This window comes from Enterococcus thailandicus (assembly GCF_001886265.1).
Taxonomy (GTDB): Bacteria; Bacillota; Bacilli; order Lactobacillales; family Enterococcaceae; genus Enterococcus_B; species Enterococcus_B thailandicus.
The window spans coordinates 1-106,737 of the sequence record NZ_JXLE01000010.1; the positions used below are offsets into that span (position 1 = coordinate 1).

Consider the following 106,737-nt stretch of genomic DNA (forward strand, 5'->3'; position numbering starts at 1 on the left):
GATTTAAGCGATAAGGAACAAAACCATCAGCAGTGATTGCGAAATACGTGCTGTCTTCGTCCTTAGTTGAGTACGCAATTTTTTTCTCATCTTTCGTATAGAAATTTCGTTTTTGTTCTCTATGCCAGATTTTGACGACATCACCTAGTTGAACAGATTGTTGCCCATCTGTTCCAAAATCTTCTACCACATCTCTGGCAGTATTAGTACCTTTTGTTTCTTTGTAGTAGATGTTACTCAACTGATCGATGTTGCCCAATCCTCTTAACAAAGTAATTGAGTGATAAGGTGTACTAAGATAACTATTGTCCACACCTGTACCACGATAGAAACCATTTTCCCCATAATTCGAACGGATATAGTAAGAGTCATCTTTCTGACGCAAGGTATATGCACCTGCGGTATAATCACTTAACCCTCGAAGCTGGATGGTACTCGCCCATTTCATCTTGATTGGCACCCATAATGTAGTTGATTGGTTATTGGATTTTCGTGTCAGTGAAAGTTGAATATGGCTTTCTGATGCCTCCATTGAATCAAACTTGGGAGCTGCGACAATATATGCCTCTACGTCAGAAGCATCAATAGCCGATCCATCATCCAATGTTACATTTTTGTACATTTTAGTGATATCAAGCTCTGCTTGCTGTGTCCCCAAAGTAATCTCTTGTTCGATAGCTTCTGCAATAATTGTCATATCATCTTTTGATTCAGCATACTTATTGGCAGAGTCATTGGTAGAGTCAACTTCCATATTATTTTCATTTTCAGTTGACTGTCCTTCAGAAGATGTAGCAGAGTGTGAAGTATCTTCGTTTTCTACTTGATTACTTTCTTCGTTCAAGCTGACTTTTTCTTGACTTTGGATTGCCTCTGTTGTTTCTTCAGACTCTATTTGGTCCTCACCTGATTTAACTGGTACAGGTTCTTCTTCAGTTTGAATTGGTTCTAGACTTTTATTTTTTTCTTGTGCCCATACTGCTGAACTGCCGGCATTGATGATTTGAGAAAAATTTCCGAACAGAACCGAGCCTAGCATGAAACAAATAATTATTTTAGATTTATTTTTCATCTTCTATCTCCCCAGTTCTTCACCACCATTCCTAACTATGAAATCTCTTCCGTTAGCTGACATACAGAACGCCATCAATAGTCGATTGATTAATCTGTTTTTCCTCATCAAAAATCGTATAGATAATCATTACTTCATGACTACCTTCCGACAAACTTTTTTTCAGCTTTACTTCAGATAGTTGGCGATTTGTGGGAATCAAACCAGATTTATATAGTTGTTCATTCCCCTCTTTCAATAAGTACTCCACTTGAATACTGTACGCATTTGTTGGCTTATTTTTCACTGCAAGTTGGGCAACATTCGTTTCTTTAGAGACTGAAATCTCATGCTTCAAGTTAATATTGATCTTGTCTTTATCTACTTCTGACTGCATGAATTTCAACATCTGTTCATCGCTCATCACTTCAAGACCTGTTTCTAACTCAGGCAACCCACTAATTACTCTGGGCTCCGTAAAAAAACGATCCTTCAGAAAGTATGCTGTCATACCTGATGCTAAAAGGAGGATTACTAAAAATAGTAAGACAATTAATTTTCTTTTCCTTTTTTGTTCTTCTTGATTATTGATATTATCCATATGTAACGCTCCTTACTCGTGAATAAAAGAGAGAAAAAAATCTTTCACCTCTTTAATTACGTTTCCTCATAAAGGACTCTTACAACAGTATGCTTACTTGATAGCAGTAAAATGTAGACCCATTTGATATTCGGGACGTAATGCAGCATCACCACTTGCTGGAAAATAACTTGGATCAACAGAACCTACGAATGTAAATGTATCAACTGCATCTGTTCCAAGTGAAGTTAAATAGGTTTTCTTAGACAACATTTGACCTGTCTTTTTGTGTAATGCAACTTCAGCACCATTGGAAGCTTTTATTGACAAATCTTGCTTAACATCCACTGCATTTTTTGAAGCAAAATTAGCCACCGCAATACTCAACTTAGTTGTAGTCGAATTATTTTCAATTTTATAGATTGGTGAAATAATACTAGCCGTCGGTGCACCCTGGCCATCTACGCTATTAGCGTATAAAACTTTTGTAGGAATCGTAACATTAATAGTTGATGGATCTTCAGGATCAGTTGGTGACCCTGGATCTGTTTCATCCCATTCACCGATCCAGCCATTTACAGCTACATCTCCAGTTTCGACACCGTCGACAACTTGTGGTGTATCACTAGGATCAATATCTCCACTAGTCCATGCACTTACATTTGTTGGTGCAAAAGCAACTACTCCTCCAAGAATCAAAGTACTTACTAACAACTTTTTAATCATTCTAAATCGCCTCTTTCCTCTTTTCTTTAGAACCTTCTTTACTATTTCAGTTACATAACAGTTAGCTTGGTTAAGTAGTCGTTCTTTCATCGATCTTTGTCTATAAATAAAAGAAACGCGTAAATAGAATTAAGCCTCCAATTTTAAAAATGTCACATAACAAATAACAAGTAGGTTCAATAAAAATTCTATCATCTTATCCGACAAATGAGACAATACAAATCAAGTAGACCGGTAGACTAAAATTGTATATGCAACTACTACAAATAAATATTTTCCTCATTTTATGGAAAAATGATACTTGGAAAACAAGCTGAATCAATCAAAAAGTATGCTTTTTTGACTAGACGATTCCTAAAGAAAAGAAGTACTATTGTATTGTGAGATAACATTAAATAAAACAAGCATATGAGTTAAGCCATCTTTTTACTTTGAAGATGTTCTTAAAGAAATGTTTTTCTATAAAATATACACGATATAATCAGTCTGATAAATAAGCTAAATTAATAACGATAATGATACAAAATGTATCAATTTACCTGTAACAACCATTTTTCACAGTTCAATATTCAATAAAAGAGCATTATTTATAGGTTTCTATCTCACCGTAAAAACGATAGCTATCTTTAGACATCGTTCTTCTCTTATCAAATAGAAATATCAAAATAGAAACGAGGCATACTATGATTATTTCAAATCATTTTGAGCGCGAACTCATTATTTTACACATAATACTTACTAATAAAAGTACTACCTTGACGCTTCTATCAGAAGAAATAGCTATTCCAAAATTAACGATCAAGGGTGATATCCTTAAATTGAACAACTACTTCGTTGAGCATACTAAAAATGAAAATGATCTTATTATTTCAAATAATCAAGGCATCATCTCGATAAACCCAATGTTTTCAGATAATATCATCACTTATTTTTATCAGCTAAAACTTGCGCTCTCCAATAACTCTACTCTTTTTAGGCTCTGTGTCTTATTGCTTACAAATTACAGTATTTCAAAGCAACAAATTCTCGATCATTTATTTATCTCGGAAGCATATTTACTGAAACTCTGTTCACAATTGAATGGTTATCTTTCTCAATTTGATTTATCTGTCAACAGTACAAATCAAATCTACTCTCTTAAAGGAAACGAAATTTGTCTTCGCATGTTTTCATATACAATCTTGCAAGATAATTTTCAAGGAATGGAGTGGCCATTTGATTCCACAACGCCAATCGTAAATTTTGATAATAGTAATTCTGCAATTTCTTTAACCAAAAATCATGCATTGTATTTATTTAGCGAAATAGTGCAACAACGCTTTTTAAATGATAACTTTCTAGTTATTGACCCTGATGATTCGCTCTATGACCTACTGAAACTTTTACAAGAGAGCTACGATGTAACCAAACTATTTAATAAAAGTCCGTTTGAAAATCTTTCAGAGAATGTAGCAGATTCAGAGAAGCTATATCTCAACTTTTTCGCAAGAATTTTTCTGTCCGATTTGATCTCCTCGGAAGCAAAAATTAATTTAGGAAGAAAATTCCAAGAATTTGATCACCCTGCTTGTCGACTAGCAAATGAAATATATTCAAAATTTTCAAATGTTTTCTTGGAACCTATCAGTGCTAACGAAAACGGTATCTATTTGTATTATTTAACGATTTTCAATATTCTCTATTCTATGATTGGTGACAAGTACGTTCTTTTCTTAGAATTGATGATTCCTGTTCCACACTTAAATATTAATAAAACTGATGATTATATGAATCGCATCAAAAAAGAAATCGCTGAACTTTTTGAAGATAAAGCACTAGAAAATTATATTGCCGCATTGCTTTACACTGTTTCTTCTTTTAAAAAAAGTACCACCCTAAAATTATATATTCAAATGTCCAAAGTCTTTACAGCCGTATACGTTATTGAGAAACGTATCCAAACAATTTTCAACACCAACAATATTGTCTTTACAAATAATTTTTCCGAAGCCGATATCGTGATCACAGATAGTTTTGAAAAAAAATCAACTGACCAAATACTTTTCTACCTGGATTCCATCAACAACTCGAACAGGTGGATAGATCTTATTTCGCTCATCCAACAAAAATTTATAGAAAAAATTGATGATAGAAAGAAACAGTAGCCATTTCCATAAGCTATATGATTTGTAAAAAATAGGAATCTAACAGGAGAATTATGTTTCTATCTGTTAACACTTAACATGATTCAATCATCATCACCTTGTATGGACAAAGCTGTTCAACCTCTTTCATTGTTATATACTCTAAACAACTGACTTTTAACGAGACTAAAGAGATTTTTAATAGAACTTTTTACTATCAACCCACCTACCCGTTACATTCACACGATCTAAGAATGTAACTGGGGCTAAAGACATAATAAAAAAGCAACTTCAAATGTAGCGAGCGTCCAAGGTTAGACTAGCAATCTAACTTTGGGCGCTCGCTTTCGGAAATTGAAGTTACTTTTTTTATAATGATAACTAACTTATTTTTTATTTGCTAATTCACTTGTTAGTATATCCGTTAAACCTTGAATAAATCGCTGTGCTTCTACACTCAACGTACGTTTACCAGAATGAATGACGCAGAGTTGATTTGGTTGACTATCTGCTAATGGAATAAGTTTGATTTGATCTTTGATACCACCAATAACAATTCCAGATCCAGAAGCATAAGCATCTGTTTCTAGTACTAAGTTCATCAGTGTCCCACGATCACTGGTATAAACAACTGATTCTTGTGCAGGTATCTCAATCAGATCTTCGTAAAAATAAGGAAAATTATTGCCATCTTGAGTAAAGCGTACTTGAGGGTAAGCTAACAATTCTTTTCTATGGATTTTCGTCTGTTTTGCTAGTGGATGTCCTTGTCTCAAAAAAATATGTGTAGAGAACGTATGAATCGTTCTGGCAACTAGCTCACCTTGCTGTAAATAGCGCATGATTCCAGCTTGGTTTTTTTCGTTCATGTATAGCACGCCTACTTCACTATGCTGTTCTCTCACTTCTTCAATCACTTTTGCAGTAGTCGTTTCCATGATTCTGAATTGTTTGATTTCTTGATTGAATTCTGCCATCATTTTGGCAATCAGTGGCCCTAAAAAATCATAGTGTTGAGAAGCCACAGAAAACATTTCGCGTGTTTCACTTGTTTGATAATAACTTTCAAGTGATTCTAATTGAACCAAAATTTTTTCTGCACGTTGCAAGAAATCTTGTCCTGCTTCTGTTAAATACGCGCCTCGATTTGTACGAGTAAATAAACTGATTCCTAATTCAGTTTCTAATTCTTTGATTCCGGTAGACAAGCTAGGTTGCGAAACGAATAACTTCTTAGCAGCCTCTCGAAAGCTACCATTATTCGCAACAGCAATCACATACTTCATTTGTTGGATATTCATGTATTTGACTCCTCAAAATAGTCAATTTTCCGATCATTAAGTGCTTGTAGCGGACGATTATTAGGCTGCGCATACTGTCCTTTAAATGGAGTCAGGAAGTCTTGATTTAACTGCCCAACTTGATCCATAACAAACCACTGAATAGGGCCTGCAGTTGGGGGTGTCGTTAATGAGCCAACATAATGATAGTGGCTCTTCTTTTCAGGGAAAAATACGATTGGATTCATCCAATGTTCATGCGCTGCTAAGTCCCAGCGTTCTTCGTGATTCCGATCATAAAACCAGCCATCCTCATGTCGCAACTCATACATAACTCCAACAACCAAGTTTTCTTGACGCTGATTCGTATGGACAAAATGAAATTCAATGTCTTCGTGTTTTCCATTGATAATATGCTCAGAAGGCAGATGGAAGTGGATATCTGTCAAATAAAATTCTTCACCTTGATATTTGACATAACTGATTTGGTCAAATGGTACTAAGTGGATCGTGTTTTTAAATTCTTTATCTGTGAATTTTTGACATTGATAATGGAAAGAAATCGTTTCTTTCACATCACTTACTTCTTGGCAAGTAACAAGTGGAATAGGTGATTGCAAAGAAAATTCTGCTCCTTTTGCAAACCAATCACATAAACTTGCCCAGTGCTCTGGCCCTCGCTCTCCCGAGTAGCCCCATTCAACATCCATATTTTTTTTCAACGCTTACGTCCTCCTGAGTCTTTCCATAAAAGTTAGTTCGTTCGTTTCTTTCTTTGTAAAGCGGCAGAAATATCTGCTAGAAACTCTTCTTTTCCGAAAAATTCTTGGTTCAATAGTTCTGGAAAAATAAAATCAAAGAAATAATTTACACTTGCTCGATGATCGAATTCTTTAATTGTTAAAATCGATTCAATAAACATTTCTCGGTAAACTTTTTCAGGATTATTTTTGCTAATTTCATCAAATGATTCATACAGCAAATCTACTTTATCCGCGATTGCTAGCAATTCTCCTTCAATCGTGTCATCTTTTCCTTCAAATAGGCGACGACGATAAATTTCTTGAAATTCTTCTGGGATTTCTTGATTAATAAATTCATCAGTCATTTTTTCTTCAACTGTTTGTAACATCCCTCGTAGTTCTTTATTTGCATATTTCACAGGTGTTTTGATGTCACCAATAAAGCGTTCTGTATAATCATGATTCAAAGATTTTTCATATAACAGTTTCCAATCAATCGTCTGTCCATTAGCTTCTTCAATATCGCCTAAAACTTGTGCAATTGATGCTACTCGAAACGAATGTGCCGCCACCGTGTGTTCTGTGTGCTTGAAGAAGCCAGGCGCACGAATAATTTTTTCTAAATTATTTAATCCTAAAAGGTATTCATTTAAGCCCATATTGCCATCTCTCCTCCATACTTTTCCAACAATCATAGCATTTACTCTTCGCATCATGCAATTACAAAGAACTAGATTTGCTGCTTTTTAATTTTTATTTAGCACAAATTCCACAAAAAATACTTGCACGAATAATTTTTCAATGAGTTAGCCGAGTTAAAGAATTAGTTGCAATTTTTTATTAATTTTTTTCTTTTTTATTGAGTCGTTTCCACTTTTCGGAATAAATATATCAAAACTTTTTGATAACACTCTTTCGCTCGTTCACTTGAGCAGTGATTTTAATTAATTGATCAAGATTCGGTGTTTTTGTTCCCGTTTCTTTTTTAAGCCGTTCAAAGGAACAAATAATCAACTCGATTTCTGTATAACTTCCCTGAGCTGATGCCATCAATGGTGTAGCATACATTAGTCTCAAACCAATTTTCGTCAAAAATTCATTTTGCAATAAATTTTTCTGAATCTTCGGCACAATCGGATATCCGTTTTCTTCTAAGACAGTAAACGCTTCTTTAAATGCTGAAGCCGTTATGGAAAATAAGCGAGTTAATTCTTGTTTATTTTTCATTTTTTTTCGATAAATAAGATCTAAGCTATTCAGCACCATAATCAATGCGGCATGGCTTTTCAGCCAGTCAGGTAAAGTTGGATCTGATTGCCATTGATAATTTGTTCGAGCAAAGACTTGATTCAAAAGCTGAGTCATTTCGAACTCATTGGAATCAAGATAGATTTTCATTTTGCCTCCATTGAAACGTAAAATTGTAATTAAGTTACCTTCCCTTGTTCCACCAGTATTTTGAAAACCAAAAAAGACTTGCTTAGCTGGATTTTTTTGAATGATTTTTTCTTTTAATAATTCTGGATTCATTTGATTGCCAACAAAAATCACTCGCTGACTGTGATTCCTAGCAATCGGTTCAATCACAGAATCAAAATCATTGTATTTCATTGTGACAAAAATCAAATCATACTTATCTGTTGGTTCTAGCTTTGAAATTATTTTGATTGTATCTACTGTTCTTTTCTTCTGAATAACATGTTTTAATTCAAGCCCATTTGTTTCTAAATGCTCCTTCGTCTTTCCTCTGGCAAGTATCGTTACTTCATTCTCTTTATTTTTCGCAAGAATATGTGCAAGATAGCTTCCTTGAATACCTGCACCATAAATTAATAGTTTCATTTTTTCTCCTTTTATGAACACCTGTTTATAATTCAACGAACATCCAGTATAATAAACAGACCAAAGTCAGCAATCAATCATCAAAAATGACAATCTGTTGATTAACGAACAAATCACTTAACATGACAGGAGAATCACATGGATCGACGAGTGCGTAAAACACAAACAGCTATTCAAACAGCTTTTTTCCAATTGCTAAAAAAGCAAGACATCGAACGAGTAAAAGTCAGCGAGATTTGTGAACTAGCAGATATCAATCGCGGGACATTTTACTTAAATTACTTAGATAAATATGATCTTTTAGAAAAAATGATCCAACAATCAATTCAAGAACTAGTTACTTATTGTCAAACAGAAACAGCGGAAACAGACAATCTACTAATAAAAACTTTTCAATTCATCGTAGAGAACCAGGAAACGTATCGAATGTTGATTGCTTCTGATAAGCAGGGTCTATTTACAGATTACCTAAAACAACATATCTTGACTTTTACAGCAACAAACGATCAAGCACAAACAACGGAAGCGATTTTTATTGCAAATGGAATCGTGGGTGTCTTGAATCATTATTTGTCTTCTCGTGAAGCTTCAATTGAATCGTTGTATGAAATCAAGCCCATTATTGAACGATTTCAGTTACCGTCAAACTTAGCAAAATACTAATGATACTATAAAAGACGACAACACTATGAAAATAGTTGTTATCGTCTTTTTGTTATACATTCCAGTTTTCTGGATCTTTTTTCCAACTTTTCAGTAAATTTAATTCTTCTTCATTGATGTAGTTTGCTTCACGTGCTGTTTCAATTAATGTTGAATAGTTAGTCAACGTGACCAAAGGCATTTTCGCCTGAGCAAAATTAGTTAATCCTTTGGGTAGCTCATAAGTAAAGATTGCTGCTACACCTTGCACATCAGCACCTTCACGTGTTGCTGCTTCACAAGCTTCTAACACACTGCCACCAGTTGAGATCAAATCTTCAATGACAACCATTTTTTGACCTTCAAAAATCCGACCTTCAATTTGATTTCCTTTTCCATGATCTTTCGCTTTGCTGCGAATATAAACCATTGGTAAATCAAGGATATCTGCAACCCAAGCAGCATGAGGGATACCTGCTGTGGCTGTTCCAGCAATTACTTCGACTTCTGGAAACTCTTCTTTAATCTTTTTGGCTAAACCATTTGCTATTTCCCGACGAACCTTAGGATAACTCATCGTGATACGATTATCACAATAAATTGGGCTTTTCAATCCACTTGCCCAAGTAAATGGTTGTGTTGGGTTCAAAAATACTGCTTCAATTTCTAATAAGTCTTTTGCAATTAATTTTTCGACAGTCATTCGTGTTAGCTCCATTCGTTTTTTATTGTTTGGTAAGCTTCGTAAGGATTTTCTGCTTGTGTAATTGGGCGCCCAACTACAATGAAAGTTGCTCCAATTTCTCTTGCTCGTCCGGGAGTTACCACTCGCGTTTGATCACCGATGTCTGCTCCTTGTGGTCGGATGCCTGGTGTTAAGCAGACAAATTCAGAATTTGTAGCATCTTTGATTTTAGTTACTTCCAGTGCTGAAGAAACTACGCCATCTAATCCTGCTACTTGTGCACAAGTAGCGTAATGGATCACACTTTCTTCTAAAGGAACTTCAATCAGCTGATCATGATGCATCTCTTCTTCACTTGTCGAAGTCAACTGAGTAATTGCTAATAATAAGGGTCGTTGTTTTCCTTCCGGTGTTCCTGATGCTAAACCACGCATCGCAGCCTCCATCATTCGGATTCCTCCGGCGGCATGTACACAAGTGATATCAACGCCTAACTTTGCTAAGCCACGCATTGCTTTTTCAACTGTATTGGGAATATCATGTAATTTCAAATCTAAAAATACATCATGTCCTGATTCTTTCAGCCAACGGACAATCGCTGGCCCTTCTTGATAAAAGAGTTCCATCCCAATTTTAACAAACAACTTTTCCTCCTCAGGAAATAATTGTAAAAATTGTTCTACTTCGTTTCGGTTTGAAAAATCTAAGGCAATAATCGGTCGCTGATTCATTGTTGACGCTCCTCTCTAACTTCTTGAATAAGTTGTTCCAATGATGCGATACCTAACTCAGCCATTCGCTGAGGTAAAGCATCAATCAATTTTGGGCAAACGTAGGGATCTGTAAAATTGGCGGTTCCAACTGCGACTGCACTTGCACCCGCCATAATCATTTCTAATACATCATCAACCGTCTGAACACCACCCATACCAATAATTGGTAGCTTAGAGACGCCTGCGACTTGATGGATTAAGCGAATCGCAACTGGTTTGATTGCGGGACCTGATAGACCACCTGTTTGATTCGCTAAAATCGGTTTTCTTGTCTTTAAATCAATGCGCATTCCTAAGAGTGTGTTAATCATAGTAAACCCGTCTGCTCCACCTGCTTCAATTGCTAAAGCGATAGGAACGATATCAGTAACGTTGGGCGATAATTTGACATAGATTGGAACCTTAGCAACTTTCTTTACCGCCTGTGTTAGTTGAAAAGCGACATCAGGATCTGTTCCAAACGCAATACCTCCGTGCTTCACGTTGGGGCAAGAGATGTTTAATTCGATTGCCTTCACATTAGGCGCATCACCAATTTTACCGCAGACTTCCACATAATCTTCTTCGCATGCGCCTGCCACATTGGCAATGATTGGCAAATCAGGATATTTTTCTAATTCAGGTAATAACTCATTCATCACGGTTTCTAGTCCGGGATTTTGTAAGCCGATTGCATTTAGCATACCTGAAGGGGTTTCAGCAACACGAGGTGTCGGGTTACCAAATCTTGCTTGTGGTGTCGTTGCTTTAACCATGATTGAACCTAATTGATTCAAATCATAGTACTGTCCATATTCTTTTCCAAAACCAAAACAGCCGCTAGCAGGCATGATTGGATTTTTTAAATCAAGTCCTGGTATTTTTACTGCTAATGATGGTTGTGTCATAGAATCACCTCTCCTGCTTTGAAAATCGGACCTTCATCACAGACTTTCACACTTTTCGTTTCATCTTCTGCCTTGTGGCATACACAAGCATAGCAAGCACCGATTCCACATGCCATGCGTGATTCTAAAGAAAGCTGGACATTAGGATGATCGTGGAAAAAGTGCTCGACCGCCTTAAGCATTCCATTCGCACCACAAGCAAACACTGCGTCTGGTTTTTTATTTTCTTCTGCTAACAAAAGATTACCAACATTTCCTTGGACGCCTGCCGAGCCATCATCTGTAGCAATTTTTGTTTCTCCAAGTTGTTGGAACTTTTCTTCATAGTACATAACATCTGCTGATGCAAAACCTAAAAAGTGCTTGACTTTGACACCTTTTGCTTTTAGTTGATGAGATAATTCATATAATGGTGGAATCCCGATACCACCGCCAACGATGAATGCACAATCTCCAGCTTTTAATCCCGTTAAATCAAACCCATTTCCTAGTGGTCCCATCACATCCAGCGCATCACCTGTAGTCAACGTTGAAAATAATTTAGTTCCGTCACCTTCTACACGATAAATGATTCGACAAGTATTCGTACTTGGATCGATTTTATTTAAACTAATTGGTCTACGTAATAACAAGTCTGCTCTAGGAACACGGATATGAATAAATTGACCCGGACGCTTCATCTCTTGAACTAATTCACCCTTTAGTGTCAGTTCGAAAATTCGTGGTGCTAACTGATTTTGTTGAATGATTTCCATAACTTCTTGTTTCATATCCACACTCCTATACTTATCGACTTTGTTAAAACTCATTGATGAAGCCGTTTTTTTTACTCAACCTATTTTTCCATAAAACAGCTCCTCAGAGCAACTCACAACTAGTCAGAACCAGCTAAAAGGATTCTGTTACTTGTCAGTTACTTCAGCGGAGCTAAGTGAATGATGCGAACCTTTTTAAATTGCTTTTGTTGAAAACGCACGTGATTCCATCACTCGAACGATTGCAGCTGCTGTATCAAGTGAAGTAAAGAGTGGTACACCATGTTCAACTGATTCACGTCGGATAATAAAGCCATCTTTTGACGCATTCCCACGGTCTTTATCAATCGTATTCACAACTACTTGTGCTTTTCCTGTTCGAATGATATCGACAACGTTTTCCTCTGTTGTTGTTTCTGAAATTTTCGCTACTGTCGTAACAATTAATCCGTTGTTACGGAAAAATTCAGCTGTATGTTTCGTACCTAGCAAACTGTAACCAATCTCTGCAAAGCGTTTAGCTAAGCCCAATGCTTCTTCTTTTGTTTCGTCTGCAATCGTAAAGAGGACTGCACCATAATCTGGTAGATTTAACCCAGCAGCTCGAAAGGCTTTATACAAAGCTTTGTCTAAGTTTCGATCGGAGCCCATGACTTCACCAGTTGATTTCATTTCAGGCCCTAAGTACGTGTCAACCTTTTGTAGCTTCGTGAATGAAAAGACAGGTGCTTTTACATGGACATCTTCGGTTTCAGGATAAAGACCTGTTTCATAACCTAATTCCCGCAAACTTTGGCCCAAAATGGCTTTGGTTGCTACTTGTGCCATTGGAATCCCAGTTACTTTACTTAAAAATGGTACAGTACGGCTCGCACGGGGATTGACTTCGATCACATAGACTTTTTCTTCATGGATCACAAATTGGATATTCATCATTCCAATACAGTTTAGTCCTAAAGCTAATCGTTTCGTGTAATCTTCAATTGTCGATTTAATCTCTTCTGATAATGTTTGTGGTGGGTATACCGCCATTGAGTCACCTGAATGGACCCCCGCACGCTCAATATGTTCCATGATTCCAGGAATCAAGACAGTTTCTCCATCACAGATCGCATCAACTTCGCATTCACCGCCCACTAAGTAGCGGTCAATCAAAACAGGATGTTCAGGCGAGGCTTTCACGGCATGCTCCATATAATCCTCTAGGTCACGCTGATTTTCTACGATTTCCATTGCCCGTCCGCCAAGCACATAACTTGGACGAACTAAGACAGGATAACCAATCATCGTTGCAATTTTTACAGCTTCTTCTTTACTTGTTGCTGTATCTCCTAGTGGCTGTGGAATCTTTAGTTCTTGCAACGCTTGTTCAAATAAATCACGGTTTTCTGCTCGATCCAAATCCTCAATCGTCGTTCCTAAAATTTTCACACCAGCTTTTGCTAACGGCTCACCTAAATTGATTGCTGTTTGTCCGCCAAACTGAACGATAACGCCAATTGGTTGTTCTAGCTCAATCACATTCATCACATCTTCAAAAGTCAGTGGTTCAAAGTACAACTTATCTGAAACTGAGAAATCTGTGGAAACTGTTTCTGGATTACTATTCATAATGATTGCTTCATAACCTGCTTGTTGGATTGCTTTTACTGAATGAACCGTCGCATAGTCGAACTCCACTCCTTGACCAATTCGAATTGGTCCAGAACCAAGTACCAACACAGATGGTTTTTCTGAGCGACTACTTTCATTTTCAAATTCATACGAGCTATAAAAATAAGGCGTATTTGATTCAAATTCAGCTGCACAAGTATCTACCATTTTGTAGACTGGCAATAACTGATTTTCTTTTCGAAGTTCACGAATTTTTTCTGGCGTTGTTTGCCATAATTGTGCAATCTTTTTGTCTGTAAATCCGTTTTTCTTTGCTAATTTCAACAGCCTTAAATTGGAAGGCTCTGCTTGTAATTGGGTTTCGATTTCAATAATATGGAGTAATTTATCTAAGAAGAATAAGTCAATCTTTGTTAACTCAGCTATTTCCTCAATTGGATAGCCTCGGCGTAACGCCTCCGCAACATAAAACAGACGATCGTCTTGTGCTCGAACCATTTTTTCAGTTAGCTGGTCTTCATTCACATTTGCCAATTCAGGAAGCTCAAGATGATGTGTGCCGATTTCAAGAGAGCGAACGGCTTTTAGTAACGACTCTTCGATATTTCGTCCAATTGCCATGACTTCACCCGTTGCTTTCATTTGTGTTCCCAGTATACGTTCCCCATTTTCAAATTTATCAAATGGCCAACGTGGGATTTTTGCAACGACATAGTCTAACGCTGGTTCGAATTCTGCATAAGTTGTTCCAGTTACTGGATTTTTCATTTCATCTAAAGTCAAGCCCAACGCGATTTTAGCCGCTAATTTTGCAATTGGATAGCCGGTTGCTTTACTTGCTAGTGCCGAAGATCGTGAAACACGTGGATTTACTTCAATCACATAATAATTAAAGCTATGAGGGTCAAGGGCAAGCTGAACGTTACAACCACCTTCGATTTTCAACGCACGAATAATTGAAAGTGACGCATCACGCAATGTTTGATATTCGTGATCAGATAGCGTTTGACTTGGTGCAAAAACAATGGAATCTCCTGTGTGGATACCTACTGGATCAAAGTTCTCCATATTACAAACAACAATCGCATTATCAGCTGAGTCACGCATCACTTCGTACTCGATTTCTTTATATCCAGCAATACTGCGCTCAATCAAGCATTGCGTAACAGGCGATAAACTCAGCCCATTTTCTGCAGTGATTCGCAATTCTTCTTCATTTTCACACATTCCACCACCTGTACCTCCAAGGGTGAATGCAGGTCGAACAATAATCGGATAACCAATTTGATTCGCAAAAGCGACGGCATCTTCGACCGTAGTCACGATTTCTGATTCGGGAATTGGCTGATTTAAGTCTTCCATCAATTTTTTGAACAAATCTCGATCTTCTGCTTGGTCGATTGCAGAAAGCTTCGTACCCAGAAGTTCAATCTGAAGTTCATCCAAAATTCCTGACTCAGCTAGTTCCATCGCCATGTTTAAACCCGTTTGGCCACCTAAAGTTGGAAGCAGTGCATCTGGACGTTCTTTTCTTAAAATGCGTGAAACAAACTCTAATGTTATTGGCTCGATGTAGACTTGATCCGCAATTTCTTGATCTGTCATAATCGTTGCAGGATTTGAGTTGACTAAAACAACTTCATAGCCTTCTTCTTTAAGTGCAAGACAAGCTTGCGTTCCAGCATAATCAAATTCGGCCGCTTGACCGATAATGATTGGTCCTGAGCCAATCACCATGATTTTTTTGATATCTGTCCGTTTTGGCATTCTTATTGCTCCCTTCCTGCATCCATCATTTCCATAAATTCATCAAATAAGTGTAGTGCATCGTGTGGTCCTGGTGCTGCATCAGGGTGAAATTGCACACTAAAAGCAGGGTAATCGCGATGGCGAATCCCTTCCACTGTTCCATCGTTCACTTCAATATGAGTGACCATTAGTTTATTCGGATCAATTGTGTTTTCATCAACTGCGTATCCGTGGTTTTGTGAAGTAAAGTCAATTCTCCCCGTCGCAATTTCTCGTACGGGATGATTTAATCCTCGATGACCAAATTTCATCTTATACGTGTCTGCACCATTAGCTAGTGCAAACAATTGGTGACCTAAACAAATACCAAAAATCGGTACTTTTCCTTGAATTTCTTGAATCATCTTGATTGCTTCAGGCACATCTTTGGGATCTCCCGGTCCATTTGTCAGCATCACGCCATCGGGTGCAAGTTCGAGAATCGTTTTTGCTTCTGTGTTATAAGGCATGACTGTTAAGTTACAATTTCGTTTGCTTAATTCACGTAAGATGCTATGTTTCAAGCCAAAATCAATTACAACTACATTTCGCCCTGTGCCAGGACTTGGATAAGGTTTGTTGGTCGACACTTGTTGGACTTGATTCGTTGCTAAAACAGTCGCTTTTAATTGATCAAATGCATGTTCAAAACTATCACCTGCATCAACAATACTTGCTTTCATCGTCCCAACTTCGCGAATTTTACGGGTTAAAGCTCTTGTATCAATTCCCGAAATCCCTGGGATCCCTTTTTGTTTCAAAAAAGCATCTAACGTCATCTGATTGCGCCAGTTTGAAGCCACTCGCGCATGTTCCTTCACTACAACACCCTTACAAGTCGGCGAAATCGACTCGTAATCATCTCGGTTCACGCCATAATTTCCAACCATTGGATACGTAAAAGTAATGATTTGACCATTAAAGCTTTGATCTGTAATCGTTTCTTGGTAACCAGTCATACTTGTTGTAAAAACAATTTCACCAAAAACATTTGCATCTGCTCCAAAGGCTTGCCCTTCAAATACAGTCCCATCTTCTAAAATCAGTAATCGATCCATCCTGCTCCTAGACCTCCTTTTGCCAAGCAATTTTTCCGTCAACGAATGTCAACAATGTTTCCCCTTTGACCGTCCAATCAACGAATGGTGTATTCTCACCTTTTGACAAGAAGTCTTCTTTCGCAATTTTATACTCGTGTTCGATATCAAACACTGCAATATCTGCTGGAGCGCCAATCGTTAGTGTCCCAACATTCAAGTCAAAAATTTCTGCTGGTTTAACAGCTAGCCATTCAATCACTTGTTCCAGCGTGAAAATGCCGGTTTTAACAAAATGAGTATAAATCAACTGAAAAGCTGTTTCGCTTCCAACGATTCCGAATGGTGCATTTAAAAAGCTTTGACTCTTTTCTTCTAGACCATGAGGTGCATGGTCTGTGGCGATGCAATCAATTGTTCCATCAAGTAATCCTTCAATCAGCGCTTCGCGATCTTCACGTCCACGTAGGGGTGGATTCATTTTCCAAAAACCAAAATCTTCTGGAATATCTTCATCAATCAAGAGCAAATGGTGCGGCGAAACTTCTGCTGTTACATGAACACCAGCTTTTTTCGCATCGCGGATAATACGAACACTTTCTTTCGTTGATACGTGACAGACGTGGTAATGGACACCTGTTTCTTCCGCTAAAATTAAATCTCTTGCAATTTGCGAAGATTCGGTTGCACTTAAAATTCCCGGCAAATCCAATTCTTTGGCTTTTTCGCCTGCGTGCATAACGCCACCGAACAGTAAGGATTCATCTTCGGTATGGGCAACCAATGCTTTATTATTTTTAGCAGCTTCCTTCATTGCTAGATACATCGTACCTGCTGTTTGTACACCAACACCATCATTGGTGAATGCAAAGGCACCTGCGTCAATCAACGCCTCTTGATCAACTAAAACCTCACTTCGCAACTTTTCAGTGATTGGTGCGTACTGTAAGACTTTCACAACTGCATCTCGCTTGATGATTTCATAAACTTGACTTAGTTTTTCAGCTGTATCAGGCACAGGATCTAGATTAGGCATTGCGCACACTGTAGTAAATCCGCCATGTGCTGCTGCTTTCGTTCCTGCTTCAATCGTTTCTTTATACGTAAAACCAGGTTCTCTTAAATGAACATGTACGTCCACTAGCCCCGGTGTGATGAGTTGTCCTTTTGCATCAAACACTTCATCAAATTCAGTCTCAGAAAATCCAGTACCGATTGCTTTGATTTTCCCTTCTTCAATCCAAATTTCTGCAGGTGTTGTTTCATTTTTTCGTGTAATGATTTGACCGTTTTTAATGAGTGTTTTCATGTCTTCGTCCTCCTACTTTTACGCTTTCCCGTTTAGTACTGCCTCTAAAATTGCCATTCTGACAAATACGCCATTGCTCATTTGTTGAACGATTCGTGACTGTAATCCTTCCACTAATGAGTCGGCTAGTTCAACGTCACGATTGACAGGTGCTGGGTGCATGATGATTGCATGTTTTTGCATCTTCTTTGCACGTTCAACAGTTAAGCCATGTTCTTGATGATAACTTTCTTTTGAGAAACTTTCTTTTCCATCATGACGTTCATGTTGTACTCGTAGCATCATCATTACATCTACTTGGTCGAGTAGTTCATCTAGTGGCAAGTAGTGTCCGTAAACTTCAAATTCATTGTCATACCATTCTTCTGGTCCAGAGAAGAAAACTTGCGCGCCTAGGCGTTTCAACATTTGCATGTTTGATTTAGCGACACGTGAATGTGTGATGTCACCAACGATGGCTACTTTCAGTCCGTCAAAATGGCCAAATTCTTCATAAATCGTCATCAAATCTAGTAAACATTGTGTTGGATGCTGACCACTGCCATCCCCACCGTTGATAATCGAGCATTGGATTGTTTTGCTTTGAATCAAATCCTCATAATAGTTTTCATCTCCATGACGAATGACTGCTACATCCACTCCTAATGCGGACATTGTCAAAACGGTATCGTAAAGTGTTTCCCCTTTTGAAACTGAGCTAGTGCTTGCTTCAAACTCGATTACTTCTAAACCAAGCTTTTTCTCAGCTACATCAAAACTTTTATGTGTTCTTGTACTATTTTCGAAAAATAAGTTAGTTGCAAAATATTGGCTCTTTTGTGGTGTCCATTTTGCACCTTGTTTGAACTCTTGCCCGCGGCGAATCAAGCCCATAACTTCTTGGTCTGTTAGTGCTTCAACGGTTAATAAATGTTTTAAACTGATACGTTCTGATTGGATGATCATGAATTTTCCTCCTAGTTTTCTTCGCTACGTGAAGTTTCTGGTAAGATAAGATTTAAAATGATACCAAGGACAGTTGCTAATGCCATTGCTGATAACGTGAATGTTCCTACTTGGAAGACTAAGCCTCCGATACCGACAACCAAGATGACTGCTGCAATCAACAAGTTTTTCTTTTTATCGAAATCTACTTTGTTCTCAATCAAGATTTTCATCCCGCTAGCTGCGATAACACCGAACAAGATAAAACTGATTCCTGAAATAACTGGTCCAGGGATACTTAAGATTAAGGCACTTAGTTTTCCAACAAATCCCAAGATAACCGCGAAGAATGCTGCTCCGCCAATCACGAAGACGCTATGCACTCGTGTGATTGCTAGTACGCCAATGTTTTCTCCATAACTTGTAACTGGAGGGCCACCGACAAACGCTGCAACGATCTGTGCTAATCCGTCACCCATTAATGTTTTGTGCAATCCGGGCTCTTCAAAGAAGTTTCTGCGAGTTAATTTGTTCAGCACCATCAAATGACCAATATGTTCTGTCATTGTTACAAATGCGATTGGTGCCATTGTTGTAATCGCACCTAGATATAATTTTGGTTCATATTGAACAAATGGAATTTCAAAGTTTGGTAAAGCAAACCACGCTGCGTCTGCAATCGGTTGTGTATCAACAATTCCAAAGAGTAAGGCGACGATGTAGCCACTCACGATTCCTAATAAGATTGGAATCAACCCAAGAAATCCGCGTAAGAACATATTGAAGAAAATCGTCAAACCTAACGTGATTAACGCTACGGCGATGTATTTAAAATCGTAGTTATCATTGTTGTACATTGCATTGTTTGCAGCATTTGCTGCTAGCCCCAACCCGATAACCATAATTACTGGTCCAACAACGATTGGTGGTAAGATTCGGTCAAGCCATGCTGCACCGATTTTTTTGATAATCAAAGCGACAATCAGGTAAACCAACCCAGTTGTGATTGCTCCTTGCGCAATTGCTGGATAACCATCTGTTTTCATCAACATTTGCATCGCTGCAATAAAGGCAAAGCTACTTCCTAAGTAAGCTGGAATTTTTCCTTTTGTTGTAAACAAGTAAACCAGTGTGCCCAATCCTGAACTGACTAACGCAATCCCCGGATCGATTCCAACTAAAATCGGTACTAAAACTGTTGCTCCAAACATCGTGAATAAATGCTGTAAACTTAAACCAACCCAATGACCTAATTTTGGACGGTCATGAATGTCTAATACAACACTATCATTATGAAATTCTTTTTTCTCTGACATATCTTTTCCCCTATTCTTCCTCTTTTAAAATCATGATACGATCTTGTCCGTCAAGCTCTTGCATCTCTACCAGAATTTCTTCTGCTTTTGATGTTGGAATATTTTTCCCGACATAATCGGCACGAATTGGTAGTTCGCGATGACCGCGATCAACTAGTACAGCTAATGAAATTTTTCTTGGACGCCCTAAATCCATGATGGCATCCATTGCCGCTCGAATCGTACGCCCTGTGTAAAGCACGTCATCAATCAAGATAACTTCTTTTCCTTCTAAAGAAACTGGCACATCTGATGAATGTAGCTCAGGTCCTTCTGCAAGCTCTTTTTTATCATCACGATACAATGTGATGTCTAACTCACCAACTGGAACTTCGATGTCTTCCAACTGTTTTAATCGTTCGGCAATTCGAGCAGCAATATAAATTCCTCGTGTTTTGATTCCCACTAAGACGATGTCTTCAATGCTGTGATTTCTTTCGATGATTTCATAAGTAATTCGTGTCAATGCTCGTTTCATTGTTACTTGATCGACTACTTCTTTGGTTTGCATACTGTTTCCCTCCATTTTTTTGCATAAAAAAACTCCTGCCCTAAGAGGACAGGAGGTATGTTTAGACTGATTGTACAATTTGGTACGTTCATAGATAGCTAATACAGTTGCACTGTTAGCTATACTTCGTCATTGAGCATCACACATATAGCGCACCATATAGTTGATTACTCACACCCTTCTTAGCCTCACGGGACTAAACTTAAAGGACTACTATTTAATTTTCGTTTAAGCTTTTCGTTGTTAATACTATACCGTTGCCAGCATAAAAAATCAATGGCTTTTTCTTAATTTTTCTAAAGTTTTTTCAAACACTTCAGGAAGTGGCGCTTCAAAGACCATTTCTTGTCCGGTAACAGGATGTGTGAAGCCTAACATCTGGGCATGTAAGAATTGACCATTTCCTGGTAAAGTTTTCTTTGGCCCGTATACAGGATCGCCTGCCAAAGGAAAACCAATATATTGCATGTGGACACGAATTTGGTGCGTACGACCTGTTTCTAATTTTAATTCAACCAAAGTAAATCCTTCAAAACGTTCTAGCACAGTAAAATGAGTAACAGCAGATTTTCCATCTTCACGAACGGATTGCATCTTGCGATTGACTTTTGAACGGCCAATCGGCGCATTGATCGTTCCCTTATCGTGCGAAATCTCACCATGAACTAACGCAACGTATTTTCGTAAAGAAGTTTTATCTTTTAATTGTTTTGCCAATGATTCATGTGCTTGGTCATTCTTGGCAACCATTAACAAACCAGAGGTATCTTTATCAATCCGATGCACGATTCCAGGGCGAATCACACCGTTAATGGAAGATAAATCTTTGACATGATACATCAACGCATTTACCAAAGTTCCATGGCTGTGCCCAGCTGAAGGGTGGACAACCATGCCTTGTGGCTTATTGATAACTGCGACATCTTCGTCCTCGTAAACAATTGTTAACGGAATATCTTCAGCGATGACATCTAATGTTTCTGGCTCGGGAATCGCTACAAATAGTTCATCCTTTGCTTTCACTTTATAATTTGCTTTAACGGGTTGACCATTTACAGCAACCACGCCTTCTTTTAACCAAAGTTGGATTTGAGAACGACTATAATCTGGAAATAAGCCTGTTAGGACTTTATCAATTCGTCCTATTTCTTGTTCGATTGTTGCTCTTAGTTCTGTCATTTTTTCACTTGATCCTTTTCATCTAAAATAATATATATCAATATACAAATCACGCCACAAACTAATGAAATATCAGCGACATTAAAAATCGGAAAGTTCATAAAATCTGTTTGGAACATGTCCACTACATAACCTAAACGCACACGATCAATAAAGTTTCCAATCGCGCCTGCTAAAATCAATGCCAAACCAGTCATAAACCAACGACTTGCTGTCTGCCTGTTTTTAATCATTAAATAAACGATTGCTACCACAGCAACAATTGTTACCACAGTAAAGAACCACATTTTTCCCTCTAGCATGCTCCAAGCTGCTCCCGTATTCCGAATATGGTTTAGCGATAAGACACCAGGAATGATTGATTGGGTTTCTCCTAATGCTAAGTTGCTTGTAATCCACCATTTGACCCATTGATCTATCACAATCAAAGCGCCACTCATTATCCAATATATAACTAACACACGATCAATCCTTTTCTACTTGTTTAAAAATATCTCTTGGTCGAATAATCCCTAATAAATTGCCATTAGGGTTTCCATCTTTTGTAATCAACACTGCCTCTAGCGTCCCTTGCTCACGAAACATCAACTCAACTTCGTATATTTTCGTGTTCGCAGAAACAAATTGATAATTTGTATATTTTCCATCACCAATAATCAAATCTTTCGCTTGCTTCCGTGTTAAGTCAATCACTCCTTGTTGACTTTCTTTAGCCAACCAAAATCCGATTGCTCGTAAAGTAATCAATGCTTCAAATTTCCCTTTATTATACAGTGGAAATTGAGAGTAACGCTTTTGAGCAATCGTCTCTAGCAAATCTAGTAAAGGAATATTTTTATCAAAACCAGTCACTTTCTTTGCAAACTTCGGCAACACCGTGGCTGGACGAATCAATGCCTCTTCAATGACTTGGATCTTGTCAACTGCCCACTCATTTGGCTCTGCAATGACAAAGTCTTCAGCAATTCTTTCATGAACAATTGCGTTCCTTAATTGCGCCATCTGAAATAAATCTTCTTCATATTTACGGACCATTGACCCTTTTTTGCGAGCCAATCGGCGCACTAATTCGGTAAAGCCCATATTACGGGTATTTCCCATTTCCTCACGCATCCATTTTTCAATACGATTGAAGCTACTTAAAAACACATCAGAGTTACTCATATTTGCTAGGGTCCTCCTTGATGACATAAGCTTGGTTCTTAATGAAGAAAAAAAAACCAATCATTCCAATCACAGCTACCAAGCTATAGAATAAATTATTAAAATAAATGGCACTTAAACTCGTGAAAAAAAAGAGTACCGGATACAATTGCAACAGGAGTAAGTTCATCGTAATAACGTACGCATCTTTTGGCAATGCAATTTGATAAACTGGACTTTTTAACCAAAAAAACGTGACTTGCATCGTTAGTGGAACGGTTGCTTCTACTTCCACGCTGTCTTGCTGATTTAAGTAAACAGACTTTCCATTAATTTGTAGTCGAATAGAACTTCCCATTCCATAAAAACCAGTTTTTCTGGTGAATTTTATTTTCATAATGCCCCTCCTATTATGCTTTAGTATAACTTAAAACACAACAATGAAAAAGAAAATACCTTAGATAAGGTTGTGACTCCAAGCGTTCAGCTTCGAAAAAATAAAGAGCAACTGAAAAAAATAGCTTTTCATATTTTTGAACAGTTGAGAGTTATTTCGAGAAGTTGCTTGGGGAACACCGTGAATAAGGTTGTGGCTCCAAGCGGTTAGCTTCAAGCAGTAAGAAAACTTTTCTAAAAATAGTTTCTCATATTTTTGTGAAAAGAGGGCTTATTGCCGAAGAAGCTGATTGGGAAACACCGTGGATAAGGTTGTAGCTCCAAGCGGTTAGCTTCAAAAAAACAAAGAGCGACTGACAAAAATAGCTTTTCACATTTTTGGATAGTTATAAATTATCTCGAGGCGCTACTTGGAGAACACCATAACTTCAGAAAAAGGAGGTATGACAAAAGTTTTGCCATACCTCCCACTTCTTTTGAATCATCCGTTTATCATCAAAACAAACCGATCACTTCTCCTTGATTCGTTACATCCATGTTTAACGCTGCAGGTTTTTTTGGCAATCCTGGCATCGTCATCACGTCACCTGTGAGTGCTACTAAAAAGCCAGCACCTAATTTGGGAACAAATTCTCGAATCGTAATCGTAAAATCAGTTGGTGCGCCAAGCAACGTTGGATCATCTGAAAATGAATACTGGGTTTTTGCCATGCAGATTGGCAAGCCACTCCAACCATTTTTCTCAAACTCCTCGATTTGTTTCTGCGCTTTTTTACTAAATTGAACGCCTTGTCCACCATAAATCTTTTTGACGATTGTCTCTGCTTTTTCCGAAATCGTCGCAGTTGATTGATATAACGGTTGATAATCAGCTGCTTGTTCAGCAATTAGTTCCACTACAGCTTTTGCTAAATCCACACCACCAAGCGCGCCTTGTTCCCATACACTGACACGTTTAGCTAAGACACCTTGGTTTTCACATAACTCTTCTAACAATGCAAATTCTGCTTTCGTATCCGTAACAAACTCGTTGATTGCCACGATTACAGGGATATTGTACGAACGCATATTTTCAATGTGGCGTTTCAAATTAACAAAACCGGCTTTCAAAGCAGATAAATCTTCTTCAAGTAGTTCTGACTTTTGTCTACCCCCGTGCATTTTTAATGCGCGAATCGTTGCAACAATTACAATTGCATCTGGCGCTTTTTTCAAGTTAGGGACTTTGATATCAAGAAACTTCTCCGCGCCCAAATCTGCACCAAAGCCAGCTTCCGTAACCACGTAATCAGCTAATTTTAAAGCTGTTTTAGTCGCTAAAATACTATTACATCCGTGAGCAATATTTGCAAATGGTCCACCATGAATAAACGCAGGTGTGCCATAAATTGTTTGAACTAAATTTGGTTTCAACGCATCTTTTAGAAGTAAAGCAAGAGCGCCTTCTACTTTTAAGTCACCTGCAGTTACAGGTTCTCTGTCAAAAGTATACCCAATGACGATTCGTGCTAGCCGCGCCTTTAAGTCATCTAAATCAGTTGCCAAACATAAAATCGCCATGATTTCACTAGCAACGGTGATGTCAAAGCCATCCTCTCTTGGTACTCCCTGGATTGGTCCACCTAAGCCAACAATCACCTGACGCAATTCACGGTCATTCAAGTCAACCACACGCTTCCAAATAACACGTCTGGCATCAATTTTCAATTCATTTCCTTGATGGATATGGTTATCTAAAAAGGCAGATAGTGCATTATTCGCACTTGTAATAGCGTGCATGTCGCCAGTAAAGTGCAGATTGATGTCTTCCATTGGTAAAACTTGGGCATATCCACCGCCAGCTGCACCACCTTTAATCCCCATGACGGGTCCTAATGAAGGTTCTCTTAAAGCGATTGCTGCCTGTTTGTTAATTTGATTTAGTGCATCTCCCAAGCCAACAGTAACAGTTGACTTTCCTTCCCCCGCAGGTGTTGGGTTAATTGACGTGACCAAAATCAGTTTGCCATCCGGCTTTGCTTTTAGCTCCTCAATTGCCGAAAAATTTATTTTTGCTTTGTAATTTCCATATAATTCCAGGTCCTCATAGCCAAGATTTACTTTATCAGCTATCTCAACAATCGGTTTTAAGTCAGTTTCTTGTGAAATTTGTAAATCACTCTTCATCAAACTACCCCTTTACACGAACTTTAATTCAATTTATTTTATTTTTGTTAAGTTATTTTTATTATACACGTTTTTAATTGAAATAAATAGATAGAAAAGCCATCTCTTTTATTTATTTGACGTACTTATAAATACTCTTTATAATGTGGCTATGGTAGATTTTAAGAAAGGTCGTGAGTGCTTTGACCCAGGGAATCGTGAAGTGGTTTGACAATAAAAAAGGATACGGATTTATCAGTTATGATGAGACGGAAGAGATTTTTGTCCATTTTACCGCAATCGAAGAAGATGGCTTTAAGAGTCTGGAAGAAAACCAAGCCGTTGAGTTTAAGATTATTGAAGGCAATCGCGGAACACAAGCAGCTCATGTTAAGAAATTAAGTTAATTGATTCAATTAAAATCACATTCAATGATAAATGAACAAGGAAATTGTAGTTGAGACAAGGAAAACTTGTCTCAACTTTTTTTATACTTTTAGTAACCCAAAAAGGAGTCGCGGACAAAAGCCCTCAACTCCTTTTTCTCATTGTTTATGAGAACTATTTGATTGATCCTTTGATTTATCTTTTCGTGACTGATCAACAAATACTTCTTGTGAAGTTCCCGCAAAATAATTACGAACGGGTACCCGATCTTTTGCACGTAATAAATAGATTGTCGGCTCTAACTCATCTGTTAATTTTAACTCCAAGCCATGATCATGTGGAGCTACCTTTTCGACTTGCTGTAACGTTAATTTTTTATCTTTCCAAAAAGCAGCATAGCGAATTTTGATTGAATTTTTTTCTAGTACAAACGATCGACGTAACCCTAGCAATAAAAACACAGCAAAAATGCCCATAACTACATTACTTTTCCAATAAGGTCCTGTATTTTCAAGTGACAAAATCAAACTGAAAAAGAAAATAATCAACGTCAATGACCAATAAATGATCGACTGTGCCAATTCTGGCTGCCAGCGAATAATTTTTTTCATTGTCTAACCTCGCATGATAAGTAATAATGCTATAATCATATCATAACATTACTTTATTTTAAAAAGGAGATATTCATGTTACGAGTATACATTGATGCCTCGACAAAAGGCAACCCCGGTCCAAGTGGTGGTGGCATCGTGATTCTTGGAGAAAATCGTTATGAACAGCTAGCTGTTCCTCTTTCTGATGGGTCAAATCACGAAGCAGAATTCGAAGTCTTTTTAAAAACTTTAGAAATTTTAAAGGAAAAGGAATTAAACGCTGAAACGATTTTTTGTTATTCAGATAGTAAAACGTTAGTTTCCACCATTGATAAAAATTTTACAACTAACGAATTATTCCAGCCCTACTTGTCAGCAATCCAATCACTTCTTCCAACGTTCTCTTTGTTTCTTTTACAATGGATTCCTGAAAGTAAAAATAAAGGTGCCGATAATCTAGCTCGACAAGCATTAAAAAAACAACTCCAACAAACAAAAAAATAGACCGAAAACGATGAAGCTTACTAAACTCCATCGTTTTCGGTCTTTTAATAAACTTTTCAAGGTTATTAAGATACTTCCTTAGGTTACGATTTAACTGGTAGAAAAGTTTCCTTATTGCTCAAAGCTAAGCGTTTTGCGCCACAACCTTATTTACGGTGTTCCCAAAACAACTCCTCGCAATAACTCTCAACTGTTCAAAAATATGAAAGGTTATTTTTGTCAGTCGCTCTTTGTTTTTTCGAAGCTGGATGCTTGGGGTCACAACCTTATTCACGGTGTTCCCCAATCAGCTTCTTCGGCAATAAGCCCTCTTTTCATAAAAATATGAGGAACTATTTTTAGAAAAGTTTTCTTATTGCTTGAAGCTAAGCGCTTGGAGTCACAACCTTTCACAACAAATAATTATGATCGAAAGTAATCTCCACCTGATACTTCCCAATCTTCTGCTTGACTTGCTCCCGAATAATTTCTTCCAATTTCTCATCAGAGAAATGACATTTCTGTGGAACAACCACATCAAATTGCAAAATTTCTCCTTCTTTTATCACACGAAAATCATGAATTTTAAGTCCTTCTGCTGTAGTTGCAACAATTTCACGCAATGTCTGTAATACCGCTAAATAACGTTCATTACTCACTGGAACAGGATCTAAATGACAAACCAAATCAACTGCTAAACGTTCTTTGAAATCTTTTTCGATTCGGTCAACAATACGATGCGCCTGATTCAAATCTAAACTATCATCCACTTCGATATGAACAGATGCAAATCGTTTACTTGGTCCATAATTGTGTACTAACAAATCATGATAACCTAAAATTTGATCGTAATTATTCAGCGAATCTTCCATTTCTTCGATTTCTTCTGTTGTAGGTCGGCTACCCATCAACTCATAGACAAAGTCACGAACCATCATTCCACCGCTATACAAAATATATAATGCTAATGCAAATCCAATATAGCCATCGATTCTCCATCCAGTCAACCATTCAATACCCGCTGAAATCAAAACCGCTAACGTTGTAAATACATCATTGTAACTATCAGTTGAAGTAGCTCGCAAAGCATTCGAATCAATTTTTGTTGCGATTCGACTATACATTTTCCCTTGAATAAACTTCAAACCAATTGAAAAAACCAAGACTAAAAAGACAACTGGTGTCAAAATAACATTTTCTGGATGGATAATTTTTTGAAAAGAAGATTCTAAAAATGTAAATCCCACATAAGAAATAATGATTGACACAAATAATCCACTGATATATTCAAACCGTTCATGTCCATATGGGTGCTCTTTATCTGCTGGTTTAGCTGCAATCTTAAACCCAATCAAGGTCAACACAGAGGAAGCAGTATCCGACAAACTGTTGATTGCATCTGCCATGATTGACACACTGCCTGATAAGATTCCAATCATAAATTTGGAAATAAATAAAATCAAATTGGAAATCAAGCCTAAGACACCTGCCAAGATTCCTTGTTTCGTTCGTTCTCTACTCGTTGTTTTTTCTGTCGTTTGTTTTCTTGTCACACTCTTACTCCCTTATCTGAAAAGATCTGCTCTCAATTAAATTTTTTATTCTGGTTTCAAAGGAGTCGCCGCAAAGAGTGCTTTAGCAAGAAGCGGCGTAATAACTCCTGCCCCAATTGCTTCTGGAACACCATTGATTCCCGCAACTCCGATCAAAGTTTTAAATAAAAGTGATGTGTCCACGCCATAAGCATTGGCAGTCGCACTTGTATAAAACATTCCCATAAAACCTAAAACAAGTAAAGTATTCGTTAGGGAACCCAGTACTCCTGCAACAGCAGCCCCCATCACCACAGATTGATTTTTACGATAAATCCAATGAAAGATAACACCGGCAACCAAACCAACAAGTACCCGTGGGACCACTGAAATGATTGGATTCGTAAAGACTAACGTATCAAAAGGAGTCGTCGGCATGGCAAACGCGCGAACAATAGTCGCAATTCCCCAGAACAAGCCAATCAGCATGCCATCTTTAGGTCCTAATACAACGGCTGCTACAATAACTGTAATATGGATGATTGTTAAGCTAATAAACCCTAACGGAATGAAGCCCAGCCAGGGAACCATTGCTTGAACAAGAATGATTGCTAACAAGACTGCGCGTAATACTAAACGAAATGTTTTATTTCTACTATTCATCTTAAACCCCACCTTTTTCTTTTCATCGTAAAAAGTTCTTGCTCATTCGTCAACTATTTACCTTTATCCTAAAATAGACACAAAAAAACAAGCGGACTTGGAATGGCTATTTTTCAATAGCACTCCAAGTCTTGCTTATCTTTGAACGTTAAATTTTAACAAACGATTATTGGTTAAGCAACCAATTTTTTGCTTCGGCTAATGCATCTGGAATACCTGCTGGATTTTTACCGCCTGCTTGTGCCATGTCTGGACGTCCGCCGCCGCCACCGCCAACTTTCGGTGCGATTGCTTTGATTAAGTCCCCAGCTTTTAATCCGGCTTCATTTGCTTCCTTCGACATAGCCACTAACAAACTAACTTTTCCGTCTTGCTCATTTGCCAGAACAAGAATGTCAGAAATTGCTTTTTGTTTCCATTGGTCTGCTAATTGACGTAATTGATTCATGTCTTTCACTTTCACTTGTGAAGCAATCAATGTTTTTCCAGCAACCGTTTCTGACTCTTTGAAAATGTCTCCGGCTTGTTGATTAGCTAATTTACTTGCTAATTTTTCATTTTCTTTTTGTAATTCACGTAATTGTTGTTGTAATTGTTCTGTTTTTGCAACTACTTCTTTTAATTGAGGTGATTTGACGATTGCTGCAACTTCTTTTAATTGTTGCTCCTCACCTTCTAGTAGTTCGTAAGCTTCTTTACTTGTAACAGCTTCGATACGACGAACGCCAGCACCGATTCCTGATTCAGAAACGATTTTGAAAATACCGATGTCTTCTGTGTTTGATACGTGTGTCCCACCACAAAGTTCGATTGACCATTCGCCAATGTTGACGACGCGGACTTCACGACCATATTTTTCACCAAACAAGGCCATTGCCCCCATATTTTTTGCTGTGTCAATGTCTGTTTCGATTGTTTGAACTGGAATAGCTTCCCAAATTTTTTCATTGACGATTCGTTCCATTTGAACTAGTTCATCTGCTGTGATTTGGCCAAAGTGAGTGAAGTCAAAACGTAAGTGTCCAGGTGCAACTAATGAACCTGCTTGGTTTGCATGTTCACCTAATGTTTCTTTTAACGCTTTATGCAATAAGTGAGTCGCTGTATGGTTTTTAATGATTCGATTACGCATTGGTTCGTTGATTGCTAAATGATAGATTGTACCTTCTTGCATTGGTGATTTGACTGTTACTGTGTGCATAAATTGACCGTTTGGTGCTTTTTGAACATCTGTAACTGTTGCAACCACTTCTTGTGCATCATTTAAAATCCAACCTTGATCAGCAACTTGTCCACCCATTTCTGCATAGAAAGGTGTTTCAGCAAAAATCATTTGAGCAACGCCTTCTGTTACTTCACTTAGTAATTCTTCGTCTTGAACGATTACTAATAATTTGCTGTCTGCCTCAACTTCTGTGTAACCAATAAATTTGCTATCCACTTTGATATCCGTTAATAATGCTGATTGAACGCCCATTGATTTTTCCGTGCTTCTTGCAGAGCGGGCACGTTCTCTTTGTGCTTCCATTTCTTTTTCAAAGCCAGCATGATCGACTTTCAAACCTTCGTCTTCCGCTACTTCTTCAGTTAATTCTACTGGGAAACCATAAGTATCATAAAGCTTAAAGATATCTTTACCAGCTAAAGTCGTTCCGTTTGCTGCTTTTACCTCTTCAATCACTTGGTTCAAGATATCTAGACCTTCATTAATTGTTTCGTTAAAGCGTTCTTCTTCTGTCCGAATGACTTTTTCAATAAATTCTTTTTGTTGTAACACTTCTGGATAGTAGCTAACCATGATTTCTCCAACAACTGGAACTAATTTATACAAGAAAGCTTGATTGATTCCCAATTTTTTACCATGCATAACTGCACGACGTAATAAACGGCGTAATACATAACCGCGTCCTTCATTTGAAGGTAGTGCGCCATCTCCAATTGCAAAAGATAATGCACGAATGTGGTCAGCAATTACTTTATAAGAAATATCCGTTGCTGAGCTTTCACCGTACTTCACTTGGTTGCTTAATTTTTCAACCGCATGAATGATTGGCATAAACAAATCTGTTTCAAAATTCGTTGGTGCATCTTGAACGATAGAAACCATGCGTTCTAATCCCATGCCCGTATCAATGTTTTTATGTGGTAGTGGTTCAAATGTGTTGTCTGGTTTGTGGTTAAACTCAGAAAATACCAAGTTCCAGATTTCTAAATAACGCTCATTTTCGCCACCAGGATAGTTTTCAGGATCATCTTCTGCTAAATCATTATAAGATTCTCCACGATCATAGAAGATTTCCGTATCGGGACCACAAGGACCGGCACCAATATCCCAGAAATTATCTTCTACATCGATGATATGATTCATAGGTAAGCCCACTTCTTCGTGCCAGATGCGTTTTGCTTCCGTATCTTTTGGATAGACAGTAACATATAACTTTTCAGGGTCAAAGGCCATCCATTCAGGGCTGGTCAAAAATTCCCATGCCCAGTGGATTGCTTCTTCTTTGAAATAATCTCCGATAGAAAAGTTTCCTAACATTTCAAACATTGTGTGATGGCGAGCAGTTTTTCCGACATTTTCAATATCATTTGTTCGAATTGATTTTTGTGCATTAGTGATTCTTGGATTTTCTGGAACAACTGAACCATCAAAATATTTTTTTAAGGTTGCTACTCCTGAGTTGATCCATAACAAAGTTGGATCGTTAACTGGCACTAATGAGGCGCTTGGCTCGATTGTGTGTCCTTTTGATTGGAAAAAATCTAAAAACATTTGACGAACTTGTGCACTACTTAATTGTTTCATTCCATTACCTTCTCTCGTTGTTTTTCAATACAAAAAACACCATTACAGCCAAGGACGAAAACTCGCGGTACCACCTTGGTTGCAATGATGTTTGATCATTACCTCTTAAACTCGATAACGCTGAGTTGCGTTGATATTTCTATCAAAAGAAAAAAGGGAGCAATTTGATTGGTAACTATTCTTTTTTCAGCCTAGAAAGAATTTTCTGTGAGCCACTAAAAACAAATCATGTCCTTTTTTGTACTCGTTAAGTATACGCACTTCCCGGATATCTGTCAATAAAGCTTTTCTATTTTGGCTCTTTTTGCTGCTCTCCGTCTGTGTTACGATAAATAAAAAAAGTTGATTGGAGGAAAAGATTCATGAACGACTTTTTTGGTAATGAAACTTGGATTCAAGCAGCAAGCTTCGCACTTCGCTATGAAGTCTTTGTTTTAGAACAGCATATTCCACCAGAATGGGAGTTTGATGCACTCGATACCAGTCAAAGAAATTATTTTTTACTCCTTGATGATCTAATTCCTGTTGCGACTTTACGTTATCAACTGAAAAGCGAAACATGTTTTCAGCCTGACCGTTTTTGTGTGGCAAAACCCTACCGCAAAAAAGGCATTGGACGTTCACTGTTGTTCAAGGCAGAACAAGTTGCCAAAAATAATGGCTGTCGGTTAAGCTATTTAGTCGCTGAGTTAACAGCGCAGTCATTTTATGAACGCTGTGGGTATGTTTCCTGTACGCCACCTTTTGAAGAAGATGGCATTCTTTGTGTAGGCATGGAAAAAATTTTATGATTAGCTAACTCAATAACAGTATAAAAAAACTTAGACAAATCTAAAAAATCTGTTTGTCCTTAACTCTGATTTCAATAGTAAAACCGCCTAAAATCAACGTTTTCAAAAAACGAATTTTAGACGGTTTTTTTCTTGAATATTTTTGTCTCAGACTCTTTTTTACGAATAAACGGTGTTCAAGAAGTAACTCCTTCCAAATAAGCCTAAATTTCACAAAAATTTGTTTTTATTTATTGGAGTTGAACACTTTCTCCACAACCTTACTCACGGTGTTCTCAAAACAACTCCTCAAGAAAGTTTGCATTCACTTCAAAATGTGGACTGCTATTTTGTGTGCTTCCACGCTATCTTGTCGGAGCAAATCGTTTTGCGCCACATCCTCTTTCACGGTGTTTCTCAAGCAACTTCTCGAAACAATTCATAACTGTCCAAAAACATAAGCAGCTATTTTTGTCAGTTCTTCATTATTTTTTCGAAGCTGAGCGCTTGGAGCCACAACCTTTTTATTTATGTGAACTTTTTTTATTTTTACGAGCTGTTCGTGACTGTTGGCGACGTTCGATTTTACGTTCTTGTTTGTTCTTTTCAGCAATCGCCCAATCAATCTTCTTCTTGTAGCCCGGTTTAATTTTTTTCTTTTTCTTTTTCACTAACCCAATCAATGTTGGATCCAATGTGTCTTTTGATTTTTCGCGTTTTGTTCGACGATTTCGGTCATAAGTTTTCATAATTTCGCCGTCTTTGATTTCTTTCGGTTCAAATTTGACACCTAACGTTTCCAACATGTCAATTGATTGTTCATCACTTGGCGAATAAAGCGTGATTGCCGTTCCTTTGAGACCATTTCTCCCCGTTCGACCGACACGGTGAATGAAGAAATCTGTATCTTCAGGAATCTCTGCGTTGATCACATGTGAGACCCCTTCAATATCGATTCCTCGTGCAGCAAGGTCGGTTGCTACTACATATTGAAATTCTAAATCTTGTACTTGGCGCATCACGCGTTTACGTTCGCGAGGAGTGATGCCTCCATGAATTTTCGCAACTTTCAAACCTTTTTTCTTCAAATAATCTGCGATTTCATCAACATGTTGTTTCGTATTTGCAAATACAATTGCTAAATACGGATGACCAATTGTCAATAATTGATAGATCATTTTATTTTTATCTTTGCCTTTCGTCGACATCAACCAGTTTTCAATATCTTCAGAGATAATTGCTTTTGGTTTGATTTCTTCGATAATAGGGTTTTGCATATATTTACGCAAAAATGGACGCAATTTTTCTGGGATTGTTGCTGAGAATACTAAAAATTGAACTTTTTCAGGTAAACGACCTGCGATTTGATCGACTTCATTTAAGAATCCCATATCCAATGTCATATCTGCTTCATCGACAACAAACGCAAATGCTGTATGGATTTTTAACGCTTGTTCATTCATCATATCTAAAATACGACCTGGTGTTCCAACTACGACATGTGGTTGTTGGTGACGTAAACGATCCAATTGGCGTTGCTTATCCGTTCCACCAACAAAATTGCTGACACGAATTTCTGGTGATGAAAATTGTGCAAGCTGATTAGCGGCCTTATAAATTTGTGCAGCTAATTCGCGACTTGGAGCAGTAATGACTACTTGGACTTCTTCCTTTGTAGCATTAATTTTATTAAATAGTGGCAATAAAAATGTATGTGTTTTTCCAGAACCTGTTTGTGATTGACCAACAATATTTTTTCCTTTGGCAATCAATGGAATCAATTTTTCTTGTACTTCCGTTGGTTGCACGAAGCCCTTTGCTGTCAATGCTTCGTTAATAAATGGTTGAAAGTTGAATTTATCAAAATTATTCATCTATGCACCTCTTCTCTTTAATTTTTCACGACTTTGGCATTATAACACAGCCGCATGATTTTTGCTCTCTTATTCTCAAACAGTGATTCGCGCCTTCTTTACAATATCTCATCAGATTTCATCAGCAATTTTCAATTTATTTATTTTTGATCGTGCTGATGGTGTAGGTATGACTTGCTTTTTCATAAAACAAGACACTTTTTTTCCTCACAAACGAAAGTACGAGATTCAAGACAAAAATTCCTTGAGCAAACATCAAGCCCATAAAAACAAAAATCGCCGTCATTTGCAGTACACCAGTTGATTGGTCCATGATTTGTTGTGAAAATTGAATTGCCCAACTCAAACCATAAAACAAGAAATAGAGATAGCTATAACGAATCAACAATGCCTTAAAAGAAATCCGTTCTTTCTTTTCTTCCACAACTTGAATGCGTACAACTTTTTTTCCAAGTGTCTTACCATTTGTTAGATAAGTCAAAACGATAAAATACAAGAAAACTTCTAGGAAAATCCACTCACTGTTCGTCGTAACGACATCTTTTTTGAACATTAATTGTAGCAAAATAGAGATGACGCTATCTAGTATTCCCAAAAATACCCAGTCAATCAAATATGCAACCAATCTTCTTGTTAAGGAAACTTTTTGACCTTTCTCATAAGATATCTCATCCATTCTCGCTCTCGTCGGCAACATGAAAGTGAAAATTGGTGCTATAAGATAACCTAGTGTGCCCCCCAGCGTGTTGTGAAGCAAATCATTCACATCAAACAAGCGATACGGTCTAGGATAAATAAAGTACAGACCACTTAATTGTGTAAGCTCAAAAAACAACGATAAGCAAAAGCTTGCAATGATTGTTTTTGCAAAAGATAATCTAAAATAATATCTTAAATAAATCCCAAAAGGTACCAGCAATAAGATATTAAACACTGGTTCTAAAAAGACGCTTTGTTTCATCGCAGCTAAATAAGTACTCGGATCATGAATGTTTAATACTGTTTGATTCCAAAAATGATGCCATGAAGCAAACAACTCTAGCTCCATTTTAGGTCCTGTCATCTGAGCCACTGTTTCCCTTGCTGGTAATGGTAGAATAACTAGAAAATATGCACATAATAGGTAAAATACAAAAGAATAAAGAATAACACCTCGATATAAGAGAAATGTTCCATATTTACGGTATTCATAAATAAAGAAGACCGACGAAATTGCTAGTGCTAAAAATGGAAATACAAATAATGCAAACCGAATTGGTTCAATATAACTTGCCATAACAACCCACCACACTTTTTATAAATTTTCTTGAGTATCAACATACATTTTATCAAGCATTTCAATGCTTAATCAAGCAACGACGCTATTATTTCTCAATTCAGCCAATTTGAAGTATCATAAATGGTATACGAGGAGGTGTCGAAGTGCTGAATTTCTATTTTGTCTTTGGAGTTCCAGTTTTTTTATTCGTGCTGTATTTAGGATTTGCGTATCTACGCAAAAAAACCAAAATCCATTATCTAGGTTTTATTTTGTTGATTATTTCCGGCTTCATGATGGTTTTCAACCTTCAAACATGGCAACAAGCCGCCACTGAACTGCAGAACATTTCGTCACAAACACTTTCCGCTCAAATCGGTTATCCAGTTTATCTGATCTGGTTACCAATCATTGTAGCTGGTTGTTTATTCTTCTTAAATCTGATTCGTGGCTATCGTCGCTTAACAAGTTTTAAGAAAAAGAACTCTTAGCTTTTTACTAACATAAATACTACGATAATTGTCGTGGTATTTTGTTTTTTATCTAAGTTTGCATAATACATAATTAGTTAACAAACTTCATTTACTCCACTAATCACTTGTATTCTCCCACTCTTGATAAAATTCTTTTAAAAAATCACGCATAAATCGTTCACGACGTTGCGCTTCTGTTTTCCCATAAACGGTATTCATTTGTGCAGGCAATAAAAATAACTTTTCATAAAAATGATTGATAACGGTGGAACCTTTACGATAATCGGCTTTATTCGCATACTTTTGTGGCAGCATCTCAGGATCATGAATGGGATGACCATGTCCACCACCAAAATAAGCTGTTCTCAAAATCCCAATTGCACCTAATGCATCCAGCCGATCTGCATCTTGAACAATTTCTCCTTCAATCGTTAATTCTTCGGCATTTTCTCCAAGACTTTTAGAAAAGGACATATTTTCAATAATAGAAAAAATTGCGGTGATTTGATGCTCGGTTAAATCAATCTCTTTTAAAAAAGTAACTAATTCTTTTTTCGCCTGTGCTTCATCAGAAACGACTTTATCATCAATCGTATCGTGAAGATAAGCCGCCGCCAAGGTAATTTCTCGATCAGCAGTTGGTTCTGTTGCTAAGATATCTGTTGCTAACTGAACAACTCGCTTCGTATGGTCTTCTCCATGACCTGTTTGATCATTTTTCAATTGATTGAAACTATACGCAGCTATCTTTTTTAGTTTTTCGCCCATTTTTCTACCCCCACATTAATTTTTCTCCTCATTTTTAACAAATTCATCGAACAGAAAAAGTCTGGAACAAATGAAACAATGTTCCAGACTTCCAGTTTTAGTTTACTTGGTACACGTCGAAGTATAGGTTTCGCATATATTCAATCAAATAATTAGGATTTAGTGGTTCATTTGTAGCATCCTGAATCAATTGGTTTGGTTTTCTTGAAGCCCCATATTGGTGAATATGTTTTTCCATCCACTTCTTGATTGGTGAATAGTCATCTGAAGCTAAAACCTCATCAATTGACAATTCTTTTTCTAGTGCATGTAATAGTTGCGCTGCATACATGTACCCAAGAGCATATGAAGGGAAATAGCCAAAACTTGCACCTGACCAGTGGACATCTTGAAGGATTCCTTCCAGATCATTGGTTGGCCGAACACCTAAATATTCTTCGTATTTTTGATTCCAGACTTCTGGAAGTTCAGCAATTGCTAAATTTTCATTGAAAATCATTTTCTCGATTTCGTAACGAATAATAATATGCAAAGGATAAGTTAAACTATCTGCCTCAATGCGAATCAAACTTGCTCGTGTACGTTTCAATGAGCGGTAGAAATCAGCAAACGCAATATCAGCAAATGCCCCTTCTGCGCATTCTTGGAAGAAAGGATATTGTTTTTCCCAGAAGCTTCGATTGCTTCCAACAATAATTTCGTTAAATAAAGATTGCGATTCATGAATGCCCATTGAAGCGCCTTGATAAACGGGTGTATACGCATATTTATCGTCAATATCTTGTTCATACATTCCGTGACCTGCTTCATGGATAACACCAAAAACAGCCATTTGAAAATCATGTTCATTCCAACGAGTTGTGATTCGTGCATCATTGGGATTGATACCGGTCATAAATGGATGGATTGTATCATCTAAACGCCCTCGGCTGAAATCATACCCTAATTGTTCGATAACGCCCACAACGAATCGTTTTTGTTGTTCTTTCGTCATTTTACGTGAAAGAAAACTGGTTTCAGGTTCTGTTCCTTTTTCACTAATTTCTTCACGAATAGACATGATTCCATCTTTTAATTGTGCAAATACTTTGTCTAGAATTTCAACAGTCATGCCTGGTTCATACTGATTCAACAGCACGTCATAAGGCGTCTTTTCATCTTTTTGCCAATAAGGAATCAGCTCTTTGGTCAATTCAATATTTTGTGTCAACGCTGATTCAAAATCAGCAAACTGTTTTGTTTCTCGTGATTTTTGCCATTGACCATGCGCAGAAGAAATTGCTGCGCTATATTTTGTCATCAATTCTTGAGGCACATTATGTTCTAGTTCAAAGTCTTCTTTCACTTTCCGATATGCGGCTTGACCTACTTCAGATAATTCTTCTGGATGCTCGCCAAAATAAGCAAGTGCTTCCTCGATTTTAGGTCCTACTTTTTTCGCAAAGTAAAGGCTGTACAAGTAACTGTCAACAGCACTACGGTATTCACTGGCTTTTTCAGGCATCCCTGTCTGTGTATCCCAGTCCAAAATACCTAATGCTTGTTGCAAAAGGTTAATTTCTTTTAATTCTTGTAAAAATTCTGTTTCTTTCATCTGTCATTCCTCCAAAAATCCAAATTTAAAAACAAATCCTAACCTTCTTTTTTCACACGAGGTGGACGTGTTCCCCAGTACTGGAATAAATCAGTTCTTAAAGCACCGTTATATAATTTACGTTTCTTTGTTGCTTTTTGTCCGTAATATTCTTCAAATGCTAAATCACTGGTCAAGATGTATTTACTCCATGTTTTCAATGGTCTAAATACGTCACCCATTTCTCGATACAGCTTACGAACTGTTTCTTCCTCACCCAAGCGTTCTCCATACGGTGGGTTAGCAACGATTACGCCATATTCTTTATCCGTCTTGAAATCTTTCAACGCTTGTTGCTTAAAGGTAATTGAATCACCCAATCCAATTTCTTCCGCATTCGCTTTTGCGATTTCAATCATTCGTCCATTGATATCTGAACCAGTAATATCTAGTTCTACATCGTAATCAGCTTGTTCTTCTGCTGCAGCACGTACTTCTTCCATGATGTTATTGTCAAACCATTCCCATGATTCACAAACAAACTCACGGTTAAATCCTGGTGCAATATTGTGTCCAATTAAGGCTGCCTCAATACAAATAGTTCCAGAACCACAAACAGGATCATAAAAAGGACGATCTTTACGCCATGTTGTTAGTGCGATTAGCGCAGCTGCCATATTTTCTTTTAATGGTGCGCCACCTTTTTCCAAACGATAGCCACGTTTAAATAAACTTGGTCCTGTCGTATCTAACGTGACCATCACATGGTCTTTCAGCAAAGCAACTTCTAATTGAAAATGAGCACCGGTTTCTGTCAACGGTACAGAAGCTGGCCGGTGGTAATACGTACGCAAACGATCAACAATTGCTTTCTTAGTGATTGCTTGACAATCCGGTGTACTATATAGTTTTGATTTAATCGATTTTCCAGCAACTGGAAATTCTGCATCTAAAGGTAAAAAATCTTCCCATGGTAAAGCTTTCACATTTTCAAATAATTCATCAAACGTAAATGCATCAAACTCACCTACAACGATTTTGACACGGTCTGCTGTACGCAACCATAAGTTCGCTGTTGCGATTGTTTCCATCGTGCCCTCAAAACGCGCACGACCGTTTTCCACTTGACAATCAATTCCTAAATCACGTAATTCTTTCCCAACAAGAGCTTCTAAACCGCTTGCGGCAGTTGCTACAAGGTTAAATTTTCTATTTTTATCCATACTAATCTCCTTATTTATAAAAAAAACCTTCACAACATCGTTGGAAGGTATTCCCTGATTATTGCGATTTTCTGTAAGCCATGTTTTGTCCTTTATTCCTCCAGGGAGAAGAAATAAAGGGGTAACCATCTATCTGCAGTTTACCTGCCCTTTTGCCTTGTTCTGATTCCTAGCAAAAAGCGCCCCTACCATTGTTTGGGTTGCTCGCTCGAGGGGTTTACCGCGTTCCACCGAATAAGTTTCCCGATTCGCTTCGTCACTGTGGCACTTTCAAGGATACTAAAGCATAGTCGAAACCTTAGCTCGTTTTCCTGCCGTTACTCCTTAGAGTACCTTAGCTTATCTTTTCGCTAAGCACGAACACTACAGACATCACAGTCTGTGCGAGCATGGACTTTCCTCAGCCTGATCAAGTCAGACCGCGATTACCCGAAAACCGCAAAAATTCACTAATTAAAATTGACGTGTTTTTTCGTTGTCATCACTTGCATCTGCATTTGTATAGTTGCCTGCATTTGGTTGTGCAGAAGCAGCTGGTGTTGCTTGGTCAAGTTTTTTTCCAAAAACTTCACGTTCAAGATTTGATAAACGTTTCAAAATATCAAAGTTTGTTACTGCTGTACTCTTAGGTGCTTCTGTTGGTTGCACGCGAGTTTGTGTTCCTTGTGTTTTTGATAGTTGAGCAACTTTAGCACTCAAACGATCATTTTCTTCTTGTAAAGCAAGGAGTTCTTTGCTGTATGCTTCATAATCTTTAATAATATTGTCCAAAAATTCGTCGACTTCAATCGGATCGTATCCACGCATTTTGGTTTTGAATTCTTGTTGTAAAATGTCTTTTGGACTATAAATCAAATTCGCCATATTTACACCTCTATTTAATTCTCGTTTACATTATAACTTTTCTACTTTTCCCATTGTATCGGAAAAATAACTATAAATCAAACACTATCTACTTTTATTCCACAGAATTTTGTAAATCATCCATGCTAATCAAATGAATCTCGTAAGGTTTAACTTCCTGCATTTTTTTTGCATCACGCAAAAAATAATCTGTTTTTCCAATGTATTCTGGGTCATAGATCAACAAAGTACCATCTGTATGTGTAAGTAGAAATTGTGTATGATTTTTTAATTGATTAGGATTTTTATAAGGTAGATGACTGACCGACTCAACGTAGTCTGCCACTTGTTCCGCTAACATTTTCTTTTCTTGATTTGTTTCGTTCCAATTACTACCAAATTCAGCAAACGGATAAATAATTCCTAGATGTAATTTAGGATACTCTTGCTTCAATTCGGCTACAACTTCAGTAACCCATAACTCAACACCAAGGTTGCCACTGCTAATCACCCACTCTAATCCTTCTTCCGTTAATTGGCGAATTTCTTTTTTTAAAACATTTTTAATAACTTTGATTTTTGGATCCTTTTCCTGAAAAACACCCAGTTCAAAGCTTCGATAGCCTGAAACATAGATTACTTTCAATTGATTCACCGCCTGATTTCTTTTCTTTCTCTGCTTTTTTTTGCTATAATGTGCGCAGGAGTGTGATTAAATATGGTCTTACGCTACCCTAATGGCCAACCTTATTCTAAGGATGCCTCTTCAAAACCAAAAATTCAAGAAAAAAAAACTTCTTCTACTATTTTTGGTAACCGAGGTATGTCATTTGAAGAAGCTATCAATGAAAGCAACAACTTTTATCTGTCAAAAAATTTGGCAGTCGTTCACAAGAAACCAACACCTATTCAAATCGTTAAAGTCGATTACCCTCGAAGAAGTGCCGCAGTGATTAAGGAAGCTTACTTTACCCAAGCTTCGACAACAGATTACAACGGTGTCTATCGAGGTTTCTATTTGGATTTTGAAGCGAAAGAGACAAAAAATAAAACCTCTTTTCCATTCAACAACTTTCACGAACATCAAATCAAACACATGGAGTCTTGTTTAAAACAAGATGGTATCTGTTTTGTTTTACTATGGTTTTCTAGTCTAAAACGTTGCTTCTATTTAAATAGTACACATCTGATCGACTATTGGTATCAACAAAAAGATGGCGGTAGAAAGTCTTTGCCACTCGCATCGATTGAAGAACTTGGCATTGAAATCACCCCTGGTTTCCTACCACGCGTCCCTTATCTTGATGCCGTCGATCGCTATCTATCATTATCAAAAGGAGAAAAGCACTAATGGCAAATGAACAAACGAGAACTTCGCGAAGAAAAGCAAGTCCTCCCCAGAAAAAAGGAACGAAATCAAGTTCTGGAAATGGCTCTGGTAAACAAAAAAACGGAAAAAATTTGATTGTCAAAATCTTACTTGGTCTTGTTTTTATTGGTTGTATCTTATTCTTATCTGGTGTTGGTCTGTTTTGGTTTTATGCAAAAGACGCCCCTGCCCTCACTGACAAAGAATTAGACGCTACTGTTTCGTCAAAGCTTTATACTTCCACCGGCGAACTATTTGAGGATCTAGGTGCAGAAAAACGCGAAAAAATCACCGCCAATGAATTGCCACAGCAATTACAAGACGCCATCGTTTCTGTCGAGGATCGTCGTTTCTACAAACATATTGGTGTCGATCCTGTCCGCATTCTGGGTTCGGCGTTATCAAACTTTACGTCTGGCGGACTACAAGGCGGAAGTACTTTGACTCAGCAATTGATCAAACTTTCCTTCTTCTCAACCAAAGCAGAAGATCAAACGCTAAAGAGAAAAGCACAAGAAGCTTGGATGGCTGTCAAGCTAGAGCAAGAAAAATCAAAAGAAGAAATTCTGACTTACTACGTAAATAAAGTCTATATGGCAAATGGTTTTTATGGCATGGAAACAGCCGCAGAAATGTACTTTGGAAAAAGATTACCCGAGTTATCGTTAGCACAAACGGCGCTTCTAGCTGGGATGCCTCAAGCACCTTCCGCTTATGATCCATATACTTATCCTGAACAAGCAAAAAAACGCCGTGACATTGTCCTTTACACAATGCTGCAAAACGAAAAAATCACTCAAGCAGAGTACGATCAAGCAGTAAATGTGCCCGTAACAGATGGCCTGCAAGAATTATCTTCAGGTGATGACAATACAAAAATCGTAGATAACTATGTAAAAGAAGTAATCAACGAGATCGAAGAAAAAACAGACAAGAATGTTTACACCGATGGTCTTGATATTTACACAAATCTTGATTTAGATGCTCAGAAACAACTATATAATATTGTAAATACCGATCAATACGTCACTTATCCTGATGATCAAATGCAAGTTGCTTCCACTTTGATTGACACAAAAACAGGACAAGTCAAAGCACAAATCGGTGCTCGAAAAGTCGCTGAAGACGTTACTCTTGGAAACAACCTGGCTGTCAATACATCACGTGATTTTGGTTCAACAATGAAGCCAATTACGGATTATGCACCTGCCTTTGAGTATTTAAAATATTCTACTGGCAAAACGATTTCCGATGCTCCTTATAACTACGAAGGAACAACTACGCCTGTCATGAACTGGGATAACCGCTACATGGGGACAATCACTTTACGACAAGCACTATACGACTCACGAAATGTTCCCGCAGTTAAACTCTTTAACGAAGTTGGTGCGGACAAGGTCGCTTCTTTCTTAAGCGGCATTGGTATTGATTACCGTACGATTCATCAATCAAACGCCATTTCAAGTAATACAGAAGAGCAGGACGGAACAAAATATGGTGCTTCTTCCTTAAAAATGGCGGCGGCTTACGCAGCTTTAGCCAACGGTGGTACCTACTACAAACCACAGTACGTCAACAAAGTAATCTATCAGGACGGAACAGAGGAAACATTTGATCCTGAAGGAACCAGAGCGATGTCAGAAGAAACTGCCTACATGGTAACTGATATCTTGAAAGACACTTTGACAAAAGGAACTGGGACTAACGCTCAGATTCCCGGCTTATACCAAGCTGGTAAGACTGGCACATCTAACTATACAGACGATGAATACGCAAAAATTGGTCTTTCTTCTGGTGTCTATCCTGATATTTTATTTGCTGGATATACACCAAACTATGCGATTTCGGTTTGGACAGGCTACAATGAGAAGATGACACCAGTTACTGATGCTTCATCACACGTTGCTTCTGATGTCTATCGTGAATTGATGCAATATGTTTCTGCCAGTGTTTCAAATGAAGATTGGGTCATGCCAAATGATTTGATTCGTGTAAACAATGAACTTTATTATAAAGACCAGTATACTGTACCAAGTTACAGCGCACCAAAAATTTCCAATGTTCCAGTACCTAGTTCAACGGTTGAACCAGAAACAAGCACTACTTCGTCAACCACTGTTGAGTCAAGCACAGAATCTTCAACAACGGTTGAAAGCAGCTCCTCTTCTAGCTCTTCAGTAGAACCAGCGCCTTCAAGTTCGAGCAGCTCATCGACAGTTGAATCAGAAACATCACCAGAAACACCTTCAACTGAGCCACCAACAAGTGATACTGAAAACGCCGCTCGCTCTGAAAAAGCTAGTTCGAGTTCATAAGTTGTTACTGATAACTAATTGAGCAGCATAATACACAAAAAAGGTCAGGACGTCATTTCGTCCTGGCCTTTTCTTTTTCTTTCATCCGCATTTTTCCGTCTTGGCACATCGGTAACAAAGGACAAACTTCACACTTTGGATTTCTCGCTGTGCAATGATAACGACCAAAAAAGATCATGGTATGATGTGTTTTCACCCAAAGATTTTCTGGCACTTTTCGCATCAAAGTTTCTTCCACTTCAAGTACACTTGCATTTAATTTACAAATTCGTAATCGTTTAGAAACTCGCTCGACATGAGTATCAACCGCAATAGCTGGAATTCCAAAAGCATCACCTAACACAACGTCAGCTGTCTTACGCCCCACTCCAGGCAATGACATCAGTTCTTCTCGAGTGCTAGGAACTTTTCCATTGAAACGCTCCAATAGTTGTTCCGCACAAGCTTTTATATTCTTTGCTTTGTTTCGATACAGCCCAATCGTTTTGATTTTTGGAATAATTTCTTCGACAGAAGCCTGCGCCAGTGTTTCGGGATCAGGAAATGCTTGAAATAATCCCGGTGTTGCTTTATTTACTGAAACGTCCGTTGCTTGCGCACTCAAAATCACAGCAATCAATAATTCAAAAGGATTTTTATGAACGAGTTCCCCGTGTGCATCGGGAAACATCTTGTACATTTCTTCAATCGCTAACATTGTATTTTCTTTACTTAGCATCTTGTCTTCCTCATCATTTTCTACTTCGTTTCGTTTCTCAGTTCTTCTTCCAACCAATTTGTCAAAGAAACTTTAGGCAAATCCTCTGATTGTGAAGATTGTTCTACTTCTTTTTGTAATAATTGCTGTTTACGTCGTTTTTGTTCTTCCTCAACTTGTTGCTTTGTCCGCAAATTTTTTCGTTCCCAAGATAACAAAATTCGGTCAACATAGTTAAAGCTATACGCTTGGTTCAACACTGCCTCACGCAAAGCAAGCTTTAGTACTTCTGGTTGATAGTGATCTTCTTCTAACCATTGACCAATTCGTTGGAACTCGATTGCAGACAACGGCCGACCAAATTCTTGTTCAAACGAACGGTAGACCGATTGAATTTCTTGCTCTTGTTGATTTTCTTTGGCTTTTGATGCTTGACTATCTAAATACTTTTCAAGTCGTTCATATAACGGAAGTAAATTGTATTGATCCGCTTTTTTACCATCAACAGTAATCGTCTCAATTGCGATAAAGCCACCACTAACCAATCGATTTAAAATTTGATAAACCTGATCTGATTTCAAGCCCATGTTGATTGCTATCAACTGTAAGTCAGGAAAAGAGTCTCCTTCTTGTTGCTTCATGTGCAACTGCAAAACAAACAGAAACTCTTCTGATTCTAACCCCATTTTCCGGTAATTTACGAATAATAAATTAGAAATAGTGGTCTGTCCTGATTGTAGATATTTGGTTAAACTTAGCATGTTCTTTTCCTCCGCTTCAAAATCAGTATACGGAAAAAGAGCAAGTGAAGCAAGTTTGCCTGATTGATTCTTGATTTGACTTCGTTATAAACTGACTAAGGAAGGCACCAAGAATCTTTACCTTACGATTCTTGGTGCCTCCCTCTCCCACTCATTTATCCCCACTGAACAAAGAGTATGATTCATGTTTTTTACAGGTTGATTGCCTCGCCGCCAGTTACACCATAAATTTGTGCCGTAACATAACTTGCTTTATTTGAGGCTAAAAACACATATACTGGTGCTAATTCGGCTGGCTGACCTGCACGTTTTAAAAGGCTATCTTGTCCAAATTCTGGGATAGCTTCGCTCGGTTGCCCCTCATCAAGCTGTAATGGTGTCCAAATTGGTCCCGGAGCAACAGCATTCACCCGAATACCTTTCGGCGCTAACTGCTTCGCTAAGCCAATCGTAAAATTCGCAATAGCAGCTTTAGTAGCTGCGTAATCAAGTAGATGTTCACTTGGATTTGTCGCCTGGACAGAAGTTGTATTAACAATAGCTCCTCCAGCTGGAAGATGAGGAACTGCTTCTTTAACCAAAGAAAACATGGCAATGATATTTACCATAAAGGTATCTTTTACTTGTTGCATCGGCAATTCTTCAATGGATGAACAAGAAATTTGTTGTCCAGCATTTAGAATCAACGTATCAATGCCACCTAATTCAGCTACTGTTTGGCGAATGATTTCCTTAGGTGCTTGCTCATCACGCAAATCAAAAGGCAACAGTACTACTTTGCGACCCGCTTTCTCAATTAGCATTGCAACTTCCTTCGCATCATCTTCTTCTCCAGGAAAAAATTGTAATGCGATATCTGCACCTTCTCGTGCAAAGGCAATAGCAACAGCACGTCCAATACCAGAATCCCCACCAGTAATCAGCACACGGCGATTTTCTAATTGATTGGCCCCTTTGTAAGTTTTTTCACCACAATCTGGTACAGGTTTCATATTTTGTTGGAGAGCTGGTGTATCTTGGTCTTGCTTTGGAAATTTTTCCGTATGGTATAATTTTCGCGGATCTATTAACTTTGGTTCAGTCATACTATTCCTCCTATTTAAAACAAATTTTTCTTCAAAAAAAGCAACTCATACCTAACTACTTTGTGTAATCTTTCGTCAGTAAATGAAGTGCGACCGCAGCTGTTGCTACGGCAGAACCAATTAAAACCAGCAAAAAGCCTAATTCAGAACTTCGTCCCGGTAGTCCACCTGTATTCATCCCCCAGATTCCCGCAATCATTGCTGGAACAGAGATGACCAAGGTTGCTGAATCAAGATACTTCATCAAATGGTTTAAGTGATTATCCATCATCCCACTGAAAAGATTCCCAATACTTTCGAGTAAATCGCGATAAATCGAAATCATTTTTTCCGTCTGTCTTTGTCTTAGTTTCACATCATAAAGCAATTGATCGTCAGCTAGCTTCTCCGCAAAATGATTCACTTCCCACAGTTCATCCAGCGTTTCTTTTTGATCTCGTAATGTATGGTCGATATAAACAATGGCACGCTCTAAATCAGCTTGTTTATAGAGTTCCTCATTCTCAGTGGTCCTGCGTGCGCCTTCATCTAGCGAATCAATTTCTTGCTTCATTTTTTTCAATTCTTTGACAAAGTGCATATAACTATTCAAAATCGTATATGCAATAACTTTTTCAAATGAAATCAGTTCAGTCTGATATTTTTCAACTAAACTTTCAATAAACATCGTTTCGTTTTCGACACAAGTAATCAGTAAATCATCCGAAACGACAAACGAAATTGGCGTTAATCGCTCTTCGATTTTTTGACTATTGCTGGAAAGGTTAAGCAATACCAGTGAGAATGCATTAGCTAGCTTCGTTCCAGGGAGATACTCGACTCTCGAAATCGCCTCAGGGTAAGAAATGCCAATAAAGATTTCTTTAGGTAACTGATATTTTTGTGTGATGTTTTCAATCGTTACTACATCGCTATGATTAATGATTAGCCAATTGCTCTTGGCTTTATCCACCTCTGTTACCTTGTGCTGTTTATCAATAAAGTAATACTTTGGCATTCTTTTTTCCTCCCTTGTGATTTATTTCAGTCTTTCTTTCAAGCGAAACAGTTTCGTTTTCTCCCCCTATAATTAGGATAAACGTTCCAATTTTTTTATTCAAAGGATTTGATTTAAGTTCGTTTTGTCCTCAAAAAATAGTTAGTATGCTTAACAGCTTTCAGTCTACGACTAGCAAATAGAACAGTTCTTGCTAGTAAAGTAAAAAGACCACATAGAATCGTTCCATGCGGTCTTTCGTACTATTTCCTTGCTCTAATTATTCATCTGTTTCTAAAACGTAAGGCTCACCTTCATACGTATAACTTGTATTTAATGTACCATCATTTTCATCTGCATACACACGACGGCTAAATGGGAAACAATGGCTCTTTCCATCCACTGCATTTTCTTTGGCCAAGGTGAAGTGGTTTGCTTGTGTCTTATTTAATTCTTCAATCACTTGATCCGCTAACTGATCAATTGTTTCATTATTTTGTTTTGCAAATTTTTGATAATCTTTTAAAAATGCTGCTTGTTGGTTAAAGTATTCTTTTTCCATTTGACATTCCTCCAATTTAAACTCCTTCTTTATTTTCACAAAAAATCCGCTAGATTACAACTAATTATACTTTTGAAGCCTTCAAACACTCCCAGAACAAAGAAACACGCCGACAATTCTTCAACTGTTTGTCGGCGTGTTCGTTGTTTATTTATTTTCTGCAATTTCAGCTAAAGCTGCTTGTGCAAGTAAGTTCAAGTAGTTCCAAGGACGATCAAAGTGTGGTTGGAAGAAGAAATCAGATAATGCTAGATCTTCAACTGTCATTTTGTTTTGTACAGCAAGTGACAATGTATTAGCAGATTGTGTAATGTCATATTTCGACATAAATTGTGCACCAACAATACGATTTGTCCCATTTTCATAAACTAATTCCATCAACACTTTTTCAGTTGTTGGCATAAACTCTGGACGATAATTATCTTCAAATAAAGTGGCATGAACATCCAAATTATTTAATGGCGCACTTTCAAGTGTTACACCAGTTGAGCCAATTGTCCAACCAAATAGATATAAACCTGATGTTCCTTGTGTACCACGATAATGCATTTTATTTTCAGTTAAGTTATATCCAATCAACAAACCTTGGCGAACTGCATTTGTTGCCAATGGAATATAATTTTGTGTATTCGAAGGGTTATAGTGAACAACAGCTGAATCACCGGCTGCAAAAATGTCTGGGTTACTTGTTTGCATATATTCATTGACCTTGATTGCGCCGTTTGGCAATGTATCAACTTTTCCAGCAACCAACTCTGTATTTGGTTTAAAACCAACACATAAAATAACCATATCAGCATCAAATGTTTCACTAGGTGTTTTGACTTGTTTTACTTTGCCTTCTTCATCTGAGATAAACTCTGACACATTTTCACCCAAAGCCAAAGTTACTCCACGATCAACCAATTCTTTTTCCAGAACATCTGTGAATGGTTTATCCAAATATTTATTTAAAATACGGTCTAGCCCGTCAATTAAAGTTACTTGTTTTCCAGATTCAACAAAAGCTTCAACCAATTCGATTCCAATATAGCCTCCACCAACGATTACGACGCGTTTTGCATCTTTAGCTTGTGCAATAATTTCATTTGCTTGGTTATAGTTTTTACATAGTAAAATATTTTCTGATTCGATTCCTTTGATTGGCGGAATAATTGGCCATGAACCTGTTGTCATAACTAATTTGTCATAAGAAACTGTTTCAACTTCACCAGTCTTTAAATTTTCTGCAGTTACAGTTTTATTTTCTGTATCAACATCTGTAACATTGTGTTCCATTTTGACTGTCGCACCTAGCCCAGAAAGTTCGTCTGGATTTGAGTAAAACAACCCAGCAGGATCTTTAACTACGCCTCCAACATACAAAGCAATCCCACATGATAAGAATGAGATATTGTCATTACGTTCATAAATTGTTACTTCTGCTTCTGGATGATTATTTAAAATACTTTTTACAGCTGCTGTTCCAGCGTGGGTGCAGCCAATTACAACTACTTTCATGGTAATCCCTCTTCCTGCTAAACTTTTTGTCTTTTGACAATGCTAACTATAGCAAAAATAAAACGTATTCAGAAATTTTATGCTTGTGAATTCACAAGGTAAAATTCACTTACTTTTTAAAAGGAAACAGGAAGAAAACCTGTTAAAAAAAGCCTCGCGCCGTAGTGTTTGAGACTTCACAAAAAAAAGGATTGTGAAAGCGCAAAAAAATAAAAAACTATTTTATCCAAAATTCAGATAAAATAGTTTTTTATTGCTTTCTTTTTCACCAAGTATCGCCAAAATAGATTAATTACGTTTTTTCTTTTGTGATACATTTTTTAATTAAACAGACTCACTTGCACGTGCTTGCTGACATTCTGGACACAAGCCATACAGTTCAAGACGATGTTCGTTAATCTCAAAATCAGTCAAACGACTTGCAGCCATCTCAACATCTTCAAGACCAGGATAATGAAAGTCCACGATTTTCCCACAGTTTTGACAAATCACATGGTAATGGCGTGTCGAAGTAAAGTCAAAACGACTTGACGCGTCACCGTAACTCATTTCCTGTACAAAACCAATAGATGTAAATAACCGAAGATTATTATAAACAGTTGCGACACTCATATTTGGAAAACGATGTTCTAACGCTTTATAGATTTCATCAGCTGTTGGATGAGAATGATGTTCGATTAAATACTCTAAAATTGCATATCTTTGAGGTGTGATACGAATATTTTCATGCTTCAGTTTTTCGATTGCCTCGTCTACCAATTTGTTGCCCACATTGACACCTCCTACGTAGTCATTCACATATTATCATACTATTTTTATTTTTTAAAATCTACATTTCATACAGATAAAATTAAAATTCATGCTTTTCTATTAAAAATGTTAAAGTGAACCTAAAGATTAATAAGGTATATAAAAAAGGCCAAGACAAATTTTCGTCTTGACCTTTTTGGTATCATTGATTTTAGTCCTCTTGATACAATGCAGTTGATAGGTAACGTTCGCCATTGTCTGGCACAATAACTAAAACTTTTTTTCCTTTACCTAATTCTTTCGCAATTTTTAAACCGGCTGCAATTGCAGCACCAGAAGAAATCCCCACTAAAAAGCCTTCTTGGCGACCGACTTTTCTTGAAGTTTCCATTGCTTCTTCACCAGTGATTGGTAAAATTTCATCGTAAACTTTCGTATCAAGTGTATCTGGTATAAATCCTGTTCCGATTCCTTGAATTTTGTGTGGACCAGCTGGTTTTCCTTCTAAAACTGCTGATTCAGCAGGCTCAACACCGATCACTTTAATTTCAGGGTAAACACGTTTCAATTCATGTCCGGCACCAGTAATTGTTCCTCCTGTTCCAATTCCAGAAACAAAAGCGTCTAACCCAGCTACTCCAAAAGCAGCTTGAATTTCAGGACCAGTTGTCTTTTCGTGGATTTCAGGATTTGCTGGATTTTCAAACTGAAGCGGTAAGAAATAATCATGTTCTTTTGCTAAACGTTCTGCTTCTCTAATGGAACCAGAAATGCCATCAGCTCCAGGTGTTAAAATTAATTCAGCGCCGTAAGCCTTCATTAGCAATCGACGTTCCATACTCATTGTTTCAGGCATTACGATAATCACTCGGTAGCCCTTGGCTGCTCCGACCATTGCTAAGCCAATCCCTGTATTACCAGAAGTAGGTTCAATAATTGTGTCACCAGGTTTCAGACTTCCGTCTTGTTCCGCTTTTTCAATCATGCTTAAGGCAATGCGATCTTTCACGCTACCTCCCGGATTGAAAAATTCCAATTTAACATAAACTTCTGCAGAATCCTCTGGAACTATTTTGTTTAATTTAACGATTGGTGTTTCTCCAATCAAATCAGTAATTGCTTGATAGATTTGTGGCATGAAACTCTCTCCCTTCGACCTGTCTTTACTTCTTCATCATAATACAACCCCATGCTATCTGGCGAATATTTCGTCTTAAAAAATGCGACAAAAAAGTAGTTTAGATATTTGATCTAAACTACTTTTTAAAAAATCTTATCTCAAAACGATTAACGACTTAAGTTATTAAACAGTTAACTCTTGTCCAACCATTAGTGAATAGTCGCTTAATCCGTTTTTCGCCATTAAATCATCAATAGTCATCCCAAATTTTTGGGCAATTCCCCATAATGAATCACCAGAAACAACCGTATAAGTTTGACCTGTTCCAGTTGACTGCGCGCTTTCATCATAACTTGATTGTGTCGTAGATGAAGTCGTGGTTGTTGTCGTGCTTGAAACAGCACCAGTTGATGGTGTGTCAAAGCGTGTTAAATTGTACGTACTAATCAATGAGTTTAGCTTATCACCATAAGTTGGGTCAGTAGCATAGCGACCTGTCAAATAAGCTGTAGCATCATAAACGCTTGTCGTATTGCTTTTCCAAGCACCTGAATAGTGATAATCACCAGTTGAAAAACTAGTTGAACGTAGCACATTCGCATGGTCTTGGAATGATTCCCAATAAGAAGAGTATTTACGGAATGGTTCATTCATCGTCACCCATTGACCATTTAAATACTCTTTTGTCGGCATATAAACAACGGCACCATTATAACTTCCTTTAACACCAAATAAGTTATAATTCGGCGCACTTGCTAATCCAGATGTTCCATAAGCACTTTCAAGTAATGCTTGGGCAATCATCACAGAAGCATACAAATCATTGTTGGCAGCAACTTCTGACGCAGACCAACCAATTTGGTTAATGAAAGACTGAGGATCAGTTGTTGTTTGGCTCGCACTTTGTTCATCTGCATGTGCACTTTGTGGTGCTGCTGTAACCATCATTGGCCCAACCAAAAGACTTGTCCCCATTAATGGAGCAATGGCTTTTTTATTAATCACCATAGGTTTCTTCGCCTTATGATGACGGGCGCTACGGGTTTTCAGCTCTTGCATTCGTATTCCTCCTCAAAATAAAAAAACTTTAAATAAAAGTTCTCTCCTTAAAACAAACTTAATTAAATAAATTATACGTTTATTTTGACAAAATCTCAATTTAATCTGAACGTTTTCTACTCATGTAACGAAATTGTAACACTATAGAAATCAAACAGCAATCTTTCTTTACTCAATAAAACAAGCTGGGAATTTACCCCAGCTTGCTTCTTTCATAATTAAATTACTTGTTTTTTATAGTTCTTCGTAGGTTTTTACAACATTTTCAACTGTGAAACCAAATTCTTCAAGAATTTTATTTCCTGGTGCTGATGCGCCAAAATGATTAATTGTAATTGTTGTTCCTTCTGTTCCAACGTAACGTTCCCAGCCAAATGGTGCAGCCGCTTCGATTGCAACACGTTTAGTTACAGCTTTTGGAAGAACACTTTCTTTGTATTCAGCAGATTGCGCTTCAAACAAGTCAAAACTTGGCATTGAAACGACAGAAACGTCTTTGCCATTTTCAGCTAATACTTTCTGTGCTTTAACCGCTAAATCAACTTCTGAACCAGTTGCAATCAAGATACCTTCTGGTGTTTCACCTTGTGCAGGAGAAAGTACATAAGCACCTTTTTTCACCATCTCATCAGCTTTTTCTTTTGTTGATGGAAGAACTGGTAAGTTTTGACGACTCAACACTAAAATTGTTGGTGTTTCTGTTGACTCCATGGCAATTTTCCAAGCAGCACGTGTTTCATTGCCATCAGCTGGACGTACAACATGAACGCCTGGCATGCAACGAACAGAAGCGAGTTGTTCGATTGGTTCATGTGTTGGACCATCTTCACCCACTGCTACTGAATCATGTGTTAGTACATAAATAACTGGTGCTTTTTGAATGGAAGCAAGACGAATAGCTGGACGTAAGTAATCCGTGAATACAAAGAATGTTCCACCATAAATACGTGTACCGCCATGTAATTGGATTCCGTTCATCGCTGTTGCCATAGCAAATTCGCGAACGCCAAACCAGATGTTTCGACCTTCGTAGTTACCTGGTTCGAAATCAGTTTCAGCTGCAACCATTGTATTATTTGAGCCAGATAAATCAGCAGAACCTCCCCATAAGCTAGGAACTGCATTTGAGATTGCTTGAATCATGTCTTTGCTTGACACACGACTTGCTTGGCTATGACCTTCATCATAACTTGGCATCTCAGCATCCCAATTTTCTGGTAGTTTTCCAGCAAACGCATCTTCAAATTGTTGCGCTAATTCTGGATAAGCATTTTTATAGTTAGCAAATTTTTCATTCCATTGTGCTTCTGCTTTTTCGCCATCTTCAACCATTTTTTCGTGGAAACGAGTTGCTACTTCTTCAGGCACTGTGAAATCTGGATAGTCCCAACCGTAAACTTCTTTAGCCATTTTAATGCCATCCGCTCCGAGAGGTGCACCATGAACAGCAGATGTACCTTCTTTAGGTGAGCCATAACCAATAACTGTTTTAACTTCAATCAATGTTGGTTTAGTTGTTTCAGCTTTAGCTGCTTCAATCGCATTTGAGATTGCTTCTAAATCATTGCCATCTTTTACTAAGATATGTTGCCAGCCATATGCTTCATAGCGCGCACCGACGTTTTCTGTGAAAGCTTTTGAAGTTGGACCATCAAGTGAAATATCATTTGAATCATATAAAACGATTAATTTACCTAATTTCATATGTCCAGCCATAGAACTTGCTTCTTGAGAAACGCCTTCCATTAAATCGCCATCACCACATAAAGCATAAGTATAATGATCGACAACATTAAAGTTTTCTTTATTATAAGTTGCTGCAAGATGTGCTTCTGCCATTGCCATACCAACAGCCATGCCAATTCCTTGACCTAGTGGACCAGTTGTTGCTTCAACGCCATCTGTATGATGTACTTCTGGATGTCCTGGTGTTTTTGATCCCCATTGACGGAATTGTTTCAAGTCGTCAATTGTTACTTGATATCCAGATAAGTGAAGTAAACTGTACAACATTGCTGAACCATGACCAGCAGAAAGTACAAAACGGTCACGATCGACCCAATTTCTTGAAGTAACAGGATTTACTTTCAAATGTTTTGTCCAAAGTGCATATGCCATCGGTGCAGCACCCATCGGTAAACCCGGATGACCTGAATTTGCTTTTTGTACAGCTTCAATACTTAATGTGCGGATTGTGTTAACGCCTAGTTGATCAATTTTGTCGAACAAAAGAACCCCTCCAATTTAGGTTTTTTTTACTGTAATTCATTTCATACTCATTTTAGCGGATACAGATCAAAAAATCAATGCTTTTTGGTATTTTTTACCAAAAAGCACACTAACGGTCATGTAAGCCTTTTTCTTTTTGAATTTCTTTTAATTTATCTGGTGTAACATCGTTTCCTTCAGGATCAACAATTTTCATCCCTTCAATATGATGTCTCATACCAGAGCGAAAAGCTGTTAAATATTCTTCTCTCAATAAGATTTGTTCTTTCTCTTCTTCTTTTGAAAGTCCCTCAGCTTTTTTCTTTTTGGCTAATTCATTAATACGTGCAATTTTTTCAGGTGATAACATTATCAGCCCTCCTTTTTCTCTTCTTATATTATATAAAAAAAACAAAAAAAACAACTAGGTATCCATATTTAGATACGAACATTTGTTTGAAACAGCGCTTTTTATGTGGTATTATTTAAATATTAAGTGAAAGAAGGTGTACTTTGTGGCCCGACAAACTGAAACACGACAAATCGAAGTCTTACGTTATATCCACGAACAAGTAACCCGAAAAGGATACCCACCAACCGTTCGCGAGATTGGTGAAGCTGTTAACCTTTCTTCAACATCAACTGTCCACGGACATTTAGCACGATTAGAAAAAAAAGGATTTATTTTGCGCGATCCGACAAAGCCACGGGCAATCGAATTAACGGACTTAGGTTTAGATCAGATTGGAATCAAGCCATCAACTATTCCAATGCTTGGCGTTGTTACAGCTGGTGAGCCGATCCTCGCTGTTGAAGACGCCTCGGACTTTTTCCCTGTACCACCAAATTTAACTTCAGAAGAGGGCAGTTTGTTCATGCTAACCATTCGGGGCGAAAGTATGATCAACGCAGGGATTTTAGACGGAGATAATGTTATCGTCCGAAAACAAGAGAGCGCTAAAAATGGAGATATTGTCATCGCTATGACGACAGAAAATGAAGCAACTTGTAAAAGGTTCTATAAAGAAAAAGATCATTTTCGTTTACAACCTGAAAATGATTTATTAGATCCAATTATTTTAGATGAAGTAGCCATTTTGGGATTGGTAGTTGGTCTCTATCGTAGCCACATTTATTAACATGATTCATTCAAAGAATTGTAGAAAAATTTCTGCAATTCTTTTTTTATTGTTCTTTCCTCTTTACAAACCGAACAAACATTCGTATAATGATTTTACGAACAAGCGTTCGCATAAATAAATGAGGTGAAAATTCATGAAATCAATTAGACGTATTGGCTTGGTATTACTGGTTTTATTCTTAGGTATTTTGATTGGCAATTTTGGGATCCAACCGGCATTGATTATTTTTCTTCCGTTATTCACATTGTGGTTTATGTTGTGGGACGAAAAAAAATATCGTCAAGCCGAACAGCGTAGGCTTCATGAAGAACATTTCTATCATGAACATTACTTACGCTCTCGGCAATCTTGAAAGAAAGACCAACGTAAATAATCGTTCGTTACACCTATCTACTGGCTATCATATTTAAGGCAATTGCTCGTTTTCTACTTTGGATTAGCCAAAGTATTCATTCGATAAGATCTATTACCCTTTTATCAAAAAGAAAAAAGACTGGGACAAAGCGAAAGATTCAGTCGTTCTTAACACATTTTTCAATTTAAAAAAGCCTAAAATCAACGTTTTAAAAACGAATTTTAGGCTTTTTCTATTTAAGCTATTTTTGTTTCAGTTCCTTTTTGTATTTCTTAATTAGTTGACTATTTTTTTAACTCCCACGATGCATCACTACCTGGTACAGATTGTGTCCACCATTTAGCAAGATATTGTTTGCCATTATAGTTCACTAAATCGCCAGCGACATAAGTTCCTCCTTTGTAATAATCCACGCTTCCGTCTTCGTTTTTAATTATTTCTTTTTCCCAGACTTGTGCGGATCCTGGAGTATCTCCTTTTGTCCACCATTTTGCAGTGTAAGTTGTTCCTTGATAGCTTACCTTATCACCTTTAACGTAAACTGCCGTTGCTGAATAAGCTGGAATACTTTCTTTTTCTTTAACCGTGACTGTAATTGTTTGTGTTGTTTTTTCACCTTTACTATCAGAAACTGTATACGTGAGAACATTCGCGCCCGCTTTTGAAGTATCTACATCTCCTGTCACAGCTATTTTCGCGGTCAGGTCACCATCTTCTTGATCGTTTGCCGTTACGCCCGCCAATTTATCAAAGTTTGTTCCAACTTCAATTGTTTGATCCTTTAGACCAGAAAAAATTGGTTTCGTATTTGCATTTGGATCAACCACAGTAATCGTCCGAATCTTTTCTGAATGATTCTTCTGACTGTCTGTCACAGAATATGTTACTTGGTATTCACCAACTTTCGCAGAATCAACTGTTCCTGTTGTCGTAATTTTAGCAGTTAGGTCGCCATCTTCCTGATCAATAGCTGTCACACCTGCTAGTACATCAAACGAGTCATTCAACTCAATTGTTTCATTTGTTGCTCCTTTAATTACTGGTGCTTGATCTCTTACACCTAAATCTCCATCAAATTCACCCATAATTTTTGAAAATTCATAGGTTTCTTGCTCAAGTCCTGTATTTTTTAAATCTTCATTCAAATCGTTATCCCGATTCAACGACCAAAAAGAAAGCATTCCAATTTGTTTTTCGTTTGCATAAGCTAACAAAGCTTTAGCATCCGATTGAGTAAATGTTTCATTTGCTTGACTTGATTTTCCTACCCATGGTGTTAAACCAATTTTCTGATAAATTTGTGAATCCGTTAGGTCTTGATTAGCATCACTATAAATTCGTTTTATTTGTCCAGCTAAACTCTCTGATGCTTGTTCGACATATGTATGGTATGTATCTGTTGGTCCTGTAACAAATGACGGGCCAAAACACATCGTCATGATATTTACACCATGAACATTAACCTTTTTCTGAACAGCATCTTGTAGTACGTTATACGCGTCATTGTCTGTCCCTTCGCCTACTAAACCAGTCGGTAAAACAGGGAATGTGTACCAAACGTCAGGAGCTTCGTCACCTAACTTATCTTGCATGATCTTGATTGCATCGTTATTTCTTTCCCAAGCTTCTTTGTCTCGAACGTGAGCCCCTTCAATATCGAAATCAATCGTTGTTAATCCATAATGCTCGACAATCTCAATGTATTTATCCGCAAGTTCTTCAGCGTTATCATAGACATCTTGAAGCGGCGTTCCGTTTTCACCACCAAAAGAAACCAATACATCTCCACCTTGTGCGCGGAACTCTTTGATTTGATTAGCAAATGCAGTGACAACTGAACCATTTGTTCCGGTGCCATCTACATTATAATAGCCGCCAAAAGAGGCCGTCTTCGGATTACTTGGGTCCGATACAATAAAACCAATATTTGCATAACTGATGTTTGATTTCTTCACTTCTTGACCAAGAGGATACAATCCTTGATACCCATTCTCTCCGTTATACCACAAACCACCATCAATGTACGGCGCAAAAACCTTCTCGCCCCACTTCACACCCTGTCCTGCATCAACACCTGCATACGGAGTATTTGGATCAACATTTGGATCAATCGTTGGTTCAAATGGATTAGCAGTAACACCTGCGTTAAGAGTAACTGAACCATCAGAAGCAATTGTTCCTACTTCTTCCCAGCCAGTTGAAGTTGCTTCACCTGATCCTGGCGCTACATCTGTAGCCCCATTTTTCCACCAAGTTGCTGCATAAATTTTACCATTGTGTTTGACTTGTTTTCCTGTTGTGTCTGAACTTCCAAATTCTGTTAACTTTGTGACTTCTGACCATTCCGACCATGCCTCTTCTGTTAAACTTGTTGTTGCTTTTGAACTCGTTTTTTCTTCAGCACGAACTTGGATAATCGGCTGGATTGTTGAGACAGCAAGCCCACCTAACATCAATCCACAAATGAGCGGTGATGCTACCTTTTTTATTAGTTGTTCTTTTTTCAATAAAATCATTTCCCTTCAACAAACTATTTTACAAATTATTTTCGATGAATGTTTACGCATGTTTTGATCCCGGGTTTCAAAAAATGAGTGAAACAATATCTGTTGTGAATATTAATGGACTCTGCCATGCTGAGCAACCCCCAAATAATGTCAGTAATCCGACATATTTAGGGTGTTTTTTTTGTTCAAAATCCCTTTATTTGAAAGTTTTCATTATTGTAAATGCTCTCTTTAACAACACTCCTCAGTAAACTAGTTAAATTGTCATCAAGTGAAGATTTCCTTTTGCTAGCACTCTTTCTATCCTTACAAAACTATGGACATTCACCTCTCTTTTCACTATTCTTAGAAGTAACCAATCAACCTTTTTTAGAGTTTAGCGTGAACTTGTTAAGAAAGTTTCTTATCAAATTTCACACAGGCTTTCTTTTGCCAACTGTTTTTTGCTGAAATGAACGAAAATAGAGTGAACTCACAAAAAATGTATCGTTATAATATAAGTGTTATTTATGTACGAAAGAACAAGTTAATTACGAGTCATTTTCTTTTATTTTTTCATTGAACCCAGAATAAAATTATTTAACACATCAAAAAAGATCTTCAGAAAAGACCAGACATTGTGTCTTAGTCATTTCTGAAGATCTACTTTTTTCTATTAGTATTCCATCAACGTAATAATGTCATAGCCCTTAATTTTATCACGGCCATGTAAGTCCATCAATTCAATCAGGAATGCACAACCAACAACTACGCCACCTAATTTTTCAATCAGTTCAATCGTTGCTTTGATTGTTCCGCCAGTTGCTAACAAATCATCACAAATCAACACACGTTGACCTGGTTGAATCGCATCTTTGTGTAAAGTCAATGTATCTGTTCCATATTCAAGGTCATAAGTTACTTCAATCGTTTCACGAGGCAACTTTCCTTTTTTACGAACTGGTGCAAAACCCACGCCCAACTCATACGCTACTGGACAGCCGACAATGAATCCACGCGCTTCAGGTCCGACAACCATGTCAATCCGTTTTTCCTTTGCATAATCGACGATTTGTTTTGTTGCTTCACGATATGCATCTCCATCTGCCATTAGCGGTGAGATATCACGAAAAACGATTCCTTTTGACGGATAGTCCGGAATACTGGCAATATAATTTCTTAAATCCACTGTTTGTTTCCTCCTAGGTTGTTAACCATTTCTTAATGGTAGGAATATCACTTAGTAGTAAAAATTCCTCAACTTTAATTTTCTTTAGTCGCTGTTGATACAGAGTGCTTTCAGTCAACGGGTGACTTTCTGGATGGGCGACTTTTTGCAAAACACCATCGTCTATTGTAACAAATTTCAATTCAAAAAACACCTGAATCATAAAAATTAATAATTTTTCTGGAATTTTTAAATACTGAGCGACTGCTTTTGTTTTATAGCGAATATCAACTTTATCTTGTGTTTTAATAAACTGAAACAAGCGAGCATATTGTTCTCTCGAACCAACTCCATTAAGATAAGCTTCCTGTGAAGAAATACCCAATAAATAAACTCGGCTAAACGTTCCCGCATGAAACACAGCTTTCAGCTCATCAAGTTCTGTTGGGCAATCCACTAATACAAGCGATTCTGGTTGATTCGTTTCCAGCCAACTCTTCATTTGATCCATTTCTGTAAAAGTAACTATTTGTTCACGAATACTTGGGGAGACCTGTTTTTTAACTGTCTCGTCAAATGCTAGATAACATGTTTTTTCTGGTAATGCTACGTGGTCACGGAATCGTTTTGCACGCCAATCAAACACTTGAAGTCCTTTGACCTCGAAATCAGAAACCAATAATTGTGCTTTTTTTCGACCATTCCATTCATTAACTGAGAGTTTACCAACGATATCAAGTGAATCATTTAACAGTTCATTTTCTTGAGAACCAAATCCAAAAGCAACTGCATCTAGCTGCTCTCCCTCATCTGTTAAAACGAATTTCAAATGTTGTTGATTTGCACCAATCTTTTTTACTTGTGTCGCAGTCACTTGTTTGAATAAAAATTGTGGTACAGGATTATCGGTTCCAAAAGGTGCTAACAATTTCAACTCATCTAATAATGTCAAAGAAGCATCTTTAGGCGAAAGCACCTCATCAATTTTCATCGCTGGTCCTTTCGTCAGATCAATCTGATTTTCTTTCACATACTCATTCATTTTTTCTTGCAACAACTCAATGTTCTCTTGAGGCATAGTCAAACCAACAGCTGCATGATGTCCACCAAAATAAGTAAATAAATCTCTCATTTGATTCAACATTTCATAAAGATTCAAGGCCTCTACACTACGCCCGGAACCCTTGGCAGATCCATCTTCTTTTAAAGTCAGTACAATCGTGGGTTTACCCGTTTCGTTCATAATTTTACCCGCAACGATTCCCAAAACGCCTTCGTGCCAGCCATTATTCGCTAATAAATGGATACTGTTAGCAGGTTTTACCATCGCTAATGCTTCTTGAGTAATTTCTTCAACAACGCTTTTACGTTCTTCATTGATTTCATTTAATTTTTTTGCTTGTGTTTGAGCAACTTCTTCGTCAAAAGTCGCCATCAGTTCCACGGCGGGGTTAGGATCACCCATTCGACCAATCGCATTCAAGCGTGGTGCGATGGAAAAACCAATAGTCGTTTCATCAGCATCTTTCATTTTTGCCCCACTTTCAGCAAACAATGCTTGTAAACCAATTCTTTCTGAATGGCGAATAGCATCAATTCCTAGTGAGACTAAACTGCGATTTTCCCCAGTTAGCGACACTAAATCAGCGATTGTTCCAATTGCAACCAAATCTAAAAATTCTGCTGGTGCTTCTTCCAACAAAGCTGTTGCAACTTTGAAAGCCACTCCTACACCTGCTAAATCAGTAAATGGATAATTTCCATCTGGGTGTCGTGGGTGAACGATTGCGAAAGCATCTGGTAACACTGCCGGCATCTCATGGTGATCGGTTACAATAACGTCAACTCCGACACTTTGAGCATAGGCAATTGCTTCATTCCCAGCAACCCCATTATCAACGGTAACAATCAATTGTGTCCCTTGATTAATTTTTTCTTCATAGACAGCTTGGTTCGGTCCATAGCCGTGTTCAAAACGGTTAGGTAAAAAGGCCTCTACTTCTGCCCCTAGTAATTCAAGTGTTTCTTTCATAATTGTCGTACTGGTGATTCCATCGGCATCATAATCGCCATACACAAGAATCTTTTCGCCACTGATAACTGCCTCTTGGATTCTGCTAATTGCTTTATCCATATCATGCATCAAGTACGGATCATGTAATTGTTGTTCTTTTGGATATAAAAACTGTTTGATTTCTTGTTCTTCCTGATATCCGCGCTGCCAAAGCATTCTGCCAATAAAAGAAGATAAGTTATGGTTATTGATTAGCTGAAAAAAAGCTTCAGGTGGTTCTTCGGCACTTAATTTCCAATCATATTTTGCTTGCTTCACTGTCTCACTCCTAACTTAGTTATTATAGCAAACGAAACCGACAAAAAGAAGAGGTGGAAAAGAAGGTTGTGGCGCAAAACGCTTGGCTCCGACAAGATAGCGCGTAAGCACTCAAAATAGCTTTCCATATTTTGTAGTGAGTGCAAGCTATATCGAGAAGTTGTTTTGGAACACCGTAAATAAGGTTGTGGTTCCAAGCGGTCAGCTTCGAAAAAATAAAGAGCAACTGCTAAAAATAGACTTTCATATTTTTAAACAGTTGAGAGTTATTGTGAGAAGTTGCTTGGGGAACACCGTAAATAAGGTTGTGGTTCCAAACGACCAGCTTCAAGTAATAAGGAAACTTTTCTAAAATNCTAAAAATAGACTTTCATATTTTTAAACAGTTGAGAGTTATTGTGAGAAGTTGCTTGGGGAACACCGTAAATAAGGTTGTGGTTCCAAACGACCAGCTTCAAGTAATAAGGAAACTTTTCTAAAATGCGAATAAAAGCTTATTTTAGCTTTAGCTAGCACCTAGATGACTTTCCCCTAAACAAGCACAAAAGGAGCGCGACTTCGTCACACTCCTTTTCTAATTCAGTTTGACTAACTGATTAATCAAAATAATTGAAGCTTTGTTGTGGAGATTGAGCTCCGTCTTCTTTGGTGTCACCAGTCTCTTCTAATTGACTGATTTTCACCGTTTTCGCTTGTAGTTCTGCTTGATAAGCGGCCTCTAGTTCTGCCCGTTCATTACGAAATTCGCGTTGTTGTTCTTCTTTTGCTGTCTCAATTTTTTGCTGTACGCTACTTTGATATTCAGCAAGTTCCTGTGTTAAGTTTTTGATTTCTTTTTTTTGTTGCCACAAACTAGCTGAAGCTGTTAAAAAGACGATCAAAGCGCCAATCAGTGCTGAACCAATAATAACTAAAATTAATGGCGCTGAAAAGGAAGCAAACCCCAGACTCACCGGAACTTGTTCAATGTTGAATACTGCAAATAAAACAATCACTAATACTAAAAGAAACCCTAAAATCACACTGCTTTGTTTTTTCATTTTTTCACCTACTTTTTATTAAAAATTCCCCCAGCTAAATAATCCCCAATGTGTGGGAAAAGCGTATAGAATTTGGCTGCGATTTCCATGATAACTGGTTGGTTGATTTCACGTTTTGGATGACTCATATTCCGCACAATTTGTTTTGCTAACTTCGTTGGATCTAGTACGATTTGCCCTAAGTTAGCTAAGTATTCTCCGCTTGGATCTGCTTTATCGAAAAATTCTGTAGCAATTGGCCCTGGATTAACAGTCGTGACTGCGACCCCAAATGGTTTTAATTCCAATCTCAACGCATTGGAAAAACCAATCACAGCAAATTTAGTTGCAGAGTAAATCGTTGATTTAGCTGTTGCCATTTTCCCTGCCATTGAGGCTAGATTAATGATGTGCCCACTTTTTCTTTCTGCCATATCGATTGCAAATTTTTGCGTCAAGACCATCATACCTAACACATTAACCTCAAACATATCATAAGCTTTTCCTAAATCAAATTGTAGAAAATCTTCGAAGATGCCAAAGCCAGCATTGTTAACCAATACGTCCACTCGACCAACTTCTGTCATCACTTTTTCATACAGGCTTTCAACGCTTTCTGGATTGCTAACGTCCACTTGAAAAGCATAGGCTTCTTTGCCACTCAACTCTTGACACTTTGCTTTTACTTCTCCAATCAACTGAATCCGTCGAGCACAAGTAATCACGATAGCTCCTTGTCTTGCTGCTTCATAACAGATTTCTGCACCTAATCCCGCAGATCCACCAGTCACCAATACCACTTTATTTGCTAATTTCATGACAGTACCTCCTCGTCTCTAAATGGAATATCAATCACATCGAAATCTTTCATAATCGTTGTGTTTGGAAAAATTTCTTGCGCTTCTTTTTCCAGCTCAAAAGCTGCTTTACCAACATAACGAGCGCTAATATGCGTTAACAACAAACGCGCTGTCTTCGCTTTTGTTGCAACTTCTGCTGCTTGATGAGAAGTTGAATGAAAATAATTATGTGCCATTTTCGCTTCATTTTTGTTAAAGGTACTTTCATGGACTAATACGTCACTATTTTGGGCAAGTTCAACGGCATTAGCCGTCTTTCTTGTGTCGCCTAAAATCGTAACAATCCGCCCTTTTTTATCAGGACCCACGAATTCTTTGCCATTAATGGTTGTACCATCTTCTAGCTGAACTGTTTCTCCGCGCTTCAACTGACCATAAACTGGACCGGCAGGCACACCTAATTCTTTTAAGCGTTCTACTTGCAACTCGCCCTTATGATCCTTTTCGACTACGCGATACCCATAACTATCAATTCCGTGATCTAATTTCTTTGTATACACTGCAAACTGTTGATCTTTAAAGATTGGTTCATCTTCACGTACTTCAATAAATTTCAACGGATAACTTAAACGAGTTTGTGAAACAGATAGTGCTGTCTTAACAAATTGCTCTACCCCTTTTGGACCATAAATTTCTAATGGTGTGTCTCCACCTTGAAATGAACGACTACTAATTAATCCTGGTAACCCAAAAATATGGTCGCCATGTAAATGCGTAATAAAAATCTTTTCGATTTTTCTTGGACGAATATTTGTACGCAAAATTTGCATCTGTGTGCCTTCACCACAATCAAATAACCAAATTTCATTACGTTCATCTAATAGTCTTAATGCGATACTTGTTACATTCCGCTGCTTCGCAGGTACCCCTGCACCTGTCCCTAAAAATTGTAATTCCATAATCTACCTGACTTTCTATGAGTTCCCTCTAATTTTAGGGGAAAATGCACGGATAAGCAACCGAAAAAGACAGAGAAAAGTGCCTCAAGTACACTTTTTCTCTGCCAGAATTCACTTTTTTGTTGGAACTATTCAAAGTGAAAATAAAACAGAACTTATTCTTGTTCGTTTTCATCATCCCTTGATTGATTCTCAACTGGTGGATGTTTTTCACTCCATGTTTTTTGAGCTGCTTCTTTTGTGCTACGTTCAACTTCTTTCGCATCGGCAACATCTTTTTCGACATCATCATAGTCTAGACGGGTAATTTCTCCACCCAGTTCCATCATAACTAATTGGTTCAATGGACGATTATCTTCTTCTTCCGCAATCAAAATCAGACCAGTAGCACCTTCGCCAATTTTATCGCCAACAAAGTCAAAAACAGTTTGTGCATTTTGAATTTCTTTCGCGTCTTGAGTTGCTCCAATCATTCCGCCTGCAAACCAGCCAAGTAAAATACCAAGTGGTCCACCCAAGATACCAACGAGCATACCAATCATGCCACCCTTGGAAGACTTATTACTTCCAGTAAAGTCGATAAAATCTTCGACTTTAAATTGGTGTGTTCCATTGGGATCGTGACTGATTACAGCCATTTGTTCGCCCTTAATTTTTCGAGTAGCATGAAACTTTTTGATTTCTGAAAAGGCTTGATAAGCTTGACTCTCCACATCAAAATTTAAAATAATCACTCGTTTGTTCATTTGACTCACTCCTCACTTTTTGCGTTCATTTCATTTTACCTTTGATTTAGCCAGAAATAAAATAATAACCCCTAAAACAGAAGTGTTTACTTTAAAAAATTAAAAAAACAAAAAAGTGGTGTGTTAATAACAGCTTAAATAGAAAAAACGCCTAAAATTCGTTTTTGAAAACGGTGATTTTAGACGTTTTTTAAATTAAAAAATGTATTTGTATTAAGAACAACTGGCATTTTGCTCCAGTTTATTTTTCCTAATGAACGTTGTTTCCAAAGCAACTCTCATTATAGCTTGCAATCACCGCAAAATGCTGAGCACTTCTTTCACAGCCTTTTTCACTTCTGTCCTTTATTCAACAAATTCAAACTCGAATTCACCAATCCGAACGATATCGCCGTCTTTAGCACCGCGGGCACGCAATGCTTCATCAACACCCATACCACGTAATTGACGTGCAAAACGCATAACTGTTTCATCGTGATCAAAATTCGTCATTTGGAATAATTTTTCGATTCGCTCACCAGTTAATACCCAAGTAGCATCTGGCTCACGATCAATCTTGAAGTCTGGCCCTTCAGGTGTGAATCCGTAATGAACCGTTTCTTCCTCAATTTCTTCATCGTAAAGAGGAAACTCTGGTGTGACTTCTAGTAAATCGGCAGTTGCATTCAATAACGCATCCAGCCCTTTACGTGTCACTCCAGAAATTGGAAATACTGGAATGTCATCTGCAAATTCATCTGCTTTTTCTTTATTCAATTGCTCTTTGAATTTCACCAAATTTTCTTCTGCATCTGGCATATCCATTTTATTCGCAACAATCAACTGTGGGCGTTCTAATAAGCGCAAATTATAAGTAGACAACTCATGGTTGATTGCTAAATAATCTTCGTAGGGATCTCGCCCTTCCATCCCGCTCATATCAATCACATGTAAAATAACACGAGTGCGTTCAATATGACGTAAGAATTGCGTACCTAGACCAACACCTTGTGAAGCTCCTTCAATTAAACCTGGTAAATCAGCTGCCGCAAAGCTTCGACCATCAGTCGTTGTGACCATTCCAAGATTAGGAACTAGCGTAGTAAAGTGATAGGCACCGATTTTTGGTCGTGCAGAAGAAATAACTGAAAGTAATGTTGATTTCCCGACTGAAGGGAAACCCACTAAACCAACATCTGCTAAGACTTTTAATTCCAATTCGATTTTACGCTCTTGTCCTGGTTCACCGTTTTCTGCGATTTCTGGTGCAGGATTACGTGGTGAAGCAAAACGAGTGTTTCCGCGACCACCGCGACCGCCTTTAGCAACTACTAAAGTTTGACCATTTTCAATCAAATCACCTAGTAAAGCACCTGTTTCTGCATCACGTACAGTTGTTCCTTGAGGGACTTTAACGTATGTGTCGTCTGAACCGCGACCATGCATTCCCTTGCTCATTCCATTTTCACCCGGTTGTGCTTTGAAATGACGATTGAAACGAAAATCCATCAATGTGCGCAAGCCTTCATCGACAACTAAAATAACATCGCCACCGTGACCACCATCACCACCAGCTGGTCCGCCATCAGGAACATACTTTTCTCTACGAAAAGCAACCATTCCATCGCCGCCCTTACCAGCTTTCACATCGATTGTTACTTGATCTAAAAACATGGACATATTCTCGTCCTCCTATTGTATTTATTTATTTAAATTTCTCGACTACCTGAATTTCCACAATAAACAAAAGTCCTATTTATTTTAGCGATGAAATCACGTTTTGTCTATCTTTTCAGCCAAAACTTTGCTATCTCTTACCATTTTTTGCATTTTTAGCAAATCCAACTGAAATTTTCGGAAAAATCAAGTGAAAAGATAAATTTTTTGACAAATTTTAAATTTAGTAGCAAACTTAAATCGTATTAAGAGAGGTTGCGGCACTTTCACAGCCCTTAAATTAAAGGAGGAACTTTTGATTATGACAGTAAAAGTAGGTATTAATGGATTCGGACGTATTGGACGCTTAGCGTATCGTCGTATCAAAGAAGTATCTGATGACATCGAAGTAGTTGCAATCAACGACTTAACAAGTCCAACTATGTTAGCACAATTATTACAATTCGATTCAACACATGGTACTTATCCTGGAACAGTTACTGCTACAGAAGACTCAATCGTGGTTGATGGGGAAGCAACTCGTGTTTATGCTGAACCTGATGCAAGTAAAATCCCTTGGGTAAAAGAAAACGGAGTAGACATCGTACTAGAATGTACTGGTTTTTATACTTCAGAAGAAAAAGCACAAGCTCACTTGAACGCAGGCGTTAAACGCGTTGTGATCTCTGCCCCAGCTGGCGCAATGAAAACAATCGTTTATAACGTAAATGATGACACTTTAGACGCAAGTGATAAAATCATCTCTGCTGGATCATGTACAACTAACTGCTTGGCACCAATGGCTTATTTCTTAAATAACGAATTTGGTATCGAAGTTGGTACAATGACAACTGTCCATGCTTATACTTCAACACAAATGTTATTAGATGGACCAGTAAAAGGTGGAAACTTGCGTGCTGCTCGCTCTGCTGCTGACAACACAATTCCTCACTCAACTGGTGCTGCAAAAGCAATCGGTTTAGTTATTCCTGAATTGAACGGCAAATTACAAGGTCATGCTCAACGTGTCCCTGTTGTTGATGGTTCATTAACAGAATTAGTATCAATCTTAAAAACAAAAGTAACTGCTGATGAAGTCAATGAAGCAATTAAAAAACATACAATTGACAACCCATCATTTGGTTATGATGACCGCGAAATCGTTTCTGGTGATGTAATCGGAACAACTCAAGGTTCAATCTTCGACCCAACACAAACAGAAGTAACTTCAGCTGGTGATTACCAACTTGTTAAAACTGTTGCTTGGTACGATAACGAATATGGCTTCACTTGCCAAATGATTCGTTTATTAGAAAAATTTGCTAACTTATAAGAAATTTTCCAATCAAAATTTCTTACCATACTAAAAAGAGCTGAGACAGGTGTCTCGGCTCTTTTTATAGTTATTACACTGAACCACTTGATTCATCATCACATACTTAAAAATACTTCACTAGGAAATCTTTTACTACTTGCTGATATTTTTCTGGGTCAATAGCATATGCCTTAGCATGCTCCGCCCCTTTTACGATATATTTTTCTTTTGGAACATTGGTCGCTTCATAGACTTCATTTAACATTTCAAACGGAACAAACGTATCTTCATCACCATGAATAAAGAGCATTGGCGTTTGGTTTTTCTTCAATTGTTTGACTGCACTTGCTTCATTAAAAGAATAACCTGCTCGGACTTTCGTCATTAAACTAGTCGCAGGCATCAATGGAAATGCCGGTAGATTAAACATGTCTGCTAGTTGGTATGAAAGTTCTTCATTTACAGAAGAATAGCCACAATCCTCAATGATTGCTTTCACATTTTTAGGAAGCTGCTCTCCACTGGTCATCATCACCGTTGCACCACCCATGCTGATTCCATAAAGAGCAATTTCTTCTTGTTTTCCATTTGTTTCAAGAACTTTGTTGATCCACTTTACATAGTCCTTTCTTTCTGGCCAGCCAAATCCAATATAATTTCCTTCACTTTTTCCATGTCCTCGTGCATCTGGGAGTAAGACATTGTAGCCTAAATCATGGAAAATTTTAGCATAGTTTGCCATCGTTTCAGCATCGCCCATATAGCCGTGCGCCGCAATCACTGTCTGGCTACTTGGTTTTGCTGCAGGCAGATAAATCGCAGAAAGTTTTAGTTGATCATCTGATTCGATCGTCCAATGCGTACGATTTTCTTTTGCTTTGAACCACGTTTGCGTTGCAGTTTCTTCTGCCGTTTTTGTAGTACCAGGTGTATCTTCGCCAATAAAGTCTTTTGGCGCTGGAACGATTGCATAATTATAAAAATAATTTGCTGCAAAACCTAACCCAATCGTTACTATCAGGATCACGCCAATACTAATTTTCACCCAAAGTTTCATGTTCTCCACTTTTCTCCTATCACTTAAATTAAAAATAAATCACTGAACGAATAAATTTAATCCTAAGTATAATCAATGTTTTTGTTTGATGCAAATTGATTCGATAAATAAAAAGGACCAAGACATTTACGTGTCCTGATCCTTTTTGAAGTACTTGATGGTAAAAAGCTATTTTTGAAAGCTTACTTGCCTCTTTTAATTTATTGCTTGAAGTTGACCGCTTGGAACCACAACCTTATTCACGGTGTTCCCCAAGCAACTCCTCGACATAGCTCACAATCACTTCAAAATATGAAATGCTATTTTGAGTGTCTGCTCGCTATCTTTTCGGAGCTAATCGCTTGGTGCCACAACCTTACTTCACATTTTCAATCAATTTAAAGCTTGACCAAGGTTTCAAGAAATCAAGCAAGAATAATTCATCTGCTGAAATTCGGCCGACTACATTTACACGACCGTCATTTTTCATTTCTTTCAAAGCAATTTGTGTTTCACCTTTGTACTGACCGTAGCCAGCATTATCAATCAAAACATCTCCGTGAGCCATGTCACGAGTATTATGAGCTGGGAAAGGTTTATCTTTGTAATAAACACGAGTCATTGTCGAACGTAAAATATATTCTGAACGATCTCCTCGATAGCTGTGTAAGTTATCAAACAAGCAAATACGTTCGTCTTCGGTAATGCCTTCTTCTACATCAACTTTTAATGTTGGATAATCTGCATTGAAAGCTTCTGCCATTGCTTTTAATTCTTCCTCACTTGCATAAGCGTTCCCAACAGAAATATCATCAATCAAGCCAGTTAACATCAAATGTTTTACTTGCGTTGAAATTTCTAAATCACGATGGTCTTCTAATGAACACAACCCATCTTGTGTTGGCCATGGACCAAAAGCGGCAACTTGTGAATTCACAAATGCCATCGTATTCAAATTATATTTTCTGAATTTTTCTGAACAATAAACAAAGTGATCGTAACTCAAACCAGAATAGCGATGTGGGTAAAAGTTATGAGATCCCAATAAATTATTTGTGTTTGGTGAATAACTCATGATGTTATCCACGTAGTTTGTTCCAGAACTCATATTGATTTCAATTTTGATTCCATATGGGTTACGTGTCATCTTCGCTTCTTCTGCACCCGTAAAACCAATATCTAAACGTACGCCATAAGCGCCCATTTCATCAAAGAATGATAAATCATCATAAGAAATCTCAAGTTGTTCAAATAAGGCAGGATTGATATCTACCATTACTTCCATTCCTAAGCTATTCGCATAGTCGACTACTTTTGTAAATTCGGCTAATACTTGCTCTTTGTTATCATTCACTTGTAGCAAGCTTGTAAACACACGTTTAAATCCATATTTATGTGCTAAATCTAAATATGCTTTATCCTTTTCAAATGTTGAGCGTTCTGGGTAAATCGAAACTCCAAGTTTTCCCATAATCCTATTGCCTCCTAGCGGTTTGCTTTTTTGTATCCACTTACATTATAACAAACATGATACAAATGGTCTACACCTTTTACCAAGGCTTTCAAAAAGAAAAATCGCTTGCTAATTTTCATTAGGTTTTTGTTCAAGAGTTTGCTATCATAAATGTAGACTATTTTTAAAGAAGAAAGGATCCAGATATGAAAAAGAAAAAATTAATGTTAACTCTTGGACTGGCTGCAGCTCTACTCGTTGTTGCAGGCTGTTCAACCAATCAAACAACTACTTCAAGCACGAAAGCAAGTACTGCAGAAAGCACGACTGAAAGTAGCGTTGACCTCAACGCTTTGGAATTACCCCAATTAACGAACGAAGTTGCTGCAAATGAATCATTAGTCGAAATGACCACTAGTGAAGGAACAATCAAAATCAAATTGTTCCCTGAATTAGCACCAAAAGCAGTTGAAAATTTTATGACGCACGCCAAAGATGGTTACTATGATGGCTTAACTTTCCATCGAGTGATCAAAGACTTCATGATTCAAGGTGGCGATCCAAAAGGTGATGGCACTGGTGGTGAAAGTATTTGGGGAGAAGGATTTGAAACAGAAGTTTCGAATCAGTTGTACAATATTCGTGGTGCACTTTCAATGGCACGTTCACAAGATCCAAACAGTAATGGTAGCCAATTCTTTATCGTTCAAAATTCTGATGACGTACACGACGGCTTACTAAAAGAGGATTACCCTCGCGCAATTATCGATGCGTATAAAAATGGTGGTTATCCAAGTTTAGATGGCCAATATACCGTCTTCGGACAAGTAATCGAAGGAATGGACGTCGTTGATAAAATCGCGCAAGTTGAAACTGACAGCAATGACAAACCAACAACTGACGTAAAAATCGAAAGTATCAAAGTTTTACAAGAAGCTGAAACAAAATAAATCATTAAAAAGAGGAGAAGACTTTTCTGATAAGTCTTCTCCTCTTTTGCTTTGCCTAAATTAAAAAATTAAGTATTAAGCATCTTGGTTTACGATAAAAGTAAATTCACATTCGCAAACTTTTTTGTCATCAACGTATGCAGCTGAAAGTGCAGTACCCACAGCTCCCTTTAATTTTGTGATTTCAAAGTGACACTTCATTACATCACCTGGTACAACTTTTTGACGGAATTTTGCTTTATTGATTCCCCCAATGTAGGCACGTTTCCCTAGAAATTCTTCTGATTTCAAAATTAAAATTGAACCAGCTTGCGCCAAAGTTTCTAAAATCAAGGCTCCCGGCATCACTGGATTATCTGGAAAATGACCTTGGAAAAAATCTTCATTGATTGTGACATTTTTCGTCGCAACGATCTTCTTTCCTGGCTCTAATGTGTCCACGTAATCAATATAACAAATCGGGTAACGATTAGGAATCAAATCCATAACTTCTGTAGCAGATAAAACATAAGACATATATATGCTCCTTCTTTCATTTCAGGCAAATGCCAATTCATTTATTACTTTGATTATCAAAGTATCATATTCCTAATTATTTAGCAATCTTTTTTTTAATATCAAAAAAATAGTTTGACAATCAAAGCATTTTGCCTAATAATAAGAAATCAAGGAAGTTATTTTCTTTTAAGCACTTATCTTTTTATTTTATTTTTTTACTAGACAACGAAATTTTTCGCGAAACAAAGGAGAGTCAATATGTCATTTTTAAAAGGAAAAAAAATCGTCATTATGGGCGTCGCAAACAAAAAGAGTATTGCGTGGGGCTGTGCCGAAGCTATGCAAAAACAAGGAGCAGAAATCATCTATACTTATCAAAATGAACGCATGAAAAAATCTTTACTAAAATTAGTTGGTGAAGATGCTTTTACTGTCGAGTGTGATGTCGCTAGTGACGAGAGTATCGAGCAAGCAATGGACGCTATCGGCGCTTACGCTGGTGAGATTCACGGACTTGTTCACGCAATCGCTTATGCAAATAAAGAAGAATTATCAGGAAATGTTTCAGATATCTCCAGAGATGGTTATCAATTAGCACAAGATATCAGTAGCTATTCCCTAATCGCTGTCACAAAATATGCGCAAAAATATTTAGCACAAAACAGCGGAATCGTCAGCATGTCTTATCTTGGATCTGAACGTGCAATTCCAAACTACAACATGATGGGAATCGCTAAAGCATCACTTGAAGCAGCCATTCGTTACTTGGCTGCAGAACTTTCACCAAAAGGTATCCGTGTCAACGGAATTTCTGCTGGTGCAATTAAAACTTTAGCTGTGACAGGCGTCAAAGATTACCAAAAACTAATTCAACTATCTGAATCACGTACACCAGATCAACAAGGTGTCACAATTGAAGAAGTCGGCAATGCTTGCGCGTTCTTGATTAGTCCACTTTCAAGCGGTATGATTGGTGATATCGTTTATGTGGACAAAGGTGTTCACTTATCATAAAAATCGTTAGCATTATTTAGAAACAACTGATAAAAAAGCGGTTGGCGCTGATGCGTCACCCGCTTTTTTTCACCTACTATTTGATTGAGTAACAACAAAAGAAGCTGGAAAATAACTCTCCAGCTTCTTTGTATTTTTCTTTGTGCTAGTCCACTACTTGGATCCAACCCTCAGGTGCTTCTACGTCACCAAATTGAATGCCAGTTAATTCGTCATATAAACGTTTAGTTACAGGCCCCACTTCAGTTTCACTGTAGAAAACATGGAGTTGATTATCATGATAGATTCCGCCAATTGGTGAAATAACTGCCGCAGTCCCACACGCACCTGCTTCTGCAAATTCATCAAGCTTGTCAATGAAGACGTCTCCTTCGATGGCATCCATCCCTAAACGTTCTTCAGCAAGCTGCAGCAACGAATATTTGGTGATACTTGGTAAAATAGATGGTGATTGTGGTGTGATGAATTTTCCATCTTTTGTAATTCCAAAGAAATTCGCCGCGCCAACTTCTTCAATTTTTGTATGCGTCGCTGGATCTAAGTACACACAATCAGAATAGTCTAATTCATGTGCTTGTGTTCCAGGTAATAAGCTAGCTGCATAGTTCCCGCCCACTTTAGCTGCTCCTGTTCCTTTTGGTGCAGCACGATCGTAATCGGAAACGATAAAGTTCGTTGGTTTTAATCCACCTTTGAAATAAGCACCAACAGGCGTACAGAAGACAACAAATAAATATTCTGGTGCTGGGTGCACACCAATATTTTCTCCTACACCAATCAATAAAGGTCGCAGGTATAACGTTGCACCTGTCCCATAAGGTGGTACGAATTCCTCGTTCGCTTTGACAACTTCCTTGACTGCATCCACAAACATTTCTTCCGGAACCATTGGCATCAATAAACGACGTGCACTTTGGTTCATTCGGCGACTATTTTGTTCAGGACGAAATAGATTGATTTTTCCATCTTTTCGACGATACGCTTTTAATCCTTCAAAACATTGTTGCCCGTAATGTAACGCAGGTGATCCTTCGTGAATCGTTAAGTAATTATCTTCTGTTAACTCACCTTTGCTCCATTCTCCATCTTTCCATTTAGCAATGTAGCGCCAAGGTGTTTTGATATATGAAAACCCAAGATTATTCCAATCTATTTGCATATTCGTGTCCCCTTCATGTTTTTCTCCATATTTTACCATTCGCTTAGTTGTTTGTCATTTTTATTTTGAAAAACACTTTTTCTCTTCCATTTTCTTTTTTTCTACTTCTTGATACAATGTTACAAAGAACGAGTGAAAGAAAAGAGGATTCTATGTATTTAGCACAAATAACAGAAACAAAAACATCATCAAGTGAAACAATTACCGACCAAGCTGTCCAGCAAGTAAATGCTTTCCAACGATTTTGGAATGAGATTGATTGGGACGCGATCCTTGCAACGTTTATCGAAAAAACACTTTATCTGATTTTTCTAGTAATTCTTTTTAGTGTTTTGAGCAAAATTGGAAAATACTTACTTGATAAGTCATTTAGCCAATATTCCAAAAAAGCCAGTTTGAACGAGAGTCGTTTAAAAACTCTCCACAGTTTACTTCATACAATTTTCCATTATACACTTGGCTTCTTCTTTATCTATGCGTTGTTGTCCGTCATCGGTGTGCCGATTGGTTCCTTATTGGCGGGTGCCGGAATCGCCGGGGTTGCCATTGGTTTAGGTGCACAAGGCTTCATGAATGATATGATTACCGGTTTTTTTATCATCATGGAGCAGCAAATGGATGTTGGTGATTATATCCAGTTAGCAAATTTGTCCATTGAAGGCACTGTTGTTTCCGTGGGGATTCGTACGTTACAGTTAAAAGCAACAGATGGAACTGTTCACTATATTCCCAATCGAAATATCACCACGATTAGTAATTTATCACGGGCAAATATGTTAGTTCGTTTAGATATCCGAATCGTCCCTGAAGAAGGTTATGATAAAATTCAAGCTGTCATTCAACAAGTCAATCAACAGCTGGCAGAAAAATATCAAAATGAGTTGCAAACTGAACCAACGATTTTCGGACTTGTTGATTTAGGTAATAGTAACTTTGCGATTCGAACAATTTGTTACGCACTAAACGGCAAACAATATGTCTTAAAAGAGGAATTTCTTAGTGCATATGTTCAAGCATTGACGACAGCTGGATTTACGATTCCGAATACGCCAGTCGGAACGGTGGGTTAAACATTAACAAATGGGCTCCTGTCATCCATAAAAGAATGCCAAATTCATTTGTGTATTGAATAAAAAGCTCGTTTTATTTCATTTAGTTTTTAGAAAATGAATGCAAGAACTATTTGTTGCTACACGAGTAAATACTATCCGTGTAGCAATAGAAAAAAGGAGAAAAAGAGTAGCTACTCTTTTTCTCCTTTTTTCTATGATTTCTCCATACATCGAATGTGACACATACTTCGTGTAACAGCTTCATTCAACAATCAGTTTACATTTTTATTTATTTCGGCTCTTAGTTCAAATGCTGAAATATAATCCATAAAATAGCTGTCTTTTTTTTCAACACTTTTCGGTGAAATACCAGAAAGAATTTTAGCATCAAATCCTAGCAGAGAACTATTTGTTTCAACCATACCAACTGATTCATCAAGAAAAATATATATTCGCTTATCTTGTAGGAAAGGATCTGTCACACTTTGAATAAAGTATGGGTGCTGATAATAGTTTCTACTTTTTCATTGTCTATTACAAAGAAAAGTTTGAGTGAAACGCCTTTTGATTTATCAAAGTGGATTGAATGAATGATATTGTTTTCTAATCATTCAATCCGTTTTTGCGGAAGAAAATCAATTGGTTTTTCTTCCAGATCAACAAGTTGTTTCAAAATATCGCTTGTTCTTTTTCGATTATCAACATAGATAAACGAGTCTTGGTGCTTTATAAGTAAATCTGAAAAGTCTAACAACTATTTTTCCCTTCTCTAGCTAATAGTTAATATCTCTTGATTAACAATACTAGTAAAAATTATTTTTCTTCATTGATTACTACAGTTAAAATTATTTTTTATAGTTAATAGCTTCATATTTTTTGATATCAACCAAATACAAGTATACCAAAAAAAGAGTCAAAAACAGAAAAGTTTCGGACTCTTAAATGATAAAAAGAAATGATAACTTATGTACCATCCCTCCAAAGCTAGACTTTGAAATCAGGCACAATTTGTAATCTCTTTTTGTATTCATTTTTTATTGAACATTTACGTCCATGACTTGATAGAAAGCATTTACTGTATCACTAATATTCCAAACGGCTAGAATAAGGTGATAACCATTGCGGTTTTGTGGAACAGAGATAGTATGATTAACCAATTTTGGTGGTACTGTCGCATTGTCATTTACTTGACCAATTTGTTCGAAATCGCTAAATTTTAATGGCTGATTAGGATTCCAACCTGGTTTAGTCATGTAATAATCCCAAGTACTTGTTCGATGCTGTGCAGTTAATGTCCAAGAAACATTTAATGAACCTGTATTGATTTGACTCTTATGCCAACGAGTCGCTGTTTGTTCATCTAAAGGCTCAAAACCTGTCACACCAGCACTTGCGATTTTTCCGTCGATAAATGTATTTTTCAATGCTTCAATACTTTGTGGTTCCCACTGTGCACGACCAACGTTTTGATTCAAGTTCCCCGCAGCTGCTGTTCCAAAATAGGCACGACTACCAGGTTGTGTCACATAGCCATGTGCAAACCCAGGAAGACTAAAACCGAATAATCCAATCCCGACCAAAACCAACAATAAAACTTTACCAAGCTTTTTCATAAATGAATCTCCTCTGATTTGATAGTTACATTGTAACCGCTTACTTTTGTTTTGGAAATAAATATGCTTGGCAGTTTGGTTATTAAGTTGCACAACAAAAAAACAGACAGTGACAAAAACCTTTGTCCTGTCTGCCTTCAATCAACCATTTCACATTTAAAATAACCAATAAAATAAAATGATTGTTTTTTTAATTTAACAGATTGATCGTTTCTTTTAGTCCTTCAGTTTTAGAAGTCAAAATATTTCGTCTCTCTAATTCATGGACCATGAAATTCACCGCTTTTAATAGTTCTTTTCGAGTGATGATTCCTTTAAAAACTTTTTCTTCTGTGACAACGGGTAGAAAAGGTGAATTAACTAACAAATGCAACACATCTTCTAGCTCCCAGTTTTCGTCAACTGTCGTAACGCCAACTTCCATCACATCTGCGACCGTCAAGCCCTCTAATGGTTCCATGCTGATATTTTGCAAATCCAACATTTTATTCACTACATCAGATAAACTAATCAATCCGACAAAGCGATCGTTTTTGTCCAAAACAGGAATTTTTGAATATCCGACTTTCGACAAAACAAGTAAGCCATGAGAAAGCGGGTGTTGATAAAGAACATTTGCTACGTTTTCTGCAGGAATCAAAAATGTGTCTTGATTTTCCAACAGCAGTTCTCTTACTACAGGTCCAATCATCGAGTGGCCTCCATTCTTATTTGTTCAACAACTTTATTTTACCGAAACCGGATGCAAAATCCATAAAGAAATGATGAATTTTTAGCAAAAATTAGAAATTAATCCATAAAATCAGCGAGAAAAGTGAAAAACTAATTCTTCTACTGGTTGATGTGCGCGATTATAATAGTGCACATTGATCTCATCGGCTAAACTTTCAATGATTGCATACGATGGAATTTGAATGGGTCCGCGTGGTTGTGAAATACTACCGGGATTTAAAAATAAAATGTCATTTTCCACCTCACAACCAATCTGATGTGTGTGACCAAAAAATGCCATATTGGCTTCTACTGATTGAGCTTCTAGAGCTAACTGAGTCAAATCAAAACGAACGTTCGACAGATGTCCATGGGTAAGATAAATGGTGTCACGACCAGTATTGATGACCTTCTTTGCTTCAAACCCTGGACCGTAATCACAGTTTCCTTGGACAACCTGAAAATTTTCCCACAATGAATCGTCTGCAGGTAATTCTGAATCTCCACAATGAAAGAAAAAGTCAACTTTTGAACGATAGCGTTTGACTAAATCCACCAAAATATCACGGTCACCATGATTATCACTTACAACTAAATAGCGCATTTATTTTGCTCCTTCCAACCACTGTTGCCATTTTTGGCTCAATTTTTTCATTGCTTGTCCGCGATGACTTACTTGATTTTTTTCCTCGCTAGACATTTCCGCAGCTGTTTGCGTTGAACCGTCTGGAATGAACAACGGATCATAACCAAATCCATTTTCTCCCTCAGGAATTCTAGCAATTTTCCCGGGCCACTCTGCTTCCACCACCAAACTATCTTTATCAGGTGCTGCAAAGACTAATGTGCAATGAAATTGTGCTGTTCGTTGTTCATTGGGGACATCTGTTAACTCATGCAATAATTTTGCATTGTTTCCTGCATCACTTTTTGGTTCTCCTGCAAAACGTGCGGAATAAACACCTGGCATCCCACCTAATGCATCGACTTTCAAACCAGAATCATCTGCTAATACAGGCTGCTTTAAAATCTGTGCAATTGTTTCAGCTTTTAAGCGAGCATTTTCTTCAAAGGTTTTCCCTGTTTCTTCTACATCTGGTATTTCAGGATAGTCAAACAAGGTTTTGACTGCATATCCTTCTTTGCCAAACATTTGGCGGAATTCTTCCGCTTTTCCGGGATTTTTTGTTGCAATGACGATTGTTTTTGCTACTTCTGGCGCTTGACTTGCTTCAGTTGAAAGTTCAGTCAACAACGCATGCTTTTGCTCTGCAATCAGCTGTTCGATTGCTGATTTCCCATAAAAAAGCATGTCATTTAATTGTTCACCATCAAAAGTTGCCTCTTCACCCGTTCCTTGAATTTCCACAAATTTGCCAGATTCAGTCATTACTAGATTCATATCAACCAACGCTGCAGAATCTTCTTCGTAATCTAAATCTGCTACGCATTGACCATCAGGCAAGATTCCCACACTAATGGCAGCCAAGTGTTCTTTCAAGGGATCTTCTGTCACTTCTTTTTCTCTGACCAGTTTCTCAACCGCTAATGTTAAAGCGACAAAAGCACCTGTAATACTTGCTGTGCGTGTTCCGCCGTCAGCTTGAACTACATCACAATCAACGATGATGCTTCTTTCACCTAATTTTTCCAAATCGACGACTGCGCGCAAAGAGCGGCCAATTAATCGTTGGATTTCCATCGTTCGACCAGTTAATTTTCCTTTACTGCTTTCACGACGATTTCTAGTATTTGTTGCTCGAGGAAGCATGCTGTATTCCGCAGTGACCCAACCTGTACCAGTTCCTCGCAAAAACGGCGGAACAGAAGCTTCAATTGTCGCAGAACAAATCACTTCTGTGTCACCAAAACTGATGACCACTGATCCTTCGGGGTGTTTGAATACATTGGTACGAATATCAATTTTTCTTAATTCTTGTGCTTTTCTTCCATCATGACGCATGCGCTATTTTCCTCCTAATTCGATATGTTCCACTTCTAACTCATCAAGCGGTAACCAGTCTTGGGCAATTTCTTTAAACAATTTAGGTGAACCTGTTGTGTAAAACTTGCTGATTGTTCGTCCTGGAACGGGCGCGTTACTGATTTCAAAATAATCGAGTAACATAGAAACTTCTCCAACAGTCTCTGCACCTGAGTCGATCAAAGTCACACTTTCTCCCATTACATTTTGAATGATTGGGCGTAACAATGGATAGTGAGTACAACCCAAAATAAGTGTATCTAACTTTTTGGTTAGCAGTGGTGCTAAAGTTTCTGCTACGATTTTCTTTGCAACAGAGGAATGATACTCATTACTTTCCACCACTGAAACAAACTTTGGACAAGGTAAGCTACTAACGGTCAATTCCGGTGCTTTTTCTTTGAGTGCTGATTCATAGGCACCACTTTTAACCGTACCTAATGTTGCAATCACTCCTACTTGTTGATTTTTCGTTGCTTTTAAAGCAGCACGCGTTCCCGGAAGGATAACTCCAATCACAGGAATAGGCAATGTCGCTTTGATTTCTTCTAGAGCCACTGAAGTTGCAGTGTTACAAGCGATCACAAGCATTTTGATTCCTTGATCGACCAAATAGTTAGTCATTTCCCAAGTAAATTGAATCACTTGTTCTGCAGGTCGCGGACCATATGGACAACGCGCAGTATCTCCTACATATAAAATATTTTCATTTGGCAATTGTTTCAGTGCTTCTTTGACAACTGTAAGGCCGCCAACACCTGAATCAATAAAACCTATTGGGCGATTATCTGACAATGGAACCCATCCTTTTTTTTGATTTCATTCTATCTGTCTATTGTGGACTTTTTGGTACAATTTTTCAAGTCTTGAACTTCTTACAAAGCTTGCTTATCACTCTTCTTTTACAAAGAAAAAACCTCAACCCTTTGTTCATTTTTCAACAAAGAATTTGAGGTTTTTTTTAATAACTATATTTTCGTCGCTCCAAAAAGCCCGATAATAATGAGAGTGCGTAACAAATGACAAAGTACATCAACGTCATTGCTACAAACATCGGTAAAACATAATTCGTATTTTGCCCATAAATGATTCGCGCTTGGTGCGTCAACTCTGGTAAAGAAATAATTACGGCTAATGACGTATCTTTAATTAATGAAATCAATTGACTGACAATTGCGGGAATCATTGATTTAAATGCTTGAGGCATGACTATCGTCCGCATCGTTTCAACATAAGTCAATCCAGTTGATAGCCCTGCTTCCATTTGTCCTTTTGGCACGGCATTCAAACCTGCGCGGAATATTTCTGAGAGCATTGCTGATTCAAAAATCGTCAACGCAGCAACTGCTGACCAAAAGATATTCATTTGGATTCCCACTTGGGGTAAAGCAAAATACGTGAAGAAAATGATTAGTAACAATGGCAGATTTCGAATGACATCAATCACCAAACCAACAATTTTGGATAAATAAGGAATATTCGCAAAACGGATCACACCAGTTAAGCCACCAATCAAAAAACTAAAAATGATTGAGACCAATGAAACTTCGACGGTCACTTTCAATCCCTCTAGTAAAAAACGGATATTCATCCATGAAAAAGCACCACTAAAATCCATTCAACTTCCTCCTTCTATGAACGAACTGCCCATTTTTTCTCAAGATGAACCATCAAATAAGAAAGGGGCAACGTAATAATCAAATAAAATAGACCAACAATAATATAGGTATCAAATGTATTGAATGTTTCGCTGGCAATCAAGTCACCTTGATACATCAAATCTAATCCTGCAACCATTGCTAAAATAGATGAGTTTTTCACTAAATTGATAAACTGATTTCCTAACGGTGGAATAACTATTTTAAAAGCTTGAGGCAATACGATGTAGCGCATCGTTTCTGAATAAGTAAAACCTGAAGAAAGCCCCGCTTCCATTTGTCCACTAGGAACCGTTTGGATTCCTGAACGAACCGTTTCCGCAATAAACGCGGATGTATAAATCGTTAAACCAATGGTTCCGGCTTGAAAACCGTTCAATTGTAGCCAATACATAGGTACAACTACATAGAAAAACATGACAATAATCAGTAATGGAATATTTCGGAAAAACTCAACGTAAGCTTTTGCCAGACCATTGACTAATTTATTTTTTGATAACTGAAAAATCGCCATCAATGTTCCAATAACTAAACTAGCTACGAGCGCCAAAACACTGGAAAAAATTGTAATTTTGAATCCTTCTGCAAAGGTCGCTCCATAAGTTTGTATCAATTCACTCATATTGCTCCTCCTTAATCAACTTTGCCATCTGTTTCATTTGGAAACCAGCGTTGATAAATTTCATCATACGTACCATCAGCAATCATTTCTGCTAATGCTTGATTGACCTTACCTAAAAATTCTTCTTGCCCTTTGTTGATTGCAATGCCATAAGGCTCATTGGTGAAGGTTCCCCCAACTAACGTATACGCTGGGTTTTCAGCCGCCATTCCTAAAAGGATCGCATTATCAGTCGTCATCGCATCACCTTGACCTGACTGAAGTGCCGTAAACGCCTCTGCATAATTTTCTAGTTCTAAAATCTTTGCATCTGGTGCATGTTCACGAATATTTGCTGCTGAGGTCGAACCTTTGACAGCCAAAACTGTTGTCGAAGCATCCAAATCAGTCACGCTTTGGATACTGCTCCCTTTTTTGACTAGCAATGATTGTCCAGCATCAAAATAAACATCTGAAAAATCAACTTGTTTTTTTCGTTCATCCGTGATGGTCATCGTTGCGATGATTGCATCAATATTTCCATTTTTCAACAACGGAATCCTAGTTTTCGATGTTACTTCGATAAAATCAGCTTGCCCATCTTCACCAAGTATTTTCTTGGTGATAGCTTTTGCAATATCGATATCAAAACCTTGAACTTCACCAGACTTGATGTCCATCATGCCAAATAAACGAGTATCATATTTGACACCCCAGGTAATCTTATTTGTTTCTTTGACTCTTTCTGCGATATTTTCGTCCGCTACGCTTGTGCTTTTACAGCCAACCAGTGCAAGTAGCACGATACTTAACAGAAAGAGTAAGCGAAAGCTTTTTTGCTTTTTCATACAATTCCTCCTAAATTTTAATGGTTGATTACTTTGCTAATAAATTGTTGCGCGCGTTCTTCCTGTGGATTGTCAAAGAATCCTTTTACGTCACGACTGTCTTCTAACACTTCACCTTCAGCCATGAAGATTACTCGATCTGCTACTTCTTTTGCAAATCCCATTTCATGTGTAACCACGATCATTGACATGCCCTCTCTCGCTAACTTCTTCATAACGTCTAGCACATCCCCAATCATTTCCGGATCCAGCGCTGAAGTTGGTTCATCAAATAATAGCATCTCTGGATTCATCGCTAAACCTCTAGCAATAGCAACACGTTGCTGTTGCCCACCAGACAGCATGGATGGATAAGAATCTTTTTTGTCTAACATATTGACCGTATCTAAAAACTTTTCAGCATTTTTGATTGCCGTTGCTTGATCTTGCTTCAATACTTTAATTGGTGCTAGTGTGATGTTTTCTAGTACAGTTTTATTAGGATATAAATTAAAATGTTGAAAAACCATCCCGATATTTTTACGTACTTCTGTTAATTTTGTCTGTTTATCTCTTAAATCTTTGTTATTTATCAGTAGTTGTCCTGAAGAAATAGTTTCTAAGCCATTGATGCAACGCAGCATTGTACTTTTCCCAGAACCTGAAGGCCCAATGACAACAACTACTTCCCCCTTCGCAAATTCGAGGTTAATATTCTTCAAAGCATGGAATTTCCCATAGTACTTTTCCACGTTCTTAAATTCAATCATTGCCATATCATTACACTCCCATTATTATTTAGTAAGATTTCTTTTAAAGATACCTAATGAAACATATTATATCTGATAATAAAGGGAAATGTAAAGTTTCTACGTTATTTTCTACAAATATCCTCTGTTTTTGAATGTTTGACGCTCTTCGTTTTTCCCTGCATCCTTTCCGCGTTTTTTCGTTTGAATAGTTGTTTCTTCTAAAAAAAAACGGTAAGATATAAAGTGCTAGTCTTACAAATCGTAAAGAGGTGTCTTTTTTGAAAAATATTATATTGACTGGAGACCGTCCAACGGGAAGATTACATCTTGGCCATTATGTCGGTTCTTTAAAAACGCGTGTGGAAATGCAAGCAGACGAAAACAATCAATTGTTTGTCATGATTGCTGACATGCAAGCTTTAACAGATAATGCAAAAAATCCTGAAAAAGTTTCATCTAATGTGCTACAAGTCGCATTGGATTACTTAGCTGTTGGTCTTGATCCGACCAAAACAATTTTATTTATCCAATCACAAATTCCTGAGCTATCTGAGCTAGCCATGTATTACATGAACTTAGTCAGCGTTGGTCGCGTGAAACGAAACCCCACAGTGAAATCAGAAATCGAACAAAAGAAATTCGGTGAAAGTATTCCAACTGGTTTTTTTGTTTATCCGATCTCACAAGCTGCTGACATCACAGCTTTCAAAGCAAATTTAGTTCCTGTTGGCGAAGATCAAAAACCAATGTTGGAACAAACACAAGAAATCGTCCAAAGTTTCAACAATACGTACGGTCAAGTTCTGGTTGAACCAAAAGGCGTCTTCCCTCCAAAAGGCATGGGACGTTTACCTGGAATTGATGGCAATGGTAAAATGAGTAAGTCCTTGGGCAATGGTATTTACATTGCTGACCCAGCAGACGTTGTTCAGAAAAAAGTCATGAGCATGTACACCGATCCAAACCACATCCATGTGGAAGATCCTGGTCAAGTAGAAGGAAACATGGTGTTCACTTATCTGGATGTCTTTGGAACAGATAAAGAAGCAATTGAAGAAATGAAAGCTCATTATCGTCGTGGTGGACTTGGTGATGTGAAAATTAAACGTTACTTGATTGACGTTTTAGAAGCTGAATTTGCACCAATTCGTGCACGTCGTGAAACGTTTGAAAAAGATCCAGCAGCTGTCATGGAAATGTTACGTCAAGGCAGTCTAGCTGCAAAAGAAGTTGCGGCAGAAACTTTAGCAGAAGTAAAATCTGCGATGGGAATCAATTATTTTAACTAACTTTCAAAATCAAAAAAGTGAGAGCCAAAATATTTTCTATTTTGGCTCTCACTTTTTACTAAATAAAACCCAGCCACGAGTTAGACTTTCCTGTCTGATTCGTGGCTGGGTTTTTCTGAATAAGAAAAGACTTAACGAATACTTGCGTGCAAGTTTTCTGTTAACGCATTGGTTACTTTATCCATAGCTTTATTGATTTCTTCATCAGTCAATGTTGCTTCAGGATTTACAAATGTCAAACTATACGCCATCGATTTGTTTCCTGCTTCGATGTTCTCACCTTGATAAACATCAAATAATTGGATTCCTGTTAAGAATTTACCAGCGGATGCTTTGATCACTGTTTCCAATTCTTGGTTTGTTACTTCTTCTTTCACTAGCAAAGCAATGTCTCGACTCACTGCTGGAAATTTTGTCACAGCATGATAAGTAATGCCTGCTTGTGCTGCTTCAATTATTGAAACTAAATCTAATTCTGCAACATACGTTTCTGGAATGTCATACGCTTTGGCAATTGTTGGATGAACTTGACCAACAAACCCAAGGTATTGTTCACCAAGATAGATAGCAGCCGTACGCCCTGGATGCATTTCTGGCATTGTAGTTGCTTGATAGCTAATTTGTTCAGTGATAGCTAATTGAGCAAAAATGTTTTCTAACAATCCTTTAATTGTAAAGAAATCAACTGTTTCTGCTTTTGTTTGCCAATCTTTTTCTTGCCATGTACCAGAAATAGCTAACGCAAGATGTTTTACTTCTTGTGGTAAATGAGTCAAAGGATCATTTTCTTGATAGAATACACGTCCTACTTCATAGAAACCAACATCAGTATTTTTACGCGCGACGTTGTAGTTAACATTGTCCAGTAACCCACTAATCAAGTTCATCCGAAGAACCGAACGCTCTTCACTCATTGGCCAGTCTAAACGAGTAATATTCGTTTCTTTCATTGCGAATTGACGAGACTTTTCTTCAGTCGTCAAGGCATAACTAATCGCTTCATTCAACCCACTGCCTTCAAGCAATGTACGAATTGTTCGTGTGCCTGTCTGCTCTGCTGTCAAGCTTCCAGCAACTGTTTCTCCACTTGGCAACGTTGATGGCAAGCGATCATATCCATAGATACGCGCAACTTCTTCAATGATGTCTGCTTCAATTTGAATATCCCAACGTCTTGGTGGAACAACAACAGAATACGTTTCATTGGTTTCTTGATAATCAAAACCAAGTGCTTCAAAAATTTCGTTCACTTCTGCGCTAGTCAATTTTGTACCTAAATACTGGTTGATTCGTTGTAATGTGATTGGAACTGTTACATCTTCAACTGTTACTTCCGCACCAGCTACTGCACCTGTTAGAACTTCGCCTCCAGCAAGTGCAACGATCATAGCTGCCGCAACATCATTTGCTTCAGCAATCGTTGCATGATTGATTCCCTTTTCAAAACGAGCAGAAGATTCACTACGTAAATTGAATTGTTTGGCTGTTCGACGAATCGAAACTGGATCAAATAAAGCTGCTTCTAATGCTACTGTCGTCGTTGTTTCAGTGATTTCTGAATCCAATCCACCCATGACACCTGCTAAAGCAACAGGAACCTCGCCATTAGTAATCACTAAGTTTTCTGGTGTCAATTTACGTGTTTCACCATCAAGTGTCACTAATTCTTCTGCTTCTTTGGCATGACGAACAACGATTTCCTTTGAACCAAGTTTGTCGTAATCAAATGCATGTAATGGTTGCCCAAACAATAACAGGATATAATTTGTTACATCAACTACGTTGTTGATTGGACGAATTCCTTCGTTCATTAAAAGGTTTTGCAACCATTGTGGGCTTGGCTGAATTTTGACTCCTTCAATTACCCGAATTTGATATGCTGGAACAAGCTCTTTGTCCTCTACAGTCACAGTGATTTTTTCACTTGCCAAACGATCAACTTCAGTTAATTTTTCATCATCGAATGTTGGTGTTTGACGATAGATTGCGCCAACTTCATAGGCAACACCACGCATGGATAGTGCATCTGCACGGTTTGGTGTAATGGATAATTCAATAATTGAATCGTCCATGCCTAGATATGAAAATACTGGTTCACCATTCACAGCCTCTGCTGGAAGATAATAGATACCTTCTGCGTATTCTTTTGGTACTACGCTATCAGAAAAACCAATTTCTTGTAATGCACAGATCATCCCGTTGGATACTTCTCCGCGCATTTTTCCTTTTTTAATCTTCACATTGCCAGCAATCCGTGAATTTGGTAAAGCCACAATGACTTTGATGCCCGCTTTAACATTTGGTGCACCACAAACGATTTGAGACAATTCATCTTCACCAATATCTACTTGGCAAATGGATAAGTGATCAGAATCAGGATGTGGTACACATTCCTTTACTTCACCAACGACGATTTTTTTCAAACCTTCTTCTGGTACTTCGATCCCTTCGACCTCAATACCAGTAACAGACATCTTATCTGCTAATTCTTGTGGTGTCACTGCCGATAAATCAACATATTGGTTTAACCATTTATATGAAACTAACATCCTTTTTTACTCCCCCTTGAACTGACTTAAGAAACGCAAGTCATTTTGATAGAAATTACGGATATCGTTGACGCCGTAACGTAACATTGCTACGCGATCTGGTCCAAGTCCAAAAGCAAATCCTGAATACTCATTTGGATCAATTCCTGACATCTCTAAAACATTAGGATGAACCATTCCAGCACCTAAGATTTCAATCCAGCCAGTATATTTGCAGACATTACAACCCTTGCCTCCGCATTTGAAACAGCTAACATCTACTTCCACTGAAGGTTCAGTGAATGGGAAATAGCTTGGACGTAAACGAATTTTACGATCTTCCCCAAACATTTTCTTCATAACAACTTCCAGTGTCCCTTTCAAGTCACCCATTGTTACATTTTTATCAATCACAAGACCTTCAATTTGATGGAACTGATGGCTATGAGTAGCATCATCAGTATCACGACGGAAAACTTTCCCAGGTGAGATCATCCGTAATGCACCTTTTGAAAAATCATGTTTTTCCATTGTTCGCGCTTGAACAGGTGAAGTGTGTGTACGAATCAAAATATCTTCGGAAATATAAAACGTATCTTGCATATCTCGTGCTGGGTGATCTTTTGGTAAATTCATTCGTTCAAAGTTATAGTGGTCTGACTCCACTTCATAACCTTCAACGATTTGGTAACCCATTCCCACAAAAATATCTTCAATTTCTTCCATAATTTGCGTCAAGATATGGCGTGTTCCTTGTTTTACTTGACGACCAGGTAAAGTCACATCGAGTGTTTCTTTTGCTAAAGCAGCATTCAACGCTTCTTCTTCAAGGACTTCTTTTTTACGTTCAATTTCTGCCGTTAATAAGTCACGAATTTCATTAGCAAAACTACCTACTTTTGGTCTTTCTTCTGGACTAAGATCTTTCATTCCACGAAGAACTTCGGTAATCGGGCCTTTTTTCCCTAAAGTTTCCACACGGATTTGATTTAATTCTTTCAAATCCTGTGCGGCAGTAATTTTAACAATCGTTGCTTCTTTCAAGCTTTCGAGTTGTGCTTGTAAAGACATTGCTGTTTTCCTCCTTCAAATTCAAATACAAAAAAAGACCTCATTCCTATCAAGGAACGAGGTCTTCGCGATACCATCCTAATTTGTGAGTAAAGCTATCAGCTACTCACACACTTACTTGATTAACGACAATTGCCGGCCCAGTATCAAAAACTAGGCGAACTCAGAAAGTGAACTTCATTTTTCAAACACAGAATTTGCTCTCAGTCTATGACAAATCTCCCTGATCTGGTTTAGCCAAACTACTCTTTTTCGTCATGGTTCTTTTTTTATTTACAATTTACAAAATCAATTCTACAAGAATTTTGTCCTGAAATCAACTGCATTCTTCCTCAGTGACCCACTTTTCACTCCAAACTTGTAACTGTTTGATTGAATTTTGTAAGTCTGCTCCTTTTTCAGTCAAAAGATATTCAGAACGATTGGATTCATTACAGGAAATATTTCGAGTAACAATTCCTTCTTTTTCTAACTCTTTTAGACGTTCAACTAATACTCGATCGCTAACCATCGGAATCTTTGCAGCAAGATCAACAAAGCGTTGCGGACCATTTTCTAGTAGTACATCAATAATCAACCCGTTCCATTTTTTCCCCAAAATCGAGAAAGTTTTCTCAAACTTCGGACATAGAACAAAGTCTGTCTGTGTAAGCTCCATCTTACTCACCTCTTTTTGAAGAGTATAGCATAATACTTACAAAGTGTAAGCAACTTATGCTTATTCATAATCTTTTGTTAACATTTATGATTTTCTTGCCACGTAATAAAACTAAAAAGGTATTTGTTACAGGTTTTCCTAAAGAATCAGCCAATGCTTGTTGGTAAAGTCGGAGCTGTCCTAAATATTTTTGAACAACTTTATCAATCTCAGTTGGGTCATCTGGATTCATAAGGAAATCCGTTTTGAAATCATAAAGATAGATGTCATCTGCAAATTCGATATAGCCGTCAACGATTCCGTGAATCAGTAATTCATCAGTTTCATCCGGATAATTTTCAAACACTTCTTCCGCTGTCATCAGCATCGCAAATGGTTGCTCTCTTTTCACTTTTGTGGAGTGTTCCAGTAATAATTTTCCAAGATCTGTTTCAAAAAACCAAAGAATTGCAGAAATGTCGACTTTTTCTGCCACTTGTTGATCCACTAATCGCTTTTTGACTAGCTCTGCTAGTAAAGCTTGGATTGATTCTTCTGTTGGTGGCTCCAATGGCAATAATTGCAACAACGTATGTGTGACTGTTCCAATTGCAGTTGCTGATACACCTTTTTGCAAAAATTTTGGTTCAGCTAGCTGTTCTTGTGTATAACGAAATTGTTGATTTTTTGCTTTTGTTTGATTGTCTTCCCAAGTTAGCTTCGTTGCCTGACTATCATCTGGGTCTTCAAATAATCGTTTGATTTCTGAAACAGATTGGTAACTCGTTGTTTGAGTGGCAGCCTGATAAGGATAAACATATGCTAAACGTTGACGCAGAGTCTCCGATAAACCAAATTGGTTTTCTTTCGGCGTAACTAAAGAAGGCTCCCGCTGTGCAAGTTGTTGACGCTTTTCCGCCAACTCTTGTTGGTTCATCCACAAAACGGTAAAGGAACCGTTCGCATCAGCTAAAGTCAATACTGACTCATCCTCCAAGTATTCAGACATTCGAGGATGACGAATCAAGCTGTAGCCAATCCAATTCATCAAGCTCCCTCGACCTTTCAAGCGCAACGCTGGATCCAGAACCAGTTCCGATGCATTTAGCGCTTCGCCCCACGTTTTAATTGTTTGTTCACGACTCTTGTAAGAGCCAACAATAAACAGTTTTTGTTCCGCCCGAGTCAACCCAACATACAATTTACGCATTTCTTCAGATAATAATTTGTTTTGTTTAGCTAATTTAATGGCTTGAAAAGGTAATGTATCAAATAATACGCGAGTTTGCGGGTCCATGTAGCGGATTCCTGCACCTAATTTTTCTTCAAATACGTAGCGTTTTCGCAAATCCTGTAAATTGAATTCTTTCGTCATGTCCAACAAAAAGACAACAGGGAATTCTAGTCCTTTACTGGCGTGAATCGTCATCACACGAACTGCATTGTCTTCCACCGCAATGACAGGTTCTGCCAAATCTTTATCCTTTTCTTGCATTTTTTCGATAAAACGAACAAACTGGTACAATCCTCGAAATGAACTTTGCTCATAAGCTTTCGCACGATCCACTAATGCATATAAATTCGCTTGTCTTTGTGCCCCAGCTGGTAACCCAACCACGTATTCTAAGTATCCCGTCTCGTAGTAAATAGCCCAAAGTAAGTCCGCAATTGAAGAACGTCGAGCAAGTTCACGCCATTTATCCAACAATTCTTTAAAATCAGAGAGCTTAGCACTCAAGTGATCTTGATTCATTTTTTCATAAGTTAAAAAGGCATCAAAGAACGTACGATTTCGATCCGCTAAGCGAATCTGCGCTAATTCAGGTTCAATCAAGCCAACGATTGGTGAACGTAAAATAGCTACTAAAGGAATGTCTTGGTAAGGATTATCAATGATTTGTAGTAATGAAATCACAGTCCGGATCTCTGTTGCTTGGAAATAATTTTGAGCATCGTTCATTTCCAGTGGAATATCTAAGGTCTTGAACACATCCAAAATCGTTAAATTATTTTTTTTCGTTGGTGTCAATAGGACAATATCCCCATATTCGACTGGTCGATTAGCTTTCAATTTTTTATCGTAGATTTCCCACTTGTTATCAATTAATTCACGGATTTTCAACCCCGCCATCAATAATTCGCCTTCTGTTTTATCTTCAAGAAAATCATCTGAAGGCAACTCTTCCGTAGTTTCTTCCTGTTCTTTTTCATAAATCAAAATTTCTGGATTAAACTGCGTACTATTAGGAAAATCAGGAAATCCTAACGCCAGTTTTGCTGCTTCATCATAAGTAATCTGGCCAACTTGTTCATCCATAATTTGTTCAAAAATCAGGTTAGTAAATCGCAAGACTTCTTCTCGCGAACGAAAATTTTCTGCCAGAACGATTCTTCTACCACCTTCTGCTTTTGAAAATTCTTGATATTTTTTGATGAATAGACTTGGATCCGCTAATCGGAAAGAATAAATAGATTGCTTGACATCTCCAACCATGAAAAGATTTCCATTCGTTGGATCAGGTTCTCTTAACCAGTATAAAATTGCTTCTTGCAATTGATTGACATCCTGATACTCATCAACCATTACTTCTTTGAATTTCTCTCGGTAATAATTCGAGGCTTCACTTGATATCCAACCATCAGCGGTTTTCTTGGTCAAAATCATCAACGCCAAATGTTCTAGGTCATTAAAATCTAATACGCCTTTTTCGCGTTTTTTCTCACTAAATCCATCCATAAACGCTTGTGTTACTTGGCACATCTCTTCGACTAAAGGAAGTGCTTGTGTCATAATAGCTTCCATTTGCGCTGGCGAAACAGCGAAATAATTTTTACTGATTCCTTGAATCATTTTTTTCGAGCGATCACGAAGAGCTTTTACTTCTGCTGATCGTTCTTTCAATTCGGCTTTTCGACTGCTTTTAAATGTTGAAAAGGTTAAGTTTTCTAATCCTTGATAAGCCATCTCTAGTTGATCTTGTATAAATGCCTCATAAATGGCATTGATTCGTTCACGTTCCTCGGAAACTTGGTCGTACATTTTTTCCAAACCTTCCGTCTGAGCTAAGCTGACCATCTCTTCATATGCCTGTACACATTGAAAAACATCTGCCAAAATCAATGGACGTAATTGATTTTGATATAACGCCGATTCGCCAAGCGAGCCTTCTAAACGATAAGATTCACTCAATCCTTTAAGCCAATTAGTTGGATCTGGATTCGCACGCGCAAACTCATAAAGAGACAAGATTAAGTCAGTCAAGCCTTCATCTGATCGATCATTTGAAAAGTTTGTCGTTAGTTGGAAAAATCGCTCATTTTTTTCTCCGTAAAGACGTTCACGTAATTCGTCCCACACGTCTTCTTTCATTAACAAGGTTTCTGTTTCATCTGTCAGCATTCGAAAAACTGGATCGATATCGATCAGATAATAAAAACGACGAATGACAGTTAAACAAAACGCATGTAGTGTTGAAATATTAGCTGTGGGTAGCAACATTAATTGTTTCGTAAAATGTTGCTGACGTTGCGTATCTGTTTCGTCGTTGATTGCCGACTGCAAAGCTTCTTGGATTCTTTCTTTCATCTCACGTGCAGCAGCTTCCGTAAACGTAACAATCAAGAGTTCATCAATATTGACACCCATTTTAAGTTTTTCAATCACTCGACGAACAAGAACTGTGGTTTTTCCTGATCCTGCTGAAGCGGAGACAAGCAAATTGTCCCCACGATCAAAAATCGCTTGCCATTGTTCATCTGTAAAACGTTCATTTTGGGGCTTTAATGGAATCTGACTCACTCTTCTTCACCTCGTTTCAAAATTCTGCGTAATGCTTCGTCCTTATCCAGTTTTTCTAAGCGATGATAATTGTTTTCCTTTAACATCACATCGAAAGTGCAGACACTTCGAAATGGACAAAATTGACAAGCAATCCGCTGTTTATCTTTATAGGCTGGATTTAGTTTGATTTCTCCCGAAGTGATTGCTTCACCAGCTAAACGCATATTTTTACGATTGTGTTCCATAAACTGATGTAATTCTTCTTCTGTGAAGAATTTTTCTTTACTGTAACTGCCCTTTTGATACTCATCTTTCGCATTTTTTTTCACTGGATAAATCAAAGATTGCTCTTTCGCTTCTAACGAATGATCAAGAACTTCCAACAATCCCGGATCATCAACAAAGACACCATCATAACTAAACTTTTTCAACGTATTCTTTTCAATTTCTTCGTTTTCGGTTAATACAGGGTTGTGGACATGTAAATAATAGGAACCAGCAGGCTTGACTGTGGCTTGTCCGGTTAAGCGTACTGCATCCATCAAGGCAACATCTAAGTAAGTCAATAGTTGCATGGCCATTCCATAGTAAGCTTCCGTAACATCAAACGTTCGCCCACTAGATTTATAGTCCACAACACTTAACCAGGTTTCGTCTTGTTCCGTGGCCGTGTCGATACGGTCGATTTTTCCGCGAACATGTAGTCTTCCACCATTTTGTAAAGGTAATTCCAAACCCGGGATTCCTTTTGCCCCAGCAATTTGTCCGAATAAAATCTCCGTTTGTAACGGATGGAGACCGGTATTTTTACTTTGTTTTTGTAACGCCCACGCTACTTTTTGGATTGTTTGGCTCAATTGATAACGGATGTAGTTCATCCGTGCAGAACTATCTAAAATTTCAAAACGCAGTTCACCAAAAACTTCTTGGAGAACTTTCTCAGTAAATGCTTGGCGTTCTTTTTCCGTCATGTTAACGAGTGAAAGTTCATTTGAAAATAATAATTTAAAGAAGCGATCCAGTGATTCATGATAAAAGTCCCCAGTTGCTGCTGGTGTCAGTCCATAAATCATCCGTTCTTTCAACTTCAAGCCAAATTGAACAAAATATTTATATTCACAGTTGTAAAAATTTTCCATACGAGAAATAGACGTATAGATTTCTTTTCCGTATAACTGCTCTGCTAACTCTGTCGGTAATGAAACTGGAACATTCAAATGAGACTGACTTTCAAATACACGTAAAGCAAAGTTCCGCCAAGGAGAATGGAGAACGACTTCTCTCAATTCAGTCCATACTTTCGCTAATTGTTGTTTCTCATCTGCTGCCAAACGAAACATTCGGTTCAACGTATCAACGGCACTCCGATACGTCCCAATATAATCCGCTGGCTCACTGGTCACCGTCAATCGTGTCTTTTTCTCAATTGGAATTGCTAAATAACGATTGATTCGTTGTAAATAAGGAGAAATTTTCAAACTTCGATCCGTATCGTAACTTTGTGCATAGCTTAAATAAAGTCGCTCTGTGCCTGAAAGAAAGACCAAATATGCTTGAAAAGGTTCAGAAGACATACTTTCCGTTGCAGGATCAAACAAATACTGATCTTCAGCCAATGCTTGATTCAATTGTTCTCGTTCTTCACTAGATAGCAGACCTTTTGTTTCTTGACGAGCTGGGAAAGTTTGATCGTTCAAGCCCAAAGCAAAGGTAATTTTTGCTTGATTTGGACGAACTAATTCTAAGCGGTTTACTTGAACTTGATCAATTGCTGTAGGAATCTTCCCATAACTTAAATTTTCTAGTCCACTGCTAATAATGTCTTGGAATGTTTCCCATTCAAAGCTGGTTTCCCCATAAATCAATGCAAACTCGTCCAGTAAGTCGATCAACGCCCCCCACGTTTGCTCATGATTTCTGGCTTGTGCTAAATTTCCGCGGGCAACTTCTTGATTCCGCCAAAATAACAGTTGTTGACGGACACCACTGGTCACTAAAAACTGATAAAAAACACTAGCAGCTTCTTGACCATTTTCACAATTTTTGATTTTTTTAAAGAAACCCGGAATATTACTCTGGAATAAACGACGAATCTCATTTGACTGCTCTTGCAGTTCTTGAACGTCTTCCAGCTCCTCTGTTTCAAAGTTGTAAGAAACAAACGTCCAATCCTTTGCGCGAGTCCAGTAGTTTCCTTGATAATTATAAGCTAAAGCAACATTTTCTGTGAGATCTAATTTTTTGCGGAAATCATCTCTGATCCATTGCCATTGTTCCTGCTCTAATTCTTGATTTTCTGGAGCAATCAATAACTCCGTTTTGAAAAATCGCATAATGTCACTCAAACGATAGGCGTAGCGATCCAAAGCAAACAGACTGTTGATCCACTCGATCAGAGGATGGTTCTCCATCAACTGCTCTTCATCGAGATAAAACGGAATCGCCATTTCTTGAAAAATCGGCTTTAATAAATTGCCATAAAGAAGCATATCTTTCGTCAATACTTGAATATCGCGATACCGACATTCCCCCTCGCTAACCAAGCGGCGAATTTCCACGGCCAACTGTTGGACTTCTTCCGTTGGTGTTTCCGCCTCCCACAAATGAATCGTCTTTTGTGCACCAACTTTTCGAGAACGATTTTGTTTTTGACTACTTGTTTCTTCCCACATCTCTTGTAATGCGGCTAACGCTTCTGGCACTTCCTTCGCTGGTGCATATTGATCAATCAAAATCGGTGCACGATGTTCTTTTGCCCCGTTCAACAAGCGAAAATATAACTTGCCTGTTTCGTGAAACAGATTTAAGGGTTCAGGCACTTCATTAGGATAAGGTCGATCAAGTAATAAATCGACAACCAGGTTTCCTTTGACCATCATTGCGCTCAACAACTGATACTCCTGGGCATTGATCCGAGAAAAACCCGTCATCAAAAATTTTACATGGCGAAAATCTTGTTGATAAAGATACTCACTTAAAATAGCTAAAGCATCTTCTGCTTGTAGCATTCGCTCAAATAGTTCTTCTTCATACGCAGAAAAAATCAACTGTAAATCTTGCATTTTCAATTGTTGGTCTGCTGCTTTGGGACTTTCCCCAGTTACACTAGCTATTAAGTCACTTGGGTGAATGTTTCCTGTGCGCATTTCTTCATATAATTCTTGGAGTTGCTTGATGAATCCTTTTTTGTTGACTTCTCCACGAAAAATGGTCAATTTTTCGCGGTTTTTTTCTAATATCTGACGTAGAATCATTGCTGAGCCAGACTCGGTGATGCTATTACCTGAAAGCAAAGTTGTCTGTTGCAAAATGTACCATGCTAGTCGATAAAAACTAAAGACTTGCACCTTTGTCGTACTAAAGGTTTGTGTTCCTTTGCGCTGACGTAACATTGCTAATAATTCTTGTTCTTGTTCAAACTTATTGTAATTAGGTACAAGGAAAAAGACTTGATTTTGAGGAGCTGCTTCTAACCAAGCCGTTGCCTCATCAATCAGTGCTGTTCGATGATCTTTCTTACCTGAGCCGAGAATAAATTGTAAAGACATTTTACTCCTCCTTTACTTTTTGATGCTCTTCTATTATAACAAAAAAACTGAACATTCGTTCTACTTATCAAGGTTTTTGGTAAAAAGAAATAACTTTTTAAAAAAGGTTGTGACACAAAGCGGTTAGCTCCGACAAGATAGCGCGCAAGCACTCAAAATAGCTTTTCATATTTTGAAGTGAATGCAATCTATCTTGAGGAGTTGCTTTGAGAACACCGTGGATAAGGTTGTGATTCAAAACGTTCCCCTTCAACAATATAATACGCAATCATAAAAAATAAATTTTTCTATTTTGAAGTGATTGAAAATTATATCGAGGGATTGCTTTGGGAACGTCACAAATAATCTTCCAACATAAAACATTCAGCTCCGAAAAAACAATCAAAAATATTTGTTTTGTTGGCAAACCTATTTCTCATAAACTTTCTTTACACTTAATCTCAAAGTTTTACCGTTTTCTCCACAAAAAAAGCCTAGGACATCAACTGCCCTAGGCTCTAACTTTTTTAATGAATTGAACCCATTAATTTCTTAATTGGTTCTTTGATTGTGAATAATAAAATCCCACCGATGATTGCAACGACTCCGATAATCCCAAAATATGCTGATTCAGTTGCCGGTGTATAAAAACGAGCGATTTGCGCGTTAATTGCTTGTGATGAAGCATCTGCTAAGAACCAGATAGCAATTGTTTGTGATTCAAACGCGCGTGGTGCTAGCTTAGTTGTTACAGATAGACCAACTGGTGATAAACATAATTCTGCAATTACAATGATGAAGAAGCTACCAACCAACCACATTGGACTTACTTTTCCAGCTGTTCCATATAATAAACCTGGTAACATCAATAACAAGTAAGAAAGCCCAGCAAATAACAACCCAAGTGCAAATTTTACAACAGTTGATGGTTGTTTTTGTCCAAGTTTCGTCCATAAAGTAACGAAGACAGGTGTTAGAACAAAAATAAAAATTGGATTTAATGATTGGAACCAGCTTGCTTGGATCGTTACACCAAATAAAGTTGATTGTGTTCGTTCGCTAGCAAATAACGCAAGAATCGATGAACCTTGCTCTTGTAATGACCAGAAAATAATTGCTGCTAAAAACAAGGGAATATATGCTAATACTCGTGGTTTTTCTTCTGCAGAAACATCTTTTGACGTTAACATTTTTACAAAATAGAACACAGGTAGAACAATTCCAAGTATGCTAATCGAATTAACAAAGAAATCAATAGAAAGATGACCAGTTAATTGTGCACCACCAAAAATAGCAATGATGACAACAAACGCAATAATAAAGTTACGAATAAAACCTTTACGTTCTTCTGGTGTTAATGGGTTTGGAGCTTTTGTTCCAACACCATCTAATGTTTTGCGGCCTTGGATGATGTATTGTAGTAGACCGAAGAACATCCCAAATGCTGCTAACGAGAAACCTAAATGATAGTTATATTCTTGACCTAAAGTCCCAACAATCAGTGGTGCTAATAATGCCCCCAAGTTAACACCCATATAAAAGATTGAGAAACCTGCATCACGACGTAAATCTGTTTTTGAATAAAGATGTCCCACCATTCCGGACACATTTGGTTTCAATAAAGCTGTCCCCATAATAATCAATGCCATTGAAATAAATAAAGCACCTACTCCAAATGGTGTCGCTAAAACAATGTGACCAAACATGATGAATACTCCACCAAAAAATACTGTTCGTTTTGCTCCAAGTAAACGGTCGGAAATCCAACCACCAACAATGCTTGACATAAATACAAGTGAACCATAAATCGACATGATTGCTAAGGCCGTTGTACGTGGTAATCCAAGACCACCATTGGAAACTGCGTCATACATATAATAAAGAAGTAATGCACGCATTCCATAATAACTGAATCGTTCCCACATCTCTGTGAAGAACAATGTTGATAACCCCTTCGGCTGACCAAAGAAGCCTTTATCTTGTTGATTTTCCATAATCTATACCCCAATTCTTTAAATTTTCAGAAAATAATAAACATATTACCTGAAAAATTTAACTGAAAAACTTATCTAAGAAATATATACTTCTTTTCTATAAAAATAAGTAAAATTCAATGACAAAATAATAAGAATAAAAAAACACACATTTAATAATTATATAGTTCCTCTCGATAAACTTACTAAAAAAAGTCGTTAAAGCAGTTAAGTAACCGCTATCACTCTTTTTGCTTTCTCATTTACTTTTTCCTAAAAAAAAATTTCCATTTTTTTGAGCTTTTCTATTTACTTACTTTTTGTAAGATGATATACTTCATTTTGTATTCAATTACAAAAAGTAAGTAAAAAAACAACATTCAAAGGGAGACTATACTATGACTACATTTACAAACACTTTAAAAAATCGCCGTTCTATCTATCACTTAGGACGTAACGTTTCATTATCAAACACAGAATTAGAAGCACTTATTAAAGAAGCTATCAAAGAAAGCCCAACTGCTTTCAACGCACAATCAACACGCGCTGTTATTCTTTTCGGTGACGCTCACGAAAAATTATGGGAAATCACAGAAGAAGCACTTCGCCCATTAACACCTGCTGAAGCTTTTCCTAATACACAACAAAAATTAGCTGGCTTCAAAAATGGTTACGGAACTGTTTTATTCTTCAAAGACACTGATATCGTTAAAGGATTGCAAGAACAATTTGAACTTTATGCAGACAACTTCCCAGATTGGTCAGAACAATCAAATGGTATTGCAACAGCAAATACTTGGGTTTCATTAGTCGAACAAGGACTTGGCGCAAACTTACAACATTACAATCCAGTAATTGATGAAGCAGTTGCAAAAGAATGGAATATTCCTGCAAACTGGAAACTACGTTCTCAATTAGTTTTTGGTTCTGTTGAATCACCTGCTGGCGAAAAAGAATACATGAACGATGAAGATCGTTTCCGCGTATTTAGCTAATTACAAGATTATAAAAAAGGAACACGTCTAGGATTAATCTAAACGTGTTCCTTTTTAGTTTAAAGTAAACATTTTGATAGAAAATAAAATCTGCTTCGTAATAAAAAATGGTTTCATTCATTCTTTTTGCTGCGATGTTTTCAAAAGAACTTCTCGAAATAACTCACACCTGGTCAAAAATATAAAAAGCTATTTTCGCCAGTTGCTCATTATTTTTTCGAAGCTAACCGCTTTGTGACACAACCTTGTCCTCACTCTTCATCAATCATAATATCAATCTGAGCATCATCATTTAATCGTTGCGCTAAAAATGGCACCAGCTCCTCTAAAGAAGCGGAAAATTTTAACATCGGCCCACGCCAGCCCTTACGGAAAAAGTTCATTTTCACTTCATTTGAGCCTTGGGGTTGATATAAAACGATTCGATTGATTTCAGAAAAAGGAACGCCCCGTTTATCAAAGCTATTTAAAACCAAGCCTTCTTCCGTTATCCCACGACTATCCATTAAAAAACTGATGAATATCATTGCGGATAAAACGGCTTTCGCCAAGTCATCCACCGTTGGCTGACTAATGATCGTAAACCAGATAACTAAGACCACAAGAAACGGAACCACCAAGTAAACCCAACGATTTCGTACTGCTTTATAAACAATTTCTCTACGAACGAACCATAGAAATAAAAACATGACAAAAACAAATGCAAACAATAACAAAGTAAAGGTTGTTATCATCGTACATCACCTCTCTTCTCTCATCTCAAGAAAACTTTTCTCTTTATTAAGTCAAGTATATAGAACTTTTTCAAAAACAGCAAAAAGGACACGCAGCAACACTTTTTCATGTTTGAACTACTTGTCCTTTTTATTTTTTATTCAAATGTATCATATTTTGCAACAACCATGCTGGACTTCTCTTCCAATAATTCTTGGTCTTCGTCAGCACATTGAGCAACTTTGACTACGGCACAATTCGTCATTTTTGATACAACTTCTCCAACAACTGGTTGTGTGAATCCAATTGGCTTACAAGAATACTTTTCTCCTAGATTTATCATTTCTTCCGTCATCAAAATCCTCCTACACTGCTGCCCCATTTTCTTTCCTGAAGTAATTTATTCAGGCAGAATGTTCGTTGTCATTACCAATTGATTCTTGTTAATAACTTTTTTGAACAAACCATATTGGCATTATAGCCTACTGGTTTCGTTTTCACAAATAAAACCTCTTTTAAACACGAAAGTTTCGTATAAAATTCATAAAAAAGAACGGAATTATTCATTTTTTCTTCCCCTCATTTTTTAAGTTGAAATAGTTGAAAAAATGATTACTAGCTGTTAATTTTTTTATGTAAACTTCTCCATCAGGAATTAACGTAAAAGTATTTCACATTCACAAAAAAAGCATTATAATAGCAAGAATGTAAGATGTTCCCTTGCGGAATAATTGGAGGTCCTTATGAAAAAGAAAGTTGCAAAAAAATTAAGTGGATTTGTTAGCGTTAGTCTGCTTGCTGCTGGCTCAATCTATTGGTTAACAACGCCCAACTCAAACGAAACTGCACAACAAAAACAAGAAGACCAAAAGCCTCCAGCTAAAAAGAAATCCAATGAAGCGAATGAAATGATTTTAGATGTTCCACTTGCTAACCAATTTGACGAACCATCTCTAGAAAATGGCTGTGAAGTAACTGCCCTTTCTATGTTGTTAAATTACTATGGTTTTGAAACGACCAAAAACCTGTTAGCAAACGAACTTACTTATGTCCCTGTGTTTAATGAAGATGGTACACATGGTGATCCAAATGAAGGATTTGTTGGTGATATTTCTGGTGGAGACTGGGCAATGGGTGTCTATGTCGCACCAATCGCTGCACTCGCACAAAAAGTAGTACACACTAGCTACCATGCACAAGCAAAAAAAGAAGCCTCACTTGTTGATATCAAAGAAGCCTTGAATGAAGAAAAACCGGTTTGGACCATCGTCACCATTGAGTTTGAGGTCCCTGATGAAACTGACTTTATGACTTGGACTACCCAAAATGGTGAAGTTTCTGTCACTCCCCTAGTTCACGCTTGTGTCGTAACTGGCTATGACAAGGAAATGATTTACGTGAACGACCCTTATGGCGAAAAAAATCGAGCAGTTCCAATCGATAATTTCACTGAAATTTTTGAAGCAATGGGTGGACAAATGTTAACCTTGGAAAAAAGTAACTAGCGTTCTTTCAAAGAATGACATATACTTTAGACAAGAAGATTCTTATTTGAAGGAGGAGGCATCATCATGGAAAGATTCAATCAAAAAAAACCGAATCCAAATGAAATTCCAATCATTTTTGTACGTGATGATTCTGGCAATGTTCAGGGAAAAGTTTCCGTCAACGAATGGACAAACCGCCACCGTCCTTCCTCTTTAAACCAATTAGAAATCAAATTATATCGTCAAGCTTTAGCGTATTACGCCGAGCAAGATTTGGAAAAAGCGATTGATATCCTAAAATTTTTGATTTTACAAACCGAATATACTCACTTTGAATATGTTGAGCGTTTAGCAAATATCTATCACTTGAAAAATGAACTACAACTTGAATTAAAACTTCTCTCGTCAACTATTTCCGTTGCTGAAGTTACAGGTCTACCTTCTGGTCTGGTTAGAAAAATCGAACGTCGAATCGAGCGAATCAAAAAAAACAAATAACAGGCAAGATAAATTAGTTGCGTTTTTATAAATAAGTGCTAACATAAACTTGCATTGAGTCATTGGGATGTAGCCAAACTGGTAAGGCACTTGACTCTGAATCAAGCAATTGCAGGTTCGAACCCTACCATCCCAATTTGGGTTCACGTTTTCTTATCATTTCAAAAAGGAGTTGCGACAATCGTCACAACTCCTTTTTTTATTCTGCTTTTATCTTGATTATCCAATAAGTGCTAATGCCTTTTCAGGAACTTCGTTTTTGTCGACTTCTTCGTACGTTTCGACATGTGCGCCTTTATTCGTTAATTTCAAATAACGCTCTTCCTTTAATACACCAATCCCATTAAACTCAACTGTCCGTTTTTTTCCATTTTTGTCTACCGCTTCCTGGATATAAGTTGCTGTTCCGTAACTATTGACAGCGTCCGGCTTTTTCGTTTTTACATAAACTTCTCCTTCTGTTACCAAAGGATTTAGTTGGTCCATTATACCAGCAAATTCACTGTGTTGATTTGCTGTATACATTTTTAATCCAAACAAACTTAACCCGCCAATCAGAATAATTCCTACAAAAAATTTAACTACTTTCATTTTCCTACCTCCTATGATGTTGCACTTATTATAACTAGAAACAGAAGGTAGAAACCTCCGACCAGGGAATGAGTTTTCCCTCATACTTTAGCAATGCAATCAAATTTCATAACAACTATTATTCAAAAAACACTCGTTATCTGGTAAACTATGAATGTAAAAGTAATCTGAACATGAGCGTAATAGCATTTTATATTGTTATTCGTTACTTTTTAATAACTTTTAATAACTATAAAGGATGGGGTAAAAATGAATAAAGATGAACTAATCGCAAAAGTAAAAGAAATGGTTAATGAAGGAAACTTGGACGAAGCAAAACAATTTGTCGAAGATCATAAAGATGAGCTTGGTAGCTATGTTGAGCAAGCAAAACACCTTTTGAAAGATATTGATGTTGATGGAATCACTGATAAAATCAAGAGTCTGTTTAAATAAAGCTTGTGGCTCCAAGCGTTAAGCTTCAAGGAATAAGGAATCCTTTCTAAAAATAACTTCTCATATTGTTATGAAACAGAGACTTCTTACCGAGGAAACCACCATGGAAATAACACAAATAATGTTATCAAAAATTGTAACACATAACACTCAGCTACAACTAACTATCCGTAAACATGGGTTGAGACAAAAGTAGCCTAAATAGAAAAACGCCTAAAATTCGTTTTTGAAAACGTTGATTTTAGGCGTTTTTTAAATTGAAAATGTGTTAAGAACGACTGGTTTTTAGTTTTTGCCCAGTCTATTTATTATGCTAGTGTTTTTCTGAGTAACTTTCTTTTGTTGTTAAACTAATAACAGTTAAATAACCACATCAGGTTTTCTTACCCTCTTCTGGATCTTGCTTTTCTAAACAGTTATCTACAAGCTAGCTGGTTTAGCTATCCTAATGATGCTTATTTTGGGAAACGGTAATTTTTCCAAATTTTCCTGCAATAGGTTTATTTCTTCAAACAAGACGGCTAAATAATTTTTATTTTGCTATCACTTTTGATTCATTGGGCTTATTTTTCCCTAGTCAACGCTCTTAATCTAGCTTTTTGTCAAAAACTAATATAAACGTGTTGGATCATAGTGATAGGTAACGTTTCCGTTCAAGGATGCTTTTCCAACCACATATTTGCGGTCTTCCAACTTTAACCAAGCTTCCCGGAAGGTCATTACCTCATCATGCTTGACCTCGATTTTTTCGATTTTTCCAGCAATCAATGCTTGGATTTGTTCATCATATGGATTCATTTTTTCTTCCTCCATTGTTAATACGTAGTAAAAACTGGTTCATAGATTTTTTTCGTATCCAAATCTTTTCTAACTTTTACTGTTGTGTAGATGATTTTTTCAACCGGAATACTATAAAATTCTTCTTCGCCATTATTAAAACGGTGAACCTCTTTTTTGCTTAAAATACCATTGATTTTATTCGTCAACACCCGCTTTTCTACACTGTTGCTGACAACATAATAAATCACTCGAATATTGTTCACTAAATGTAAGTCAATCTCTAATATCACATGGTCCATGAAAATTTTCATCCTCTCTTTCAGGTCTGATTATATCAGGAATTTGTGAGACAATCAAAATCAATCAGCAGATTAATTGCGTACTTATCACAAATGTGCTTGCACCAATCAACTTAACATGTTATTTTGTAACATGGACTTATTTTAATATAGGAGGCGCCCCATGCTGATCTTGGGTCAATTATTCTTTTATATACCTTTTTTTATTATGGCTTTGATTACATTCTATTATATTCACTGGACGAGAAAAAAAGTTTCCGTTTTAATTGCTTCTCTCCCTAGTGCTTATTTCACTTATCAAATTTTTACTATTCGTCATTGGGAGACTACCTCTTTGCTAGCCAAGTATGTCTTTGGGCTTACGATTTCAGTTATTTTGCTGATTGTGTGGTTATTCATCTTATATAATAAACAAAACTAACGTTATCTCTTTCAAAACTCACATTTATTATGCGTTCGTTTGAAACTCTTCAACCAGCTAATTCTTCTTAGCTGGTTTTTGTACACAAAAAACATGAGTTGCATTATTTCCTACAACCCATGTTTTCAACTTTCTTCTATACTATAGAAGAAAAAAGATTTACTCATTTAAATCTTCCCTTTTTTGTAAAAATTCTTCTAGATCATCCAGAGCTTGTTGTGTATGCACGAAATCTTGACTGTAAAGCGATGCTAGTCGCTCAGGCAAAATAAACCATGATGGATGATAGCCGTTTGTTGTCACAGGAAACCCTTTATCTAGCCGATTATCCCCATCCCATCGAACAGCAATCGTCTTCTTCTCTTTCCATTTTACAAATGCTGTCGAGTAGCCTTTCTTGGTCTTCGTGCCATCCTCAATAATTGACAACACTTTGATTTTTTCTTTAGGAGCCGATACATCTTGTGGTTGAACCATTTTATACACCAACTTTCCTTATTTTACTACTAAAACATTACATGGGGCATGTGTCACTATATAAGAAGTTGTCGAACCGACTAATGCTTGCTGAATTGCTCCTTTACCCGTTGCCCCCATCACAATCAAATCAATTTGTTCCTTATTAGGAATATCGACTCCAATCAACTCACGCGGATCACCAGTCTCAACGACGGCATGGATCGAATCAATACCATATTCCTTTGCATCATTGATTTTTTTCAACATTTCCAATTCAATTGCTTCTTTTTCCTCTGCATAAATTTTTGAAAATGCGTAAGCACTATGGGTTAATTCAACTTCATTAATAATCGAAACAATATATAAACTTGCATGATTTTGTTTGGCAATTGCCATTGCTTCAGAAAAAGCTTTTTCTGATTGTTTTGATCCATCAACAGCAACCAAGATGTTTTGATAACTGATAGTCATTGAAACCGCCTCCCTTTTCTTTTATTGTATCATCACCTACTTAAATTCAAAAATATATGCACTATTTCTTCAAAAATTCCTTTAAATACGAAATTTTTTTTGCTTTTACGCACAAAAAACAGAACATACTTTTTCATTTTTCACCCTTAAAAATCATTGATGTGATTACTTTATGTGCTTTTTTTCATTTTACCCACATTTTTTGATAATATTTTTGTTACAAAAAACCTGATTCTGTTACAAAGTGTCATCAATCTTTTACCTATGAAATCTTTTCACATGATAAAGTATGTCCATGTTGAAAAACACTTAACAAAAACTTTTATGATTCGAAGGAGAATATATATTATATGAAATCACTTAAAACTGTACTATTA

At 37.5% G+C, this 106,737-nt stretch carries 99 protein-coding genes, 1 tRNA gene, 1 other RNA gene and 1 other annotated feature; of the genes, 21 read left to right on the top strand and 80 right to left on the bottom strand.

From position 1 onward, the window contains the following. The 3 genes from RV17_RS08070 to RV17_RS08080 form a co-directional block, all read right to left on the bottom strand. On the bottom strand, positions 1–1,072 hold a 1,072-nt coding region (locus RV17_RS08070; RefSeq protein ID WP_143139934.1), incomplete at its 3' end, for a hypothetical protein. Positions 1,073–1,124: 52 nt separating this feature from the next. Then, positions 1,125–1,652, bottom strand: coding sequence for a hypothetical protein (locus RV17_RS08075; protein ID WP_067482227.1), 528 nt, complete (start codon positions 1,650–1,652; stop codon positions 1,125–1,127). Positions 1,653–1,745: 93 nt separating this feature from the next. Continuing rightward, complete coding sequence (locus tag RV17_RS08080) at positions 1,746–2,357, bottom strand: hypothetical protein (protein WP_067482229.1); 612 nt, start codon at positions 2,355–2,357, stop codon at positions 1,746–1,748. Between the two features lie 683 nt (positions 2,358–3,040). Between RV17_RS08080 and RV17_RS08085 the strand changes: the two genes are divergently transcribed. Further along, positions 3,041–4,501, top strand: a complete 1,461-nt coding sequence (locus tag RV17_RS08085; RefSeq protein ID WP_071868953.1) for a helix-turn-helix domain-containing protein — start codon at positions 3,041–3,043, stop codon at positions 4,499–4,501. A 365-nt stretch (positions 4,502–4,866) separates the two neighbouring features. On the opposite strand, the gene RV17_RS08090 is transcribed toward RV17_RS08085, so the two are convergent. The 4 genes from RV17_RS08090 to RV17_RS08105 all read right to left on the bottom strand — a co-directional run bounded on the left by RV17_RS08090 (position 4,867) and on the right by RV17_RS08105 (position 8,345). Continuing rightward, positions 4,867–5,781 carry a LysR family transcriptional regulator gene (locus RV17_RS08090; protein ID WP_067482233.1) on the bottom strand — a complete coding sequence of 305 codons (915 nt, stop codon included), beginning with the start codon at positions 5,779–5,781 and terminating at the stop codon, positions 4,867–4,869. Continuing rightward, on the bottom strand, positions 5,778–6,482 hold the full coding sequence (locus RV17_RS08095; RefSeq protein ID WP_067482235.1) for a carbonic anhydrase family protein: 705 nt from the start codon (positions 6,480–6,482) through the stop codon (positions 5,778–5,780). Before RV17_RS08095 ends, RV17_RS08090 begins: the two co-directional genes overlap by 4 nt. A gap of 32 nt (positions 6,483–6,514) precedes the next feature. Next, positions 6,515–7,162 (bottom strand): YfbR-like 5'-deoxynucleotidase, encoded by a 648-nt coding sequence (locus tag RV17_RS08100; RefSeq protein WP_067482237.1) that lies wholly within the window; start codon positions 7,160–7,162, stop codon positions 6,515–6,517. 232 nt (positions 7,163–7,394) lie between these two features. Beyond that, the gene (locus RV17_RS08105) at positions 7,395–8,345 is read right to left on the bottom strand and encodes a ketopantoate reductase family protein (RefSeq protein ID WP_071868954.1); all 951 of its coding nucleotides are present in this window, start codon (positions 8,343–8,345) and stop codon (positions 7,395–7,397) included. Positions 8,346–8,483: 138 nt separating this feature from the next. Between RV17_RS08105 and RV17_RS13460 the strand changes: the two genes are divergently transcribed. Next, the gene (locus RV17_RS13460) at positions 8,484–9,008 is read left to right on the top strand and encodes a TetR family transcriptional regulator (protein WP_071868955.1); all 525 of its coding nucleotides are present in this window, start codon (positions 8,484–8,486) and stop codon (positions 9,006–9,008) included. 52 nt (positions 9,009–9,060) lie between these two features. On the opposite strand, the gene pyrE is transcribed toward RV17_RS13460, so the two are convergent. From pyrE to RV17_RS08185, 15 genes are all read right to left on the bottom strand, one after another. Continuing rightward, positions 9,061–9,690 carry an orotate phosphoribosyltransferase gene (gene pyrE / locus RV17_RS08115; protein WP_071868956.1) on the bottom strand — a complete coding sequence of 210 codons (630 nt, stop codon included), beginning with the start codon at positions 9,688–9,690 and terminating at the stop codon, positions 9,061–9,063. A gap of 5 nt (positions 9,691–9,695) precedes the next feature. Continuing rightward, complete coding sequence (gene pyrF / locus RV17_RS08120) at positions 9,696–10,403, bottom strand: orotidine-5'-phosphate decarboxylase (RefSeq protein ID WP_071868957.1); 708 nt, start codon at positions 10,401–10,403, stop codon at positions 9,696–9,698. Next, on the bottom strand, positions 10,400–11,332 hold the full coding sequence (locus RV17_RS08125; RefSeq protein WP_067482246.1) for a dihydroorotate dehydrogenase: 933 nt from the start codon (positions 11,330–11,332) through the stop codon (positions 10,400–10,402). The genes pyrF and RV17_RS08125 overlap by 4 nt, the downstream gene beginning before the upstream one ends. After that, positions 11,329–12,102, bottom strand: coding sequence for a dihydroorotate dehydrogenase electron transfer subunit (locus RV17_RS08130; RefSeq protein ID WP_071868958.1), 774 nt, complete (start codon positions 12,100–12,102; stop codon positions 11,329–11,331). Before RV17_RS08130 ends, RV17_RS08125 begins: the two co-directional genes overlap by 4 nt. Positions 12,103–12,282: 180 nt before the next feature. Next, positions 12,283–15,468, bottom strand: a complete 3,186-nt coding sequence (gene carB / locus RV17_RS08135; protein ID WP_071868959.1) for a carbamoyl-phosphate synthase large subunit — start codon at positions 15,466–15,468, stop codon at positions 12,283–12,285. A 2-nt stretch (positions 15,469–15,470) separates the two neighbouring features. Next, entirely contained in the window at positions 15,471–16,547 is a 1,077-nt protein-coding gene (locus RV17_RS08140; protein ID WP_067482251.1) for a carbamoyl phosphate synthase small subunit, read from the bottom strand. 7 nt (positions 16,548–16,554) lie between these two features. Continuing rightward, the gene (locus tag RV17_RS08145; protein ID WP_071868960.1) at positions 16,555–17,835 is read right to left on the bottom strand and encodes a dihydroorotase; all 1,281 of its coding nucleotides are present in this window, start codon (positions 17,833–17,835) and stop codon (positions 16,555–16,557) included. Positions 17,836–17,853: 18 nt separating this feature from the next. Continuing rightward, the gene (locus tag RV17_RS08150) at positions 17,854–18,780 is read right to left on the bottom strand and encodes an aspartate carbamoyltransferase catalytic subunit (RefSeq protein ID WP_067482255.1); all 927 of its coding nucleotides are present in this window, start codon (positions 18,778–18,780) and stop codon (positions 17,854–17,856) included. Between the two features lie 11 nt (positions 18,781–18,791). Beyond that, a complete protein-coding gene (locus RV17_RS08155; protein WP_071868961.1) occupies positions 18,792–20,075 on the bottom strand; it encodes a solute carrier family 23 protein in 1,284 nt (427 codons plus the stop codon). Positions 20,076–20,085: 10 nt separating this feature from the next. Beyond that, positions 20,086–20,625 (bottom strand): bifunctional pyr operon transcriptional regulator/uracil phosphoribosyltransferase PyrR, encoded by a 540-nt coding sequence (gene pyrR, locus RV17_RS08160; RefSeq protein ID WP_067482259.1) that lies wholly within the window; start codon positions 20,623–20,625, stop codon positions 20,086–20,088. 273 nt (positions 20,626–20,898) lie between these two features. Then, positions 20,899–21,804, bottom strand: a complete 906-nt coding sequence (locus tag RV17_RS08165; RefSeq protein ID WP_071868962.1) for an RluA family pseudouridine synthase — start codon at positions 21,802–21,804, stop codon at positions 20,899–20,901. Further along, a complete protein-coding gene (lspA, locus tag RV17_RS08170) occupies positions 21,801–22,265 on the bottom strand; it encodes a signal peptidase II (protein ID WP_071868963.1) in 465 nt (154 codons plus the stop codon). The genes RV17_RS08165 and lspA overlap by 4 nt, the downstream gene beginning before the upstream one ends. Before the next feature lie 4 nt (positions 22,266–22,269). Beyond that, positions 22,270–22,968, bottom strand: coding sequence for a CBS domain-containing protein (locus RV17_RS08175; RefSeq protein WP_071868964.1), 699 nt, complete (start codon positions 22,966–22,968; stop codon positions 22,270–22,272). Continuing rightward, entirely contained in the window at positions 22,961–23,344 is a 384-nt protein-coding gene (locus tag RV17_RS08180; protein ID WP_067482267.1) for a hypothetical protein, read from the bottom strand. The genes RV17_RS08175 and RV17_RS08180 overlap by 8 nt, the downstream gene beginning before the upstream one ends. Before the next feature lie 494 nt (positions 23,345–23,838). Next, positions 23,839–25,509, bottom strand: a complete 1,671-nt coding sequence (locus RV17_RS08185) for a formate--tetrahydrofolate ligase (RefSeq protein WP_071868965.1) — start codon at positions 25,507–25,509, stop codon at positions 23,839–23,841. A gap of 182 nt (positions 25,510–25,691) precedes the next feature. On the opposite strand from RV17_RS08185, the gene RV17_RS08190 reads away from it, so the two are divergent. Beyond that, a complete protein-coding gene (locus RV17_RS08190; protein ID WP_067482445.1) occupies positions 25,692–25,895 on the top strand; it encodes a cold-shock protein in 204 nt (67 codons plus the stop codon). 138 nt (positions 25,896–26,033) lie between these two features. Here the strand turns inward: RV17_RS08190 and RV17_RS08195 are convergent, their stop codons facing one another. Continuing rightward, positions 26,034–26,486, bottom strand: a complete 453-nt coding sequence (locus RV17_RS08195; RefSeq protein WP_071868966.1) for an EbsA family protein — start codon at positions 26,484–26,486, stop codon at positions 26,034–26,036. A gap of 75 nt (positions 26,487–26,561) precedes the next feature. On the opposite strand from RV17_RS08195, the gene RV17_RS08200 reads away from it, so the two are divergent. Beyond that, on the top strand, positions 26,562–26,972 hold the full coding sequence (locus RV17_RS08200; protein WP_071868967.1) for a ribonuclease HI family protein: 411 nt from the start codon (positions 26,562–26,564) through the stop codon (positions 26,970–26,972). 389 nt (positions 26,973–27,361) lie between these two features. Here the strand turns inward: RV17_RS08200 and RV17_RS08205 are convergent, their stop codons facing one another. The 3 genes from RV17_RS08205 to alaS form a co-directional block, all read right to left on the bottom strand. Next, positions 27,362–28,504 (bottom strand): cation diffusion facilitator family transporter, encoded by a 1,143-nt coding sequence (locus RV17_RS08205; RefSeq protein ID WP_071868968.1) that lies wholly within the window; start codon positions 28,502–28,504, stop codon positions 27,362–27,364. Positions 28,505–28,549: 45 nt separating this feature from the next. After that, the gene (locus RV17_RS08210; RefSeq protein WP_071868969.1) at positions 28,550–29,146 is read right to left on the bottom strand and encodes an ECF transporter S component; all 597 of its coding nucleotides are present in this window, start codon (positions 29,144–29,146) and stop codon (positions 28,550–28,552) included. A gap of 166 nt (positions 29,147–29,312) precedes the next feature. Next, positions 29,313–31,955 (bottom strand): alanine--tRNA ligase, encoded by a 2,643-nt coding sequence (gene alaS, locus RV17_RS08215; protein ID WP_071868970.1) that lies wholly within the window; start codon positions 31,953–31,955, stop codon positions 29,313–29,315. 362 nt (positions 31,956–32,317) lie between these two features. Here alaS and RV17_RS08220 point away from each other — a divergent pair, with 362 nt between their 5' ends. Further along, positions 32,318–32,746 (top strand): GNAT family N-acetyltransferase, encoded by a 429-nt coding sequence (locus RV17_RS08220; RefSeq protein ID WP_067482280.1) that lies wholly within the window; start codon positions 32,318–32,320, stop codon positions 32,744–32,746. 503 nt (positions 32,747–33,249) lie between these two features. Here RV17_RS08220 and RV17_RS08225 read toward each other — a convergent pair. Together RV17_RS08225 and RV17_RS08230 are read right to left on the bottom strand one after the other, a co-directional pair. Next, positions 33,250–34,599 (bottom strand): DEAD/DEAH box helicase, encoded by a 1,350-nt coding sequence (locus tag RV17_RS08225; RefSeq protein ID WP_071868971.1) that lies wholly within the window; start codon positions 34,597–34,599, stop codon positions 33,250–33,252. Between the two features lie 136 nt (positions 34,600–34,735). Beyond that, positions 34,736–35,875 (bottom strand): VanZ family protein, encoded by a 1,140-nt coding sequence (locus RV17_RS08230; protein ID WP_067482284.1) that lies wholly within the window; start codon positions 35,873–35,875, stop codon positions 34,736–34,738. A 146-nt stretch (positions 35,876–36,021) separates the two neighbouring features. Here RV17_RS08230 and RV17_RS08235 point away from each other — a divergent pair, with 146 nt between their 5' ends. Beyond that, positions 36,022–36,348 carry a hypothetical protein gene (locus RV17_RS08235; protein WP_071868972.1) on the top strand — a complete coding sequence of 109 codons (327 nt, stop codon included), beginning with the start codon at positions 36,022–36,024 and terminating at the stop codon, positions 36,346–36,348. A 99-nt stretch (positions 36,349–36,447) separates the two neighbouring features. Here RV17_RS08235 and RV17_RS08240 read toward each other — a convergent pair whose 3' ends face one another. The 6 genes from RV17_RS08240 to RV17_RS08265 all read right to left on the bottom strand — a co-directional run bounded on the left by RV17_RS08240 (position 36,448) and on the right by RV17_RS08265 (position 41,392). Next, on the bottom strand, positions 36,448–37,098 hold the full coding sequence (locus RV17_RS08240; protein WP_071868973.1) for an HD domain-containing protein: 651 nt from the start codon (positions 37,096–37,098) through the stop codon (positions 36,448–36,450). A gap of 97 nt (positions 37,099–37,195) precedes the next feature. After that, a complete protein-coding gene (locus RV17_RS08245) occupies positions 37,196–38,692 on the bottom strand; it encodes a carboxypeptidase M32 (protein WP_071868974.1) in 1,497 nt (498 codons plus the stop codon). 38 nt (positions 38,693–38,730) lie between these two features. Next, positions 38,731–39,894 (bottom strand): THUMP domain-containing class I SAM-dependent RNA methyltransferase, encoded by a 1,164-nt coding sequence (locus tag RV17_RS08250; RefSeq protein ID WP_071868975.1) that lies wholly within the window; start codon positions 39,892–39,894, stop codon positions 38,731–38,733. Between the two features lie 69 nt (positions 39,895–39,963). Then, positions 39,964–40,331, bottom strand: an RNA gene (gene rnpB / locus RV17_RS08255) — RNase P RNA component class B. 16 nt (positions 40,332–40,347) lie between these two features. Further along, positions 40,348–40,758: a cell division regulator GpsB gene (gpsB, locus tag RV17_RS08260; protein WP_067482295.1), complete on the bottom strand. Its 411-nt coding sequence runs from the start codon at positions 40,756–40,758 to the stop codon at positions 40,348–40,350. Between the two features lie 94 nt (positions 40,759–40,852). Further along, positions 40,853–41,392 carry an SLOG family protein gene (locus tag RV17_RS08265; protein WP_071868976.1) on the bottom strand — a complete coding sequence of 180 codons (540 nt, stop codon included), beginning with the start codon at positions 41,390–41,392 and terminating at the stop codon, positions 40,853–40,855. A gap of 63 nt (positions 41,393–41,455) precedes the next feature. Here RV17_RS08265 and recU point away from each other — a divergent pair, with 63 nt between their 5' ends. Both recU and RV17_RS08275 read left to right on the top strand, forming a co-directional pair. Further along, positions 41,456–42,088: a Holliday junction resolvase RecU gene (gene recU / locus RV17_RS08270; RefSeq protein WP_071868977.1), complete on the top strand. Its 633-nt coding sequence runs from the start codon at positions 41,456–41,458 to the stop codon at positions 42,086–42,088. Then, positions 42,088–44,421 carry a PBP1A family penicillin-binding protein gene (locus tag RV17_RS08275; protein WP_071868978.1) on the top strand — a complete coding sequence of 778 codons (2,334 nt, stop codon included), beginning with the start codon at positions 42,088–42,090 and terminating at the stop codon, positions 44,419–44,421. Before recU ends, RV17_RS08275 begins: the two co-directional genes overlap by 1 nt. Before the next feature lie 52 nt (positions 44,422–44,473). Here the strand turns inward: RV17_RS08275 and nth are convergent, their stop codons facing one another. The 11 genes from nth to RV17_RS08330 form a co-directional block, all read right to left on the bottom strand. Further along, positions 44,474–45,139 carry an endonuclease III gene (gene nth, locus RV17_RS08280; RefSeq protein ID WP_067482306.1) on the bottom strand — a complete coding sequence of 222 codons (666 nt, stop codon included), beginning with the start codon at positions 45,137–45,139 and terminating at the stop codon, positions 44,474–44,476. A 20-nt stretch (positions 45,140–45,159) separates the two neighbouring features. Beyond that, on the bottom strand, positions 45,160–45,879 hold the full coding sequence (locus tag RV17_RS08285; RefSeq protein ID WP_071868979.1) for a DnaD domain protein: 720 nt from the start codon (positions 45,877–45,879) through the stop codon (positions 45,160–45,162). A gap of 191 nt (positions 45,880–46,070) precedes the next feature. Beyond that, the gene (locus RV17_RS08290) at positions 46,071–46,964 is read right to left on the bottom strand and encodes an SDR family oxidoreductase (protein ID WP_067482310.1); all 894 of its coding nucleotides are present in this window, start codon (positions 46,962–46,964) and stop codon (positions 46,071–46,073) included. Between the two features lie 55 nt (positions 46,965–47,019). Continuing rightward, positions 47,020–47,961 carry a magnesium transporter CorA family protein gene (locus RV17_RS08295; protein ID WP_067482312.1) on the bottom strand — a complete coding sequence of 314 codons (942 nt, stop codon included), beginning with the start codon at positions 47,959–47,961 and terminating at the stop codon, positions 47,020–47,022. A gap of 259 nt (positions 47,962–48,220) precedes the next feature. Continuing rightward, positions 48,221–48,502 carry a DUF5960 family protein gene (locus RV17_RS08300; protein WP_067482314.1) on the bottom strand — a complete coding sequence of 94 codons (282 nt, stop codon included), beginning with the start codon at positions 48,500–48,502 and terminating at the stop codon, positions 48,221–48,223. Positions 48,503–48,649: 147 nt separating this feature from the next. Further along, positions 48,650–50,002: an NADH oxidase gene (locus RV17_RS08305; RefSeq protein ID WP_067482316.1), complete on the bottom strand. Its 1,353-nt coding sequence runs from the start codon at positions 50,000–50,002 to the stop codon at positions 48,650–48,652. A 324-nt stretch (positions 50,003–50,326) separates the two neighbouring features. Next, positions 50,327–50,773, bottom strand: a complete 447-nt coding sequence (perR, locus tag RV17_RS08310) for a peroxide-responsive transcriptional repressor PerR (RefSeq protein WP_067482318.1) — start codon at positions 50,771–50,773, stop codon at positions 50,327–50,329. 190 nt (positions 50,774–50,963) lie between these two features. Continuing rightward, a complete protein-coding gene (gene cysK / locus RV17_RS08315; RefSeq protein WP_067482320.1) occupies positions 50,964–51,890 on the bottom strand; it encodes a cysteine synthase A in 927 nt (308 codons plus the stop codon). A gap of 165 nt (positions 51,891–52,055) precedes the next feature. Beyond that, positions 52,056–52,931: a glucosaminidase domain-containing protein gene (locus RV17_RS08320; RefSeq protein ID WP_071868980.1), complete on the bottom strand. Its 876-nt coding sequence runs from the start codon at positions 52,929–52,931 to the stop codon at positions 52,056–52,058. Positions 52,932–53,165: 234 nt separating this feature from the next. Continuing rightward, positions 53,166–55,160, bottom strand: a complete 1,995-nt coding sequence (gene tkt, locus RV17_RS08325; RefSeq protein WP_071868981.1) for a transketolase — start codon at positions 55,158–55,160, stop codon at positions 53,166–53,168. 109 nt (positions 55,161–55,269) lie between these two features. Further along, the gene (locus RV17_RS08330; protein ID WP_067482326.1) at positions 55,270–55,509 is read right to left on the bottom strand and encodes a DUF896 family protein; all 240 of its coding nucleotides are present in this window, start codon (positions 55,507–55,509) and stop codon (positions 55,270–55,272) included. 145 nt (positions 55,510–55,654) lie between these two features. Here RV17_RS08330 and lexA point away from each other — a divergent pair, with 145 nt between their 5' ends. Then, positions 55,655–56,278 (top strand): transcriptional repressor LexA, encoded by a 624-nt coding sequence (lexA, locus tag RV17_RS08335; RefSeq protein ID WP_067482328.1) that lies wholly within the window; start codon positions 55,655–55,657, stop codon positions 56,276–56,278. A gap of 136 nt (positions 56,279–56,414) precedes the next feature. Beyond that, positions 56,415–56,633: a hypothetical protein gene (locus RV17_RS08340; protein ID WP_067482330.1), complete on the top strand. Its 219-nt coding sequence runs from the start codon at positions 56,415–56,417 to the stop codon at positions 56,631–56,633. Between the two features lie 287 nt (positions 56,634–56,920). Here RV17_RS08340 and RV17_RS08345 read toward each other — a convergent pair whose 3' ends face one another. The 8 genes from RV17_RS08345 to obgE all read right to left on the bottom strand — a co-directional run bounded on the left by RV17_RS08345 (position 56,921) and on the right by obgE (position 67,805). Further along, positions 56,921–59,143, bottom strand: coding sequence for an immunoglobulin-like domain-containing protein (locus RV17_RS08345; RefSeq protein ID WP_186807801.1), 2,223 nt, complete (start codon positions 59,141–59,143; stop codon positions 56,921–56,923). 655 nt (positions 59,144–59,798) lie between these two features. Next, positions 59,799–60,311 (bottom strand): adenine phosphoribosyltransferase, encoded by a 513-nt coding sequence (locus RV17_RS08350; protein WP_067482334.1) that lies wholly within the window; start codon positions 60,309–60,311, stop codon positions 59,799–59,801. 13 nt (positions 60,312–60,324) lie between these two features. Then, entirely contained in the window at positions 60,325–62,622 is a 2,298-nt protein-coding gene (recJ, locus tag RV17_RS08355; protein WP_071868983.1) for a single-stranded-DNA-specific exonuclease RecJ, read from the bottom strand. A 596-nt stretch (positions 62,623–63,218) separates the two neighbouring features. Then, entirely contained in the window at positions 63,219–63,662 is a 444-nt protein-coding gene (locus tag RV17_RS08360) for a LapA family protein (protein WP_067482338.1), read from the bottom strand. 8 nt (positions 63,663–63,670) lie between these two features. After that, entirely contained in the window at positions 63,671–64,459 is a 789-nt protein-coding gene (locus tag RV17_RS08365; protein WP_071868984.1) for an SDR family NAD(P)-dependent oxidoreductase, read from the bottom strand. Then, positions 64,456–65,400, bottom strand: coding sequence for a ribonuclease Z (gene rnz / locus RV17_RS08370; protein WP_071868985.1), 945 nt, complete (start codon positions 65,398–65,400; stop codon positions 64,456–64,458). The genes RV17_RS08365 and rnz overlap by 4 nt, the downstream gene beginning before the upstream one ends. A 155-nt stretch (positions 65,401–65,555) precedes the next feature. Next, a complete protein-coding gene (locus tag RV17_RS08375) occupies positions 65,556–66,146 on the bottom strand; it encodes a DUF1269 domain-containing protein (RefSeq protein ID WP_071868986.1) in 591 nt (196 codons plus the stop codon). 345 nt (positions 66,147–66,491) lie between these two features. Continuing rightward, positions 66,492–67,805: a GTPase ObgE gene (gene obgE / locus RV17_RS08380; protein ID WP_067482346.1), complete on the bottom strand. Its 1,314-nt coding sequence runs from the start codon at positions 67,803–67,805 to the stop codon at positions 66,492–66,494. 298 nt (positions 67,806–68,103) lie between these two features. Between obgE and gap the strand changes: the two genes are divergently transcribed. Further along, positions 68,104–69,114 (top strand): type I glyceraldehyde-3-phosphate dehydrogenase, encoded by a 1,011-nt coding sequence (gap, locus tag RV17_RS08385; protein WP_067482348.1) that lies wholly within the window; start codon positions 68,104–68,106, stop codon positions 69,112–69,114. Between the two features lie 106 nt (positions 69,115–69,220). Here gap and RV17_RS08390 read toward each other — a convergent pair whose 3' ends face one another. Together RV17_RS08390 and RV17_RS08395 are read right to left on the bottom strand one after the other, a co-directional pair. Then, positions 69,221–70,153, bottom strand: a complete 933-nt coding sequence (locus RV17_RS08390) for an alpha/beta hydrolase (protein WP_071868987.1) — start codon at positions 70,151–70,153, stop codon at positions 69,221–69,223. Between the two features lie 355 nt (positions 70,154–70,508). After that, positions 70,509–71,603 carry a DUF871 domain-containing protein gene (locus RV17_RS08395; protein WP_071868988.1) on the bottom strand — a complete coding sequence of 365 codons (1,095 nt, stop codon included), beginning with the start codon at positions 71,601–71,603 and terminating at the stop codon, positions 70,509–70,511. A 188-nt stretch (positions 71,604–71,791) separates the two neighbouring features. Here RV17_RS08395 and RV17_RS08400 point away from each other — a divergent pair, with 188 nt between their 5' ends. Continuing rightward, the gene (locus RV17_RS08400) at positions 71,792–72,535 is read left to right on the top strand and encodes a peptidylprolyl isomerase (protein ID WP_071868989.1); all 744 of its coding nucleotides are present in this window, start codon (positions 71,792–71,794) and stop codon (positions 72,533–72,535) included. 75 nt (positions 72,536–72,610) lie between these two features. On the opposite strand, the gene fabZ is transcribed toward RV17_RS08400, so the two are convergent. Continuing rightward, entirely contained in the window at positions 72,611–73,051 is a 441-nt protein-coding gene (gene fabZ, locus RV17_RS08405; protein WP_067482356.1) for a 3-hydroxyacyl-ACP dehydratase FabZ, read from the bottom strand. Positions 73,052–73,291: 240 nt separating this feature from the next. On the opposite strand from fabZ, the gene fabI reads away from it, so the two are divergent. Next, entirely contained in the window at positions 73,292–74,047 is a 756-nt protein-coding gene (gene fabI, locus RV17_RS08410) for an enoyl-ACP reductase FabI (protein WP_067482358.1), read from the top strand. A 145-nt stretch (positions 74,048–74,192) separates the two neighbouring features. Here the strand turns inward: fabI and RV17_RS08415 are convergent, their stop codons facing one another. Further along, positions 74,193–75,245, bottom strand: coding sequence for a branched-chain amino acid aminotransferase (locus RV17_RS08415; protein WP_071868990.1), 1,053 nt, complete (start codon positions 75,243–75,245; stop codon positions 74,193–74,195). A gap of 113 nt (positions 75,246–75,358) precedes the next feature. Between RV17_RS08415 and RV17_RS08420 the strand changes: the two genes are divergently transcribed. Continuing rightward, complete coding sequence (locus RV17_RS08420) at positions 75,359–76,276, top strand: mechanosensitive ion channel family protein (protein WP_071868991.1); 918 nt, start codon at positions 75,359–75,361, stop codon at positions 76,274–76,276. Between the two features lie 254 nt (positions 76,277–76,530). Here RV17_RS08420 and RV17_RS13665 read toward each other — a convergent pair whose 3' ends face one another. From RV17_RS13665 to RV17_RS08470, 10 genes are all read right to left on the bottom strand, one after another. Next, complete coding sequence (locus RV17_RS13665) at positions 76,531–76,680, bottom strand: hypothetical protein (RefSeq protein ID WP_249024359.1); 150 nt, start codon at positions 76,678–76,680, stop codon at positions 76,531–76,533. A gap of 612 nt (positions 76,681–77,292) precedes the next feature. Further along, on the bottom strand, positions 77,293–77,871 hold the full coding sequence (locus RV17_RS08430; RefSeq protein ID WP_067482364.1) for a lytic polysaccharide monooxygenase: 579 nt from the start codon (positions 77,869–77,871) through the stop codon (positions 77,293–77,295). Between the two features lie 190 nt (positions 77,872–78,061). Further along, positions 78,062–78,562, bottom strand: a complete 501-nt coding sequence (gene cbpB / locus RV17_RS08435; protein WP_067482366.1) for a cyclic-di-AMP-binding protein CbpB — start codon at positions 78,560–78,562, stop codon at positions 78,062–78,064. 111 nt (positions 78,563–78,673) lie between these two features. Next, positions 78,674–79,186, bottom strand: coding sequence for a metallophosphoesterase (locus tag RV17_RS08440; protein ID WP_071868992.1), 513 nt, complete (start codon positions 79,184–79,186; stop codon positions 78,674–78,676). After that, positions 79,187–80,545, bottom strand: a complete 1,359-nt coding sequence (rph, locus tag RV17_RS08445) for a ribonuclease PH (RefSeq protein ID WP_067482370.1) — start codon at positions 80,543–80,545, stop codon at positions 79,187–79,189. Between the two features lie 3 nt (positions 80,546–80,548). After that, positions 80,549–81,361 (bottom strand): glutamate racemase, encoded by an 813-nt coding sequence (gene racE, locus RV17_RS08450; protein WP_067482372.1) that lies wholly within the window; start codon positions 81,359–81,361, stop codon positions 80,549–80,551. Positions 81,362–81,527: 166 nt separating this feature from the next. Beyond that, on the bottom strand, positions 81,528–82,184 hold the full coding sequence (locus RV17_RS08455) for an amino acid ABC transporter permease (RefSeq protein ID WP_067482374.1): 657 nt from the start codon (positions 82,182–82,184) through the stop codon (positions 81,528–81,530). Between the two features lie 14 nt (positions 82,185–82,198). After that, the gene (locus RV17_RS08460; RefSeq protein WP_067482375.1) at positions 82,199–82,846 is read right to left on the bottom strand and encodes an amino acid ABC transporter permease; all 648 of its coding nucleotides are present in this window, start codon (positions 82,844–82,846) and stop codon (positions 82,199–82,201) included. An 11-nt stretch (positions 82,847–82,857) separates the two neighbouring features. After that, on the bottom strand, positions 82,858–83,673 hold the full coding sequence (locus RV17_RS08465) for a transporter substrate-binding domain-containing protein (protein ID WP_071868993.1): 816 nt from the start codon (positions 83,671–83,673) through the stop codon (positions 82,858–82,860). 17 nt (positions 83,674–83,690) lie between these two features. Further along, complete coding sequence (locus tag RV17_RS08470) at positions 83,691–84,428, bottom strand: amino acid ABC transporter ATP-binding protein (RefSeq protein ID WP_067482379.1); 738 nt, start codon at positions 84,426–84,428, stop codon at positions 83,691–83,693. 254 nt (positions 84,429–84,682) lie between these two features. Between RV17_RS08470 and trpS the strand changes: the two genes are divergently transcribed. Beyond that, a complete protein-coding gene (gene trpS, locus RV17_RS08475) occupies positions 84,683–85,693 on the top strand; it encodes a tryptophan--tRNA ligase (RefSeq protein ID WP_071868994.1) in 1,011 nt (336 codons plus the stop codon). A gap of 131 nt (positions 85,694–85,824) precedes the next feature. Here the strand turns inward: trpS and pheT are convergent, their stop codons facing one another. The 6 genes from pheT to RV17_RS08505 all read right to left on the bottom strand — a co-directional run bounded on the left by pheT (position 85,825) and on the right by RV17_RS08505 (position 99,231). Further along, positions 85,825–88,242, bottom strand: coding sequence for a phenylalanine--tRNA ligase subunit beta (gene pheT / locus RV17_RS08480; protein ID WP_067482384.1), 2,418 nt, complete (start codon positions 88,240–88,242; stop codon positions 85,825–85,827). Between the two features lie 6 nt (positions 88,243–88,248). Further along, positions 88,249–89,292, bottom strand: a complete 1,044-nt coding sequence (gene pheS / locus RV17_RS08485) for a phenylalanine--tRNA ligase subunit alpha (RefSeq protein WP_067482386.1) — start codon at positions 89,290–89,292, stop codon at positions 88,249–88,251. A gap of 49 nt (positions 89,293–89,341) precedes the next feature. Then, positions 89,342–89,560, bottom strand: a binding site (T-box leader). A 48-nt stretch (positions 89,561–89,608) separates the two neighbouring features. Beyond that, a complete protein-coding gene (locus tag RV17_RS08490) occupies positions 89,609–89,950 on the bottom strand; it encodes a winged helix-turn-helix transcriptional regulator (RefSeq protein ID WP_067482388.1) in 342 nt (113 codons plus the stop codon). A 64-nt stretch (positions 89,951–90,014) separates the two neighbouring features. Continuing rightward, positions 90,015–93,728 carry a helicase-exonuclease AddAB subunit AddA gene (gene addA, locus RV17_RS08495; RefSeq protein WP_071868995.1) on the bottom strand — a complete coding sequence of 1,238 codons (3,714 nt, stop codon included), beginning with the start codon at positions 93,726–93,728 and terminating at the stop codon, positions 90,015–90,017. Next, a complete protein-coding gene (locus tag RV17_RS08500) occupies positions 93,725–97,258 on the bottom strand; it encodes a PD-(D/E)XK nuclease family protein (protein ID WP_071868996.1) in 3,534 nt (1,177 codons plus the stop codon). Before RV17_RS08500 ends, addA begins: the two co-directional genes overlap by 4 nt. Positions 97,259–97,764: 506 nt before the next feature. Further along, on the bottom strand, positions 97,765–99,231 hold the full coding sequence (locus tag RV17_RS08505) for a peptide MFS transporter (RefSeq protein ID WP_071868997.1): 1,467 nt from the start codon (positions 99,229–99,231) through the stop codon (positions 97,765–97,767). Between the two features lie 377 nt (positions 99,232–99,608). On the opposite strand from RV17_RS08505, the gene RV17_RS08510 reads away from it, so the two are divergent. Further along, the gene (locus tag RV17_RS08510) at positions 99,609–100,205 is read left to right on the top strand and encodes a nitroreductase family protein (RefSeq protein WP_067482395.1); all 597 of its coding nucleotides are present in this window, start codon (positions 99,609–99,611) and stop codon (positions 100,203–100,205) included. A 251-nt stretch (positions 100,206–100,456) separates the two neighbouring features. Here RV17_RS08510 and RV17_RS08515 read toward each other — a convergent pair whose 3' ends face one another. Both RV17_RS08515 and RV17_RS08520 read right to left on the bottom strand, forming a co-directional pair. Continuing rightward, a complete protein-coding gene (locus tag RV17_RS08515) occupies positions 100,457–100,939 on the bottom strand; it encodes a hypothetical protein (protein WP_067482396.1) in 483 nt (160 codons plus the stop codon). Positions 100,940–101,076: 137 nt separating this feature from the next. Continuing rightward, a complete protein-coding gene (locus RV17_RS08520) occupies positions 101,077–101,274 on the bottom strand; it encodes a hypothetical protein (protein WP_067482398.1) in 198 nt (65 codons plus the stop codon). Between the two features lie 388 nt (positions 101,275–101,662). On the opposite strand from RV17_RS08520, the gene RV17_RS08525 reads away from it, so the two are divergent. The 3 genes from RV17_RS08525 to RV17_RS08535 all read left to right on the top strand — a co-directional run bounded on the left by RV17_RS08525 (position 101,663) and on the right by RV17_RS08535 (position 103,040). After that, on the top strand, positions 101,663–102,424 hold the full coding sequence (locus RV17_RS08525) for a C39 family peptidase (protein WP_071868998.1): 762 nt from the start codon (positions 101,663–101,665) through the stop codon (positions 102,422–102,424). A 66-nt stretch (positions 102,425–102,490) separates the two neighbouring features. Further along, on the top strand, positions 102,491–102,904 hold the full coding sequence (locus tag RV17_RS08530) for a hypothetical protein (RefSeq protein WP_067482402.1): 414 nt from the start codon (positions 102,491–102,493) through the stop codon (positions 102,902–102,904). A 63-nt stretch (positions 102,905–102,967) separates the two neighbouring features. Beyond that, positions 102,968–103,040: transfer RNA gene (locus RV17_RS08535), tRNA-Gln, on the top strand. Positions 103,041–103,123: 83 nt separating this feature from the next. Here RV17_RS08535 and RV17_RS08540 read toward each other — a convergent pair. Further along, positions 103,124–103,495 (bottom strand): YxeA family protein, encoded by a 372-nt coding sequence (locus RV17_RS08540; RefSeq protein WP_067482404.1) that lies wholly within the window; start codon positions 103,493–103,495, stop codon positions 103,124–103,126. A gap of 249 nt (positions 103,496–103,744) precedes the next feature. Between RV17_RS08540 and RV17_RS08545 the strand changes: the two genes are divergently transcribed. After that, positions 103,745–103,930 (top strand): hypothetical protein, encoded by a 186-nt coding sequence (locus RV17_RS08545; protein WP_071868999.1) that lies wholly within the window; start codon positions 103,745–103,747, stop codon positions 103,928–103,930. 609 nt (positions 103,931–104,539) lie between these two features. Here the strand turns inward: RV17_RS08545 and RV17_RS08550 are convergent. Both RV17_RS08550 and RV17_RS08555 read right to left on the bottom strand, forming a co-directional pair. Further along, positions 104,540–104,728: a hypothetical protein gene (locus RV17_RS08550; protein ID WP_067482407.1), complete on the bottom strand. Its 189-nt coding sequence runs from the start codon at positions 104,726–104,728 to the stop codon at positions 104,540–104,542. A 17-nt stretch (positions 104,729–104,745) separates the two neighbouring features. Beyond that, positions 104,746–105,009 (bottom strand): hypothetical protein, encoded by a 264-nt coding sequence (locus RV17_RS08555; protein WP_067482409.1) that lies wholly within the window; start codon positions 105,007–105,009, stop codon positions 104,746–104,748. A 163-nt stretch (positions 105,010–105,172) separates the two neighbouring features. Between RV17_RS08555 and RV17_RS08560 the strand changes: the two genes are divergently transcribed. After that, a complete protein-coding gene (locus RV17_RS08560; protein ID WP_071869000.1) occupies positions 105,173–105,430 on the top strand; it encodes a glucose uptake protein in 258 nt (85 codons plus the stop codon). A gap of 159 nt (positions 105,431–105,589) precedes the next feature. On the opposite strand, the gene RV17_RS08565 is transcribed toward RV17_RS08560, so the two are convergent. After that, entirely contained in the window at positions 105,590–105,907 is a 318-nt protein-coding gene (locus RV17_RS08565) for a hypothetical protein (RefSeq protein ID WP_067482413.1), read from the bottom strand. A gap of 18 nt (positions 105,908–105,925) precedes the next feature. Then, positions 105,926–106,360, bottom strand: coding sequence for a universal stress protein (locus RV17_RS08570; RefSeq protein ID WP_067482415.1), 435 nt, complete (start codon positions 106,358–106,360; stop codon positions 105,926–105,928). Positions 106,361–106,737 lie beyond the last annotated feature (377 nt).

Coding starts and splice junctions, on each gene's coding strand:
- fabZ (WP_067482356.1), bottom strand. CDS start 73,051: ATGTCTTATGTTTTATCTGCTACAGAAGTTATGGATTTGATTCCTAAT.
- RV17_RS08365 (WP_071868984.1), bottom strand. CDS start 64,459: ATGAAATTAGCAAATAAAGTGGTATTGGTGACTGGTGGATCTGCGGGA.
- RV17_RS08500 (WP_071868996.1), bottom strand. CDS start 97,258: ATGTCTTTACAATTTATTCTCGGCTCAGGTAAGAAAGATCATCGAACA.
- carB (WP_071868959.1), bottom strand. CDS start 15,468: ATGCCAAAACGGACAGATATCAAAAAAATCATGGTGATTGGCTCAGGA.
- RV17_RS13460 (WP_071868955.1), top strand. CDS start 8,484: ATGGATCGACGAGTGCGTAAAACACAAACAGCTATTCAAACAGCTTTT.
- gpsB (WP_067482295.1), bottom strand. CDS start 40,758: ATGGCGAATTTGATTTATAGTCCAAAAGACATTTTACAACAAGAATTC.
- RV17_RS08460 (WP_067482375.1), bottom strand. CDS start 82,846: ATGAGTGAATTGATACAAACTTATGGAGCGACCTTTGCAGAAGGATTC.
- RV17_RS08505 (WP_071868997.1), bottom strand. CDS start 99,231: ATGGAAAATCAACAAGATAAAGGCTTCTTTGGTCAGCCGAAGGGGTTA.
- RV17_RS08140 (WP_067482251.1), bottom strand. CDS start 16,547: ATGGATCGATTACTGATTTTAGAAGATGGGACTGTATTTGAAGGGCAA.
- cbpB (WP_067482366.1), bottom strand. CDS start 78,562: ATGATTGGACCTGTAGTAAGAGAACTGCTGTTGGAAAATCAAGACACA.
- RV17_RS08420 (WP_071868991.1), top strand. CDS start 75,359: ATGTATTTAGCACAAATAACAGAAACAAAAACATCATCAAGTGAAACA.
- RV17_RS08555 (WP_067482409.1), bottom strand. CDS start 105,009: ATGGACCATGTGATATTAGAGATTGACTTACATTTAGTGAACAATATT.
- RV17_RS08330 (WP_067482326.1), bottom strand. CDS start 55,509: ATGTTATCACCTGAAAAAATTGCACGTATTAATGAATTAGCCAAAAAG.
- RV17_RS08455 (WP_067482374.1), bottom strand. CDS start 82,184: ATGGATTTTAGTGGTGCTTTTTCATGGATGAATATCCGTTTTTTACTA.
- RV17_RS08075 (WP_067482227.1), bottom strand. CDS start 1,652: ATGGATAATATCAATAATCAAGAAGAACAAAAAAGGAAAAGAAAATTA.
- RV17_RS08320 (WP_071868980.1), bottom strand. CDS start 52,931: ATGCAAGAGCTGAAAACCCGTAGCGCCCGTCATCATAAGGCGAAGAAA.
- RV17_RS08100 (WP_067482237.1), bottom strand. CDS start 7,162: ATGGGCTTAAATGAATACCTTTTAGGATTAAATAATTTAGAAAAAATT.
- RV17_RS08225 (WP_071868971.1), bottom strand. CDS start 34,599: ATGAATAATTTTGATAAATTCAACTTTCAACCATTTATTAACGAAGCA.
- cysK (WP_067482320.1), bottom strand. CDS start 51,890: ATGCCACAAATCTATCAAGCAATTACTGATTTGATTGGAGAAACACCA.
- RV17_RS08545 (WP_071868999.1), top strand. CDS start 103,745: ATGAATAAAGATGAACTAATCGCAAAAGTAAAAGAAATGGTTAATGAA.
- pyrR (WP_067482259.1), bottom strand. CDS start 20,625: ATGCAAACCAAAGAAGTAGTCGATCAAGTAACAATGAAACGAGCATTG.
- RV17_RS08085 (WP_071868953.1), top strand. CDS start 3,041: ATGATTATTTCAAATCATTTTGAGCGCGAACTCATTATTTTACACATA.
- RV17_RS08275 (WP_071868978.1), top strand. CDS start 42,088: ATGGCAAATGAACAAACGAGAACTTCGCGAAGAAAAGCAAGTCCTCCC.
- RV17_RS08210 (WP_071868969.1), bottom strand. CDS start 29,146: ATGAATAGTAGAAATAAAACATTTCGTTTAGTATTACGCGCAGTCTTG.
- RV17_RS08530 (WP_067482402.1), top strand. CDS start 102,491: ATGGAAAGATTCAATCAAAAAAAACCGAATCCAAATGAAATTCCAATC.
- pheT (WP_067482384.1), bottom strand. CDS start 88,242: ATGTTAGTTTCATATAAATGGTTAAACCAATATGTTGATTTATCGGCA.
- pyrF (WP_071868957.1), bottom strand. CDS start 10,403: ATGAATCAGCGACCGATTATTGCCTTAGATTTTTCAAACCGAAACGAA.
- RV17_RS08465 (WP_071868993.1), bottom strand. CDS start 83,673: ATGAAAAAGCAAAAAAGCTTTCGCTTACTCTTTCTGTTAAGTATCGTG.
- RV17_RS08290 (WP_067482310.1), bottom strand. CDS start 46,964: ATGACTGAACCAAAGTTAATAGATCCGCGAAAATTATACCATACGGAA.
- RV17_RS08285 (WP_071868979.1), bottom strand. CDS start 45,879: ATGCTAAGTTTAACCAAATATCTACAATCAGGACAGACCACTATTTCT.
- RV17_RS08175 (WP_071868964.1), bottom strand. CDS start 22,968: ATGAGTAACTCTGATGTGTTTTTAAGTAGCTTCAATCGTATTGAAAAA.
- RV17_RS08240 (WP_071868973.1), bottom strand. CDS start 37,098: ATGGGCGAAAAACTAAAAAAGATAGCTGCGTATAGTTTCAATCAATTG.
- RV17_RS08200 (WP_071868967.1), top strand. CDS start 26,562: ATGTTACGAGTATACATTGATGCCTCGACAAAAGGCAACCCCGGTCCA.
- RV17_RS08105 (WP_071868954.1), bottom strand. CDS start 8,345: ATGAAACTATTAATTTATGGTGCAGGTATTCAAGGAAGCTATCTTGCA.
- RV17_RS08305 (WP_067482316.1), bottom strand. CDS start 50,002: ATGAAAGTAGTTGTAATTGGCTGCACCCACGCTGGAACAGCAGCTGTA.
- RV17_RS08440 (WP_071868992.1), bottom strand. CDS start 79,186: ATGCGCTATTTAGTTGTAAGTGATAATCATGGTGACCGTGATATTTTG.
- RV17_RS08090 (WP_067482233.1), bottom strand. CDS start 5,781: ATGAATATCCAACAAATGAAGTATGTGATTGCTGTTGCGAATAATGGT.
- RV17_RS08150 (WP_067482255.1), bottom strand. CDS start 18,780: ATGATCATCCAATCAGAACGTATCAGTTTAAAACATTTATTAACCGTT.
- RV17_RS08560 (WP_071869000.1), top strand. CDS start 105,173: ATGCTGATCTTGGGTCAATTATTCTTTTATATACCTTTTTTTATTATG.
- RV17_RS08415 (WP_071868990.1), bottom strand. CDS start 75,245: ATGGTAAAATATGGAGAAAAACATGAAGGGGACACGAATATGCAAATA.
- RV17_RS08155 (WP_071868961.1), bottom strand. CDS start 20,075: ATGTCAGAGAAAAAAGAATTTCATAATGATAGTGTTGTATTAGACATT.
- RV17_RS08185 (WP_071868965.1), bottom strand. CDS start 25,509: ATGAAGAGTGATTTACAAATTTCACAAGAAACTGACTTAAAACCGATT.
- RV17_RS13665 (WP_249024359.1), bottom strand. CDS start 76,680: ATGGTTGAAACAAATAGTTCTCTGCTAGGATTTGATGCTAAAATTCTT.
- RV17_RS08390 (WP_071868987.1), bottom strand. CDS start 70,153: ATGAAACTTTGGGTGAAAATTAGTATTGGCGTGATCCTGATAGTAACG.
- rnz (WP_071868985.1), bottom strand. CDS start 65,400: ATGGAATTACAATTTTTAGGGACAGGTGCAGGGGTACCTGCGAAGCAG.
- RV17_RS08230 (WP_067482284.1), bottom strand. CDS start 35,875: ATGGCAAGTTATATTGAACCAATTCGGTTTGCATTATTTGTATTTCCA.
- obgE (WP_067482346.1), bottom strand. CDS start 67,805: ATGTCCATGTTTTTAGATCAAGTAACAATCGATGTGAAAGCTGGTAAG.
- RV17_RS08340 (WP_067482330.1), top strand. CDS start 56,415: ATGAAATCAATTAGACGTATTGGCTTGGTATTACTGGTTTTATTCTTA.
- RV17_RS08195 (WP_071868966.1), bottom strand. CDS start 26,486: ATGAAAAAAATTATTCGCTGGCAGCCAGAATTGGCACAGTCGATCATT.
- RV17_RS08565 (WP_067482413.1), bottom strand. CDS start 105,907: ATGGTTCAACCACAAGATGTATCGGCTCCTAAAGAAAAAATCAAAGTG.
- RV17_RS08490 (WP_067482388.1), bottom strand. CDS start 89,950: ATGGAGCTTACACAGACAGACTTTGTTCTATGTCCGAAGTTTGAGAAA.
- RV17_RS08525 (WP_071868998.1), top strand. CDS start 101,663: ATGAAAAAGAAAGTTGCAAAAAAATTAAGTGGATTTGTTAGCGTTAGT.
- pheS (WP_067482386.1), bottom strand. CDS start 89,292: ATGTCTTTACAAGCACAACTCGAAAGCTTGAAAGAAGCAACGATTGTT.
- RV17_RS08400 (WP_071868989.1), top strand. CDS start 71,792: ATGAAAAAGAAAAAATTAATGTTAACTCTTGGACTGGCTGCAGCTCTA.
- RV17_RS08220 (WP_067482280.1), top strand. CDS start 32,318: ATGAACGACTTTTTTGGTAATGAAACTTGGATTCAAGCAGCAAGCTTC.
- RV17_RS08125 (WP_067482246.1), bottom strand. CDS start 11,332: ATGACACAACCATCATTAGCAGTAAAAATACCAGGACTTGATTTAAAA.
- RV17_RS08250 (WP_071868975.1), bottom strand. CDS start 39,894: ATGGATAAAAATAGAAAATTTAACCTTGTAGCAACTGCCGCAAGCGGT.
- RV17_RS08430 (WP_067482364.1), bottom strand. CDS start 77,871: ATGAAAAAGCTTGGTAAAGTTTTATTGTTGGTTTTGGTCGGGATTGGA.
- RV17_RS08520 (WP_067482398.1), bottom strand. CDS start 101,274: ATGACGGAAGAAATGATAAATCTAGGAGAAAAGTATTCTTGTAAGCCA.
- pyrE (WP_071868956.1), bottom strand. CDS start 9,690: ATGACTGTCGAAAAATTAATTGCAAAAGACTTATTAGAAATTGAAGCA.
- RV17_RS08245 (WP_071868974.1), bottom strand. CDS start 38,692: ATGAAAGAAACAGAATTTTTACAAGAATTAAAAGAAATTAACCTTTTG.
- RV17_RS08515 (WP_067482396.1), bottom strand. CDS start 100,939: ATGATAACAACCTTTACTTTGTTATTGTTTGCATTTGTTTTTGTCATG.
- RV17_RS08180 (WP_067482267.1), bottom strand. CDS start 23,344: ATGAAAATAAAATTCACCAGAAAAACTGGTTTTTATGGAATGGGAAGT.
- RV17_RS08300 (WP_067482314.1), bottom strand. CDS start 48,502: ATGGAAAAAGAATACTTTAACCAACAAGCAGCATTTTTAAAAGATTAT.
- gap (WP_067482348.1), top strand. CDS start 68,104: ATGACAGTAAAAGTAGGTATTAATGGATTCGGACGTATTGGACGCTTA.
- RV17_RS08550 (WP_067482407.1), bottom strand. CDS start 104,728: ATGAATCCATATGATGAACAAATCCAAGCATTGATTGCTGGAAAAATC.
- recU (WP_071868977.1), top strand. CDS start 41,456: ATGGTCTTACGCTACCCTAATGGCCAACCTTATTCTAAGGATGCCTCT.
- RV17_RS08080 (WP_067482229.1), bottom strand. CDS start 2,357: ATGATTAAAAAGTTGTTAGTAAGTACTTTGATTCTTGGAGGAGTAGTT.
- RV17_RS08130 (WP_071868958.1), bottom strand. CDS start 12,102: ATGAAACAAGAAGTTATGGAAATCATTCAACAAAATCAGTTAGCACCA.
- RV17_RS08470 (WP_067482379.1), bottom strand. CDS start 84,428: ATGGCAATGATTGAATTTAAGAACGTGGAAAAGTACTATGGGAAATTC.
- RV17_RS08570 (WP_067482415.1), bottom strand. CDS start 106,360: ATGACTATCAGTTATCAAAACATCTTGGTTGCTGTTGATGGATCAAAA.
- RV17_RS08295 (WP_067482312.1), bottom strand. CDS start 47,961: ATGCCAAAGTATTACTTTATTGATAAACAGCACAAGGTAACAGAGGTG.
- RV17_RS08540 (WP_067482404.1), bottom strand. CDS start 103,495: ATGAAAGTAGTTAAATTTTTTGTAGGAATTATTCTGATTGGCGGGTTA.
- RV17_RS08510 (WP_067482395.1), top strand. CDS start 99,609: ATGACTACATTTACAAACACTTTAAAAAATCGCCGTTCTATCTATCAC.
- RV17_RS08360 (WP_067482338.1), bottom strand. CDS start 63,662: ATGAAAAAACAAAGCAGTGTGATTTTAGGGTTTCTTTTAGTATTAGTG.
- nth (WP_067482306.1), bottom strand. CDS start 45,139: ATGCTAAGTAAAGAAAATACAATGTTAGCGATTGAAGAAATGTACAAG.
- RV17_RS08375 (WP_071868986.1), bottom strand. CDS start 66,146: ATGAACAAACGAGTGATTATTTTAAATTTTGATGTGGAGAGTCAAGCT.
- rph (WP_067482370.1), bottom strand. CDS start 80,545: ATGCGTCATGATGGAAGAAAAGCACAAGAATTAAGAAAAATTGATATT.
- fabI (WP_067482358.1), top strand. CDS start 73,292: ATGTCATTTTTAAAAGGAAAAAAAATCGTCATTATGGGCGTCGCAAAC.
- RV17_RS08145 (WP_071868960.1), bottom strand. CDS start 17,835: ATGAAAACACTCATTAAAAACGGTCAAATCATTACACGAAAAAATGAA.
- alaS (WP_071868970.1), bottom strand. CDS start 31,955: ATGAAACAATTAAGTAGTGCACAAGTTCGTCAAATGTTTTTAGATTTT.
- RV17_RS08165 (WP_071868962.1), bottom strand. CDS start 21,804: ATGACAGAACTAAGAGCAACAATCGAACAAGAAATAGGACGAATTGAT.
- RV17_RS08395 (WP_071868988.1), bottom strand. CDS start 71,603: ATGGGAAAACTTGGAGTTTCGATTTACCCAGAACGCTCAACATTTGAA.